Genomic DNA, 115,343 nt, shown 5'->3' with positions numbered 1-115,343 from the left:
CTTCAGCGGAAAACTCCTCGACGTTGAAATCTTTCTTGAAGGCGGTATCGAGGAATTTAGACAGTCCGTCAATAAAAATTCCCATCCATTGACCGCTATCATAGGAGTAAGTACTGCTGCTCGAATTTCGAAAGTTTCCCCTTAAACTTTGGTACTCGGCCTTGATTTCATTTAGCGCTTTAAGATACTCATCGGTTTTTTGGTTTAATGAGACTGCAAGCGAGCTGATCTCTTCCGACGAGCCGGATTCGATTATCTTGTCGCCATAGATCTCACTCACTTTACTGAACAATTGCTCTGGCCAATTTTCAGGTAATATGCCATAAAAGTTCTCATTGAATATTGCTGATTCAATAATATGTTTGGCAAATTCCAGTGCACTTACCAGCGCTTCTGGCTCTATCTGCGCATCACCAGCAAGTTCCCCAAGCGCGACTGCTCCCTTTTCACTCGAAAAAAAAGAGTCATAGTTTATCTGATAAAACGATAGTTGGTTTTGAAGGTCTTGCCATGTTCTTAAATATGAAACACGACCCCGATAGTTATTGCGTTCATAGTTAAATTCATCATCGGAACTCTGGTTACGAGGTCTGGAATATAAGCTGAATTTTTGCTTATAAATTTCGAATGCCAAAGCCTGTGCAGTAATTTCCATTGAAAACTCCTTAGCTAGTTAAATTTTACTTAACACAAATTAAGGCTAGTCATGGTGCGCAAATTTAGCAAATGGCATGACATTTAACTCTAAGGATGCGAAATTTCCTTTGTAGTCTCCGCGATAATATCTACAACAATATTGCCCCTTCCCCATTCATGAACTACCTCGCTGAAATTCATCAATAAGGAGGGGCAACCTGCCGGTGCGAGCCAAAACTTATCATTTTGGCCAATGGGGCCAAATCTTGCGACTCACATCACGGTGACCATACACTTTATCAATATCGTGACACGACAGGCCAATATCCTTGAGCTGCGAAGCACTCAGCCCCTTGAGGATCCTGGCCGTTTGCCGCCGCTCCCGCCACCCGGCAAAAGCTATAACAAAACGGTCCCACCAGCCGAGTTTTAATGCGCTGTTATCAATGTACTTATCAGTGAATTTTCCAGTTGAAGCGACTGTCTTTTCTGCGTCTGCCGCGTCGATAACGCCCGTAACGCGAGTAATAAATTGATCACTTTCACAGATTCTTTTCATGGCTACATCTCCTGTTTACCCCGAACACAGGATCTCGCAAACGCCAATTCCAATACAGATTCAGTAATTAACTATTTTCACCATACAGATATCGCCATTAACACAGATTTGGGTGTAGATTACTCTTATCTGTACTGTAATTGGGTGAGCAATATGAATCGCTATGAACATTTAGCCCATATTTTGGGAGAGCGTATCGAACAGGGCCTTTATCCTGCGGGACATCGCCTGCCGTCGGTAAGGATCCTGAGCGACGAGCACGGAGTCAGTGTTAGCACAGTGCAACAGGCCTATCGCATGCTGGAAGACCGCCAGCTGGTAGAAGCGCGTCCAAAGTCTGGCTATTTCGTATCATTGGTCAAGCGGCAAGCCGGTTTACCCGCCACCTGTCGAACGCCGCAGCGACCGGTGGATATTTCACAGTGGGACCAGGTGCTGGCGCAGATTACCAGCCGCACCGTGCCGGGAATGATCTCGCTTGGCGGCGGCACGCCCGATGTTTCGTCGCCCAGCCTAAAACCCCTTAGCCGGGCGCTGGCCAAAGTCGCGCAACGCTCCGATAGCAGCGCCCTGTTCTATGACACCATTGAAGGTTCGAAAGCGCTACGCGATCAGATTGCTCGCCTGATGATCGATAGCGGCAGTCACATCGACGCGCAAAATTTGGTCATTACTACCGGTTGTCACGAGGCGCTTTCGATTGCCATTCGTTCGGTGTGTGAAGTGGGTGATATCGTGGCGGTAGATTCGCCAAGCTTTCACGGCGCAATGCAGACGCTAAAAGGTTTTGGCATGAAAGCGCTGGAAATTCCTACCGACCCTGTCACCGGGATCAGCATCGAAGCGCTGGAAATGGCGCTCGAACAGTGGCCAATCAAGGCGATTCAGCTGACCCCAACCTGTAATAATCCGCTGGGCTATAACATGCCTGACGAGCGCAAAAAAGCATTGCTGCGGCTGGCACAGTGCTATGACATCGCTATTATCGAGGACGATGTTTACGGCGATCTGGCGTTCCAGTATCCACGCCCGGCGACGATTTATTCTTTTGACGATGATGGGCGCGTACTGCTGTGCAGTTCGTTTTCGAAAACGTTAGCGCCAGGATTACGAGTCGGTTGGATTGCCCCCGGCCGCTATCGTGATATTGCGATTCATATGAAATATATCGGTACCGGTGCGACGGCAACTCAGCCTCAGCTGGCGATAGCCGACTTTATTCAGCAAGGTCATTATCAGACGCATTTGCGCCGCGTGCGCCAGCAATATCAACAAAAGCTCTGCCTGATCAATGACTGGGTAGTGAAGTATTTTCCGCAAGGCGTGGGTGTCAGTCGTCCGCAAGGCGGCTTTCTGCTGTGGATAGAGCTGGATGAAAAAATTGATACCCTGCGTTTAAATCGCCTGCTGGAACCAGAAAAAATTCAGATTTCGGTGGGTTCGATATTTTCCGCTGCGGGGAAATATCGCAACTGCCTGCGGCTTAATTTCGCCAATCTCGATGAAAACCGCCACGAAGCGGCAATCAAACGTGTCGGTGAGACAGTGCACGAAATGATGAAAAGCAGCTAATGTTGGTCGCCGGGGATTATTTCGATATCCTCGGCGGCTAATTCTCTGCCATCCTGCGCCCGCACTCTCATCTGGGCCAGCGGTTGTCCGGTCTGGCGTTCCACCGAGTAACTGCAAGCTTCGTTTTCATCAAACATATACGCATGCCCCCATTGCCCGAGCGCGATAAGAATCGGGTACAGATCCTTGCCTTTTTGTGTCAATAAATACTCCTGATACGCCGAGCCGTCTGACGCGGGGGCAATCTCCAGAATGCCTTCGGCAACCAGCGTTTTAAGCCGCGAACTAAGAATATTTTTCGCCGCGCCAAGGTGACGTTGAAACTCACTAAAACGTTTAATGCCGCCCAAGGCATCGCGCACGATCAGCAGCGTCCACCAGTCTCCAATCAAATCCAGAGTACGGGCTATCGGGCAAATACTGTCGTTCATGCTGGTACGTTTCATTTATCACTCCGTGCGGTGCCAATTAATCTGGTTGCATTATAAAACCGCTAATGATAAAAATCATCCAGTTTAATAATGAAACCACTTAGTTTTAAAAACGTATCGCAACCGAAAATTGAGGATTACCCAATGAGCCAATCAACATCATCCAAACCTTTAGCCCTGATCACTGGCGCCTCTACCGGCATTGGCGCTACCTATGCCGATCGATTGGCAAAACGTGGCTATGATCTGATTTTGGTCGCCCGCGACGGCGCTAAACTGGAGCAACTAGCTGCAAAACTCAGCAGTGAAAACGGCGTAAGCGTTCGCGCGTTTCGTGCCGACCTGACCGATGCCGCCAGCCTGAAAAGCCTCGAAACGCTTATCCGCGACACACCTCAAATTTCATTACTGGTCAATAATGCCGGTTCTATTTTGCCCGGCGGTTTCAAGGATTCCGACGTCGAGGATATCGATAACCTGATCCGCCTGAACGTGACCTCGCTGGCTCGCCTTTCCCGCGTGGCGCTGGATGGACTTAAAACCCATAAAGACGGTGCTATCATCAATATCGCCTCGGTATTAGCGCTGGCCGCAGAAATCAGCGATCCGGTTTACACTGCCAGTAAGGCTTTTGTGTTGACCTTTACCCAGTCCTTGCAGGTTGAACTTGCCAATAGCGGCCTATATTTCCAGGTAGTTTTACCGGCAGCCACGCGAACCGATATTTGGGCCAAGGGTGGCAAAAATATTGAAGAGGTACCGGGAGTGATGGAGGTTGATGAACTGGTAGATGCGGCATTAGTCGGCTTCGATAAAAAAGAACCTGTCACTATTCCGCCGTTGCAGGATGAAAACAAATGGTTTGCACTCGATAATGCTCGCCAGGCACTGAGGATGGAATTCTTGCAGAGCCACGCGGCACCGCGTTACAAGTAATAGACTGATTGTATGACGAATGCGGCTACCGCGTTGCAAGTGACCACGACACTGGTTACATTGGATAAACTTAAAAATACAGTTTTTTAACATCCGTTTTGACCCTAACCCATGGCAGAATGAAAAATGACTGAATTCGTTATCCCCGCACCGGAAGCCGCTTCGCTGGCTATCAATGGACAACAGGCGCGATTCCCGCTGCGCCGCGTTTATTGCGTTGGCCGTAACTACTCGGAACATGCCCGCGAAATGGGCCACGATCCCGACCGCGAACCGCCGTTTTTCTTTGGCAAACCGGCCGATGCCGTGGTCCCTGCCACTGGCGAAATTCCTTACCCACCGCTGACCTCTGACCTGCATCATGAAGTCGAATTAGTGGTCGCAATCGGTAAAGGGGGCAAAAATATCCCTGCATCTCAAGCTCTTGATCACGTCTGGGGTTATACCGTAGGGGTGGATTTAACACGCCGCGACTTGCAGGCCACGGCTAAAAAAATGGGCCGCCCGTGGGACTTTGCCAAAGGTTTTGACGCCTCTGCGCCAACTCTGCCATTGATTGCGGTCAGCAAAATCGGTCACCCGGCCAGCGGCAAGATTTGGCTCGATGTGAACGGTGAATCCCGTCAGGTTGGCGACTTGAGCGATCAAATTTGGCCGGTTGCCGACGTGATTAGCTACCTTTCACAGTCAGTTGAATTGCAGCCGGGCGATGTCATTTATACTGGCACGCCTTCAGGCGTTGGGGCAATTCAACCGGGTGATACCGTTTCTGGTGGCATAGAAGGCATTGGTGCGTTTAGCTTTACCTTAAGCGCGAAGCCTTAAGCATTTTATTACCTAATCAATAAAAAATATTAAGCCGGCATAATATGCACTGATGCAGATTATGCCGGCCTGTTTATTATTATTTTTCACACCCTTCCCTGGGTTTTTTCTTATTGTCAGACCTAGATTTGTTTTTGTGAGAACTCGAGGATAATAAATTCGGCCGGGCGCACTGCCGCCATACCGACTTTAATGATCATCTTGCCGTCGTTGATTTCCTCAGCGGTCATCGTGGTTCCCAATCCGATTTTAACGAAATAGGCCTGCTCCGGCTTTTCGCCAAACAGCGCGCCCTGCTTCCAGAGATTATACAAATAAGCATCGACGGCGCTGCGCAGAATTTCCCAGGTCACAGGCGAATTGGGTTCAAATACCGCTTTTGCCATAGCTTCTTTAATGTCGCGCTCAGCAATATTAAACAGGCGGCGCACCGGAATATAGCGCCATGTAAGATCAGTATCAGGGACCATAGTGCGTGCGCCCCAAATGGTGTAGCCCGTGGACGGGAAATAACGAATGGCATTGATGCCATTTTTAAGCAACGTTCCATTTACCGACTCAGTGACCACGACTTCTTTCCCCAACGCATTGCAAAGCCCGGTCACGCCGCTAAGTGTAATATTAGCCGGGGCTTTCCACACGCCGCGTTCACTGTCAGTCTTACAGTAGGCACCCAGTACCGCATAAACGGGAGAAAGGACAACCTGTCGCTGCAGGTCCACTATAGCCTGCCTGGCAAACCTGGAAAGACTTGGGTTAGTCAGTAATGATGATAGCGTACTAGAAGTTTTATCTAGAATTTTTGTACCATCCTCTGAAATACCTTCGAAATGAATATTATTAGGAGACAAATCATTCAGAGAAAGCGTGTAAGACGTATTAAAATACGGATAATAGGCCGCAGTTTGTTGTCCTACATTATAAGTGCTGCGTGCATCCGTGATGTCATCGGATCCCGTGACACAAAATAGAGGCGCGGCATGACCATTAGCCTGGGTAAGTAGCGATGAAATTGCAAGATAAGCTTTTTCGTTAATCTCTTTATGCCCGCCCAAAGAAATAATGGTAATGTCGGGATATGCCAATGTCTGTTCAGCCAGAGTGGTGAAATCAATTTTTGTTAGGTCAGGATCGTAGTGATCAAGTGTAACGCTTCTAATATCGTCTTTTGGGCCTCGTGTTTTAGACACCTGCGTTGTTAAATAAATATAGCACCCCCCCCCGCCGTTTTCAAAATACATCTGCAATGGGAAATACCCTAGGGCTTTCATTTGTCTATAGTAGCTTTCAGTGGCAAAAAAGTTGCTTTCGTTTAGCTTGTTGTGATCTTTTTTATCACCTCCTATTTTATCGACAATAATAGACGATGTATGTTTTTCTCTTACGTCATTAATAAAACCACCCAATTTACTTAGATAATCCAACCAAGAATCGACTTTTATAATCTTGTCGAACTCAGGCTTAATTGTATACGCTGTTTTATTCTTATCAGAATCAATAAATGGATCAAAAACAAACAGTGGAACACAGGTACTGCCAGACGAAATACTCATTGATAAGGCGTTATCTTCTTTTACATATACGCCGGGATAATTAGTAGTAATAGGCATGGTTAATCCTCGTTAAAGAACTGGGTAACCCTTGAGGGTTACCCCATTAGGTTATTAAATCTGTTTCTGAGAGAACTCAAGGATAATAAATTCAGCAGGTTTAACCGCCGCCATGCCAACTTTAACAATCATTTTTCCGCTATTAATATCTGTCGGGGACATGGTGGTTCCCAAACCGATTTTAACGAAATAGGCCTGCTGCGGTTTATCGCCAAACAGTCCGCCTTGTTTCCATAGGTTATGCAGATAAGCATCAATAGAGCCTCGCAAAATTTCCCAGGTAGTTGGCGAATTTGGCTCAAACACGACTTTCGCCATGGCTTCTTTAATGTCGCGCTCGGCAATGTTAAACAGGCGGCGCACGGGAATATAGCGCCATGGCAGATCTCCGTCATCTACCATGGTGCGTGCACCCCAGACTGTAAAGCCCTTGCCGGGGAAGTAACGAATCGCGTTAATACCATTTTTAAGCAGGTTTGCATTTACGGATTCGGTGACGATGAGTTCTTTACCTCCAGCATCGCAGAGACCCGTAACGCCGCTGAGTGTCACATTGGCCGGTGCTTTCCAGACACCGCGCTGGGCGTCGGTCAGACAATAGGCACCGGCAATGGCGGCGACCGGAGAAACGACCACGCTAGCCACTTCTGCTTTAAAGGCAGCCAGAATTTCGCTGGCTAAATTAGGCAGTACAGCTTGTAGGTCTTTAAAAGTGGATATTATTTTAAAGGTCAATTTACCAGCAGGTTCGACAACTGGAGTTTGAGGCATATTATACCCGCCCTGTTGATCATCATCCTGGTCATCCGGTAGTTGCTTTTGCGGCTCGGCTGTCTCTTGCTGCGCTGTTTTTGCCCCAGTGGCGGGATCTGTGTCTGGCTCTGAAGTAGCTGCCAACGCGGCATTGGCCTGAAGTTTTTTCAATGTTTCAGCGGCTGCAATCGCATCTTTAGCATGTGCGGCAGTATTTGCTGCGTCAGAGATGATTTTGCCGATGACTGCAATTTCAGCCTGTAAGCGTTGCGCTGCAGAAAGTCGCGCCTCTTTTTCATGTTCGGCGTGTAAGAAGACCTCTTTCAACTGATCTTCAGATTTCGGCTTCGAGTCGGCGAGTTCGCGCAAAAGCTTTTCTGCTTCAGACATTTTCAGATCATACTGTTGCTGATCAAAAGCAGGCTCCCCGGCGACGGGAACACGGTTTTTAGAATCGGCAAGTTCTGCTAACGCCTTTTCGGCATTAGACATTTTAATCTCCCAATCAAGTTCGGTCATAGGAGAAGTATCGGTATTCAAATTCGGCTCGGCATACTGATATTGCAAATTACCGTCGGCGCTGTCGGCCGGGGCACTAAGAAATGCTGCAGGAGCCTCTGTTCCCCAGGTGTAATGATTAAAACTATTGATTTTTATCCTATCTAAATCAGGGACAAAGCTTTGAAGATAGGATGTTTTTAGGTATGGATAATAAGCTGCGGTTTGCTTAGCTTCACTGCTAAAATATAATGCTCTATCTATTGCGTCTCCCCCTACCAGGCAGAATAAAGGTGCAGAATGGCCAGTGGATTGCGACATTAAATCGCCTACCGCACTAGACGCAAGATTATTAGTGGTAGTACTGGCACTCAATACAATCAATGTAATGTCTGGATGGGCAGAAATAAAGTTAGCAAGGGTATCGAAACTCTCTTTTGTCGCAGCAGCAGTTCCTGAATAAAAATAAACATAACACGCTCCACCGCCGTTTTCGAAGTAGTGCTGCAACTCATAATACCCTAATGATTTATTCAGGGATTTAATGGGCTGCAAAGCTTTTTGGGCAACAATTTCAGGACCCGTTACGGAATAGGCAATGGTTTTGAATAAATCAGATGATGTGATTCTTGTTGCAAACTCCTCTTCCTGAATTTTTTTTCACTACCCGCAGAAACGGTAACCTTAAATTCAAACACCTCATCCGTTGAGCTAGCAGAAACGACTAAATTATAAAATTTGAGATACTCCAGCCAACCATTAAACTTTTTAAGCACACCGGCTGATGGAATAATATCTGTTACTCCTTTTGTTGCACTCACCAATGGCTCAAATACAAACACGGGTACCGCGGTGCTGCCGGAGGTGATATTCAGCGACAGCGCATTGTCCTCTTTGACATACACGCCGGGATAGTTGGTTTCAATTGTCATGGAACGCTCCTCTAATGATGTAGGATCTAGCCCGCCATCAAAGTGGCGTCCAGAATTAAGTAATTAAATCCTTTAGTGACAGTCTTGCTAACCGTTGTAGAAATAAACAGACGATAAGATGTCATTAATTTAACTTCAAAATATTTTTATAAATTTCAATAAATTACTTTTGTGATTAAATTATCAATTTATTGCAAACTCGCTAAGGAACAGAGCGTTTCGACATTGTTTTCTGACATCATCGTGTTCCCGTTAATTAAGATGTATCCATTAAGTCAGCCTAGCTGCAAACTTAATGGATAAATAGGCGGCAAGATGCCGTTTATAGGTTAAATTAAGGAATCTTACTTCTTGTATCAATCAATAGTGAGATTAATATCTTCAAAATGGGTCTGAGAACTCATAGCACAATAAAGGCCTCGATTCTGGATACAAAATATTTCCTGATCTATCTATTATCCTTTTAGTTTCTGGATGGAAAATTTTCAACAAGGCGCAAGTATCAAGAGATAAAGGCCGAGTTTCATTTATTATGCTGTCAGTGCCTAAATATAATTTCTCGTCAATGAGTTCCCCTTGCTTATCCTCAAGCCGAGTTTTCGCATAAGGTCTCTCCTGCCATCCTGTATGTATCTCATTGCTGGCAATTAATTTGTACTCTATATCGCTGGTTGACAAATCAACATGAATGTTAAGGAATGCACGATCATCATAGCCTTCTAATACACAAATCAGTTTGGGGTCTTAGCGTGGCTAATCACCAGAACCTGCTGTGGCTCCGTGGCCAAATCACCCAACACTAAACTCTCAACCTTGTCGACATAATCCTGATTTTCAAGCAGTGCCAGCATGTCGTAATAATTTATGCGATTGCCAAGGGTCAATTGTCGGCTTGAATCATGCGTTGCCCACGGCATAAACCTCTGCTGAATGGCACGCCTCAGCAGCTGATCGCCATAGGCCGGGATCACTCCTTTTACAAAACTTACCTCATAGCTAATGAGCACCTCTTTATAAGTCGGGTTAACCACCTTAAGACTCAGCCACGGCGTGCCGAGGGATTTAATGTAGCTCGCCATCTCTGCGAGCCGCCCCTGGTTTATTGTCGGACGCAGTGGATCGTTATTGTCGCTGTGGCTAACGTAAGGCATCACGACCAGAATTTTTTCACTGCGGTCGGTCCCCCCCATTTTTAGCGCCTGTATCTCCGGGTATTTGGCGGTAAGTAATGTTGAAATATCCTTCCAGCTCAGCGCGCGATTGCGGTGGCGCAGCCGCTGGGCAACGCGATCATTAAACTGATCGTCATTTTCTGCCGTTTTGCCGGCAAACGACGGGGCGCGCTGGGTGATTTTTGCTATATCCGGCAGGTCTTCAACCGGGGTCTTAACGCTGTCAGCCAGAAGCGGCGTGGCAAAGTGCGCGTCGTCAACGGTGGCAGCATTTATCAGCGTGGCCTTGCCCGCGTTGGCCGTTACGCTGTAAAGCAGCGGATAATTTCCCGGTGGGTTGCCCTCTTTTTTGTCGTCGGCATTCGCCGTAAAGACCGCCCTCAACCAGTGTTTCCCGGTCGGCAATAAGGTTGATTGCGTTGCCGCATCGGCAGGCAGCACGCACGACCACAGGCCAGAGCGTGAAAGGGATAAAGTATTATCCTCAACCGTGGCGTCGAGCGACCGCCATTGATTGTTGGCAACCAGATATTGCCAAAGCAGCTGATGGCTGAGCGGCGTGCGCAGCTGCCAGTACAGTGAGATTTTTGCCAGCGGCAGAAGCTGGCTGAACCCGAGATAAAGCTGGCACAGGCTTCCTGCGTCAGGGCTTGAGTCTGCCACCTGCAGAGTTGAAGTAGAATAATATGCTGCATCTGCTGAAACCTTTTGCTCAGCCTGATGACCCAACGCCCCTTGCGTCCATTGCAGCAATTCCCCGCTTTTCACTTCTATATTAGCAAAAACAAAATCAACGGTTACGTGACTCCATTGCGGCTGATAAGGCTGGGAGAGTTGCTCTGTAGGTTTAATAGCTTGAGTATCAAATGTGGGATAATGTATTTGCTCTTCCCCCAATCTCTCAAGATGAGCAGGAACCCGATGTGTGGCAGGATCAGAATATCCAATATGGGGCACATTAGTCGGGCTTGCGATAAGTTGAGGATGAGTATCCACCTCCGTACTTTCCTCCTTTATTTTAAAGGTTGTTATGGTAGTAGATTGGTCATTATCTACTGTAACCGCAACAGTATTAAATGAGTGCTTATCGTATTCATCGGCCTTGAAATCTAATGAGTTTAAAGAAATGCGCAGCGACCAGGGCCAGTCACAGGGGTCTGTGCTGCTTACCGCTTCGCAGGCATAGGCAGGCTTGCTGACTGCAATAGGCAAGCCTGAGCCAGCACCCTGCGGTATTTTCTTTTCGGCATTGTCTTTAAATAACTTAATGTTTGCGGAAATCGGCGCTGGCTTTTGCCCTTTTTCGTATAAATAAGTGCTTACGGTAAACTCATTATCATTTTTAATTGTTGATAGATACTTTTCATAATTGCCAACAAACCCAACGGAAGGTAATTCTAGCCAGGTCGGATTAATTGTCACCTTAAATGCGTCCGTCGCATGTAACCAGTCAGGCGACATGATATTAAAGCCGCTGCCAGACGTGCCCCTGCTACCAAAAGGCAGGCTGGGCTTATTTGGCCGACTGTCACCCGCGTCAGTACTGAATAAAACTGCCGCGCCGGTCACCGCAACGCGAATGCTGGTGATTTTTCCCACCGGCGAGCCATCTGTATTGGATAATTTAAGCAGTGGAAATTCAGTAGCGGGCAATGAAAGATCTTTAGCCACGTTAGGCGGTGCCAATAGGGGCTTTTCGCCGGGAGTGAGGGTAATTTCAACCGTGTTTTCGGCCGTGGATGTGTTTTTAAGGCTCACCCACTTCCCCTGCTGATAATGTTCGACTTTTATTGTAGACGCGATTTCTTTGCTTAATCCCGCAATGCTAAGACTAATCACTCTTGTACCGCTGCTCAATAACAGATGGGGATGACTGAAATAGCGCACGTTGCGTATTTTTTCTGCCACTGGCAGAGCGGCTTGACCACTTGCCACCACGCTATTAATGATGGGTTGTTCACCCTCGAGACTACTCTTGTCGCCTGATTGATCAGTAAACAGCCACTGCCCACCCAGAGGCAAATTGCAGTCTGGCAGGGCAATCAGTGTGCGTTTGAGCTTTGTTTCAGGGTTTACTTCTATCAAATCGGTTAACTGCCCGGTATTAACCACCAAATCGTGTTCGAGGGCGTAATGCAACGGGTTACCCAAGGTGTCCGTTCCGCCATCAAAAAGCGTATTGGCTTTGACGGTGGTTTCTACCAGGCCGTCGTCGAGTGCCATTGACAGGATCACCGAATCGGCAACCGGCGGCTGGGGCTGTAATTTAAGGTAATCGCGATAATAAAGCTGCCTGTGCAGTGCGGGAAGCATGTTCAACAGTTTACGCGGCGTCTCTAGCTGGCGAAGCCAGGCCAGCAACAGGGCCTGCTGCGGCGGTAACAGGCCGTCACCCTGTTCGCCATGGTTGTACAGGTTCACCAAATGGTTAATGAGTTGCTGACGCTCTTCGCCCACCTCATGACCAAATAACACCTGACCCCAGTTCGATGAGTCCTTATCGGACTGATAATCCACTGAATTCAAAGGCTGATAAGGAATAACCGAACAATATTCAGCCAGTTGGGTGAGATGCCAGTGGGTATCGGCATCATCAAAAACAAACGGGGTAGCAGGGTCGCTGATGTCTTTCGACTCGACGATTTTGAGCGTTTCGACATTGTTTTCTGACATCATCGTGTTCCCATTAATTAAGATGTATCCATTAAGTCAGCCTAGCTGCAAACTTAATGGATAAATAGGCGGCAAGATGCCGTTTATAGGTTAAATTAAGGAATCTTACTTTTTGTATCAATCAATAGTGAGATTAATATCTTCACATCGGGTTTGATAAAATATATCTTCCGACACCCTCTTTTACAGTAAATGAAGTAAATAAGTTTTTTAGCACTAGAACACTTGATTGATCAAACTGCTTATAATTTAAAATAGAATCATCAACCTTACACATTATGGTAATAACATCCCCTACTTTAAGGGATAAAGATTCAAAAGACTGGACTGTCGCATACTTTCCAAAGTGGTAAGAAAAGGGAGGGCTTGCGTTTCTTTTTACTATAATAGAAATATAATCTTCATCGGTTTCACTGGGGATAATCTTGTTAGCAATACAGACATCCAGCGAGCCATTAATATAATTAAAATACATATTGACCAAAACGTTGTTTTTTTTGTTTTGCAATTCCCAGCTAGCACGCCTTGCAAATGACATCGTCCTTTCTTCGCCAACCTTGAAGTCTGAGAACTCATAGCACAATAAAGGCCTCGATTCTGGGTACAAACTCTTTCCTGAACTATCCTTTACCCTACTAGCTTCTGGATGGAAAATTTTCAACAAGGCGCAAGTATCAAGAGATAAAAACCGAGTTTCATTTATTGTGCTGTCAGTGCCTAAATATAATTTCTCGTCAATGAGTTCCCCTTGCTTATCCTCAAGCCGAGTTTTCGCATAAGGTCTCTCCTGCCATTCTGTATGTATCCCATCGTTCGCAATTAATTTGTACTCTATATCGCTGGTTGACAAATCAACAAGAATGTTAAGGAACACAAGATCATTAGAGCCTTCTAATACACAAACCAGTTTGGGGTCTGAGCGTGGCTTAATCACCAGAACCTGCTGTGGCTCCGTGGCCAAATCACCCAACACTAAACTCTCAACCTTGTCGACATAATCCTGATTTTCAAGCAGTGCCAGCATGTCGTAATAATTTATGCGATTGCCAAGGGGCAATTGTCGGCTTGAATCATGCGTTGCCCACGGCATAAATCTCTGCTGAATGGCACGCCTCAGCAGCTGATCGCCATAGGCCGGGATCACTCCTTTTACAAAACTTACCTCATAGCTAATGAGCACCTCTTTATAAGTCGGGTTAACCACCTTAAGACTCAGCCACGGCGTGCCGAGAGATTTAATGTAGCTCGCCATCTCTGCGAGCCGCCCCTGGTTTATTGTCGGACGCAGTCGATCGTTATTGTCGCTGTGGCTAACGTAAGGCATCACGACCAGAATTTTTTCACTGCGGTCGGTCTCGCCCATTTTTAGCGCCTGGATCTCCGGGTATTTGGCGGTAAGTAATGTTGAAATATCCTTCCAGCTCAGCGCGCGATTGCGGTGGCGCAGCCGCTGGGCAACGCGATCATTAAACTGATCGTCATTTTCTGCCGTTTTGCCGGCAAACGACGGGGCGCGCTGGGTGATTTTTGCTATATCCGGCAGGTCTTCAACCGGGGCCTTAACGCTGTCAGCCAGAAGCGGCGTGGCAAAGTGCGCATCGTCAACGGTGGCAGCATTTATCAGCGTGGCCTTGCCCGCGTTGGCCGTTACGCTGTAAAGCAGCGGATAATTTCCCGGTTGGTTGCCCTCTTTTTTGTCGTCGGCATTCGCCGTAAAGACCGCCCTCAACCAGTGTTTCCCGGTCGGCAATAAGGTTGATTGCGTTGCCGCATCGGCAGGCAGCACGCACGACCACAGGCCAGAGCGTGAAAGGGATAAAGTATTATCCTCAACCGTGGCGTCGAGCGACCGCCATTGATTGTTGGCAACCAGATATTGCCAAAGCAGCTGATGGCTGAGCGGCGTGCGCAGCTGCCAGTACAGTGAGATTTTTGCCAGCGGCAGAAGCTGGCTGAACCCGAGATAAAGCTGGCATAGGCTTCCTGCGTCAGGGCTTGAGTCTGACGTGTGTGACGTTGAGGTAGAATCAAAGAGTGTCATTGCAGGAGTGGGATTTGGCTCGCTCATATACCCCAAACCATCCTGCGTCCATTGACTGCCGGTCACGTCCATAGCAGCAAAATTAAAATCAACGGCTACGCTGCTCCATTGCGGCAGATAAGGAGCGGAATATAAGTCTTTTGGATCAATCTTATCGATAGTCAGATGTGAAATGGGGATTTTGGTAGAATCAACACCCTCCAGTTTTGCAGGAGTCACCACCACATTGGGATCATTTTTATCTAGTACCTGCGATTTTATTTCAAAGTTAGGGATTTCAACGGAGGGTTTCGATGGATCAGGCTTTACATCGACATTGAAAGTTTTAAACGGCCGCTTGTCATATTCATCGGCTTTAAAATCTGTTGAGTTCAATGAAACACGCAACCACCAAGGCCAGTCGCGGGGGTCTTTGCTGTCAACCGTTGCGTATGGGAAATCACGCGCTGTAACCTCAAATTTCAAGCCTGACTCAGAGCCTTGTGGTAGAGCGCTCCCGGCATTTGCTTTAAATAATTTAACATTTTGGTCGGTGGGTGCGATCTGTTGCTCTGTTTTGCATAAATAAGAGCTTACGGTGAATTTACTGTCATCATTAATGTCTACACTGCCATCAGCTAACTTGGGATAATTTTTATAATTTTCAATAAACCCACTGGAAGGCAATCCTATCCAGGTCGGATTAATTGTCACCGTAAATTTCTCCGCCGCATTTACCCAGTCAGGCGACATGATATTAAAACCGCTTCCCGCCTTGCCCCTATTACCAAATGGCAGGCTGGGCTTATTTGGCCGACTGTCACCCGCGTCAGTACTGAATAAAACTGCTGCGCCGGTCACCGCAACGCGAATGCTGGTGATTTTCCCCACCGGCGTGCCATCTGTATTGGATAATTTAAGCAGTGGAAATTCAGTAGCGGGCAATGAAAGATCTTTAGCCACGTTAGGCGGTGCCAATAGGGGCTTATCGCCGGGAGTGAGGGTAATTTCAACCGTGTTTTCGGCCGTGGATGTGTTTTTAAGGCTCACCCACTTCCCCTGCTGATAATGTTCGACTTTTATTGTAGACGCGATTTCTTTGCTTAATCCCGCAATGCTAAGACTAATCACTCTTGTACCGCTGCTCAATAACAGATGGGGATGACTGAAATAGCGCACGTTGCGTATTTTTTCTGCCACTGGCAGAGCGGCTTGACCACTTGCCACCACGCTATTAATGATGGGTTGTTCACCCTCAAGACTATTCTTGTCGCCTGATAGATCAGTAAACAGCCACTGCCCACCCAGAGGCAAATTGCAGTCTGGCAGAGCAATCAGTGTGCGTTTGAGCTTTGTTTCAGGGTTTACTTCTATCAAATCGGTTAACTGCCCGGTATTAACCACCAAATCGTGTTCGAGGGCGTAATGCAACGGGTTACCCAAGGTGTCCGTTCCGCCATCAAAAAGCGTATTGGCTTTGACGGTGGTTTCTACCAGGCCGTCGTCGAGTGCCATTGACAGGATCACCGAATCGGCAACCGGCGGCTGGGGCTGTAATTTAAGGTAATCGCGATAATAAAGCTGCCTGTGCAGTGCGGGGAGCATGTTCAACAGTTTACGCGGCGTCTCGAGCTGGCGAAGCCAGGCCAGCAACAGGGCCTGCTGCGGCGGTAACAGGCCGTCACCCTGTTCGCCATGGTTGTACAGGTTCACCAAATGGTTGATAAGTTGCTGACGCTCTTCGCCCACCTCATGACCAAACAGCACCTGGCCCCAGTTCGGCGTTTTACCATAAGGCTGCGTCGCGGTTGGGTTCAGCGGCTCATAAGGAATCACCGAACAGTATTCAGCCAGCTGAGTGAGATGCCAGCGGGTATCGGTATCATCAAAAACAAACGGGATACTCTTGTCGCTGTGACCATCCGGTTCAACGGTATTGAGCGGTTCGGCAGTGTTTTCTGACATCATCGTGTTCCCATTAAGTAAGATGTAACAATTAAATCAGCCTAGTTGCTAACGCCATTGAGAAATAGGTGGAAGACATCCCGCCGCATGCCCTGTACTCAATCACGGCACTTTTAATGCCGCTTCATCAGGGCTGACGCGCAAAGCCTCAATGCGCGCGATCGCCGAAATCTGTTTATTGCAGATTTCTACCACGCTCAGAAGTTGTTCGTTTAACACCAAACTGCCTTCGTAGTTGATATCCGGATCAATGACCGGCGGCAGGCACTCTGCCAGTAGGCTGGCCGGTATTGGCACCGGCGGAACCTTGACGAATCTGGTTTGCGTGCTCCCGCAGCCGGTTAACAACGTCAACAGGAACAGGCTGCATGCTACAGCGATTCGCTTTTGCGGCCGTCCTGATATACACGATTCGTTCATTGCTTTGCTGTACAACCTGCTGTTTTTCATCTTGTTCAGCCTTACTTATCTTATTAAAATCCGAAATTTGCTGTATTTGTGTAGTAATAATGAGTTGCGCTTCGTTTTTCTCCTGCATTAACTGGGTAATTTCAACTCCCTGAGCCTTGGCTTTATTGTGGTAATAGCCCAGAAAAGATAATAAAATTCCTAAAATTAAAAACACCCCCCCGTACATTGCCAGTTTTAAACTCATCGTTTTCTCACTAATTTAATTTGTAGGTATCGATCTAAAATAGTGACTCACGGCTTAATACAGTAGGTGGTTTTACACCACCTTCTACGCTGCACCGACACCCGCACAGGTCACAAACAAGAACAAACTCAAAAAAGAAACATAACACACCAAAAAAACAATTTAATACGATATTTTCACCCATTAATTTTATTTAATCAGCACTTTATACCCATAAAATTTCTTTGACCGTAGTGGTGTGATTTCGTAAAAACAAATAAATTGCATTAAAAACATTAAATTAGTCATTTCTAGAAAATCAAATTTTATAATTTTTCTAATAATAGATTTTTAAAAATATATACATATTATTAATTTATTCGTTAAAACTTATACCTTCAAATAATGGAAATCGTAGGTTGCAGGAAGCAAAGTTGAATGATATCTCCCCTATAAAGAGGTTTATCTATGGAAAACTTATGGTGTGACCTATTTGATGGCTCAATTATTGAAAGCCAATCATGCCTGCGCTTTTGTGATGAAAATAAGATTCAAGTACTCGCAAGCCTGCCTAATATCGCCTCAGAGCTGGCAGGCCTGTGTGGGTTCTCTACAATGTTTGTACTGATAAAAACCTTTGGTGGAAGAAAGATATACCTCCCAAAAACCGCATTGCACTTCGCAAAAAGCACCGGTATGGTCATTCCAGATGATGAGTACCTTCTTTGGAGAAGGCTGGCAAAAGTGAATGGCCAGATGGAAATTCCCTCCAAATGGGGCATCTTCCTATCCTTGCGCCGGGCGGCAATATATTTATCGATCAAGGAGGGTTCTGACCGCGAAAAGTTGATCGTTTCCTTTGGTATAACCCAAAGGCAGATCAGAAATCTAAAAATTAAATCTAATTACTCCTTCTAATTTAGCGACTTAACGTTACCTTGTTGCTATGGTTAAAGTTTACTTAATTTAATGTTCTGAATTTAGGAACAGGAAAAGCGAACACCCCATAAGAACAAGACAATTCCGTTGGAGGAATAATGAATAGAAGCAGATTTAGCGAAAAGGAAATGAAATTTATAGTCGGCCAAGCTGAAAAAGGCGCAAAGATTTCTGATATCTGTCACATAATGAATATATCCCCAGCTACTTTTTATAATTGGAAAAGCAAATACACCAGCGGCAACAATGCCAACTATAAAAAGAATCTGGAAGGAACCCTTGAAATTGAAAAGCTAAAAGACAAGATACAACAACTTGAGAATGATAAAAAAGTTCTTTTATCGCTATTAAGTTCAAGTAATAAGGGTTAAGAAAGCCACATTTCCAGCAGGCGGAAGACAACAATTAAAACGGAAGTTTTCCACCTGTTATTACGTCAATAGCTGCTCTATATTCACTTCAATGCAAGAGACCTGATTAATGATTTTAGCTTCCAATAGGCTGAAAGATATTAACGTTCTCGAGGCCATTATCAACGTATTTATGGAGTCGATATGTCACTACCCGATAATAGTGGAAAAGCGAATTACGAAAATATCCATTTCGATACTTTGCTTGAAAAAAGCCTGGATGATATTCAGCGCTACTCAGGAAATATCTGGACCGATAAAGGTGAACATGATCCTGGCGTGACTCTTTTACAGGCGCTGACCTGGAGCACCGCGGATCTTGCATTTCGTCATACGTTTCCAGCTAAAGATTTGCTGCAGCCTAAAGCGCAAGGTAGCACTATTTTCCCCAGCAACTTTGGTCCACGAGATGTACTGACATGTGCACCGATTACGCTGGATGACTATCGCCGTGGCATTTTAGATCTTTGTAATGATTCAAAGAATGAGTCAAAATTTTACTTTAGTGATGTTCAAATAACCCCCGTTGTTAAAGTGGCTGAACAATATCAGTACAGTTATGACCAGACTACTGGCCATTTTTTGTTTAAAACAGCTGATGACAATAATTTTCACGTCGTCGGAGACTATGAGGTTAACTATCAACTTAACCGCGGCGTTGATGATGAAGTAGCCCACGCCGCTCTTGTTAAGTATCTGGCGGCAAACCGGCACCTGTGTGAAAGCTTCCGTGAACCAAAGCGTTTAGACGCTACACCACAAAAAATCATAATCAGCCTGGAGCTTACGGACGACTGGATCGATTATCAGACCACCTTAAACCAAGTTGTTTTACAAGTGGAGGACAGGGTCAGTCCACAAACCGTGCGTAGCAACAGTCGCTTAAACAGCCAGGGCATTAACAGTAATGATCTTATTGAAGGTCCCAAGCTTGACTACGGCTGGATAGAGGCATTACCCGCTACGCGAGAAGCCATGGGGAATTACGAGCTTGATATTAGTGTATTAGCAAAAAGTTTGCTGCAAGTACCTGGTGTTAAGTCTGTGCAGGCGTTGGGCGTAGACAAAGATAAAAATTGGAAATTAACAGTAGAAACAAACCATTATCCCCTTGCCTGGGGAGTGGATGAATCTAGTGTGCAACAGGCAATCAAACAATGTGTGACCTTTACTAAAAAGGGCCAGATACTCCCGCTTGAAAACTATGTTGAGGCGGCGGCACCTCTGTTATTTAACCGTAATAAAGCCACAAAGTTACCCGACGCCCCTATTCCTGCGGGTAAATATCGTAATCCAGACGCTTATTACCCGGCCTCTAATTTTTTGCCTGCGGCCTATGGTTTAAAACAAAGCAAACTCTCTTCTGCTGCAAAAAATTTGGCTTTGTATTTATTCCCTTTCGAGTCATGGAATTACTTGCAGCAAAGTAAGATGATGTTATTGCCCGAAGCGCTGACGTTTGAGCGTGATAGTACAACTTTTGGAAAAACTAACTGGTTGACACTACTTAATTTCACATCGTCTATTCGGGCTATATCCTTTTTAGAAGATAAAGATAAAATAAACATTTACGGTCAATCATCGAAGCTTTTTTATTCTCCAGAAAGTGAGCTTGGTATTACAAGTTATCTTCTTAACTACTTCGGCAATAGCCGAGCCGATCGAACACTGATTAAAAATTACGATAGCAATGAATACAGAGACGTACAATACGGATTCTTAAGGCAAAATCCTGAGATTAATTACAGCCGCGGCAATATAGACATTCACGGTATTTCAGGCTTGCAGCGTATTATTGCTGCCCGTCTGGGGCGGGGGGTGGAACTCTTTGCCAAAAAAGAGGGTAATGTACCAAGTACACAAAAAATGAGCACACTACCATTTTACATTGTTGAGAACAGACAATTGCTGCCCCCGATGCCGAACATGCTGGATACAGGCGCAAAAACATCCTTAATTACATTAACCGAAAAATTCATCGATAAAAAATCTGGGTTATCAGGCCTAAAATTAACAGTTGATAATAATACAGATTTTAAAGTAGGCATGCTGGCTGATATTGAGCTAATACCTAAAACTAACGGCAGTAAAGAAAATAAAAGCGTGTTCTACAAAAACCTTTTGATACGTGGCATTGAACTCCTTGATAGCGATAAAAATTCAATAAAATTCTATTGCGCAGACGACCCGCGGCTGAGCGAAAATCTCGAACGTATTATTGACACTACATTATTCAAGAAAAAAATATTATCCTTTGCGTCAGCATGGTTGCAGAACAATCGCACACCAATAAGTTCAGAATCAATTAATAACCGGACAATCAAGAGTGTTAAAACCTTGCCGGACTGGCTTCAAGCTGGCGTTACAATTTCATTTTATCAATTTGAAACATCCACAGATCCTAAAAACCCAGATTTAAGAACAATAAAGCCTTTAACCAGTACAATTACTACAGTTGATAGGGTAAATAATACCTTTAGCTTTGATAGTGACGTAGTTTTTACTGAAAAGGTAAGGTACTACTATGAAATTAAGCCAGAAAAATCCAATGAACCATTTTCATCTACGCTAAGCTGTATTTTCCCCAGATCATGGCTAGATACTCAAGGAAATGATTCATCCAGGTTAGATAAGAATAATGAGTTAGCCATTTGGATTGAGCAGGTTATTAAAGAAGAGATTCCGATACATTTGAATCCCCAGATCCATTATCTGGACTCGGGACAATTTAATACCTTTAGTGATGCATATCAGAGATGGCAAAACAACAGCTTCCAACTTGGCGGTGATGCCTACGCAATATTGGAAATGCTTTCATTAGGCCAGCGTCCAAGGGATAACTTCCCAGGAATAGGCGTTATGCGAGTATATGATGCTGCAACCGAAAAAAGTTCTGTTGATACTGCAAAAAACCTAGCAACAGAGGCAGAAAAGGCTTATGCACTGCAGGATACGGACATTTTCTTTGTCGCCCCGGTAACATCGGTTTAAACAATCAAAACCCAAGGTGAATATTATGAATATAAAAACCACACCATCGACGCTGCCGCCTGAGACATCCGAAAGTATAAGAGATAAATTCAAGGCTTTATGTGTGCCCACTCAAGATGACTTCGACAGTTTAATTAACGTGTGTGCACTAGCAAATACCAGATTGGGGCTAAATGATTCAGTCGTTAGATCACCCAGCCTAACTATCGACAAGAATCAACGTATATCACTGCAAATATCGCCAAACGGCGGGCTTAAGCTAATTGACCGAACAGACAAATCTGGGTCTGATCTTCAAATTGACTTCGGCATAGGGTTTAAAGCCGGTGAATCGCTTGCTTTGAATACCGGGCAAGGTATCACAGACGATAAAGGTAAACTTGCTCTTAATTTAGCGCCTAATTCCGGTATTGCTAAAGATTTTCACGGGCTATTAGCCGTAGCGCCTATCACATTCGCAAAAAAGAATGATGCTGCGCCTGACAAAAATAAAGATGAAATGCTCGCGGTAACAATTGGCAGTGGCCTGTTCTTCAACGGCAACCACATAGAAATCAAACTGACTCCGACATTATCGGGGTTAGTCTTTGCCGGAAGTGAACTTAATATTAAGCATAGCGAGGTACTATGTGTCAAAGATGGTTTCCTCACGGTCAATATCGATAATATATAAGTGATAGTTTCCTTATATAAACATCATAGCGAATGAATATGGCTAACGCTCCCTATTCAATTGCACTTATTAGTTTTACCTGCTTATTAGGAATTAAAAAATGGCTAGCGATAACAAAAGCAAACTACAAGAACTACAAGCACTAAAAGGCAAATTCGTTACTGGATTAATTCCTAATGAAACGGATTTTTCCAACCTTATTAATCTCGCTAATACCGCAAACACTGCATTAGGCTTGAATGAGAATGGCACCTCCCGAACACCGTTAAGCGGATTGGATTTTAATGGCCAAAAAGTCTTAGAGGTTAAGCTTGTTAACGAATCAGGTTTAACCATTTCCGATACGGGTCTAGGTGTAAAAGCTGGAACAGGTGTAAAAGTTGATTCAAATGGTGTAAGTATCGAGGTTGCTTCCGGTCAAGGTATAGAAGTTACTAATGGAAACATTATTCAGGTTAAGCCCTGGCCAGGTGTAGAGCTTGTTGACAAGCAGCTTACCCTTAAAGTCAGTAAAGGATTAAAGCTAGGTGAGCTTGGCATTGAACTAGATATTGGTTCCGGGCTTACAACTACAGGAAACGTTTTAGATGTCAATATCCCAGCACCTAGCACTACAAGCAAATCAGGGTTGATAAAAACCACTGAAGGTTTGAAAATCAATCTGGCAACTGGGGATAATAATCTTACTATTAATGCTCAAGGGGAGCTGACTCTGACGCCTGCTGCCATTGATGACATTAAAGCGGGGAGTAAATCTAAATTTGTCAATGCACTCGTTAAAACGGTTACAAATGCTATTGATAAGAAAATAGTACCTAGTAATACGACAGAATCACTTAGTGCAACTGAAGATTGGGATGCCCCTATTACTCGGCTGGTTAATGTTGCCAATGATTTTGGCCAAAAGGCCATTTTTAATGCTAAAAATAAGCTTCAAGCAAAACTAACAACTTATATTAAAGACTCCAGTAAAGTTTCAGTAAGACCCACTAATGATAACTTAAGGATTAATTTTTCATACATAGAAAACGATTATGGGCTTTATTACGATAGTACACGCTTCACCTTAGATACCTTAGCCAGCTTTTGGAGTGAAGACGGTATTATTGATTATGCAGATAATAGTTTTGATGCCGATTATGGTATAAAATCATCTAACTTTCATACACCAGGGTTTTATGCTTTTGCGGGAAAACTATCTGGTCCAGGTCAAACAGCAACAAAAGATGCAAAGGGTAAATACCTAACCGCCAATGCAATTATGGTTTATATTGGTACGAAAGATTTTGTTTACACCGTTGGCTATTGGGATTTAAGCACTGAAGCACTTGAGTTTTATCCGTTTGAGGCTGAACCTGCGAATAATGCAGAAACAAGGAAGAGTGTTAATTTGGCAATAGATTCGCCTATCGAAAAGATAATATCTGAAATCTCCAAAGATAACACACTCACTTTAGATGTTAAAGGGGGTAACGGGGGTGTTAAAAAATATGCAATAATTAAAGATGCAACAGAAAAAGGAATTAATTTAGATACTGAAAAAGGTATTTTAACTTTTACCAAATGGTTACCTGATCCAATAACCATCTCAGTTACAGAACTTTCTACGCGAGTAAAAAACCCTGCACCTCCTGTAGAGGTGTCAGTGAAGATAAAGCCTATAAAAAGCAATGGATTAACTCCACCGCCGGATGTAGATTTTAGAATAGGAAGTAAAAAAACATACGAAATAAATCTTGTGGATAAAATTAAGGGAAGAGATTTGGAAAATAATGTTCTTCTTCCTCTAGAATTTACCTCCACAAATCCTTCCATAGTCGAAGTTTCTAACCAAGGAGACATCACAATAAAGGGTCATGGAGCGAAGACATACATTGATGTAGTCCAGAAAGAGACTAAATTACACGCCAAGCAAACCTGTAGATATGGTTTAGATATTTCTATGGACATACCAACTACTGATTTAACATTTAGATTTGTTTCGAATGATGATTCTTATGTAACGTTTGCAATTCGCACAAACAATCCAGATGGAGATATAACAGTTGCTTTAAATATTATTTATCCAAATGATCCTAAAGTATATCAACTAAGCACAGATTTGGAATTTAATAAAACACTAGACAGATATCTATTGCACATTTATGCCAATACTATTGGAGGACTATCAGCCTCAAATCCCCATCTTCAGGTTTATTTGTCAGTTTCTCAAGCTGCATCAAAATCTGGTTTATATTTGTCTGAATCTATAAAATATGACATTCTTCCTTAACAAATAATTTATTGGCCCCCAATGCTAAAAATAACCCTATTAGCTGCCGCCATTTTTATATGCGCCTATCTATTGGGAAGTGCCTCGGTATATCCGCCGTGGCGCAGCCCGACGGAATATCCGCTGGATTTTCGCGTGGTGTCTCCTAAAGGGGCGACGGTGGCGACCATGACCAGCGAGCGGCGGTCGATAATTATCGTGCCGGATGCGCGTAGCGGTGCGAATGCCGATTTGCGTATTTGCCCTGAACCGCCCGCTGATGCCGCCGACAATGTGGCGTCAATGCTCACCGGCAGCGCCAGCGGGTCGGCCGGTGCACCGAACGGGGAAAACAAAGGCAGCGCCGCCCTGTCCTCCGGCAGTTCGGCGGCGCTGGCCTCAATCTTTGCCCGCTCGCAGGGTATCGAACTGTTTCGCGACGGCTCTAATGTACTGTGTCTGGCATGGCTTAACGATATTTACAACAACGGCGACGTCAACGCCTGGCGCAGTGACTTTGAGCTGCTATTAAAAACCTCGTCGATGCTGATTTCTCAGGAGATTGCGCAGGACCAGTTTAATAAACAGGTGCAAACCCCGCTGCCGGTAGTGGCTGTGGTACCCACTGTGCCCAACGTGCCGATTGCGCCAAATGAGCCAACCGTACCTATTATGCCCATTGGCCCTAATGTAACGGATTTGCCCTTCCCGACGATGATTGCGCCACCTGTTGATCCTTTGGTTGTTCCAGACCCTGATTTGACTAAATAAGTTTCGCAAATAATTTACATTAATGAATCCAAGATCATTAAATATCGCCAATGATTTGTTTTCCTCCCTAAATAATTAAAACAAGAGAAGGCTTCCACCTATCTATTTGCAGGGTGATCGCCTTAAATTAACTATGCAGAACAATAATACTATTAATTACCCTCCGGGCGAGCATTCTAAAAAATGCCCCTAATTAGGAACTTAAAAAATGAATATTAGTCCGGCTGGCGTTGAGCTGATTAAACAATTTGAGGGCTGTAAATTAAACGCCTATCAGGACAGCGTAGGTATCTGGACTATCGGCTATGGTCACACGCTGCACGTTGAACCTTACGACGTCATTACTGGCTCGACCGCCGTGTTAATGTTACTGGATGATTTAAAGCCGGTGGAACATGCTCTGCATACCCTGGTGCTACAGCCAATTACGCAAAATCAGTTTGATGCACTGTGCTCATTTATTTTTAATTTAGGCATAAAAGCCTTTGGTGGATCTACTCTATTAAAGAAATTTAATATCTCAGACTATTCCGCCGCGGCCGACGAAATAAGTAAATGGAATAAAGCCGGTGGCCAGCCGCTCGCTGGGCTAACCCATCGCAGACAGGCAGAGCGCAGTTTATTTTTACAAAAATAAATTTCTCTCTCTGTTTTATCAGGTGGCACTGTGCCACCTTTTTTAAAAACGGTTACCGTTACATAATCACAAGATATTAGTTGTTGCACTGTGCCACTGCTGATATATCAAGACAAGCAGCAGCATTATTAATATTTCAATCACGCATTTCTAAGGAATTAATATCATGGCAACTAAAGTTGAAGAAATTAAAAACACTTACCCAATGACCGCGTATCGTTTTCTTGTTACCGTCGGTGGTGACAAAATGGCATTTAACAGCGTTTCAGGTCTTGAACAGTCTGTTGAAGTTATTGAATATAAAGACGGTACCGGTGGCTTATTTCAAATGCCTGGTCAAACAGCATCAATGAATATTACTCTTAAGCGCGGCCTGCTGCAGAAACAGTCCCAGCTTTATCAATGGATAAATAGCATCTCGGCAAATCTGGTAGAGAAGAAAGATATTTCTATTTCCCTGACCGACTCCAGCGGAAATACACCGTACATCACCTGGAACGTGGTTAACGCCTTCCCCACTAAACTCTCTGCCCCTTCCTTTGACGCCACGAGTAATGACGTAGCCTTTGAAGAAATGTCGCTGCGTGCCGATCGTATGTCGGTTGAATATCACTAATTCAGTGAATGGGTTTTAAACCTGCTTCTGATTTAAACATAGAAGGGAATTAAAATGTCTGATTTAGTTATTAATTATCCAGGTGTTTATGTAAAAGAAGACACCTCTCTGTCTCTGTCGGTCGGCAGCAGCGCTACCGCTGTACCGGTTATTTTCTTTAAGTCTACAGATCTTGATTCCATCCATATACTTACCGCTGTTGACAGTTGGTTATCCTTTATCAAGCTCTATCCCACGGATAAATCGGTGCACTATCTGACTGCGCTGGAAAAATCGATGCGCAGCTATTTCGATAACGGCGGCGGTCGCTGTTATATCGCACCTGATGAAAACAGCAGTGATAAAAGTTATTTAGACAATTTAGCTAACGCCATACTTGGCAAAGGAGATGTGACCCTGCTGGTACAGGCTGGAACGCCAAGCGAATCGTTTGAAAAAATTGTCGGGCAAGGCAGTTTGAATAAAATCTTTGTCATCTACGATGGAGTTCCAAACGTTGATAAGGACAGTAAATTTGTAGGCAATCCCAAATTAATATACCAAGGTTATGCAAGAAAAGATCAGGGTGCCGTTTACTACCCCGGCCTGAAAACCACGCAGTATCTCCCGCCTGATGAAAACGGTATTCCCACCGTTTCTTACGTCTCGCCTTCTGCCGCCGTAGCGGGCGTTTACTGCAAAACCGACAGCCTGCGCGGCGTATGGAAAGCCCCGGCCAACGTGGCGATTGTTGGCGGCCTGACCCCTGAGTTCAATATCACCGATGCACAGCAGGGTGTGCTTAATGATGCAGCTGGCGCCGTCAACGTTATTCGCCAGTTTCGCAATGGCGATACGCTGGTGTGGGGCGCGCGGACTCTGAGTAGTGATGTTAACTGGCGCTATGTGCCGGTACGTCGACTGTTTAACGCCATTGAAGTAGATATTAAAACGGCGATGCAGCCTGCTATGTTTGAACCTAATGTTCCCATCACCTGGGAAAAAATCCGCTCGGCGATTGACGTCTACCTGCACAGCCTGTGGCAGCAGGGCGGCCTATTTGGCAGCAAACCCGAAGAGGCCTATTTTGTTAAAATTGGCTTAAACAGCACCATGAGTGAGGAAGATATCAACCAGGGTAAAATGGTGGTAAAAGTCGGTGTCGCCGCCGTGCGCCCGGCCGAGTTTATTATTCTTGAGTTCAGTCAGTTTGTTGCCAATAGCTAAAGCAGGTAACGAGTATCGCTTTCTGTTCAGGCATTTATTCTATGGCTCACTGCGGGGATACGTTTATCCCCGCTATTTTCACCGGGCGTTTATTTTAAGGACTGTTTATGTCTATTATTCCGGCGATCGCTGTCAATCAAAATATTGAAAACCATCCCATCGGTGAAAACGAGACGGTGGTACCGGTATTTATCTATTTATCTGCATCTGCATCTACATTTAGCAGCAAACTGCAATTAGTCGCGGATTACGATCCGTTATCGGTTTTCGTCAAAAGTTTAATTAACAAGCAACCCATCACCAATAATGCGCTAAAACTTTATTTTGATAACGGTGGCGGACCCTGTTTTGTCTATGAAATGCCTTATACCGCAGAGCTAATCAACGTGACGTCGCAGACCGATTATGCCTCACTTCTGGCCCCCCTTTTACAACAGCCTGAAATCACCTTATTAGCCGTAACTGATCTACAGCTGCTTGACGTTGTAAAAGATGATGATAAAACCGGTAAAAATTATGCCGCCTTCTGGACTCATTTATTAGAGGCGGTTGCGGTGCGTAAGGATATTTTTTGCCTGATTGACGCCCCGGCCAGTATTGCAGCCTGCAAGGCCTTTAAGGCGGCAATGGGTAAGGTTAATACCAGTTTTGCCGCCGCCTATTGGCCGCATTTGGTCTGTGATTATCCCGTCAACGCAACATTAACACCCTCAGAATGGGCTATTTTACCCCCTTCGCCCGCCGTTGCCGCAGTGATGTATAAAACCGATCGTGATGTTGGCATCTGGAAAGCGCCAGCCAACCTTGAGATTGAACATATTGTCAGCCCACAGTTTGATATGTCTTACGGCGATGATGTTTTTACTGATGACGAACCCGCCTCAAAGACGTCACGGCTTAATTACATTCTCAGTTTTGCAGGGTTTGGTACGCGGATATGGGGCTGCCGCACGCTACAAAGTGATGCCACTAAAGGGATGCTTTATATACAACAGCGTCGCCTTATGACCTTTATTGAACGCAATATGCGTGAGCTGGCGAATTTCATGATGTTTGAACCTAATAATGAAATGACCTGGTACAAATATAAAGGCGTGGCTAATGACTGGCTGCGTCAGCTATGGAAAAGCGGGGGATTATTTGGCGACAGTGAAGAACAAGCCTGGAAGCTGGAAATGGGGCTGAATGAAACCATGACCGTGGAAGATATTAAACACGGCATCATTCGTATCACTATCTCCGTCAAAATCCTTAACCCCGTTGAGTTTATCGATTTAAAACTCACCCTTTCAATTAACCAACCCACTGCCTTGGTTAATTCTGGGTTACAGCAGTACGAGGTAAGCCAGTGATGAATACTAATAATATTTATAAGAACGCAACAGAACCGATGGTGGCACATCGTTTTACCGCCACCTTCTTTTTAAAAAATGTACCCAGCCCGTTTGACCTCAGCTTTCAAAGCATTTCCGGTCTGGGTCGAACCCTTAATGTTGAAAGTTTGCAGGAGGGCGGCGATAACACCGGCAACCTGCATCTTCCTACCTACGTAACCCACGGAAATATTGTGCTGGAACGCGGTGTGATGGTTGTCACCCCACTGACGTTGGTTTTCGACCAGATGCTGGATGCCTATAGAGACAGCCATAGCACAATCGTTATCTTATTGCTTAACCAGCGCAATACGCCGGTCTGTAGCTGGACGCTAACCAAAGCCCTTCCGGTTCGTTGGGATACCGATACCCTCGATGCCAACAGCAACAAAATATTAATCAATACGCTGGAACTGGCTTATGAAAATATGCACTGGTTCGGAGTAAAAGCCTGATGATCGAGATCCGTAAGCTGACTATTGAAGCCCGTATTACCAGTGAAAGCAAAGGGCAACCCACGGGACTGCCTGCCGCAGGCGGTCATCTTAATTATTTTGATCCCCATCAGCAGATTTCAGAGATTGTGCAACGGGTGATCGAACAGCTGAAAGATCAACAGGAGAATCGCTAATGGCCCTTTTCAGCAAAGCTTTGGAAAAATTGACTATCGTGGCTTATGCCAGCGACGTCGTACCACACAAAGAATTGGGATCGGTAACCGCCACTTTTAACCCGGAGTCTATCAACTTCAGTTATCAGGCGGAATATGAGTCGATGGTGCCGGTGGATCAGTCTAAAGCCTTCCCTTCGTTTCGGCATCTTAAAAACGGCAATCTCAACGTGACGCTACTGTTTGACACCATGCAAGACAGTAAGCATTCGGTAAGCCAGGAGGTGACTAATCTCAATGCGCTGTGTACCAGTATCAACGGGTCTACCGGTGAAACCAGCTTTCTTGAGATAAAATGGGGCAAACTGTCGTGGTCAGAGATGGACTCGCTTTTTTGGCGCATGACCGATATGACGACGACCTACAAGCTGTTCCGACGCGACGGATCGCCGCTTCGTGCCGAAGTCGCGCTGGTACTGACCCCCTGCCCGCGTCCGGTAAAAAGTGGTATTAGCGGCAAAAATGCCCCAGGATATACGATTATCCCTCAAGCAAAATCTTATCTGCCAGTGCTTGCTGCGACTTCAGTTATTGCCATGGCGGCAGCGGAATCCAGCTATCTGGCGCTGGCGCAGATGAATCCGCAGCTTGACAGTCTTAACGGCATGAAACCGAAACAGCTGTTAAAAGCCTCTACCGGTGTCGACCTATGAACAATTTTGCAGTGCTCTTTGGCAAAACCAAACATACGCTCGACTCCAAGGTTGCCACTCTCATCTCGCTGGATACCACCAGCGCGGTCAATCAGATTCCCTATGCAGCGTTAAGCTACACTCTGCCTGCCAATGCGATGCACAGTAAAATGTTCGATACGCTGACAACGGTCGCCAAAACGTGCGAAGTGGGCAGTGAAGTCGAAATAACCAAACTAGGCGAGCTGCTGTTCGCCGGCATCGTCACGCAACAAAAGATAAGCGTCAAAAATGGCAAGCCGACAATCAACCTTAAACTTCGCCACCGGCTATTTGCATTACAAACGCTGGTGCGTAGCCAGGTATTTGTTAATAAATCCGACATGCAGATTTTCGGCCAGCTGCTTAAAAGTGAACAGTTGCATGTCGCGCCCAGCGCGACGCTTGGCGTGATGCATGAACAAATGGTGCAACTCAACTGCACCGACTGGCAATTTGTGCGCACGCGGCTTAAGGCCAACGATGTTTGGGTGCTTCCTCACCCAGCCTCGCTGGCGTTGGTTGAACCCAAGATTGGGACGGCTCTCCCTCACGGCATGCTGACGCCAAAAGGCGGCAGCATGATGCTCAACAGCGTGCAATGGCAAACGCATTATGTCGATATGGCCAAAGGGGTAAATGTTCACAGCTGGGATACCGACAAGCAATTGTTAAATTCGGTCAAATCGAAAGCCCCTGCGCTGGGGACCGGTCCTTTTGATCCGGGTAAAATAAAATCCCTTAGGGATCAGCCCTGGGATGTCTTCTACTCGATGCCGCTGACCCATAAAGAACAAAGCGCCCTGGCGAATGCCATGGTGAATGCCGAGCTGGCAGGCGGCGTTCAAGCCCATTTTGAAATGCCCGGCACGATTAAGCACAAGCTCGGCGATACGGTAGAACTCAGCGGCTTTGGCAGTCACTTTAGCGGCAAGGCCCTGCTGACCGGCATTAACCATCACGCTGAAAACGGTAAATGGACCACCACGCTGCACACCGGCCTAGAGCCAGCGGTGGCGGGTGACGAGTACTATGATTTGGTGCCAAAAGCAGAAGGACTGTTTGTGGGCGTGGTCGGCGAAATGAAAGAAGACAAACAGTTTCGCATTCAGGTGCAAATCCCCGCGCTGGGCAAAGACAGTCTTCCCTTATGGGCGCGATTCTCTCAGCCCTACGCCAGCAAAGACAGCGGGGTCTGTTTTTATCCTGAAAAAGACGATGAGGTAGTGATTGCGTTTTTTGAAGGCGACCCGCGTTATCCGGTGATCCTTGGCTCCATGCATAACGCTAAAAACAAGCCACCGTTCGCCTATACCAAAGACAATGAGCAGCGCGGTTTTGTATTTGTGCATGAAAAAGAAAAGCAGTCCCTGCTGTTTGACCGCAAAACTTCGCAGGTAAATCTTGAAAACTTTTCCGATGAAAAGGCGAATCATCAGTCACTGATGCTCGATGCCAAGGCGATGATCGTCAATCTGCAAAATAATCTCGCTTAGGCGGAGAAAAAACAGTCATTGATATTGGACGCGGAAAAAATGCAGGTTCATTTGCAAAACAACGTTGCCGCCGAGGAGAAAAAGCAGTCGCTGCTGCTTGATGCCACCGCGATGCACATTCAATTCGACAATAACTTTGATAACGCCGAGAAAAAGCAAACTCTGTTGCTCGACGCCAAAGAGATGAAGATCAATATCGATAACGTTAAAGAGAAACTGCTGCTGCACAGCGGCGTTGCCCTCTCTAGCAGCGCCGACAATATTGCGCTGAAAGCCAAAAAAGACATTACGCTGGAGGCGACTGCCGGGGTCGACGTTAACAGCGAGAATCATACCATCAAGGCCAAAAAAGCCTTAAGTCTTGAATCAATGGATACCACCCTTAAAGGCAACAAAACGCTGACGCAAAAAGGTGGTGAAGTGAAGGTCAGCGCCGATCAGGGCCTGGCTCTACAGGCAACACTCGCCTTCAAAGCTCAAGGTGCCAGCGTAGAAGTTTCTGGTCAGAGCACCGTCAAAATTAAGGGTCCTAAAGTCGATTTAGGCCCATAACTTTCCCCCTTCAGTGGAGAAATGCAATATGAACAGTGATATTAGCAAAGGTATTTATGGTCAAGGTTGGGCTTTCCCTCCTACTTTTTGCATAGAAGGCAAAGAAACAACTGAAAATGGCGTCGAGGTTAAATCCGGCGTTACGCTATGCTCGGGCGTTAATGACGTGCAGCAAAGCCTGATCATTCTTTTAAGTACGCAATATTATGAACGTATTATGCGCATGGAATACGGCAATGACCTGATGCAACACATGTTTGATAATATTGGCGAAGGGCTATTTGAGAAAATTAGAAAGTCGCTAACGGTGAGTATTCTGAATAATGAGCCACGAGTCGTGGTCGATGTTATCACCATTACCTCAGACCGCGTTACGCCGAGCAAACTGTCGATCATTATTAACTATCACCTTTTTGACAATAATGTATTACATCGCCTGTACGGTATGTTGGATATTAAAGAAAATATGACCGGGGTCTGGCGATGAAAGATATTATTTTATGCAACGGTGACACAGTGATGTTTGATCCCGCCTTTGGCCCGGCGATTGTCACTATGACTGGGCCGGTTAAAATTACCGGCAGCGGACTGGCAACAATTGGCGGTAAAAATATCTGCGTGATGGGCGACCACCTCACAGTAAGCGGCGACTGTACCTATATCAATGGCGCTTTCACTACTCCCGGCACGGGTAAACTGACCATTGTTTCGCTCTTGCCGCCGCAGATGTTGCCGACAATTAGCGCGGGTAATAAGCCAATGATGGTTAAGGGGCAAAAGTTTATTGCGCTATTCACCCGATTGTCGCCGGCGATTAATCCTGCGGGGCCGAGCCCTGTTCCTGACCCAACGCCAATGCTGCCAGGAAATGGCATGTTTATGCCCAGCCAATTTCAGGTAATGGGCGGTTAGTTCACGGCATTTCACCTCAGGCTAAGCGGCTCTCTTCCGCCTGTTTATATTAGGCCAATATTCTAGACTGAGATTATTAATCTATAAATCAGCACGCTTGCGGGTTCTTCGGGGGCATATTGTCAAATAATAACCAGGTCATTGAACAAATTCATTTTGCTCTGCGAACTAATGACGCATTGGCGAAAAAAATACAACAACGGTGTAGTGAAATATTTCATTATCGCATCAAAAGCTTGCTGCATAGATTATTATCCCAGGCCGACAGTCCGTTGAGTGATAAAATTATTGACGCCATCACGCTCGACCTTGGCGATATTCCTTTGGATGAATTCGAAGATCAACTCTACGAAAAAATAAAACAACAACTTCCGGGCTTTCTTACGCCAGCGGCGTTGACCTCGGCGTCTAACGCATCGACGCCCGCAGTCCAGCGCGCATTTTTAGAAAAAAATACTCACCCAATACGACCGGATAATAAAGCAGCGTCTGCTTTGGAAATAAGTGCGCCAGGCAATGGCTCTGATAATCCCTTTACCCTGCTGACTGATTATTTAGCCAACGGTATTTTTGCACGGCCTAAGGAATGGACAACTCCGGCAGGGGCAGACGGCTGGTTAATGCTGTTGCTGTCTCTTGCCCCCATCGGACAATCGGCTTCAGGCCAGGGCCTTGCCCCCCTGACGAACCTGCGTGCAATGCCGTCGCTTTTCACCATGCCCGATCTTGACGCCGTGGCTCTTGAACACGCGCGCTATCAACTGGCGCAGTATTGCCTGCAAAAGCGCGGCAGCCAGCGGCTGCTGCAAACCTTTGGCCCTGCGGCACTGAAACGTTTGCAACAATGGTTTATTGATGGATTACCGGCCAACGAGCGACAGTTAGTGGCAGCAAACAATCCCCACTCTACTCTTGGCGATATTGCGCTTATGGTGCTGCAACGCCTCACCCAGCAAATCGGTTACCCCACGCTGGCACTGGCAGAACAGGATATCCTCTGGCCAACTTCGTTGAGGGAATGGCAGCGCTGGCTTGGCATCCTGCTGACCGCCTCCTCCGCCTATTCGCGTATCTTGTTGTACAGCATGAAAAAGCTGGAAAATCTGCCGCGACTCAGCGTCACGCTGATTTCAGGGCTCAATCACGCTGAGCGCGAGAAGCTGGTGCCGCTGCTGCAGTACGCCCTGGGTTTTAAAAATATTGAAAAAGAGCTGACCAAAACTCACGCTCTCGCACTGCTCAGAGAATTTCCGGCTTTGGTGTCGATCGAACGGGGCGACATTCCGTTTAGCACTATCGAAAAGACTATCGCGCTCAAAGACAGCGCATTACCAGAACATGCCGACGAACACACTCGCCCGGAGTCCAAAGACCTCAGCCAGGTAAAACATCTTGTCGAGAACGATCCATTGGCAGTCAGCAATGCGGGGATCGTTCTGCTTTGGCCGCTGTTGCCGCGCCTGTTCGACCAATGGGGATTACTCCACAACAAGGCCTTTATTTCACAGACAGCCCGCAATAAGGCGGTGTGCTGGCTAGACCATCTTATCTGGCAAGACGGTATGGCAGCCGAATGGCGCACGCCGTTTACACAGTGGCTGTGCGGATGGCCGCAGGACACTGCGCTGGAATGGTTTCCGCCCGATGAGGCTATCGAGCAAGAAATTACCCTGTTTCATTCCACGCTACCGATGCTTATTCCCAGCCTGCACCGCTGTTCACCCAACGATATTCGACAAATGTTTTTACAGCGCGGCGGTGAACTGACGCTTATGAAACGCGGTTGGACGTTGACCGCCGATGACGATGCTATCGATATTCTATTACGTGACCTGACTTGGCCGATGCGCGAAGTGCGTTTTCCCTGGTTAGATGAAACGCTTTTCGTCAACTGGTTATAAAACAGTCTGACATTACAACAACGGGAAGGGTTATGTTAAACATTATTGAGTATGAAAAGCCTGCAATGACAGCGGCATCAGAGGAAGACAACCAATGCTTAAACAACCTGTTAGCGCAAATTGAGCCTATTGACCTGCTGCTGCAGCGGCAACTTGTCAAGCTGTCGTCAAATGAAGACAACTCTCAAAAACTGGACGATTTTTTGCTGTCTCACGAGATGCTGGACACCCAAAACGCTTCCCTTAAGGGTGCTCCGGTTTGGGCTGATGCTGTTTCAGAACCGATTCTTAGCCCAATTATCATGCAGGCAGAGGCTGATGCCTCCAACCGGGTAGGTCAGTTATTCAGCCGATTTAAACTCAATGTTGTTGAAAGGCACGTGCTGCTGCTGTCGCTGATTGCCGAGCTCGACCCGCGTTATCACCCGGTTTTTTGCTACCTGCAGGAAGATAACGACAAGAAATGGCCAACCAGCAACTGCCTTGCCACACTACTTTGCAGCAATGTTGCCCAGCGGAGTCAGCTACAAAGAACGCTGCTGGAGGATTCACCGCTTTTTCGCCACCGGCTTGTCTCCTCCGTTGACAACGCTGGCGTGGCGACGACTTTTCATCATCAAAGAATGCTGCGGGTGGTGCCAGCGGTTTATCATTTTTTACTTGGCCATACTGTTTTGCCCACCGAGCTTGCACACTGTGCCAACTGGCTATCACCCGCTCCTGGCGCAATGCAGACGCAACCGGCTCTCACCGCGCAACTGGGTACATTCCTGGAGGCTCACGAAGAAGAAAGCATCCAGCTTGGTCTATCCGGTATTGAGAACGATAGCCGTATTACCGCCGTAACGCAGGCGGCCAGCCAACGTAATATGCGCATACTGGCACTGGACTTTACACAATTACCTGATGACAAAGAGGACGCCTGGAACATTTTTACGCTACTTCTGCGCGAAAAAACCCTGGGTGGCGGATATCTGCTGCTGCGCAACCTGTCTGATATCGGCAAACAGGCTGCTCTGCTGCTGCCGCAGTTTTCCCAGCGCCTGCTGGCAGAAAAACAAGTCGTCGTGGTATTGCAGAACCACGGCGCGGCCGCCGACTGGTTAGCGGGCATGCCGCAAATGGTGTTCAACGTGCAAAAAGACAGCCTTGATCAGAGCGTAGCGCTGTTGCAGGCCAACACCGCAGAGTTTGCGATTGAGCCGGGTATTGACTTTGCCGACCTGCTTACGCGCTTTACCCTCAACCCGGAATCAGTAGGCCACGTGGTGCAGGAGGCCGATCTGTATCGTCAGCACAGCTCCACGCGCGAGCAAATTAATGCCCAGGATTTTAACAAGGCGTTGCGTTTGCGGGCACAGCAGAACTTTGGCAATTTGGCACAGCGTATCGAGCCAACACGAACCTTTGATGATTTAATCGCCAGCGACGATTTACAACTTCAGCTTAACGAAATTCTGGCCGCCATTCGTCAGCGTGGCGGCATACTCAGTAAAGGTTTTGACAAGAAAATTGTTTACGGCACCGGCATCAGCGCACTGTTTTACGGCGACTCAGGCACGGGTAAAAGCATGGCGGCGGAAGTGCTGGCACGCGAGCTGAAAGTCGATTTGATCAAGGTAGACCTCTCGGCGGTGGTGAATAAATACATCGGCGAAACAGAGAAGAATCTGGCCAAAGTGTTTGATCTCGCGACCAGTGATGCGGGCGTGCTGTTCTTTGACGAGGCCGATGCGCTGTTTGGTAAACGCAGCGAGGTGAAAGACGCTCAGGACCGCCATGCCAATATCGAGGTCTCTTATTTGCTGCAGCGGCTGGAGAGTTATCCGGGACTGGTGGTGCTGGCAACTAACAACCGTTCGCATCTCGATCAGGCCTTTTCTCGTCGTTTGACCTTTATTACCCGCTTTACCCCCCCTGACATAGCGATGCGCCAGAAAATGTGGGCCAACATCTGGCCCAAGGACATTACGTTAGCCGCCGACGTTCACTTTAATGCATTAGCCCACAAAACAACGCTTACCGGCGCGAATATCCGCAATATTGCACTTTTAGCCAGTTGGTTGGCACAGGATAACAACGACGGCGTGGTCACCAAAGCACATATCGACCTGGCCCTGCAGCGCGAACTTTCCAAGCTGGGACGGGTTATCTGAATATTTATCATTAATTTTATGAGGTGATGTGATGAGTGAAGAAAATGGCACAGGTCCTGGAACCCCGGGAGAGCAGAAAAGCGCGTTAACAGATGAGCAATTAGCGGCGAACAAACCAAGTTCAGAGCAGGCCACTAAACAGAATGAGGCTATTTCGGCTTCAAATGACCATGATGAAAAAATAACGTTGGATGATGCTAACTATGACGATGGCGACAATCACTTTTTAGTCACCCTTAATCGCGCAATTACCGCATTAATTCAAAGAGATAAGGTCATCAATGATGCAAAAATAGACATCTGGTATGACCTGCCTGAAAACGATGACAAAACTCCCGATGGCCCAACGATTTGTATCTATCTGTATGACGTTAAAGAAAACTCCTCTATGCGCAATGGGGAAAGCGGCAGTCGCGGTTACATTCGAAATAGTCATACCCTGAAGTTGTATCATGGGTATCTGCACATTCAATGCAGCTATCTGATCATTTTTTGGGATAAAACATCACAGCAGACTATTGCCAATAACCAGAATGCTATTATCGCCAGCAGGATCGTGACTGCGCTGCTCGATACCTATCATCTCGAGAAAATTCCCGAGTTTAACCATTTCCCTGATTATGACGCCCGTTTTATCCAAAGTTCGGAGCAGATGAACAGCATCAGCAACTTTTGGCAGTCGTTGAAACAACGGCCAAGGTTGTGCCTGAGCTATGAAGTTACGGTGCCGGTTTTGATCCCTGAACAGACTGGCGCAAAAGCCCCAATGCCGATCACAAAGCAGGCGTTGGATATCTTTGCCTCTCAGGACAAACCGGTTAATCCGAATGTCGATAACTCGGATAAACCTGCCCCTATAGAAACGGTAAATATCACCTCAAAGCCATAACCGATTCTGAAAAAAAGCCCCCGAACCTATAGAGGATCAGGGGCTATTGATGGCGAGAAGGTTAAACCTTATTTCGCGTCAAAATTCTCTGCGTGTTCTTGTTCCAGCGCTTTGACTTCTTTCGCGCGGTTACGCAGACCAAACCAGCCAAACACCAGCAATACAACCAGCAGAGGAATGGTCGCCACGGTGTAGGTACCGTTTGGATAGTCAAACGCCATCAGCACCAGCACGCTGAACAGGAACAGCAGGGTCAGCCATGAGGTCACTGGCGCGCCTGGCATCTTGAAGGACACGTCTTTCGCCTTGCCTTCTTTAATTGCCTTACGCAGTTTCATCTGGCAAACCACGATAAAGCCCCACGAGCTAAGAATCCCCAGTGACGCAATGTTCAGTACAATCTCAAACACCTGCGACGGCACATAGTAGTTCAGCACGACGCCAACGATGTAGATGGCAACGGTGACCAGAATACCGGCATAAGGGACCTGCTGCTTGCTCATGCGCGACATGAACTTAGGGGCAGAACCGCCCATCGACAGGGAGCGCAGAATACGACCGGTAGAGTACAGGCCAGAGTTCAGGCTCGACAGCGCCGCTGACAGCACCACGATATTCATAATGGTGCCGATGTAAGGCACACCCAGCTTGCTGAAGAAGGTCACGAACGGGCTTTGGCCTGCCTGATAGGCATTCCACGGCAACAGCAGAACCAGCAGCACAACGGAACCAACATAGAACAGTGCGATACGCCAGATAACGCTGTTAATCGCTTTCGGCAGAATTTTTTCAGGATTTTTGGTTTCGCCCGCCGCAGTGCCCACAAGCTCAATGGCGGCAAAGGCAAAGACCACGCCCTGCACTAACACTAGCGCCGGTAACAGCCCGTGCGGGAAGATGCCGCCGTTATCGGTAATCAGATGCAAGCCGGTAGGTTGACCCGCCAGCTCTTTACCGCTGCCCAGGAACACCACGCCAACAATCAGGAATACGGCAATCGCAGCAACTTTAATCAGCGCAAACCAGAACTCCATTTCGGCGAACCATTTGACGCCTATCATGTTCATGGTGGCGACAATTGCCAATGCGCCAAGAGCAAACATCCACTGTGGAACGTCGCTGAAAGTCCCCCAGTAGTGCATATACAGCGCTACGGCGGTGATATCGACAATGCCGGTCATTGCCCAGTTGAGGAAATACATCCAACCGGCAACGTAGGAGGCTTTTTCGCCAAGGAATTCGCGGGCATAAGAAACAAAGCTGCCGCTGGTTGGACGGTGCAGGACCAGTTCACCCAATGCACGAAGGATAAAGAAAGAGAAAATACCACAAACCAGATAGACCAGCGCCAACGCCGGACCGGCCATTTGCAAGCGCGCACCGGCACCTAAAAACAGGCCAGTACCGATCGAACCACCGATAGCAATCATCTGAACCTGACGATTGCCCATGCTCTTGTGATAACCTTCCTCATGAGAATCCAGCCAACGCCTTTTGGCTGCGTGTTTTTCTTCCGCAGTTTTTTTATGTCGTTTCATTTCTTACCTGTTCTCCAAAAGAATTCTTTCACGCCCGGCCTTCAACATGAGCAAACGATTGCAATTGCTGACGCCTATCGTGGCTTTTCACCACTGTATTATTCTTGACCTACCAAGGTTAATTTTGAGTTAACGAAGGCGACGGCGGAAGATGCTACCCTATTATCTTGGAGTGTGGCAAAAAAAACCTCATTTTAAATCGCTATTAATCGTCTTATCAGTACGATATTTTGCCATTCAGCGCATTTATTGAACGAAACATCCCCAGTGCTGCCGGGGATGCTTGTGATCAATTTCATATTTCAGGCAAAAAGAGCGAGCTTGCCGACCAGCTTTCTGACCCCTTTTTTCTCACCGGCGATCGCCACGCCCAACAATACAAGCTGCTGTTCTGTCTGCATTGCCACCGCTTCACGGAACTGTTGATAGTTGGTGGTTTGCTGTCCGTCTGCCGGAAAAATCGTCATGTCGTAGCCTTTTTCACCGCCGCTGATGAGTAAATTTGTGAGCTCCAGCTCAGAAGCGCTGAGCACGCTAATGCCGAGCGGGATGAGTCCGGGGTAGCATTTACCGTCTGCAACCTCCAACGGTTCACCAATCAGCTCTGGATGACGCTGACCGAGGGTCATGGCCAATACGGCGGCAGCATTGGCGGCCTTTCCAGTGGGAAGATCCTGATTAAGCACAATCACCAGACGTTCTGGCAGTGCAAATTGATTTTCAGGGGTGTCTTGAGTCAATAATTCGGCAGACATTTAGGCTTTACTCCATCTCACAAATAAAGGCTGATTGTCTTGTATGCAGCGGGTTTAGTCTGGAAGATTTGTGCAGATTTGGCGATATTGCGCGGGAGAAAGTCGATAGGCACGTCGAAACCAGCGCCCAAGATGGCTCTGATCGGCAAATCCCAATTCGGCGGCAACCTGAACCGGTTTCTCGCCCTGCGACAGGCGAATTCGCGCCTCGGCCAGCCGCAGCTGCACCAGATAGGCGTGCGGCGCCATGCCAAACGCCTTCTTGAAAGCGCGGGTCAACGTGAAACGATCGGTCTGGGTGATCACGGCCAGGTCCTGCAAGGAGAGGTCCTCATGCAGGCGGCTGTGCATAATTTCGCGGGCCTGATGGGCGCAGGAAATCGCCTCGTGCGCGCTGGCGGCTTCGGCTCGCCAGTGAATATGTGGCGCGAGATGGGCGAGCAGATTATCCAGTGCGCTTTGCTGCACAATTTTAAACTCGCCAAAATGGAGCAGCTGAAAAGTCTGGGCAATGCTTTGCGCCAGGCGGGGATCGCTGTGCAACGTTTTGGCAAAAGACAGTTCATAGCTACTGGGCGTCTGGTGAAACAGGTGGCGGATTTCGCGGTCAAGCCAGGCAGGACTGAGATAAAAGGTCTGATAGGTGAATCCGCCTTCGGCAGGCGCGTCGCCATCGTGGATTTCGCCGGGTTCCAGTAAAAAGATGTCGCCGGGTGTGCTGGTGATTTTATTGCGTCGGCAGTGAAACTGCTGGGTGCCTTGCTGAGTCACGCCCACCAGATAGCTGTCATGCCAGTGCGGATCATAGGCATGACCTTCAAAATGCGCCTGAATAGTTTCAATCTGGTATTCGGGCGAATGGCGAACATCAATCCAGTCGTTGCTCATCAGCGTTGATTCAGCGATTTATTGCGGGATTAAAAACTCTCCCCTCGATAAAGAGGGAAGAGAATACAGGGTATTATTTTTCTTGCAGCGATTTAGTGCGGTTGGCAAAGCTCTTACGCAGCTTTTGCAGTTTTGGTGGGATCACCGCCATGCAATAGCCATTGCGCTGGCCCGCACCGTCCCAGTAATCCTGATGATAGTTCTCGGCAGAATACCAGGTTGAAATAGGTTCAATAGCGGTCACGACCGGCACATTGTGATCCTCCTGCGCACGCGCGATGGCGGCCACGGCTTCGACTTCCTGCTGACCATTCAGCGGGAAAATAGCCGAACGGTACTGAGTGCCGATGTCATTACCCTGACGATTCAGCTGGGTAGGATCGTGGGTGGCGAAGCTGATATCCAGCAGGTCGCCGTATTTAAGCTTATCCGGATCGAAACCAATACGGATCGCTTCGGCATGGCCAGTTTCGCCGCTGCACACCTGTTCGTAGGTCGGATTAGGCGTAGTGCCGCCAATGTAGCCGCTTTCTACAGTTTCAACGCCGATAACGTCTTTAAATACCGCTTCGGTACACCAGAAACAGCCGCCAGCTACAATTGCATACTCAATAGTCATTGTTTTTTCCTCTGCTAAAACTCGGTGGTGGTTGCACCCTGCACACAGGCTACACTTTTAAAGTAATTTGAACTAGTGGGTGGGTGAGCAGTATGTGCCGTGGAGAGAAAATAAGGTGGCGAACAGGCGTCTAAAAGTGTTGTACCGGTCAAAAAAAGCGCCGTTGGAGTAAACTCTGCTCAACGGCGCCTGCGGCTAGATTTTACGGCTCATGAAACGCACTAACAGGCTGGCGGCTCCGGCCAGACACGCCAGCGTAATGACCCCCGGCCATCCTCCCAGCTCAAGTGCTTTACTGCCCAACGCCGATCCTGCCGCCATGCCAATAAACACCACGGTAAACAGCAAGGCGTTGAGGCGACCGCGCGCGGCCGGTTCTAGTCCATAAACCAGCGTCTGGTGCGAGACCAGCGACGCCTGCACGCCGAGGTCAAAGCCAATGGCGCTGAGGACAATTAGCGCCAGCTGGGCATGAGGAGAGAGCAGCGGCAGCAGGAACATCGCAGCAAAAGACAGCATCACCAGCGCGGAGCCAATCTGCGTGACGGCGGCCGGTCCCTGTTTGTCGGCCAGTTTGCCGGCAAGCGGTGCTGCCAGTGCACCTGCGGCACCCGCTAACCCGAAAGCACCGGCAACGCCGCTGCCCAGGTGATAAGTGTTGTTGAGCATAATGGCCAGCGTTGACCAGAAGGCGCTGAAGGCAACTGACAATAATCCCTGTGCCAGTGCGGCACGGCGCAGCGTTTTATACTGCAGCCACAGGTGACGCATCGACAGCAGCAAGGCCGGATAACTCATCCCGGTGCCCGGCGTAAATTTTGGCAATACGCGCCACAGGGCAATACCGATAAGCGCCACGCTGATGGCCGCCAGCTGGTACATAGCTCGCCAGCCAAAATATTCGGCGACTACGCCGCTGACCACGCGCGAAAGCAGGATCCCAACCAGTAAGCCGGTCATCACCGTGCCGACGGTTTTCCCTCGTACCGCCGCCGGAGCCAATGCCGCGGAGGCAGGCACGATGTCCTGCGCCAGCGTCGCTGTTGCACCAATCATCAGGCTGGTGAGAAGCAGGCTGTGAATGTTGGGGGCAAAGCCACAAATCAATAGCGCAATCGTCAGTAACAAGCTTTTGATCATGATAATCAACCGGCGATCGAAACGGTCGCCGAGTGGGATCAGCAACAGGATCCCCAACGCGTAACCGATTTGCGTTAGCGTTGGCACCATGCCGGTTTCCGTGAGCGTTGCATTCAGCCCCGGCCCGATAATGCTCAGCATGGGTTGACAGTAATAAATAGAAGCAACGCTCAAGCCAGCCCCAGCGGCCAAGGTAAATACCATTTTTCCGGGAAGCGCGGGCTCTTCCTCAACGGCGATGTCAGGTGTGCCCTGTAATTCAGACATAATCATTGTCCTACTAAAGTGGGTGGGAATTGTTATTGTGATTACCGGATGCATTTTCCATTAGCGGGCACAATAGTGGTAGTCAGCTCCAGGGTAAAACTGTTATACGTAGTACGTATGAGCATATCTTCAATTGGCGGCATAGACCGCATAGACCTGATGCATACTTTTATACGCATCGTGGAAAGCGGCAGTCTCTCGGCTGCGGCTCAGCAAATGCAGACCAGCCAACCTACCGTGAGCAGACGGTTACAGACGCTGGAGCGCATGCTGGGCGCAAAACTGATCCTGCGAACGACTCACGCCATGAAGCTAACCGATGACGGCCTGCGCTGCTATCGCCACGCCAAGATGCTGATTGAAAAATGGAGCGCGCTGGAAGATGAGCTGCGCGGCACTGTTGATGAGCCGGAAGGAACTTTACGCGTTCGTGCCCCGCACGCTTTTGGACAGGACCAGCTCATTGCCCCACTGACCGAATATCTGCAACGCTATAGCAATATGTCGGTGGACTGGATGCTCAACGACAGAACGCCGGATTTTATCTCTGAACACATCGACTGCATGATCCAGGTGGGCGAAATCACCGACCCTTCCATGGTAGCAGTGCTGCTGGCTGAAGTGCCGCGCATTGCCGTAGCTTCCCCCGCACTGCTGGCGCGATATCCTGAAATTCAACGAATTGAAGACTTGGCCGTGCTGCCCTGGGTTGCATTAAGCACTTATTATCGTAACGAGGTGACTCTTCAACATAAAGATAGCGGACAAAGTTACCAGTTCGATATTGCTCCAAGAATGAGTACCGACAGCCTGTATGCTGCTCGCAAGGCTGCTGAAAATGGGCTGGGTGCGGTTTTGGTATCAGCATGGATTGTCAGTGACAATATTGCCGACGGCAGTCTGCTGCATATTCTGCCGCAATGGGGAGCAAAGCCGCTGCCAGTATACTTAATTTACCCCTATGCCAGCTATTATCCGGCAAGGCTATTGAAGTTCCTGGAGCTGATACGAAAAGTCATGCCGCAGCTAAGCGGAACTCGGCCAGCGGGTAATACCTAATTTCCTGGCGACAAGTTTGACCGAATTTTTTGCAGTAGATTTTGCAGAGCCCCGTGCTAAATAGACTCGAATTGCAGTTAAATTAATCGCAGTGTCAATTGCCGAGTATTATTCGAATTCTTTTTGACCGATTGTCTAATAATAAGGTTAAGAAATCGTAAGGTTGTTTCTAATTAGAACTATTGCATCACTATCGACAGTTATTTCAGGATGAGGAATAGCTTTTGAAGCGGTTTTCAAACATAAGCCACTACAATAGCCCAGTGATGACCATACAAAATTTTGTTTGGTTTATTCAAAAAAACTCCGACTTTAACCTCATTGAGGTGTTGCGCGGCAGGCTTAATCGTATTATATATACTAAATGTGCGGTCTAGGGTTGAGTTTCACAAAAATGCAATCAAAAAACCTTGAAAATTATAATCTTTCGTAAAAAAAATGCTCTGGCTGTGCCATTATCAACTTGCTATCATGGCACGATATGACGGTGCTTAGTTAAGCGCCCCTTCACATAGTCACGAGGCTGATACAACGTTGCTTAAACCTGTAGAAAGTGAGATTACCTTAAAGCGTTTATCGCCTGGGCAAGTAACCTGCGCTCGTGCGGACGGCACGTTAAAATCCATCGCTCTATTCTCATCTGTAAAAAATAACAAAAGTGTTATTTTAGATCACCATCAGTTGCTGTCGACTTTTATAACGCTCCTTATTTAATTTTTAATGATGCATGAGCTTCATATTTCGAGTAATAAATATACGTACAGCAGCAATGAACTTAAGCTTTCCAGAGTATTTGTTTGGAAATAGTCGGATGTTGCTTATAGGTAAAGTCTTAAAAGCGGGTTTTAAACCCCCTAAGACATTGGTTTTACAGTACCCTGCTTCCGCTAAAGCGAATTTGACAGTAAAGTTCACTTTCACGGAAGAGGTGTGATAACCGGAAAACTTTGTATTATGATTTCGGATTCATCCACTGACCAAGCAATGATTGTTTTCGTAGTCTAGAAATGTCAAAACATCAAGCTGGATAAGTAATAATACTTTCCTCGCGGCATTAGACTTTCATGACTGATGAAATAATTTAGCAAAGTTATTTTCTTTGCAGATCAAGGGCTGTTATTGTCTGTTGGCTGAAGTTTTACTGAGATTATATACATCATTTTTAGTGCATTGGTAGCTACGAGCCAAGGGCGGTAGCATATCTTTTTCTCGGCAATGGTCTGGTACTTCAGCATAACGCGCTATTTCTTACAATTTTCTGGTTATAAGTATTGGTATTTCCTCTTTGAGATTTATGCTTACCTAACCAAAAATGATGTAGACAGTAATTCTTAAAACTAAATGGTCTGGAACCTATGCACAAAAATCTGTTTAAATTTTCTGCGCTATTCTTTGCTGTGGGTATTTTAGGCGGTTGTACAGTAATACCTGGACAAAGCTTATCAACAGGCGGCAAAAATGTCGTTAAGGTGCCAGACAGTGATTATGACCTGGACAAGCTGGTAAACGTTTACCCTATCACTCCGACGTTGGTCGATAGGATGCAGGCACCTCAGGTAATCTCTCGTCCTAATCCTGAATTAAATAATCTTCTCAAAGACTATCAATATCATGTTGGCATCGGTGACATTTTAACCATCACCATTTATGATCACCCAGAGTTAACCACCCCGGCCGGTGGCTACCGTAGTGCAAGTGATACAGGTAACTGGGTTGGGTCTGATGGAACGATATTCTACCCTTATATCGGCAAAGTTCAGGTTGCGGGTCTAACTCTGGAAGAAATACGCGCCGACATTAAAAAGCGTCTATCAACTTATGTTGAAAGCCCACAAATTGATGTAAGCGTTGCTTCTTTCCGATCTCAAAAAGTTTATGTCACTGGCCAAGTGGTTACATCAGGCCAACAGGCTATCACCAATATTCCTCTTACCGTGGTTGATGCAATTAACGCCGCGGGAGGATTGGACAAAGATGCAGACTGGCGTGATGTGGTGCTGACACATAACGGTCATGACGAGCGTCTATCATTGCAAGCGCTTATGCAAAGAGGTGATCTAACCCAAAACCGCCTTCTCTACCCGGGGGATATTCTTTACGTTCCTCGCAATGACGATCTCAAAGTCTTTGTTATGGGACAAGTGACCACTCAAAGCACTCTCAAGATGGACCGTAGCGGCATGACACTGGCCGAAGCGCTGGGCGATGCTGGCGGACTTTCACAGGATCTTGCCGATGCGCAGGGCGTATTTGTTATTCGCGGTATTCAAAATGGTCAGGGCAATGATAAAGGCAAAATTGCCGATATTTATCAGCTTAAAGCCAAAGATGCTTCAGCCATGTTATTGAGCACCAATTTCCAATTGCAGCCATATGATGTCGTCTATGTTACGACAGCTCCAATTGTGCGTTGGAATAACGTAATTAGCAGCATCTTGCCAACAATCACCGGTATTAACAGTATGGCTGAAAGTGCACAATATATTCATAACTGGGATTAACATTAATTCCCCGCAAGACATCCGTTCAGAGTGGGGGTTGTTACTCATCTCTGGCTCAACCTGGATAGATGATGAAATACTTTGTGGCGATACCCACCTATAATGGTGGTGAAGTATGGAAGGAGTCGATAAACAGCATAAAGAAATTTTCCTCTGCGGATCTTTATGTTCAGGTTATTGATTCCGGTAGTAAAGATAGTACTGATTTATTAGCCGAACAGGCTGGGTTCAAGGTTACTCGTATTTCTTCTCAAGAGTTTAATCATGGCGGTACACGAAATGTGTTAGCTGGTTTAGGACCTGAGGACAGCGAAATCGTCATCTTTTTAACTCAAGATGCCATCCTAGAAGAAGGTAGCCTAGAGCAGTTAGTGGCGGTTTTTAAAGATCCGCAAGTTGCCTGTGCCTATGGCCGACAGTTGCCGCACCATGATGCAACGCCAATTGCCAGTCATGCCCGCAGTTTTAACTATCGCGCGCAAAGTCAAGTTTATAGTTTGGCCGATGCTGATCGTGTTGGTCTTAAAACTGTTTTTTCCTCTAACTCATTCGCGGCGTACCGTATTTCCGTATTTAAGGAACTCGGTGGTTTTCCGTCAAATACTATCCTCTGCGAAGATATGTACTTCGCTGCCAAAGCAGTATTAGCCGGCTACAAGGTGGCTTATGTCGCTGATGCGAAAGCCCGACATTCTCATAACTACTCCCCTGTCGAGGAGTTTAAACGCTACTTTGATATTGGCGTATTCCATGGCAAAGAGAAGTGGATTTTTGAGAACTTTGGTGGTGCTGGAGGTGAAGGTAAGAAGTTTATTATTTCTGAGCTGCGCTTTCTGCTCAAACATGGAATTATTTCAATACCTCGGGCGTGCATAAACAATGCAATGAAGATTATCGGATATAAGTTAGGGAAGAATTATAAAACTCTGCCATTCGGTTTGAATCAAAGATTGAGTATGCACAAGCGATATTGGAAATAATTCCCCCCGCTGCTATTACCGTATTTATTGAGGACACAATGAAAATTATCGTAACAGGTGGTGCCGGCTTTATTGGTTCGGCCGTCGTAAGACACATTATTCAGCACACAAAGGATGAAGTGCTGGTTATTGATAACCTTGGCTATGCGGGTAACCTCGCCTCACTGGCGCCAGTAAGCGACGACGCGCGCTATCACTTTGCCCAGGTTGATATTTGTGATGCGGAAGCGGTAAACAAAGTTTTCACCGAATTCCAACCCGATGCAATGATGCATCTGGCAGCAGAAAGTCACGTTGACCGTTCAATCGACGGCCCGGCGGCCTTTGTGCAGACCAACGTTGTAGGCACCTACACCCTGCTCGAAGCAGCGCGCGCCTATTGGACACCGCTGTCTGAAGACAAAAAAGCCGCTTTCCGCTTCCATCATATTTCTACCGATGAAGTGTATGGCGATTTGCACGGTGTTGACGACTTGTTCACCGAAGAAACGCCATATTCTCCGAGCAGCCCGTATTCAGCCACCAAAGCTGCCAGCGACCATTTGGTCAGAGCCTGGAAACGTACCTATGGCTTGCCAACATTGGTGACCAACTGTTCAAACAACTACGGCCCATATCACTTCCCCGAGAAGCTGATCCCGTTAATTATTCTGAACGCACTGTCTGGTAAAGCTCTACCTGTATACGGCAAAGGCGATCAGATCCGCGACTGGCTGTATGTTGAAGACCACGCTCGTGCATTGTACAAAGTTGTTACCGAAGGCGAAGTCGGTGAGACCTACAACATCGGTGGTCACAACGAACGTCAGAATATTGACGTGGTCAACACTATTTGCGACTTACTTGAAGAGCTGGCTCCCGAGAAACCAGAGGGAGTTAAGCAATACCGTGATTTGATTACCTGGGTTGCCGATCGTCCTGGGCATGATAAGCGTTATGCTATCGATGCCAGCAAAATCGACCGCGAATTGGGTTGGAAGCCGGTAGAAACTTTCGAAACAGGTATCCGTAAAACGGTTGAATGGTATCTGAGCAACTTCGAGTGGGTAAATACCATTAAAGCAGGCACCTGGACAGAGCGTCTTGGTCTTTCTAAGTAAAAAATTTAAGGTGACAGCATAATGAAAGGTATCATTCTGGCGGGCGGCTCTGGCACACGCTTATACCCACTTACCCGCGGTGTGTCGAAACAACTGCTCCCAATTTATGATAAACCAATGGTTTATTATCCAATTTCCGTATTGATGCTGGCGGGTATCAAAGACATTCTGATTATTACAACGCCAGAAGATAACGAAGGTTTCGTGCGCCTGTTGGGCGATGGTTCGCAATTCGGCATTAACTTGTCTTATGCTATCCAACCAAGCCCAGACGGCCTGGCTCAGGCATTTATCATCGGTGAAGAGTTTATTGACGGTGAAGCCTGTGCGCTGGTCCTCGGTGATAACATCTTCTTCGGTGAAAGCTTTGGTCGTAAACTCGAGCACGCGGTGCAAAACAACGGTGAAGGTGCAACCGTGTTTGGCTACCAGGTTCTGGACCCGGAACGCTTTGGCGTGGTGGAGTTTGATAAAGAAAATCGTGCTATTTCTATCGAAGAAAAGCCAACCGAGCCTCGTTCTAACTGGGCGGTGACCGGTCTTTACTTCTACGATCATCACGTTGTTGAAATGGCTAAGCAAATCAAACCATCTCATCGCGGCGAGCTGGAAATTACCACGCTAAACCAGATGTATATGGATGCGGGTAAACTTAAAGTCGAGCAGTTGGGTCGCGGATTTGCCTGGTTAGACACCGGCACGCACGACAGCCTGCTTGAGGCTTCCCAGTTCATTCACACTATTGAGAAACGCCAAGGCTTTAAAGTGGCCTGTCTAGAGGAAATTGCTTTCCGTAAAGGTTGGATTTCGCGTGAGCAAGTAGCAGAACAGGCGAAGATTCTGGCTAAAACCGGATATGGCAAATACCTGTCTCAGCTGATTGAAACCAAGGAAATCTAAGATGGAAATCATTGATACTCCCCTTGTTGGTGTCAAAATAATTCAGCCTAAAGTTTTTGGTGACAGCCGTGGCTTCTTTCTGGAAACGTTTGAGAAAAAACGCTACCAGGAGATGCTAAATATCGATTTGGATTTTGTTCAGGATAACCATTCACGTTCGTCCAAAGGCGTATTGCGTGGCCTGCACTTCCAGACCGAGCGCCCACAGGGCAAACTGGTGCGCGTAGTTCGCGGCGAAGTCTACGACGTTGCCGTGGATATTCGACCGGATTCAGCGTCTTACGGTCAATGGTACGGTGTACTGCTGTCGGAAGAAAACAAAACCCAGTTCTGGGTGCCTCCTGGTCTGGCACACGGTTTTGTTGTGCTGTCTGATGTGGCCGATTTTGAATATAAATGTACGGATTACTACGCTCCAGAGCTTGAAGGTTGCCTGCTTTGGAACGATCCACAAGTGGGTATCGAATGGCCAATTGAGGACCCTCTGCTGTCGGCAAAAGACAAGCTAGGTAAGACTTTGCAGGAACTGGTGAAATGAAAATTTTACTCACCGGAGCAAGCGGCCAATTAGGCCGCTGTTTTCAGGATCGCTTACCTGAAGGCTGGCAGCTGCACGCCTTCGGATCAGCTGAGCTTGATATCAGCAACAAATCACAGGTTGAAGAGATTGTCTCCTCTCTGAAACCTGATGCAATTGTTAACGCAGCCGCTTATACCGCCGTCGACAAAGCAGAAAGCGAACCAGAACAGGCCGCAAAAGTTAACACTCAAGGCCCGCAAAATCTGGCTCTGGCCGCTCGTGCTGTGGGTGCAAAACTCGTCCACGTTTCTACCGACTATGTGTTTGATGGTCAGGGCAACCACCCTTATCTTGAAACCGACGCAACAAATCCACTGGGCGTTTACGGTAAAACTAAACTTGACGGTGAAAATGCGGCTTTGGCCGCGCTTCCAGAGGCAGCCGTTGTCCGTACTGCCTGGGTGTTCAGCGAATACGGCAATAACTTCGTCAAAACGATGGTCAAACTTGCAGAGTCGCGTGATGCCCTTGGCATTGTCAGCGACCAGCGCGGTTGTCCAACTTATGCAGGTGATTTAGCCAATGCGCTGATTACTCTGCTTAAAGTTGAAGCATCAGGTGGGATTTATCACTATGGTGGCGATCGTGAGGTTTCGTGGTTCGAGTTTGCCGATAAAATCTTTGATGTCGCTGTCGCTGAAGGAAGACTTGAGAAAAAGCCTGCGCTCACCGCGATGACAACAGAACAATACCCTACTCCGGCAAAGCGTCCAGCTTATTCAGTGCTTGATGGGGAAAAAATAAAATCTTTAGGCGTTGCATTGTCTGATTGGGATGCAGCGTTACAGGATATTATTCGCAAATTTTAATTTAGCCTGAGTTCCATTATTAATTGCATAAATTTACTGATTGCATTGTAATTAAGGAGCTCAGCCTAAAGGTCAAACAGCGTGCTGATGAATGAATTTTCGCCAGCGCGCTAAATAACCTTCTAGCGTTGAGACATCATGAAAAAAATAAACGTTATTCTGGCTACATATAATGGCGCAAAATATGTAACAGAGCAGATTCAATCCATTTTGCTCAACTTTACTCATTTACCCGAGTATCAATGCCGTCTTCTGGTCTCCGATGATAATTCATCAGACGAAACCACCGCAATTATTAACCATTTTAACCAGCTGGACCCGCGAATAGAGCTGTTGGATAATGGCAAAAAAGGCGGAGTACGCGAAAACTTTAATTATCTGATTATGCATACTGAGGCTGATTATACTTTCTTCAGCGATCAGGATGACCTTTGGTTGCCTAACAAAATGCGCCTGTTTATGGATCGTTTTGTCGAGCTTGAGCAACAGCAGCAAGGCCCCATTTTATTACATTCTGACCTGTGCGTAGCAGACAAAAACCTGTCGCCGATGCATGTCTCAATGTTTGATTACCAGAATTTAAATCGCGCTCCCGACTTAGCCCGCCTGATGGTCAATAATTCAGTCACCGGCTGCGTAATGGCCTGCAACCATGAGTTGTTCAGCAAGGCGCGCAATAGCCGCATCGGCGAGTCGATAATGCATGACTGGTATATGGCGATGCTGGCTCAGGCCATAGGTCGTGTCGGCTTTATTGAAAACTCACTGATCCTATATCGTCAGCATGGTAATAACGTGCTTGGTGCGCAATCAGCATCACTGAGTGCAGTTTTAAACGTTTCTTTCAAAACGCGTTTAGTCAAGGCGCGCGCTATTATCAGGCAAACTCGAATTCAGGCTAAGTTATTCCTGGAAGATTTTAGCCCGGCTTTAAAACCGGAAGACAGACAACTATTGTCTGACTATGTCGAGTCATTCGAAAAAGGATTTTTCACCCGTTTTAAACTTTACAGTACGCGCGGTGTACATAAGACAGGGTGGCTTCGTAATGTTTCCTTCTTCGTGTTTTATGTCGTGGGCATTTAATTCCGGCTGTATTTGAGACATATTGCGAAGTAAGCAAAAAATGCAGTTATTCAGTATTTCAAAGATGAATTTCTGCCGGGTAATTAGGGATTAATATGAAGACACTTCTTCAACCTCTGAGAGAAAAAGTACTTACCGGGCAAGACTTTAATGAAAGTCTGAAAGCTGCAGAGATTTATGGTTCCTTGCTGCATATGATCGATATCGGTCAATATGACGATCCGCAAATTGAAATGACGCTGACTAATCGCGCTAATGATACGCTGCCAGCCATCATTGAACCAGAGACTACCAAAGACTGTCTGCATATTATCTCGGAAGCTTTTATCATCGGTGGTCATACCCGATTGATGGAAAAACTCGGAAATATGCATGACATTCCACCTGACTTGCTCATTACTCGACGTGCCGATGCCAAAGCGCGGACGAGATTGAACGATGTCTTTTCGCAAGTATATGAAATTGCTCCCGAGAGCCCTCTCGATGCGGTGGTTAAAATTCGAGATATTTGCAATCGGTATCAACGCATCGTATTGCATATTCATTTCGACGATATTGCGACCGTCGTTGCCTGTGGGCTGATCAAGAAAGTCCGACCACTGAGCGTTTACTTTGTCAATCATGCCGATCACGCTTTCACCTATGGAAGTTCGATCGCTGATTTTTATTTCCAGCTCAGTAGCTATGGTGCACGCCTTGATCTAACTAAAACGATTGCAGGCCAAACTTCTTTCCTCGGCATTCCAGTGGCGGACATCAAACCAGAATCGCAGCCACCGGTGGAAAGCAGCAAGCCTTCGCTGCACTTCTTTAGCTCCGGCTCTGCCATGAAATTCCGGCCTTTTCGTGGCGCAAATATGAGCCCGTTGATTAACCGACTGTTAACTGCATGGCCAGAGGGTATCTTTACTCTGGTTGGCATTAATTTTGCGGGCAATGTTTGGCTATGGCCGCTAAAATTACGCTTTGGAAAACGCCTGCAAATATTACGCCTGCTTCCGTATGATCAATTTATTGCCCGGTCTCGCGAGGCAGATTTTTATGTTGACAGCTATCCTTTCCCGGGCGGAACGGCGTTTGCCGAGCAGGTGTTATCAGGCAAGCGCGGGATCGGATTAACTTCAAATGTTCAGGGTTATTCACCAGCAGATAAGTTAAAACGACAAAGTGTAGAAGAGGTCGTAAATAGCATTAAGAACTATGATGATGAAGGGGCTTATGAAGAAATCCTCATGGTTAACGGCTACAATGAAGTAAAAGCGCGTTATCTTGCCTGTGTTTATGCTGGCGAAAGAAGTTCGCTTGATATGGAGAATCTGGTGCCATGGACCGGTGATACTGACTATCTCAAAGTACGTAAAAGCATATTTATGCCGGTATACCCTTTAGTGATGAGATATGTGTACCACCATCATCGAAAACTATTTTGGGGCATATATTTTAGATTCTCATTTTTTAACAAAGTTTATTTTACCCTAAACACAGGCAAGGCATTAGTAGTAAAAGTTGTGAGATTTTTCAAGAAAAAATAAAAGAGATTTAATATGAATATAAACATTCAATAAGTAGCTAGAATTAAAAAATCGAAGATATCCTAATTGTGCTCAAGCTTGCGCTAAGGGCTATTAAATATCTCAATATGTTATTATATTAAAATAAAAACTTTATCGATAAGTTATGCGGTGTCCTGGTGAATTCGTGACAGTTACAGAATCAGCAGCCCGCGAGCGCTAAATTTCTCTTAACCAGGGATGTCTGTCGAAGCGTACCCGTTTTCATAATGGATACGATGAGAGAACACATTGTTTAATCGATGGTTCTAAAATTGGCTGATGCGGTTCGCTCCGGAGCCTACAAACATAACTAATCATAAGGTTAGAGGCGTTATTATGAATTTATTTACACACATTGATGAAACAGAATCTTTGCAACCGCCACAGCATTCGGTGATTGATCTGGTAACCTTCACCGACGATCGCGGCTGTTTAGTCAGCGTGGAGTCTATGAATCAGGTTCCTTTCGATATTAAAAGACTGTTTTACATTTTCAACACTAACACGAATCAAAATCGTGGATTTCACGCACACCGTAATGATAAGCAATTCCTGATTTGCCTGGTCGGCAAGCTGCGAGTTCGTTTAAATGATGGCAAAAAAATCAGCGATCACTGGTTGGACAGTCCGTCAAAAGGCTTACTGGTTAACAACATGACCTGGATCGAAATGCATGATTTTAGTAAAGATTGTGCCTTGATCGTGCTGGCCAGCGAGAAGTACGATAAATCAGACTACATTCATGACCTCGAGTTGTTCACTACGGAGGCGAATGCTTACAATGAGTGAAGTTTACTACGGTAAAACCATTCTACTTAGGCCTGTTGAAGTCAGTGACTATGAGTTCGTTCATAGCTTACGGGTAGCTCCAAAGAGCGTTCAGTTTCTTACCCCGGTGGATAACGATCCGCTGCAACAGAAAGCCTGGCTGCAAGAATATAAAAAGCGTGAAGCCGCCGGTACTGAATTTTACTGCATTATTCAACGACTGGATAATGAGCAGCCTGTAGGGTCTCTTCGTGCTTACAACATGGACCACGAAGCCAGTATCGTCAATGCTGGCAGCTGGATCCTGAATGACAACAAAACGCTGACTTCGGCTATCGAAAGCATTCTGTTAATGGTTGATCTTTTGAACGACATGGGGTTCAAAAGCATCATTATTGATGCTCGCAAAGACAACAAACCGGCCCTGCGTTTTATTAAAAAGATATCTCAACGCTTTCACAGCGAAGACGAAACCAATGAATTCTATGTCATTGATGTCGCAGTAATGCGTGCAACTTTCTACAAAGACAATGCACACTATATTTCGCATGTTGCCCTTCAAAAGGATGCGTAAATGATTAATTTCCTCAATCTCAAGCAAATTAATACGCCGTACGCTGGTGAGTTAAAAGAAGCCGCTGCACGCGTCATTGATTCCGGTTACTACATACTTGGACCGGAAGTTCGCAGTTTTGAGCAACAGTTTGCCGAGTTTTGCGGGGTAAAATCGTGTATTGGCTTGGCATCCGGTCTGGACGCGCTGGTTCTAATTCTACGTGCGTGGAAATTATTAGGAAAGTTGAAAGACGGTGATGAAGTGATCATTCAGGCCAATGCTTATATTGCCTGCGTGCTTGCGATTACTGAAAACAATCTCAAGCCGGTGTTTGTTGAGCCGGATGCAGAGAGCTATAACATTGACGTAAGCAGAATTCGTGATGCTATTACTCCCGCAACGCGCGTTATCATGCCGGTTCATTTATACGGTTTGTAGTGGTCAACAAAAACTGGCCACCGCGTTAGAGTTTTTCCAGTATCGGTTTTCCGATTCGTTTGGTGGTAACCCACCATTATATTCGTGCGGTCTTAGTACACTGTAATATCCAACGATATAGTCCGTTATGGCGTGAGCTGCATCGCTGAAGCTTACGTAACCCGTCACCGGCACCCATTCGTTCTTCAGACTCCTGAAGAAGCGCTCCATTGGGCTGTTATCCCAGCAGTTTCCGCGCCGGCTCATACTCTGTCTGATCCTGTATCGCCACAGTAACTGCCGGAACTGCCTGCTTGTATAATGACTACCCTGGTCGCTGTGGAACATCACCCCGACGGGCTTACCGCGAGTTTCCCATGCCATTTCCAGCGCTTTCATGGTGAGTCTGCTGTCCGGCGAGAACGACATTGCCCAACCCACTGGTTTTCTTGCGAACAGGTCGAGAACAACGGCGAGGTACGCCCAGCGTTTACCTGTCCAGATATAGGTCACATCACCGCACCACACCTGGTTGGGCTCCGTTACGGCGAACTGTCGCTCAAGATGGTTCGGGATAGCAACGTGCTCATGACCGCCACGTTTATACCGGTGAGTCGGCTGCTGGCAACTGACCAGTCCCAGCTCTTTCATGAGCCTGCCAGCAAGCCAGCGCCCCATCTGGTAGCCTCTCTGGGTTGCCATTGTGGCGATGCTTCTTGCTCCGGCCGAACCGTGGCTGATGCCATGCAGCTCAAGTACCTGACTGCGTAATATAGCCCGTCTGCCGTCTGGCTTTTCAGGACGGTTTTTCCAGTATTTGTAGCTGCTGCGATGAACCCCGAACACATGGCAGAGTGTGGCCACAGGATAACGCGCCCTGAGTTTCCCGATTATCGAGAACTGTTCAGGGAGTCTGACATCAAGAGCGCGGTAGCCTTTTTTAATATTTCATTTTCCATTTCAATACGTTGCATCTTCTTCCTGAGCTCACGTATTTCGATTTGTTCCGGCGTTATCGGGGAAGCTTTTGGCGTTTTGCCCTGACGCTCATCACGCAGTTGTTTGACCCATTTCGTCATCGTGGAAAGACCTACATCCATAGCCTTAGCGGCATCAGAGACGGTGTAGTTTTGATCGACAACCAGCTGAGCAGATTCGCGTTTGAATTCAGGACTAAAATTTCTTCTTTTCATTGGAGCACCTGTGTTGTTCTGAGGTGAGCATATCACCTCTGTTCAGGTGGCCAAATTCAGTAAACCACTTCAGTTATGCTTCGCCGATGCCAGAAATCATGCAAATCGCTGGTGAAAATAATCTGCTGGTTTTGGAAGACTGCTCCCAGTCACACGGTGCCAGTATCGATGGCAAGCGCGTCGGCTATTGGGGCGATGCTTCCGCATTTAGCTTCTATCCGAGTAAAAACCTGGGTGCATTAGGTGATTCCGGTGCTGCAACCACCAATGACGAAGAATTGGACGCCGCTCTGCGCGCTTTGCGTAATTATGGTTCGAAAGAACGTTATTACAATCTTTATCAAGGGGTTAATAGCCGTCTAAGCGAGATGCAGGCCGCATTGTTAAGCGTCAAACTCAAGCATTTCTGGCCTGAAGTCGAATGCCGTCGTTCCGTTGCAGAGCGTTATCTCGCAGGAATTAAAAATCCGCTGATTGCTCTACCTCTGGTTGCCAGCCGTGAGCAGCATACCTGGCATCTGTTTGTGGTTCGTAGCAAACACCGTGACGCGCTGAAGAAATATCTGCATGACCAAGGGATTGAATCGTTGATCCACTATCCTTTGCCTCCATACAAACAGCCGGCATATGCAGAGATGAACCATTTGAGTTTCCCGCTCAACGAAGCCATTCACAATCAGATTTTAAGTTTACCTGCCGACCCTTCGCTGTCAGAGGCGGATGTTCAACTCATTATCGATGCCTGTAATAAGTTCGAAGGTTAACTCCTCGCCTCCTGTCCCCCCACTTCAGGGTGGGGCGACAAGCTTGCAGTGCTCATTAGCACTGCTTTTTTGTTTAATAGCTAGACCACACAGATTGAACGTTAACGATGAAACGATACATAGCGAAACTGTTCAGCAGCGCTTTTTTAAGAAATATATCTTGGAACTTCCTGGGTTATGCTCTGCCGGTGCTTGTCGCTATAGTCATGATCCCGGTGTTACTGAGGCATACCGGCCTTGAGCGCTTTGGGGTTCTTTCGCTGATAATTGTCATCATCGGCTCAGTCACCATTTTTGACTTTGGTATTACCCGCTCCGTTACCAACTCGGTGAGAAAATATCTCGACGAGAAGAATGACGTGGCAATCTTAACGGTGATTAAAACCGGCTGGTACATCATCACCGGGGTTATCCTGATTATCTCCGTACTTTTTTGGGTTGAAAGCCAGTGGATTGCAGTCCATTTGTTCCACGTATCAACCGATGAGATTCGTCAGGAAACCGCTGGCAGCATGCGTATTATCGCTATCAGTTTACCTTTCGTTATTGCTCAAACCGTTTTTGTTGGTGTGATGGAGGCGTTTGGCGCTTTCAAAAAAATCAGTATCGGGAAAGCTCCTTTCTCAATATTGATGTATTTAGCACCGGTTATTATTTCGTTCTACACGCCGAGTCTGTTTTACCTCACACTGTCCCTGTGCCTGCTGCGCTGCATCATGGCGGTGGTGTTTTATATGATGATGACCAGTGAAATTCGAAAAATCACATCAATTAAACTCCTGAGCGTAAAGCTGAATAAAGCGATTACCACTGAGCTGGTCAAATATGGCGGCTGGATATCAGTGGGCAATATTATTGCGCCAATTATTCTCTATATTGACCGTTTCTTTGTTGCCTCGATTGTCGGCGCCACCATGTTTGCCTACTACACCACGCCTTACGATGTGGTTTCGCGTGTTGCTATTGTAACGGTCAGTGCCTGCGGTGTGCTGTTCCCGGTACTGGTTTCTAAAATCGCTACCGACGTTCGCGCCGCAAACAGTTACTTTAATAAAGTGTTACTGGGGATTTTTGTCGTGCTGGTAGGGCCTGCAATAGCCGGGATATTCCTTTCAAAATGGTTCCTGAGCGTTTGGATAAGTCCTGATTTCGCCGCACATTCTTGGGTTATCTTCTCGCTGTTCCTGATTGGCTATCTGATGCACGGTTTGGTGCAACCGGCGTTTATCTGGATTCAGGCCTGCGGCAAGCCGTGGATTATGGCCGTCAGCATGATTGTCGATTTGATTTTGTATGTGATTTATCTGCCTTGGATGACACATCATTACGGCATTCTTGGTGCGGCTATCGCGTGGAACATTCGCGTCGCGCTAGGACTGGTGGTGCTGCATACCATGCGTTACATGCTGTATCGCCGAGAGTTGAAACGTCACCGAATAATCAAACCCGCAGTTGAAACACCGCTGAGCGAGTAATTGCTGTCACTGATTCATTCAGCTTAAAAAGTAAAAAAGCAGGTTGCCGATTCATTCGCCAACCTGCTTTTTTTATCGTAACGTGTTGCAGCGAAAGGCTATTTGTCGCCGAAATGGATCACGGTACGGATTGATTTGCCTTCATGCATCAGGTCAAAGGCTTCGTTGATGCTTTCCAGCGGCAGCTTGTGAGTGATGAAGGGATCGAGTTTAATTTTACCCGCCATTGCATCCTCTACCATCCCCGGCAACTGGGAGCGACCTTTAACGCCACCAAACGCCGAACCTCGCCACACGCGACCGGTCACCAGCTGGAATGGACGGGTTTTGATTTCCTGACCCGCACCTGCAACGCCGATGATTACGCTCTCGCCCCAGCCTTTATGGCAACACTCCAGCGCGGCACGCATCACGTTAACATTGCCGATACATTCGAAGCTGAACTCCACGCCGCCGTCAGTCATCTCAACAATCACGTCCTGAATCGGTTTGTCGAAATCGTTAGGGTTGATGCAGTCTGTTGCGCCCATTTCACGCGCCAGCGCAAATTTGCCTGAGTTAGTGTCGATGGCAATAATACGGCCCGCTTTCGCCTGCACTGCGCCCTGAATAGCCGCCAAACCAATACCACCCAGCCCAAAAATAGCGACGTTGTCGCCCTCTTTCACTTTTGCAGTGTTGTGTATAGCGCCGATACCCGTTGTCACGCCGCAGCCCAGCAGGCAAACTTTTTCCAATGGCGCTTCAGGATTGACTTTGGCCAATGAAATTTCGGCGACCACAGTGTACTCGCTGAAAGTACTGGTGCCCATGTAGTGATAAATTGGCTCGCCGTTGTAAGAAAAACGCGTGGTGCCGTCTGGCATCAGGCCTTTACCCTGTGTGGCACGTACGGCCTGGCAGAGGTTGGTTTTACCTGATTTACAGAATTTGCATTCGCCACATTCTGCAGTGTAAAGAGGTATAACGTGATCGCCCGGTTGCAGTGTAGTCACGCCCTCGCCCACTTCAACCACAATACCACCGCCTTCATGACCCAGCACTGCCGGGAACACGCCTTCGGGATCATCGCCGGAAAGGGTAAAGGCATCAGTATGGCAAACCCCGGTATGGGTGATTTTTACCAGTACTTCACCTTTTTTAGGTGGTGCAACATCGATTTCGACAATTTCAAGAGGCTTGCCGGGACCAAAGGCTACAGCTGCACGAGATTTCATAACGCTTCCTAATCGGTAAATAACAGGTGGCATTGCCGTCTGACGACGGTCAAGACTATTTTAAATATGAGCGGATGAATCCTGAGATATCATCGGTACACTGGGCTCGGTCCTTGAGCGAAGGTTCATCGGTTAACAGGATGTCCTTCATATGGATTTCCATCATTTCGGCCATCAGGCCGTTTGCTGCCCCGCGAATAGCGGCAATTTGTTGCAGCATCGCCACGCAAGGAACATCGCTGCCCAACGCTCTCTCCAGCGCCTCAACTTGCCCGGCAATGCGTCGGATTCGGGTTAAGACTTTTTTCTTGTCTTCTGCTGAGTTTGGCATTTAAGGCGTCCTCCATACTATAGGGGGGTATAGTATATCTGTAGAAATGAGATGGCAATAATCAGGGCCGATTAAGTGATTATTATGGCGATCGCTAAGCCCAGACAGGATCGAGAAGATTTAAAATATTTCGTTCTCCAAGAATATCCTGCGTCAGTGACAAATCAATATCACCCGTTATCTGATCCATGATCCATTTACCCACCATGCGTAATCCATCTTCGTCCCCTTTAAGGCCGAGTGCAGTCAGCCGAGCACTCACTCTTTCATCATAGTCGCTGTTTAGCATCTGGTATTTTTTCGCATCCGCCGAGGAAAATTTTATTGGGTCTATCCGCCGAGCCACTTCCTGCCACGCTGACCATTGCGCGTACCAACGAGCAAACTCAGTATTTTCTTCCTTTTTTACCTGGTCTACCGCAACCAACAGTTCGTTATGACTGACATGAGAGCAGGCAAAAAATAACATGTCATAAGTTACCGTGCTAAGTTGCAACATCTCTTTCAGCTTCACTTGATAGGCCAAAAAAATTTCAACCTCATCAATGTGCGGAAAATTGTCGCGGCGTAATTGTTGCAGTTTTTCTGCTGCAATCTGTTCAAGTTTATCAAGTCGAAACATCTCACGCCCCAACGAAACCACGGCAGGCAAATTATTGTCCAGTTTCCCCGAGCTGACATTATCCATCGCCAGTGCCCGACACATTTGGCTGTAGCTCAACGCAACGCGATCCTCGCAACTTTCGGTGGCCTCTTTCGCAATGACAAAAGTCATGCTGCGTAGATAAGGGTTTTCAGCCAACTCGGCAAGCCATGTCATAACGTGGCATTTAAAATCTGCATTGTTTCTGGCGCTTTCCGTTCTGCCTAAACGGCGTAGGAATTGTTTAAAAGCTTTTGCATTATCTTCTTTTTCAAAGCTTTCCCATATTCTAAAACTTCCGTGCCGTGCAACCTCTGGTAACCAGCAGCCAATTTCATCATATAGCGTTCTGAGCCCAGGCGTGGGATAGACAACAGTATCGTAATTCAGTGTCGTGCCTTGATAGGCGGGATCTTGTTCCAGATTTCGTAATAGCTGATAACTTTGATAGGTAAGAGGGTTTTTTCGTAAAAAAATAAAGCAGCTTGACGGCAAAAAACCCAGATTCTCCGGCAGGTTAGATAACTGGTTGTCGTTACAATTGAGCATCTGCAACATAACCGGATAGACGGCCTGAATATTTACCAGACGATTATTGTTGGCTTTAATAACCGTCAACGACGCGGGAAATTGCTCCGGCAATGAACGCAAAAGATTATGACTTACCAATAAAGACCGCAGATTTTCCGGCAGCTTCTCGGGCAGTTGATTGATATTATTGTTACTCAAATCTATATGCCGTAACTGCAAAGGCAAAATAGCGGGCAGCGTGTGAATCTGATTAAATTTAGCCAGTAATGTTTTTAAATCTGAGGGTAAACTCGTCAGCATTGTCAGGCGGTTATTGCTGATTTTTAGATAATTTAATTTTGGTGGCCAGGTTTGAGGCAAAGTCTCGATTTTATTATTATTGGCAAAGAGCTTGACGATCTTGGGAGGCAATATTGGTGGAAGTTCAGACAGGCCAAGCGCGCTTAAGTCCAGTTCAATCGAGCCTCTCTGTATACAGTCTTCCAACCTGCGAATGGCTAATTCCCGATGCTCTCCGCTGCCACCTAAAGCATTCTTGCCCCACTCTTTCCAAACTGCAGAATAATCCAGCATAGTTTTGCAGTTATTGGCTTTCGAAGAACACTCGGCCTGAAAGCATTCAAGCGCAGAACCTTGAGGAGATATTTGATTATTAAGTTGACGAGAAGGGGCTAACATAATGCTTCACTATCCTTGTATTTAGCGAGGTCAGATTTTTATCTGCTGATCTCTATTGGGCAACAAGGCAGTATGCGCGGCGGGGGAAACATATTATTTCAGAATTCGATTATTTTATTGGCTGAGCGCCATTTTTGAAACAGAGGCGTGAAGATTACCGAGGGTGCAGAAATAATTTAATGTCTCAAAAACTCAATCGTATACGCTGTTATAAAAAGTACAAAACCGAGGATATCGGTGGCAGCAGGATCAATATATAATTTCGCAATGAGAACCACTGCCGCGGCCTATTCGAGCATTTTTAGCGCCGCTGATACCACCGCCTGCATATCTTCGCGGCTGCGGCCAGTCTTGCCAATGACGCGCATACCCTGTGTCACGCTGAGCAACGCCCTGCCCAACACTTGCTCGTCGGCCGTGGCCATAATTGAGCCATCTTGCTTGCCTGCCGCGATGAGTCCGCTCAACATTTTCTCACTGTTGGCCAAACTAACCCGCACCTTTTGGGCAATCTCTTCGTCAAAGGTCGCCAATTCGGTCGCGCCGTTAACGACTAGACAACCCAAAATACCCTGAGCACCCTGCGCCGATTCGGCATAAAACATTAGCGCGGCCTCAAGCTGTGCGCGTCCGGTTACCGCTGATGAGATAGCCTGGGCTAACTGGGCGTTACGCACCCATTTATATCGGTCAAACGCGGCAATGAAAATCGCTCGTTTGTCTTTGAAAGCTTTATACACGCTGCCCGCGGCCAGTTCCATTGCCTGAGTTAAATCATTAATTGAGCTGGCGTGATATCCCCGCTCGGAGAACACCAGAATCGCCTTGTCCAGTGCCTGATCCATGTCGAATTCGCGCGGCCTGCCGCGAGATCGGGTAACATTATTTTTTAGGTTGGCAACAGTGTTTTCATTCATAGGCTGAATATAGGGAATGGGGATTTTCTAATCAAGGATTATCTCGAGCCGAAGGGTGACAAAGCCTTGTAAAAAAGCCCCGAATTGCTGCGGGGCCTGCATTACATTATTTATTGGCGCGTGCCGCGATGATGTCATCGGCGACGTTACGGGGTGCTTCTGCGTAATGATGGAATTCCATGGTGTAAGTTGCACGGCCCTGTGACATTGACCGCAACACGGTGGAATAACCAAACATTTCCGACAGCGGTACTTCGGCTTTAATCAGTTTGCCGCCTCCGCCGAGAATCTCCTCCATACCCTGCACCGTTCCGCGCCGTGAAGACAGATCGCCCATCACGCTGCCCGCGTAGTCTTCCGGTGTTTCCACCTCAACGCGCATCATCGGTTCGAGGATAACTGGGCTGGCTAATCTGGCGGCTTCTTTGAAGCCAAAAATCGCCGCCATCTTGAATGCCATTTCCGATGAATCCACTTCGTGATAAGAACCGAAAGTCAGCGTGACTTTTACGTCAACCACTGGATATCCGGCCAGAGTCCCGCTACCAAGGGCTTCAACAACCCCTTTCTCCACTGCCGGAATAAACTCGCGCGGCACGACACCGCCCTTGGTGGCATCGACAAACGCAAATCCTTTACCGGATTCCTGCGGCTCCAGCGTAAACACCACGTGACCATACTGGCCTTTACCCCCAGACTGACGCACAAATTTCCCATCTACGTCGTCAACTTTCTTGCGCACCGTCTCTCGATAGGTGACCTGAGGTTTACCGATATTCGCCTCAACGCCAAACTCACGTTTCATACGGTCAACAATGATCTCCAGATGCAGCTCGCCCATCCCGGAAATAATGGTTTGCCCGGACTCCTCGTCAGTGCGAATGCGGAACGACGGATCTTCCGACGCCAGCCGCTGTAGTGCGATACCCATTTTTTCCTGATCGGCCTTGGTTTTCGGCTCGATAGCCTGCGATATCACCGGCTCGGGAAATTCCATGCGTACCAGCGTTATCACCGCGTTCGGATCAGACAACGTCTCGCCGGTAGTGACTTCCTTAAGTCCGACGCAGGCGGCAATATCACCGGCTCGGATCTCGTCCACCTCGTGGCGCTGATTGGCATGCATCTGCACGATACGCCCGATGCGTTCTTTCTTGCCACGAATCGGGTTATACACGCTGTCACCCTTGGACAGCACGCCCGAATACACTCGAACGAAAGTCAGCTGGCCAACATAGGGGTCAGTCATCAGTTTGAAAGCCAGCGCCGAGAATTTCTCGCCGTCATCGGCCTCGCGATGCACCTCATTGCCGTCTTCATCTGTTCCCACGACGGGCGGAATATCCAGCGGCGAAGGCATCAGTTCGACCACCGCGTCGAGCATACGCTGCACGCCTTTATTCTTAAAGGCACTGCCGCACAGCATCGGCTGGATCTCGCCGGCAATGGTGCGCTGACGCAGACCGTAAGTGATCTCTTCCTCACTCAATTCTCCTCCTTCAAGATACTTGGTCATCAGCTCGTCGGAAACCTCAGCCGCGGCTTCAACCATCTTGCCACGCCACTCTTCGGCAAGCGACTGCAGCTCGGCCGGGATCGGTGCGTAGCTGAATGTCATGCCCTGTGTGGCATCATCCCAAAGAATGGCGCGCATTTTGCGCAAATCCACCACGCCGGTGAAATGCTCTTCACTGCCGATTGGAATAACGATCGGCACCGGATTAGCCTTGAGACGGTCGATCATCATCTGCCGCACGCGGAAGAAATCTGCGCCAGGACGGTCCATCTTGTTGACGAACGCCAAACGCGGCACTTTATATTTGTTCGCCTGACGCCACACCGTTTCGGACTGCGGCTGTACGCCACCGACCGAGTCATAAACCATCACCGCACCATCAAGCACTCGCATCGAACGTTCCACTTCAATGGTGAAATCGACGTGCCCCGGTGTGTCGATAATATTAATGCGGTGCTCTTCAAGAGAGTGGTCCATTCCGCGCCAGAAACAGGTCACCGCCGCCGAGGTAATAGTGATGCCACGCTCTTGCTCCTGCTCCATCCAGTCCGTAGTTGCTCCACCGTCGTGCACTTCGCCTAATTTATGGTTCATGCCGGTGTAGAACAGGATGCGCTCGGTGGTGGTCGTTTTACCGGCGTCGATGTGTGCTGAGATACCGATATTGCGGTAGCGCTCAATGGGAGTTTTGCGAGCCATATAATATCCTTAGTGAGGATGGCTAATTAATCAGGCGAGGATTTCTTCCCCGTCGGCGTTAACATCTTGTTGTAAAGCGTTAGCATACTACAACTGTACGAGTATATACGAACAATCGTTAATGGCTATCAGTGTCATAGCGTTAGGCTTAGAGATGCGCCGTTGCAACGATGAGAACGTCTGAGCTATCATTCGCGGCTTAAAAGCCTGTTGGAAGGCCATTAAACCGTTCGCGGCTTAAAAGCCTGTTGGAAGGCCATTAAACCGTTTTAATGAGTATTGAACAGGAAAGATATGATTGCCAATCACCCAGAACGTGAGCAGATCCGCCTGGAAAATGTCCTGATGGCCATGGGAAACCCGCTGCGCCTGGCGGTGGTACAAAAGCTGGCCGGGGGTGGCGAACACCCCTGCGGCACACTTTTGCAGGGACTGTCGAAATCGACCCTGACCCATCACTGGCGAGTGTTGCGTGATAGCGGTGTGATTTGGCAACGGCCCGACGGGCGCGCCAACTTGTTGTCTCTGCGCCGCGAGGATTTAGACGCGCGCTTCCCGGGGCTGCTCGACTCTCTGCTGCACGCGGCTGAAAACGACACCATTACGCTAGAATCAACCTCCCGTCACCTGCGTGGCGAGAATGACGACGAAGAATAAAACTTAACTCGACTCTTCAAGCTGATTTTTCACCAGTTCACAAAAAGTGTTAACCATCGCCGAAGCCTGTGTTTCCTTGCGCTGAGTAAGATCTTTACGCGGCGTTGGCTCTTTTCTTTGTGCCAGATAAAGTGGCGCGTGTAATTCGGCATCCGCCGCCAGCGGCAGGTAAACCACGCCGTCACCGCCCAGCCTGACCATACAGGCAGGAACGATGGAAACACCTAATCCCGCGCCTACCAAGCTTAAACACGAGGTCAGACGCGGCGCTTCCTGTACAATACGCGGGCTAAATCCCGCCCGATAGCAGGCCGCAAGAATAGCGTCGTACAGCCCCTGCCCGGCTGGACGTCGATAAAGTATAAATCCTTCATTTAGCAACGTTTTCAAGGCTACGGCATTGCTGGCCCCCTGCGCCAACGGATGTCCCACCGGCAAGGCAACCATCATCGGCTCTTGCAATATTCGCTCGATTTTGAGTTCAGGCATGCCCAGCACCGGAGTGCGCACAAAAGCCACGTCCAGCGTGCGGTTCACCAATCCCTGTAATAACTCGGTACTGCCAGACTCTTCCAACTGGGTAGTAACCATTGGGTAAACTTCACGATAGCGGCGCAGCACGTTGGGTACAAAAGCGTGCAGCGCCGCAGAACTGGTAAAACCGATGCGAATATTCCCCTGTTTACCTTCGGTCGCCCGTTGCATGGTGGCCAACAGTGTTTCTGACCGCTCGAGCAAGGCTTTTGCCTCCTGATACAGCACTTTACCCACCTCTGTTGGCTCAACGCCGCGCGGATAACGCTGCAGTAGCTTGACATTAAACTCCTCTTCAAGGGCCTGCAAAAGACGGGTCAACGGCGGTTGCTGGATAAACAATCGCTGCGCTGCACGGGTAATGTTGCCTTCTTCGACCACGGTTACAAATGCCCTTAGTCGGCGTAATTCAATCTCTGCCATACCTTTTAGGTATCCTTTATGTTCTTCAAATGCATTAGACATCGCAGCACAGCAACTGGCATCATACTTAAAAACCATACCTCAATTAACTTTTATTATCACTGAGCGCTTCATGTCAGCACCTATAAATAGCAATGCCAGCAGTGAGCAGATTATCGAGCATCACCCTGTAAAACCGGGATGTCGTGAACTTTTTATGGGCTTTTTTATTTTAGGATTGACCGGTTTCGGCGGCGTTCTGCCAATGGCACGGCGGATGATAGTCGAAAAGAAAAATTGGCTGAACGGTGATGAGTTTACCGAGCTGCTGGGCCTGTGCCAGTTTCTGCCGGGCGGCAATATCATTAATTTGTCAGTAGCACTCGGCAATGAGTTTCAGGGACTGCGCGGGGCTTTGGCCGCTATTTTCGGTCTAATTCTCGCGCCTACGGCGATTGTGGTCTGCCTGGGGGTAGTCTATGCCCGCTACCAAAACGATCCGATTGTCGAACACCTGTTTGCCGGTCTGGCAGCTGGCGCGGCGGGCCTGCTTTTATCGACCGGCATTAAAATGCTGCTGCCATTGAAAGGCAAATGGTTACAGTTGACGATAGTCATTGTTGGGATTATCGCTATCGCAGGCCTCAGGCTACCCATGCTGCTGGTGATGCTGGTACTGGCACCTGTCAGCATCTTTCTGTTCTGGAGAAGCCAGCAATGATCGGCGTTTTGATCACCTTGGGGCTGCTGTTTACCCAGCTTTCAGTGATGGCCTTTGGCGGTGGCAATACCATCCTGCCCGAGATGCAGCGTGAAGTCGTGCAGAACCATCATTGGATGAGCGCCCAGGAATTCAGTGCTCTGTTTGCTTTAGCCCAGGCGGCACCAGGCCCAAACATGATGATCGTGCCTTTAGTTGGCTGGCAAGTCGCCGGCTGGGCCGGTTTACTGGTGTCATCGCTGGCAAAATTCGGGCCGTCGTCAATTATCACCTTAATCGTGATGGGCGGCTGGAAACGTTACAAAGACAAACCGTGGCGTCGCATTGTACAAAGCGGGCTGGTACCAGTGACTGTCGGCCTGGTAGTGTCCAGCGGACTGCTGATCGCCGAGGCTTCGGCCACCAGCGTGGCGCTGGGCGGCGTGATAGTGCTCTGCACGCTGCTGGCAATGAATAAAAAGATTCACCCACTGTGGGTGTTGGCCGTTGGCGCCGTGCTGGGCCTGATCTTTGCCTGATAATATTTAATTTTTCCCAATGGCGGTTTAACACGGCATCTAAAAGCCGGATGTTAAATCTCGATAAAACCGCCATCACCGCGTTGCGACAATCGACAGGTAGCCTCAAGGAAGAAGCTCTTGTCGGTTGACCCCATTGCTAGATTCTTTGCCCTCTCTACAGGCGCTTTGCCCGTTAACTGCGATTTTGAGCAGTGGAGGGGTCATATCCGATAACAAACTCGCGCCAGAAGAAAACTGTGCTGCCGACAGCAACTCGCTAAGTCCAATGGGCACGCTCACCCAGCACTATGGAATTCGTAAGGTCTCAGCCACGGGCGCGCTTTTGGCACTGCTTGGCACTCGGGTGTTTATTTTGCTCGCAGCAATACAGTTGTTAACATTCTTGGCATCACCGCGCCTGCCTGCTCGGCTCGACCAGCAAAAACGCTTCCGACAGAACGGAGGCGTTTGTAGACAAAACTCGACAGTCAGCGAACAATCTAAAACTCTGTAACACTTTAAATCTCAAATAATTATGCCGCTTTTATCGCACGAATCTTCTTACCCTCCTCCGCCTCTGTAGAAACAGTTTCGGATGTTTCTGCATTTTCAATAACTGGTTCAAACTGCTGCTCTTTTGCCTCTAATTCAGGCAGCCTGCTGGTACGCAGAATATGCTGGACAGCTTCTTTTTGCTCGGCAAGGAACAAGCCGGTATTTTCAGCCTGAGCATCATCAAGTTCAAGCCCGCTCTGTAACAGCCAGTCAGTGAAAACCTCAGCCATATCAAGCATTTTGTCATAGGCATCGGCTTCTTTCTTGCTGGCAAATGTCATTTTCTCTTCACCTTTTCTGACTACCACAAATTTTGTTTCAACAGCCATGATTAACCTCCTATACTGTAATTATATACAGTATAGCAGTAACATTCGCTGGATGCAGCTTCATTTTCACTTTATTGTCATAAATGTTGTGCTTTATAAGCTATGTGGAAATTTAGTATTTTAATTGTCTACACTTAGTCAAACGTTGATGGATGTTGGTTATCAGGAATAGTTGCACGGAGGAACCATGTTGGGTTATGTCGCCTATTTAGTGCAAAGCAGAGGAGTGCCCTTATGATAATAACCGCTTTGGTGGCTGCGATTATATGCAGCGTTCTCGTTTTCATGCAGTTTGCGTCTCTCGCCGTCTCTTTATGGCGGATCACCCGTAAAATGAATCAGGATGCCCTGCCGGAAACGCTGCCTTTTATTGCAGTCATGAGACCTCTTTGCGGCAAAGATACCTACGAAGAGGAAACCTTGCGGTCTAGTTTCCTGCTCGATTACCCAGATTATGAAATACTGTTTTGTGTCGCCTCGCAATCTGACCCGGTTGTCGGGTTGGTAGAACAGCTGATGGCTGAGTATCCCCGGCAGCGAGCGAGACTATTGATCGGTGACGATAAAATTTCCGCCAATCCTAAGTTAAATAATCTAAACAAGGCTTGGTTCCAAACCTCCGCAAAATGGGCAGTGATGGCTGATAGCAATCTGCTGTTGCCTGCCAATTACCTGCAAATGCTGCTTTCCTCTTATGACGAAGAGGCCGGAATGGTCAGTTCTCCGGCTATCGGCGTGCGTCCCAAGAATATCTGGGGGGCACTCGAAGCCGCCACGCTTAACACCTATCAAGCCCGCTGGCAGTTCCTTTCTGACTGGGCCGGTGCTGGATTTGCCCAGGGTAAAACCATGTTTTGGCGCTGCGATGTGCTCAATAACGGCGGTGGCATGCCTGCGCTAGGGCGTGAGATCGCAGAGGATTTGGCAGCAACCAAGGTGGTTCGCCGCGCAGGTTTGAAAGTACGATTGGCTCCTCAGCCGTTTGCACATCCGATTGGCAAGCGGAGTTTGTCCGCAGTTTGGGGACGACAGCTGCGCTGGGCACGTATCAGGCGTTCGGGCGTCTTCTGGCTGTTTCTGCCTGAAATCACGCAAGGGCTGTTGCCGGCACTGATTGCGGCTATTTATTTGTCGGCCAGCGGTAACGTTTCCTGGTACTTCCCCCCTGCCCTGACCGTACTTTGGTATGCTGCCGAATGGATTTTCGCTCGCACTTTAGGCTGGCCACATAAGTGGCGCGACGTGCTCGCCATGGTAATTCGCGATATCATGCTGCCGGCGTTATGGATTTGGTGCTGGGCCGGACGCAGTTTTGTCTGGCGTGGAACGATGCTGAAAAACGAGACATCTGCCACAGTCAACGAGCAACACGGGAAGTAATAAGGATAAATTTCGGCATGTTCGATCTGCAGTCGATTGAAGAGTTAGTAAGAGAATATGGTTTACTGTTACTTGCCCCCTTGGCAGTTATCGAGGGGCCAATTGTTACTGTGATTGCTGCCTATGCTGCCAGGTTGGGCTACTTTAGCTTACCGGCGGTGTGTATCATCGTTATTCTTGCCGACCTGATCGGCGATGCCGGATATTATTGTCTGGGTCGCTGGGCGATACAGTCCAACGGTGAACCGCCTAAATGGTTGAGTTTCCTGGGTCTGAACAAGGCGAGACTGGCCACCGTGGTGGCCAGCTTTGATAAGCACGGCGGCCGTTTGTTGGTAATAGGAAAACTCACCCATTCAGCGGGCGCTGTAGTGCTCGTGGCCTCTGGAATGGCGCGTATGCGCTTTAGTCATTTTATTTTCTATAATGCCGTGGCGCAGGTGCCTAAAAGCCTGTTTTTTGTCGCCATTGGTTGGTCATTTGGACACGTGATTGGGCAGGTCGATCACTGGATTGCCTATCTTTCAGTGGGTATGTTGCTGCTGTTGATCGCAGGAGGCGTCGTATGGATAAAAACGCAGAAAGGATAAGCGTGAGCTGCATTATTCCGGCTCACAATGAGGCTCGGCGCATCGGTAAAGTTTTGGACGCCGTCGTTGGGCATCCACTGATTGGCGAAATTATTGTCGTTGATGATTGCTCTTCTGACGATACCGCCGCACAGGCACAGCGTGATGGCGTCAAGCTTATCCCTTTGCCACAGAACCTCGGCAAAAGTGGTGCGGTTGCAAGCGGTATTGCGGCCGCCTCGGGCAGCCATTTGCTGCTGCTGGATGCTGACTTGGTAGGATTGACGGCCAACGATATCAACGCCTTGCTGCAGTCAGTTCTTTCACAGCAGGTGGATGTCAGCCTGAGCCTGCGGCGTAACAGCCCGCGGCTTTGGCACCTGATTGGTCTGGACTATATTTCCGGCGAACGCGTGTTTCCTCGTAGTCTGGTGGCTTCACGACTGGCCGAGATTCGCGCGTTGGCAAACTTTGGTCTGGAGGTTTGGCTCAACCGACTGTGGATTGCAGAAAATTACCGCATCGCAGTGGTCCATTGGCCCGACGTTATTAGCCCGTATAAAGCACAAAAAATGGGCTGGCTGCGCGGCATTAAAGCTGACTGCGCCATGACGCGGGATATTTTGCGCACCATCAGTCCAAGGCAGATACTGCAACAAATTATGGCGATGAAACGCCAATCCCCGCCTCTGCCCCAGCCAAACGATGCCTCTGCATCATAATAACCAGGATCGGTCTCTTGACTGAGCCGATCCGTTTCTTGATTTTCAGTTCTGCATTTCAATATCCGAGCCGATAAAAGCTTTAAGCTCTGCCGATGATGCCTGCTCGAAGAAGGTCTCGGCTCGTCCCTGTTCGCCAATTTTCCCATTGTGCATAAAGATAATCCTGTCTGCAATCTGGCGAGCAAATGCCATTTCATGAGTCACCAGCACCATAGTCATCCCACCTTTTGCCAGCATGGCCATTACAGCAAGCACCTCGGCAGTAAGCTCGGGGTCCAGCGCCGAGGTCACCTCATCAAACAGCATGACCTTGGGTTTCATTGCCAGCGACCGCGCGATTGCAACCCGCTGCTGCTGGCCGCCAGATAGCTGACTGGCATAACTTTCGGCCTTGTCCGCCAGCCCAACCATCTGCAGCATCTCCTGCGCCGTGGCTCTGGCCTCGCTACGGCTGACTTTTTTCACCCGCATGGGTGCCAGCATGATATTTTCCTCCACCGTTAGGTGCGGGAAAAGGTTATAGCTTTGAAACACCATGCCAACATCCTGTCGCATGGCGCGCAGCCGAAGTTTATCTTCTCCCAGCTCGTGACCCGCTACCGCAATATAGCCGCTGTCGGCCTTCTCAAGACCGTTCAGACAGCGCAGTAAAGTGCTCTTGCCCGAACCGCTGCGACCAATTAGCGCCACCACTTCGCCCTGCTCAACCTTTAACGACACGCCCTTTAGCACGGCGAGACTGCCAAAACTTTTATGAATATCTTGCACCGAAATCATTTCCATTACTTACCTCAACGGATTGCTGTTCAACAGGCTAATTAAAAGGTCGGCAATGATGGCAACGGCGTTTTCATCCATTTTTCATAGATGCGCGCCAAATCACCGGCCTGATCGTGAACAAAAATCACGGTATTAATCCAGTGCAGCAGATCCGGTTGCCCGTAGCGCAGTCCTACGCCGTAAAAACTTTTCAGGTACGTCAGCTTGTTTTCGAAATGCTTATCGGGATAGCGCAGATTCAGTTCCGCAGCCAAATAGTTAACCGTGCCAATTGCGTCAACCTGTCCGGTTGCCAGCGCATTCAGAGTGGTGCTGTCATCTTCAAAACGAATCAGTTGCATGCCGGGAATATGCGCGGCGGCAAGCACCTTTTCATGCGCGGTTCCACGCGTTACGCCAACTTTCAGCCCTTTGAGATCGTCGAGAGTATGAATAATATGCGTTGGACCGGCTACGATGACAGACTGATGTCCGCCGTAAGGATTCGAAAAGGCAATCGTGCGCGCCCTTTCGGTATAAATTCCAAAACTGGCGACAATAAAGTCGACTTTATCGGTCAAGAGTGAAGGAATACGGTTCTGCCCGGTAATCGGCACCAGCACCAGCTTTACGCCAAGATCTTTTGCCAGCAGGTTGGCCATATCAACATCTAATCCGGCAGGCTGCATTTTCTCATCCAGCGAGCCAAAAGGCGCAGTACTGAGATCGACACCGATACGCACTTCGCCACGGGAAATAATATCATCCGGGGTTTCGGCTCTGGCGGTATTAATCAGACCTATGCAGACAATAAACAGCGTGGCGCAAAGTAAATACAAACGACGAGTCATGGCTGAATGTCCCATTAATTAAAAGAGTAAAAATGAAATTGAATTACATCGCTTGGCGCAGAGAAAGCTCTAGACGTCGGCTTAACCAGGAAAGCAGGCTGCAAATAATAAAATACAAAACCGCGACTACACCGAAGACCTCAAGCGGCGCAAAGGTAATATTGGTAACCAGCTGCCCAGCTCGGGTGATTTCAACAAAACCAATCACCGATGCCAGCGAGCTTTCTTTCACTAGCTGTACCAAAAATCCCACCGTGGATGGCAATGCCAGACGTATCGCCTGTGGCGCAATGATATAACGCAGAGTTTGCCACGGACGCAGGGCCAAAGACTCACCGCTTTCCCACTGGGTCCTGGGAATCGACCGCAGTGCGCTCTCCCAAATCACGCCGAGAAATGCGCTGGCGTTAATCGTTAATGCCGTTGCGGCGGCCTGTAACGGAGAAAGCTGGATGCCAATCAGACTGATGCCGTAATAGCAAAGCAGCATCAACAGCAACAGCGGAATACCCTGGAAAAATTGGGTATAAATAATGATAACTCCGTTGATCAGCCTATTATCTGCAAAACGCAAAACGGCAATTAACGCCCCTACCAATCCACCACCGATAAAGCCAATTGCTGAAAGAGCCAGAGTCCAGCGCAGCGCTTCGACGACATAAAGCAATTCAGGAAGTCCAAAACTACGCATTATTACCGCTCCTGACATCTAATTTAGTAATCACTATCGGCTTGGCAACGCGTTGAAATAATCTCTTCTGGCCAGTTTTTTTAAATAACGCCTGCCACAGTATTGTTAGAGCAGCGCGAAAAATGTAATTTAGCAGCACATAAATAATCGCCAGCGATAAATAAAGTTCCAGCGCGCGGAAAGTATCAGAACTAATTTGCATCGCCGCGCCGGTTAATTCCGGGACGCCAATGGTAGAAACAATACTGGTTGATAACATTAATAATACGGACTGACTTACGATCGGTGAGAAAACCTTTTCTATTGCCGGAGGTAATACAACAAAACGTAATGCCTGCCCGCGCGTTAGCCCTAATGATTCGGCAGCCTCGTATTGTCCTTTATCTGTTGATAAAATACCGCCGCGTACAATTTCCATAATGTAGGCTGTGTTATTCAAAATAAGCGCCAGCGACGCCGCTATCAGAGGCGACAACCGAATCCCCAGCGCCGGTAAGCCGAAAAACAGCACCAGGAGCTGAATGAGCATTGGCGTATTGCGGAAAAACTCAACGTACACACGGCAAACAATGCGGTAAGTTTTAATGGAAGAAACTGAAGCCACAGCGCCTAAGACTCCTAGGGCAAAGCCTAAAAATATTCCCAACACCGCCAGCCAGAGTGTTATCCACAAACCGTCAAGCAGCGTCGGCAGGTATTGCAGCAAAACGCCAAACTGAAGGTGATAGGTCATATTTCCCCCTGCAAATTAGCCACCAGAGCTGCTCTCGGAAACTGAAAGCAGCCACTAAAATTTCCCGTCAGGAGTTAACGGTTTTGCGCATCCGCAGGCTTGGCCCAGCAAACGCCACCGTGTCCTCTTTACATAATCCCAGTGCCGCCGCGACGTGCCAGTAAGCATGGTCTGCCTGCTGGATAATCCAGCACTCGGTACTTAGGCCAATAAATTTGCCCTCTAATGCGTGGCCAATTGAAATATGTGCGATCTCTTCCGGCATACCGACACTCAACAATACATGAACGCCGTAGGTAGAATGGCGGTAAGACGGCTCCCCGTAGCGATCGCCCTGCTCACGCCAGCGCTGCTGATTCACCGGGTCAAACTCCCAGGTTTTGCCAATGTCGTGGATCAGGCCACCGGCAATCAAAATGTCGTGATCGATTCGCACTTGTGGAAAAGTAGTTTCAAACTCTTCAGCAAATTTCAGTGCCAGTCGCGTTACGCCACGCAAATGTGCATCCTGCATTCGGGTGTGCATGGTAAATACGTTTGGACTGCCTTCCCCTGGGATATCAATAACCCGATTGAAGCTCGAACGGCTTAACGCCCACTCCCACGCATCAATTGTTTTTTCCCTTAATTCATCAGACTTAATCCACGCTATTTCCGGCAGATCTTCTAAAATATGTTCCCGTGAAATTAATTTACTCATTACCACCTCATATTATTTTCTTATGGAAAGAAAGGTTTTGCTTATAGATAAGCCGAATGCTTTTGGCGATGAGTCATAATTAACGAGTAAAGGATTACAGGTCCAGACGGAATATTAATAGCACTCATTTAATTTTTTAATCACATTGAACCAAGAGGATTAATCCCGCAAACTAAAGAGTAATAATGAGTACTTACGTTTATCTTTCCCCGATAGGGATCAGGCGATGATTTCGAATTTTTCCGCGATTGAATCTTTCTTTTGGGCAGCGCAACTCTCCAGCTTTCGCGCTGCTGCGGAGCTGCTTAATGTCAGCCAGCCGACCATCTCCTATCGCATCAAGGAGTTGGAAGCTTCACTGGGGATTTCACTGTTTGATCGCCAAGGGCGCGGCGTTGAACTGACCAGCGACGGGCACGCGCTTTGTGCATACGTTGAGCGCATGATGTCGATAGCCAGCGATATCGAGGCCAATGTGTCGGTACGCCGCCATCAGACTCAACCTATCCGGCTGGGCATCATCGACAGTTTTGCCATTATTTGCTTGCCCACCTTATTGAAACGTATCGATAAACTGCATCCCAACCTGCGTGTATCAATCACTACCGATAACAGCCACGCGCTGGCGGCCAAACTGTCAAATGGCAGCATTGATTTAGCAATTCTATCGACCCCTCCGCAACTGCCCGGTGTCGAACTGACTTCTTTGGGCAAGCAAAGTATCAGCTGGGTTGCCAGCCCGGCACTGGGATTAGGCCAGCAGCGGCTTTCGGCAGAGCGGTTTAGCCAACTGCGTATTTTCTCGACTCCGGCACCGTCGAATCTGCACTATCTGATCCTCGGCAGTTTAGGCAAAGACCCAGCATTGAACCTTCACGTCAATGAATGCAGCAGTCTGGCATTGATTCTGACTCTGGTAAAAGAAGGGCTGGGGATTAGCCTTTTGCCTGAGCGCATTGCTCAGCAAGAATTGGCGGGCGGATTGCTTGAAATGTTGTCTTCCGACTCTTTTTCGCTACCGCCGCAGGACGTCTTTATTGCCCACAACAAGGGCATTATTAATCGTTCGGTCAAACTGATGGCCGCGCTTATCCACGACGTAGCTTTAGAAAGCGATTATGTTTATCAGGCTTAGGCGGCTAATGCCCGTCGCACCACTTTTCCCGAACGGGTTCTCGGCAAGGAGTCGAGAATTATCACTCGCCGCGGTCTGGCGCTGCGTCCCAGTGCAGCAACAATCTGATTGCAGAGCTGCCGTTTCAGATGTTTGTCGGCATTTTTATCGCCACGAGTAGCAATCACCACATAAAGCAGCGGCAACTGGCCCAAAAGTGGATGTGCTACCGGCACCACGGCGGTTTCTAAAACCCGGCTATCAAGCAGCACAATATTTTCAATTTCGCAGGTCGAAAGCCGCTGACCTCCGACGTTAATCACGTCATCGGCGCGCCCCAACACGCTTACCCGCCCTTGTAAATCAGTAACGCCCCAGTCCAGAGTCAGGTAGCGCCATTGCCCCTGTTGGTGCTGCCAATAGAGCTGGTCATGCCCGGCATCATTTTGCCAAAGGCTCTGCATTCCACCCGGCGCAAGACTGTCTTGCACGACAATCACGCCCGGTTCTCCGAGTGCGCAAACCTCGCCGCTATGTCTTTGCACAACCAACACCTGCCGCCCCAGCACACTTCGCAACAGATTGTGGCTACCGGCTAAAATCGGCCAGCCGGTTTCTGTTTGCCAGTAATGTTCAGCGACAGGAATGCGCAACGTTTCACTCAGCCAATCGGCAGTCAGTGGATCATTAGCCTCCCCCGCCAGATAGATGCCGCGCAGACTTGCGCTATCCGCGCTAATGCCCTGTTTGCCAAACTGGCGCAACAGCCGCATGGCGCCAGGGGAAGTCAGCATGCGAGTCACGCCATAGCGCGCCACCAGCTGCCACCAATAATCGCTGCCGCCGTGCAACGGCCCTCCCTCAACAATTAACGTCGTCATCCCTGCCAGCAGCGGGGCATACACGCCATAGCTGTGGCCGACCACCCAGCCGACGTCGGCAGTCGTAAAGATGATTTCATCGCTGCCGGTGATGCCATAAATGTCACGTAGGGTAGTCAGCAGCGCGACTGCATAACCGCCGGTATCACGCAGAATACCTTTCGGCTCTCCGCTGGTACCCGAGGTATAAAGCAAGTGCGAGGTCGCGGCAGCTGAGATCCACACGCAAACTGAAAGCTTGCCGAGCAACCGTTTACGAGCGGCAGCATAGTCAGTTTCATCCGCCAGCGGCGGATGGTATCCAACGTCAATATCACGATCGACCATCAATATCGGGGTTATAGGTTGCTGATTCAGCCCCAATGCCGCCCGCAATACGGGTCGATAAGAAACGAATTTTCCGTGTTCTAAACCGGCTGACGCGCTGATGACGAGTTTCGGGGAACTGCCGCGGAGCCGCTCTGCCAGAGCCGGTGCGGGTAAACCGGCGAACACCACCACATGGATAGCACCGATTCGCGCGCAGGCCAGCATGGCAATATGCGCTTCTGCGATCATCGGCAGATAAATCAACACCCGATCGCCGGTTGTCACGCCGAGCTGGCGCAACGTTTCGCTCATGGCCGAGATTTCGACATGCAGTTCAGCATAGCTTAGCCGCCGCTCCTGACCTCGAGCATCAAGTTGAATGATTGCTGTATGAGCACCACGTTGAGCCAAATGGCGATCCACCGCGTTATGGCACAGATTGGTCGTTCCGTCTTCAAACCAACGCTGACGGGGCGAGTCTTGCACCTGAGACACTGTTGACTGCGGCAACTGTTGCCAATCAATTAGGCTCGCCTGCTGTCGCCAAAACTCGTTGTCAGCCAACTGGTTATGATCTTTGGCTGATGAAAATTGCACCTTGTGGCTGGCCTGTGCCACAGTTTGCCGGTCAGCGAAACGCATTTTCCATCCCTCCCATCGCTGCGACTTGCCCGAAAAATCCGGCTGCCAACATTTGTTCGCCGAGATAAATCGCGTCTTGCCCGACGCCTTCAAAACGCCCGGAACCCCAGGTCCATAGCCACGGTAAGCCGAGGAAATACAGCCCGGCAATGTCACAAACACCGCGTCGATGAATCGGATAGCCGCGATGATTAAAAGCTGGCACATCAATCCAGCTAAAATCGGTATGAAAACCCACGGCCCAGACAATGGCAGAAATCTTTGACAGATCCAGTCGATTGTCACTTTCCGACGGCTGCCAGACCGGCACGTATCGCGCCTCAATCGGAGCAGAAATACCCTGCTCGGCAATCCAGGCATCAATACTGTCTTTAATTTTTTCCGAGGTCGCGTCGGCGGCATCCAGATATTTCGTCAACCTGTCATCCATCACCAGCCAGCCGTCGCCGTTTTCCTCTGCCTGATAAGACTGCATGCGTCCGTGCAGCTGCATACCCTGCCGCGCAAAGGCGCGCAGATCGATATCTCTGCCTCCATCGCGACCGGTAACATAGTGGTTGGTCTTTTGACGCGCATCTTCTCCCAGAGGATGGTTATCGACATTCAGCTGGTAATGCCCCATATCATCAAGCCAGGCCACTACGTCGCGACCGCGATAAAAACGCGCCACCCGAGGCGCATTGCCGACACAAAGATGAACTTTACGTCCGGCCAGATGCAAGTCTTCGGCAATTTGCGCCCCTGACTGCGCCGATCCAACGACCAGCACCTCTCCCTCCTGCAAACTTTCGGCATTGCGATATTGCGCAGAATGCAGCTGGGTGATGCGCGCAGGCAGTTGGCTTGAAATCGCCGGGAATCGCTCACGATGATAGTTGCCGACCGCGACCACCACTTGTTCGGCAGTAAACTCCCCCTCGCTGGTGGTCACACAAAAACGCCCGTTCTGACTGGACGGATTACTGCGGCTAATGCCGGTGACATTAACGCCCTCGCGGATTGGCGGCGAAAAATGGGCCGCATAGCTCTCGAGATAATCGACTATCTGACTCTTGACCATAAAACCTTCTGGATCTTTACCGGCATAGTGGAACCCCGGCAATCGACACTGCCAGTTCGGCGTCACCAGGCAAAAAGAGTCCCAGCGTTGTTCACGCCACGCCCATCCCAGACGATGGCGTTCGAGGATCAGATGCTCGACGCCCTGCTGTTTCAGCACATAACTCATCGACAAACCCGCCTGGCCACCACCGATGATCAGTGTGTGAACGTGCTGAGATTGCTTCGCGGCGGTGGGGATTTGATTATCTTTCATGGCAATTATTCCTGAATATTTAGCACAGTGCTTTTAACCGTAAAAACTGCAATCACACCAACGACTACGGTAACGGGCCAACCGGCGCGATGGCCGTGACGCTGACCTTTGCGTCCTGACGACCTTGATACAGCGCCGACTTTTCATTGATGCGCGTCAACTGGTCCATGGCGCTGGAGCAGGCAAAACCATATTTCTGCTCGACTCGCTGACTGGCTTCGTTTAATGCCGAGGAACAGCGACGGGTGAATTCCGTCAGACTGTAGATTTCTCCGGCGGTCAGATATTCGCCAATCACCGTCGAGGGTGAATAGCACGCTTCAGTGCTACCGTCCGGCCAGCACACGTGAAAATGCATCGCAGGCATGATTTGTCTCTCCTGTTCAGATGAAAATCGTTAAGACGTTGAAGGTGCGAAGCCGGTTAATGCCGACTCGGCGAGATCCCAGAAACATTCACACTGATTATTTGTCATCACATCGAGCCGCAAACTGTCGGTCACTTCGCCGATAACTGCCGCCGCAATGCCGCACTGGTTGAACTGCTCGATAAGATCCGCCGTTTTCGTCGCTTGCGTGGTCAGCAGATACCCGAAGCTTGGAAAGGCGCAAAGCCAATCCTGCCAACTCTCATCTGGAGGTTTAGGGATTGATTCAAGGGTAATTTTCGCGCCGACCTGCGAACTTTCCAGCAGCATGGTCAGCGTCCCCAGCAGTCCAGCCTGGCTGATATCCTTGGCCGCTACGGCCAGCCCGCGCTCGGCGATTTGCGGCAACAGGTCAATACAGCGGCGCAGCATTGCAGGATCGGCGGTGGTCGCTGCGTTCCAGTTAAGATTTGGCGCGCGCCAGCTTCCGCGCAGGTCAATAGCCGCGACGACTGCCTGTCCGGGACGGGCAGCAAATCCGCTGAGCAAGGCTTTGGCCTGACCTAAAATCGCTACCGAAAGCTGAGTTTGCTGGCTGCGCAGATTGGTGTGACCGCCAACAATCGGCACGCCGAACGCGGCTGAGGCGGCGGCCATTCCTGCCAATACCTGCGCGGCTTTATCTTCTCCCGCGCTCCACAGCGCGTTGACTACCGCCTGCGGCCGACCGCCCATCGCCGCAATATCGCTGACATTGACCATTACGCCGCACCAGCCAGCAAACCACGGGTCCTCCTCGACAAAACGATTGATAAAACCTTCTATCGCCAACAGGCTGTAGCCTTCGCCATTTGGCAGCACTGCACAATCGTCACCGTTTGGATAGTAATCAAACGGACTGGCGGCCTTGAGCTGCTGCGGCACGAGTTGAATGTCACGTTTATGAGCAATACCGCTGTAGTGGCGAATCCGGGTCAGTAACTCACACAGGGTGGCAGGAGATTCAAGCGTAAGCATCGGCGGGTTCCTTCTCGAGTTTCAAAGCACTAAGCCAGGCAGGAGCCAACTCTTGCGGGCTGCGCGATAAACGTCCGCGCACGACGAAGCCACTGTTCGGATCGTGGCAAGCGGGGTAGTGTTTCAATTCGGCGCGCATAAATACGTGAGCGCGCTCGCGCAGCACCTCACGTTGCAGAGTTTGCCAGTGCAAACGCTGAAACAGTCCTTCATTTTGCTGCTGAACGTGGGCATAAAAACGCTGACACCCCAAAGCGCAGGCGCTGGACACCGCCAAACGGATCAGGGTCGCGCCCAGTTGACCCTGACGGCGAAAATCAGGGTCTACCGCCAGCCGCGAGCCACACCATTCACCCGGTTGGTCCTGATGAATGCGCACCGTGCCAACGACTTGCTCGTGCCAGCCGCCATAGCTGCCAATCACTACCAGCAACTGAGCGTGCTCGTCGATGGCGTCAAGATCATCGCCCACAAACAGTCCCTGTTCCTGGCAAAAAACCTTTTGGCGCAGCGCGTAGGCCTGCTCGCGCTCCCACGGCAACGTGACCCATTTCACCGTGTAATCGGAATACTGAGGTTGGCTTATCATCGTATTCTCCCGCCTATTCGCTCTCGTAGGTGGCCAATGAGGAGCAGGCACCACAGCGCCCGCATCCGGCCTTGATATCCGTTGAACGCAGAGTATTTTCCCGCAGCATGCCCGCCAGCGGTCGCAAAATACCTTCCATAAAGTTGGCATCGGGCGCGGGATGATCTTCCAGCGGCGTGCCGCGAATCGGGACAAACGGCACCACAAAAGGGTAAACGCCGATCGCCACCAGACGCTGGCAAATATCCAAAATCGCCTGTTGCGTATCGCCCAGTCCGGCCAGAATGTAGGTGCTGACCTGGCCTTTGCCAAAGACCTTCACCGCCTCGACAAACGCGGTCATATATTGCTCCACGCTAACCTGCGCCTTGCCCGGCATGATGACCTCGCGCACGCTTTCGGTGACGACTTCAAGATGCATTCCAAGTGCATCGATTCCGGCGTCTTTCATTCGCTGATACCAGAGCGGATCGGCGGGAGGTTCGCACTGGCCCTGAATCGGAATATCCACCGCGGCTTTAATAGCCAGCGCGCTTTCGCACAGCACTTTCGCTCCGCGATCGCTGCCAGAGGGCGTGCCGGTGGTCATCACCATATGTTTCACACCGTCCAGCTCTACCGCCGCTTTGGCAACTTCGGCCAGTTGTTGCGGCGTTTTGTGTGCCACGGTTCGCCCGGCGGCCAGCGACTGGCCAATCGAACAGAACTTGCAGGCCTTGCGTCGATTTTCGTAGCGAATACAGGTTTGCAGCACTGTCGTCGCCAGCACATCGGTGCTGTGCAGCGTCGCAATGTGGGAATAAGGCACGCCGTCGGCGGTTTGCAGGTCATAAAATTGCGGCTTGCTGGCAAAGGTGATATCACGCAGCGGAATGCTGTCGCGCATCAGGCGCGCTACACCGTCGGAGGTGTGTTGCACGCTAAACGGCGAGAATTGCGCCGAATTGCTGTACACCGGCACCATCACCGTGCTGCCCTCGATGATCATCGCCTGATGGTCAGAAGGACCGGCACCGCCCTTGCGCGATACGTGCTCAGTTTGAGGATTGAGCACGCGGATTCCCTGGCTTTGCAGCTCAGTGATCAGACGCTGTTTCGATAGAGTCTGGATAGTCATATTCACCCCCTGAATGCTTATTGCCTGCGATAGTGAAATCCGTCTGCGCGCCGTCTTTGAAACTATGGCTATAGCCCGCAGGCTGCTTGTTGATCAACAAACTCAGCAGTTCCGGCCGCGCGTAATGGCCGACCGAGTCCATCATCCGCTTGCGTTTGGTGATCAGATTCATATCCATATCGGCGATCAAAATCCCTTCGCCCTCAGTGAGCGGTGGCACCAGATGACGCCCTTCCGGCGAGACGATAGCGGTGTTGCAACCTCCGCGCAGGCCCTTTTGCAAGGCAGGATCGGGGGTCAGCCGTTCAATCTGGTCGTCGGTCAACCAACCGGTAGAGTTGATGACAAAGCAGCCCGATTCCAACGCGTGATGGCGAATGGTGACGTCCATTTGCTCGGCGAAAATCGGCCCCACCAGCGATCCGGGAAACTGGCTACAGTGGATCTCTTCGTGCTGGGTCATCAGCGCATAGCGAGCCAGCGGGTTGTAATGCTCCCAGCACGCCAGTGCGCCGACTCGCCCGACTCGAGTCTCCACCACCTGTAAACCGCTGGCGTCGCCTTGCCCCCAAATCATCCGTTCATGGTAAGTCGGCGTAATCTTGCGACGTTTGAGCACCAGTTCCCCAGAGGCGTCAAACACCAGCTGGGTGTTGTAGAGCGTGCCGTAATCGCGTTCGTTAACGCCGAGCACAACAACGATGTCACGCAATCTGGCGCGCTCGGCTACTGCATGAGTAATCGGTCCCGGAACCTGTACCGCCTGCTCGTATAAGCGCAAATGCGCAGCGCCTGCGGTTATCGCCGGAGTGATAAACGAAAAGTACGGGTAATAAGGCACAAAAGTTTCCGGGAAAACGATAATCTCGGCGCCTTTACTTGCCGCTTCGTCAATGGCGTCCAGAACCTTGGCCAGCGTTTTGCTGGCCTCGTCGAGATCTGGCGCGATTTGCACGGCTGCGGCACGAACAGTACGTGGTGAGGCCATTTCGCACCCTCCCTTACATGGTCCAGGTGTCGATAATCACCGCATTTTCACGGGTGTGGATAAGCTTGAGATCCAGTACGTCCAGAGGATTAATGGCGCGGATCCCCTCTATGAGTGAGGGCTCGCCGTGGCCGTACAGCGCCTGTAAGGCAAAGCGACAGGCATAGACTTTGCCGCCTTCGGCCATAAATTTCGCAAGCTGTTTGTTGTAGTTTTGATGCCCCGGAAAAGCCTCGTCGCCAAGCGTGGGGAAACCGCGTTGCACCCCCAGCGTAACGCCAGGTCCGTAAAGCAGAATCGACGTTTCGAATCCTTTTCTCTGCAATCGTGTGGCCTGCAACATATTGACGAAACCAATCGATCCTTCGAACGCCACAGTATGGAAAGTGACCAGCGCTTTTTGACCCGGCTCCGCTTTCACATCCTCAAAAACTTTCTCTTCGTAATCGACCAGGAAATCACCGGTTTTGTGGGCAGGCAGTGTGACTTTAGGCATGGTTGGCTCCAGTTTTCTTAAGTTGTCTTGGTCAGGGTGAGAATCCGCTGACGCCAGTGATGCACCAGGCAGCGTGCATCGGCAGCGGGTGCATAAAGTAAATTGCAAAGCCTGTGCCACTCAAAAAAACGCAGATGCAATCATTGCTAAATCAAGCGCTGCTTTTCTGCTCAAAAAAATTATCTTTTTGCTGTCGAGAGAGGAAATGTCCGCGAAAAGTTAGGGACGCAAGAGCTAAAACGCACCAAGTCGATGCTTATTTGTACTAAAAAAGCACACAGCAAAAATCAATATGCAATCATTGATGCAATCAACTTAGCTCGCGATTGCATTTTTCAATCAGCAGTAGTTATAGTGTATTTTTGATGCAATTCGGGAGGGGCGGCACGGGCCGTTAACTGCTTATGGTTCAACGTATTTACGAGCGCTGGTTGCAGTCCCTGCGTCAACATCCGCAGCGACCGGCCTATTTAATGATTGCCGATTTGATAGGCGACGGCATCAATACTGGCGAATTTCAGGCTCGTGACCGTCTGCCACCGCTGCGAGATTTAGCCGTCGCGCTGGAACTGAATTACACCACCGTTACACGAGGCTACGCGGAGGCCAAGAAGCGCGGCCTGATTGACTCGCGGCCCGGCATGGGCAGCTTTATTCGCGGTAAAGTTCCCGCAATCCCTTTAAATGGCGGCAGCAGTTACGAAATGACCATGAATTCGCCTATCGAGCCGGAAATGCCCGATATCGCGGAGATGCTCCGTCAGGGAGCAATAAGCCTTTTCACTCAAAACGATCCGTTCCCGCTTCTGCGCTATCAGGATTTTGGCGGCGGCACAGCCGATAAGGACGCGGCAATGCAGTGGCTTGGCAAACGACTGCCGCCGATGAATTCCGATGAAGTGTTGGTGTGTCCGGGCATCCATAGCGCACTGGTAGGATTACTGACTTTATTAGGCCGCAAAGGTGGCAGCATTTGTGTGGGCAATCTGGTTTATCCCGGGCTTAAGGCGATTGCCACTCAACTGGGTGTGCCGCTACACGCGCTCGATTGTGACAATGATGGTCCGACGCCGCGCTCATTTGAAAACCAATGCCAGGCGGGCAACGTCAGCGCGCTGTATCTTAACCCAACCATTCATAATCCAACGACTCTGACTATGCCGCTGCGCCGCCGTGAGTCACTGGCCGATGTTGCCTTGCGTTACAGCATTCCAATTATCGAAGATGATGCTTATGCCGCCCTGCCGCAGCTCACTGCCTCTCAACACCCGATACCCACTTTCGCCGAACTGATCCCCGAGCTGACCTGGTATCTCACCGGGCTGTCGAAATGTTTTGGTGCCGGCCTGCGTATCGCCTACATCAAAGGACCGGGTAAACGTTCGGTTCAGCTATTGGCCGGTGCGCTGCGGGCATTGACGGTGATGTCCAGTCCGATTACCAACGCGCTGGCGACACAATGGATAAGCGACGGCACCGCCGATAAGGTACTACAGTTGATTCGCAGCGAGGCACAGGTCCGCCAACGTCTGGCCGCCCAACATTTGCATAAATTCAGCTATCGAGCCGATGCCGACGGTTTTCATCTTTGGCTGATCCTGCCCAGACAGTACGGCTGGAACCCGTCTGACGTGGCAGTGAAATTGCGCGAACAGGGTGTTAGCGCGGTATCCAGCGCCGCCTTTAGCACCGACAACAATCCGCCCGATGCTCTGCGATTATGTTTAGGCGGCAGCAACAGCCGCATTCTCTGCGAGGAGAACCTGATCGTGGTAGCCGATATGCTGGAATATCCGGCGCATTTTTCCAGCGTAGCGTTATAGATTGAAAACAATTCAACGGCTTCAATATATTGATTTAAAGGGTGACTTTTAGAAAAAAATAAATTTTATGCTAATTGCGTTTCACCCTGCCTCTGCGCCAGCTCAAAACACTGCACCACGGCGTGCTGTCGAATCAGCTCGGCCAACTCAGGGGAATGGCTGGTTATCCACAGCTGGCTGTAGCGGCTAGTTTCCGCCAGCAGCATCGCCAGCGCCGGGATCAAGTCCGGGTGCAGGCTGTTTTCAGGTTCATTGAATGCCATAAAAGAAGGCGGCCGAGGGCTAAGTATCGCAACGGCCAGACAGACAAATCGCAGCGTGCCGTCTGAAAGCTCGCTAGCCTCCAGCGGGCGGTAAATGCCTTCGCGCTGCATCATCATCTGAAAACGCCCCAACGAAGCATCGACCAGGCGGCTCGAAGGGCGACGCTGGTGCCCTGTCATCCACAGCGATTCGGCTTTCACCCAAGGATCAAGAGTGAAAATACTACTTCCTGGTCCAGGAGAATTTTCAAATCCCACCTGCAATTCATAATCAAAATCTTCCAGCGTAGCAGACAAATTCATCCGACTCTCACCGCTACGTTTTTTCCCGGCCCACAGCGTTTTCTGAATCCCGCCCTCTTCGGCAAGCACCGCTGCAAGCTGACCCTGTGACGCCTCATGCAATAACTTTACGGCTTTATAAAGATTGGATTTCCCGCAGCCGTTAGGCCCGCAAATGACGTTTAACTGCCCCAGTTCCAGCTCGATGTTGCGGATCGAGCGATACCCATTTATTCGCAGCTGTCTGACAAACATAGTGATCCCTATGAATATAATGTTAACCCAAAGATGTAAATAATAATGATAGTCTTTATCATTTGGTTTATCATGCTCACGCTTTTACGTAGCAATACTGACATGGCCGCAAGATCCTGTGCATTGATTGCAACGCAAAAAGTGACGATTAAAACAAAATTTTTATAGGGAATTCAGATGACGATGTTGGCTTTTCCTTTTAAACGATCTTCAATCCTTTGCGCGATGGCAATCTTTCTCCCCCTGTCAGCTTTTGCCGACGATACGGTAGTGGTTACGGCTAAACCGGCGGACAACGCTGAAGCGCCAACACAAGGCTACACGGCTAAGACCAGCAGGGCGGCGACCAAAACCGACACGCCGCTTATCACCACCGGGCAATCGGTTTCTGTTATCACCCGTCAACAAATGGATGACCAGAACGCGACCACGGTTAACTCGGCATTGAACTACACGCCTGGCGTCTTCACTAACTTCGCAGGCGGCGCGACCCGCTATGACACGGTTTCCCTGCGCGGTTTCCACGGCGGTGATGTCGATAACGTGTTCCTCGACGGCCTGCGTTTGGCCACCGACGGCGGCAGCTATAATGCTATTCAGGTCGATCCGTGGTTCCTTGAGCGAATCGATGTCGTCAAAGGCCCGTCTTCCGCGCTTTACGGCCAAAGCGTGCCGGGTGGACTGGTCATGGAAACCAGCAAGCGACCGCAGTTTGCCAGCGAAGGTCACGTGCAGCTTTCCGGCGGTAATTTCAATACCAAAGGCGGCGCATTCGACTACACCGGCGCAATCAACGACCAGTGGGCTTACCGAATTACCGGCATGACTCGCTCCAGCGACACTCAATACGATCACACGCGCGAAGAACGCTATGCCATTTCGCCACAGCTGCTTTGGCAGCCGGATGAAAACACCTCGCTGCTGTTACGCGCTTACCTGCAAAAAGATCCTTCCGGCGGTTATCACTCGGCAGTGCCGGCAGACGGAAGTATTTATGGCGATAAACTGAGCCGCGGCTTCTTTGATGGCGATACCAACCACAACGTCTTCAAGCGCTGGGAGCAAATCTACAGCTACGAGTTCCAACACAGCTTCAACAATGTTTGGTCTTTCCGCCAAAATGCCAACTATACCCACTCCAATACCGAGCTTGAGCAAGTGTATCAAGCGGGATGGAATGCCGATCGCAGTCTGATGAGCCGTTATTACTCTGGCGAGCAGTCTTCACTGAACTCATTTGCGATTGATAACCAGCTGGAGGCGGATTTCGCCACTGCGGCGTTGCAGCATAAAGTGGTGCTGGGCTTTGATTTCCAGCATTACGTAAACAATCTTAAAGATCAGGGCGGTTACGCCAGCGACCTCAACCCGTATACCGGTATTTCTGGCATCAACGGCGAAGACAATATCGATCTTTACAGCAATACCGTCGGCAAGCGTCAATATCGCCAGGCAGGCGTTTATTTGCAGGACGATATGAGCTGGAACAAGTGGCATTCAACGCTGTCTGGCCGTTATGACGATTTAAAAATCAAAAGCAGTCAGTATGAAAGCATCTACGGCGTTCAAACCGACAGCGAACGCGAAGCCCGGCATTTCAGTGGCCGCGCTTCTCTGCTCTACGCCTTTGATAACGGAATTTCGCCTTACATCAGCTACAGCTCGGCGATTACCCCTTCTGCACTGGCAGGTCAAGATGGCACGCTGTTGAAGCCGATGACCAGCAAGCAGTATGAAGCCGGTATCAAGTACCAGCCGGTCGGCACCAGCAATCTCTTTACCGCGGCAATCTATGATCTGACGCAGAACCATGTGGGTAACCGCGTGGTCGTGGGCAGCTATTATGTGCCAGCCGGTAAGGTTCATTCGAAAGGGCTAGAGCTTGAGGCGCGTACCAACGTTACCGATCGTCTGAGTGTCATCGCGGGATATACTTATAGCCACGTGAGATCAAAAGACACCACAGACGGCACCGATGGCAATACGCCATACGTATCACCAAACCAGATGGCATCACTGTGGGCAGAATACCGCGCTAACTTCGGTGTCAATTTTGGAGGCGGTGTACGTTACATCGGCAAACAGTGGGCGGATAATGAAGATACCCAGCGTATTTCTGCAGCCACGCTGATAGACGCCTCTGTGCGCGTGAATCTGGCCGCGTTTAACCCATCGCTGAAAGGCGCTTACGTTCAGCTTAACGCCAATAACCTGGCCAACAAAAAGTATGTTGCGGCCTGTTACGGCACCAGTTATTGCTACTGGGGTCAGGAGCGTACCGTGGTTGCCACCGTCGGTTACGACTTCTAATCCCCTCAGCCGCTTGCGTGTCCCTGCCTTTGGGAACAACACCACGCAAGCGGCATTTTCCCTCCTCATCGTCTATCCTTAAAAACGCTAAAAGGTAAACTTCACCTGTTTATTGAGAAAGTTTTGGCCTGTTTGAAATATTTCTTTATAATTAGCGGCCCTGAAAAGTGATTGGTTACACATCTTGATTCACCTTCAAGCCACTGTGTACATACAATATAAGGGTCATCCCGGTTAGCATGATGCCGGGTAAAATCCCATAAACTAGTGCCTGTGTGGCAAGAATAACCATAGAAAATATGAAAATGAGCATTCGCGCGATCTTTACTTTGGTTCTAGCTGTTGCTGCGTATAGCCAGGCTGCTTTCGCAGTTGTCTATCCTCTGCCGGCAAACAATGGTCGATTGATTGGTGAAAACGTCACCGTTGTCGTTCCGCAAAACAACAAAATGCCGCTGGAGCATTTCGCTGCTCAGTATCAAATGGGTCTGTCGAACATGCTGGAAGCCAACCCAGGTGTCGATACCTACCTGCCAACTTCTGGCACTGTGCTGACGATTCCTCAGCAGTTGATCCTGCCGGATACGCCACACGAAGGCCTGGTTATCAATAGCGCCGAAATGCGTATTTATTACTATCCGAAAGGGACTCATACCGTGGTCGTTCTGCCTATCGGTATCGGCGAGCTGGGTAAAGATACTCCGCTGAACTGGGTCACTACCGTGCAGCATAAGAAAGCCGGTCCGACCTGGACACCAACGGCGAAAATGCATGAAGAATACGCGGCGCAAGGCCAATGGCTGCCAGCGACCTTCCCTGCCGGTCCTGATAACCCGATGGGTCTTTATGCGCTGTACGTGGGTCGTTTGTATGCGGTACACGGCACCAACGCCAACTTTGGTATCGGTTTGCGTGTGAGCCACGGCTGTGTGCGCCTGCGTGATGCCGACATCAAATGGTTGTTCGAAAACGTGCCGGTGGGCACTCGTGTGCAGTTCATCAACGAGCCGGTTAAAACCACCGTTGAGCCAAACGGCGCGCGTTATGTCGAAGTACATAACCCACTGTCTGCCAACCAGGAAGAGTTTGATTCTCAGCAACCGCTGCCAATCAGCCTTTCCGGTAGCAATGCCACTCTGATGGCGGATCCAAGTGTCAATCAGCAAGTGTTGGACAAAGCCATCACTCTGCGCTCAGGGATGCCGACTCAGGTTAACTGATTCTGACTCTCTACTATCAAGCCCTCTCAGCGCCGCTGCGGGGGCTTTTTTATTACCTTCCTTTCTAAAAACGCTGTTTACACCGCTTAATCTTGCGTTTTAACCTCATCGCTTTACTTATTTTTTAATCTTCAGTACAACTTTAGAGTCGATTCATTTTCTTTCTGGCCAATACTTTGGAGATTTTATGCCGCAACTTTCTGCCAACGCAAAGGCAATCCCTGCATCAGGTATTCGCCGTATTTATGAGTTGGCCTCGGAACTCGATGATGTTATCCAGTTAAGCATTGGTGAGCCTGAAAGACCGGTGGCCCGACACATCCTTGATGCTGGTGCCAGTGCCTGGAATGCCGACATCACCCACTACACGCCGAACAGCGGGATGGCACTACTGCGGCTGGCGATTGCCAACAAGCTTGAGCGCGACAACCATTATCGCGTCGATGACGATCAAATCCTTGTCACTGCTGGCGGTTCACAGGCGCTGCACATGGCGATGTCACTCACCCTGACCGCCGGGGATGAGATTTTAATCCCCGACCCGGGATATGCGACTTTTGCCATGGTACCAAAACTGCTCGGTGCGGTTCCTGTGCCTTATCATTTGAAAGCGGAAGATGAGTTCCAGCCTTCATTAGAAAATCTGGAGCAATCCGTAACATCGCGTACCAAAGTGTTACTGATTAACAGCCCTTCTAACCCATTAGGCGTAGTCTATAGCGCCGAAAAAATCGCCGAACTGTTGCAGTTTGCCGCTAAACACGACCTATGGGTAATCAGCGACGAGGTTTATGAATATTTTACCTTCAGCCGCGCGTTTACCAGCGTTGCGTCGCTGGATAGTGACGGTCGAGTGTTCAGTGTCTATTCAGTTTCCAAAACCTACGGTCTGACCGGCGGACGGGTGGGCTATCTGGTGACTCCGCCGGGCGTTGCATCTACCTTCCGCGCGGCGCAGGAAGCCACTGTCAGTTGCGTTAACGCCCCCGCTCAGCTCGCCGTACTCGCCGCCCTTGAAGGCCCGCAGGATTACCTCGTCGAAGCAAGAGCGCACTATGGCAAAAACCTTGAAGCGGCCTGTGCAGTACTCGACCAGCGGGGCATCCTTTATCAGCGTCCTCAGGGTGCGTTCTATATCTGGATTGACGTTTCACATGTCAGCAATGGCGATGTCGCCAGCTGGGCGGAGCATTTTCTGCTGACCGAGCGCGTCGCCGTCGCCCCGGGCATTGCCTTTGGCCCTGCGGGAGAAGGATGGATCCGAATCTGTGTCGCAGGAAAAACCGAGCCTTTACTGCAAGCTGTAAAACGCCTGCCATCACCGCGCGACAACTGATCCGCCTATCACCTCCCGCTGCGACTTATTTATATAGGCTTGCTGCGGGAGGCTAATTTCAACGCGCAAGCTAACAATAATCTTACCTCGCTTTGTGATTGATCCTGCAATTTCGCAAAAAATACCTCCTGTTTTTCTACTTAGCATTATTGGTAATTGACAGGTTATTGAGTACTGCAATACTTTCCTTGCCGAACTTTTTGCTTTATTTCAGGGAATGGAGGCGGCTGCAATGACAAATATCCGCATGAAAATAGATCGCATTTTGAATAATAACGTAGTGATCATCCTCGGCGATCAGCAGCAGGAAACTATCGTCATGGGAAAAGGAATTGGTTTTAATAAAAAGCCAGGTGACCTTATTGAAAGCGAGAAAGTTGAAAAAATATTCTCCTTAAATAACCCCTACAGTGACCATTTTAAAGCGTTGCTCGAAAAAGTACCGGCAAACTGTATTAGTGCAACGGAGGAAATTATCGCGTTGGCTAAATCCAGTCTAACGTCAACGTTACATGCCAGTATTTTGATTTCTTTGGTCGATCATCTCCATTATGCTCTTGAACGTTTTGCTGATAACGTTGTGATACCCAATGCACTTTTATGGGAAATAAAAAAACTCTACACACAAGAATTTGCTATTGGCAAAGCCTCTCTCGAAATCATTTTCCGTCACACCGGCGTATTTCTTCCCGAAGATGAGGCAGGCTATATTGCTTTACATCTGGTAAATGCCCAGCTTAATGACAATATGCAGAATACGATGAAAATCACCCGGTTTATGCAGGATATTCTTAGCATGGTGCAATATCATTTTAACTTTGAATACAATGAAGAGGCATTAAGCTATCAGCGCTTTATCACTCATTTAAAGTTTTTCGCTCAACGAATTTTAAACAATAAAGGCGAGCGTCATCAAAGCCTTTACGATAAGAGTCATGAAAGTAATGTTGACGATCCTCCTCTCTCACTGCTGGTCAGGCAAAAATATGCCATCTCGCACCAGTGCTCGACTAAAATCAACAAATACATAGAATTACATCATGACCATGTACTCACAGATGATGAAGTAATGTTTTTGACCATCCATATTGAACAGCTAAGAAACAGTCATCGCGCACAGCTCGTTGAAAGAGAATAAAGCTCTGTGAAGCATCTCACAATTCGGAAACATTCATAAAACAACGCTTGAGCTGCTGAATCATTACATTTATAAATATTACCAACAGCAGGATTGTTATCTTCATGTCGTGTTAAACATGTTGAGCAAAACCTAACTAAACCTCCCGGAACTGTATGTCCCGGTGACGGCAAAGTTAGGTTTTTTTTTGCTTCAAATTCGCGCACTCAGTTATCTGACAAGAGGTTAGTTATGGGCTATGCCATTCTGTGTGATGAGATTATATCCGGCATTGGCGGCCGTGATAATATTATTAGCGTCATTCATTGCGCGACTCGTTTGCGATTTAGACTGAAAGACAACAGTCGTGCAAACAATGAGCAGCTTAAAGAGACAGCAGGAATAATAACGGTTGTTGAAAGCGGCGGCCAGTATCAAGTGGTCATTGGCAGCCACGTAGGGGAAGTTTATAATACACTGACTTCACTTTATTTTCCGGAAACCGACCAGCAGCAAAAGACTGAGGGAAATTTGCCAGAAGAACGAACTCCCTTCAGTTTCAAACGTCTTCTAAATAGCGCAGTAGATATTATATCCAGCATATTTGCGCCACTGCTTGGGATATTAGTCGCAGCAGGCCTTATAAAAGGAATGTTAATACTAAGTGTATTATTCCACTGGCTGAGCAAAGAAAGTGGCACCTATAAAATCATCTTCGCTGCCAGCGATGCGGCCTTCTTTTTTATGCCGATTTTATTGGGTTATACCGCAGGCAAGAAATTTGGCGGTAATCCGCTGGTGACACTATTAATTGGCGCTGCGCTGGTTCATCCGTCAATGATTGATATTTTTAATAATACTCAGGCTCATCCAGACCTGCACTATCGTTTTATGGGCATTCCCATTACCTTTATTAATTACAGCTCAACGGTAATTCCGGTAATTCTAGCCGCCTGGTTCAGCTGCTGGCTGGAAAAACGCTTTAACCAATGGCTGCATGCCTCGATCAAAGCGTTCAGCACCCCGTTTCTGTGCCTGGTCATCACCCTGCCCGCAACGTTTTTGGTTATTGGCCCGCTGGCGACCGATCTCAGCCGTGGAATTGGTGAGGGTTACATGTGGGTCTGGCAGCTCAACCCGATGATTGCCGGGGCTTTTTTTGGTGCGATGTGGCAAATCTTCGTCATCTTTGGCCTGCATTGGGGACTGGCTCCATTGATGATCAACAATCTGATGACTCGCGGTATCGACACGATTTCACCACTGGTGCAGCCTGCGGTGTGGGCTCAGTCCGGTGCGACCTTAGGGGTACTGTTACGCACTCGTGATGCAAAGCTTAAAAGCCTCGCGGGTCCGTCGTTTATCTCTAGCATCTTCGGCATTACCGAACCGGCAATTTATGGCGTCAATCTGCCGTTAAAACGCCCGTTTATCTTTGGCTGTATCGGTGGCGCATTAGGTGGAGCCATCACCGGCTATTATCACGGGACGTCCTATGCCTTTGGCGCACTCGGCATTTTCGGCTTCCCTTCATTTATATCGCCAAATGGCATCGACAGCGGGTTCTGGGGCATTGTCGCCGGCTCGGTTGTTGCTTTCCTGTTCTCGTTTATAAGCAGCTGGCTGTATGGCATTCCACAGGAAAAGCCGGTCACGCCAAATAAACTGCGATCAGTTTCATCTACCTGATCCAACCCTTTTTCAAGACAAAAAAATTCGTGGGCCTGACTCATGCTGGACAGTTACGCCCTTTTTTTACCGGGTCAATGCTAGCCCGACAAACCAAGTCGCCCGTGGCGACATTCAATAATCAATAAGAAGGAATTGAACATGAAGACAACATTCCCTACTGATTTTCTCTGGGGCGGCGCGCTGGCTGCCAATCAGGTAGAAGGCGCTTATAACGTGGAAGGCAAAGGCCTTTCTACCTCGGATTATCAGCCACGTGGCCTGATGTTCCCGCCTTCAGAGCGGGCAGAGGGGGAATTCAATCTCAAGGATGTCGCGATCGATTTCTATCATCGTTATCCAGAAGATATTGCCCTGTTTGCCGAGATGGGCTTTAAAACGCTGCGCACTTCCATTGCCTGGACGCGTATTTATCCTAATGGAGATGAAGAAACGCCAAACGAAGCCGGTCTGGCATTCTACGATGCGCTATTTGACGAGCTGCTGAAATACGGCATCGAGCCACTGATTACGCTTTCACACTATGAAATGCCCTACAACCTGACGAAAGAGTATGGCGGCTGGGGCGATCGTCGAGTCATCGAGTTTTTCGAACGCTATGCAACCACGGTATTTAATCGCTATCAACATAAGGTCAAGTACTGGCTTACTTTCAACGAGATTAACGTTTCACTGTTTTCAAGCTTTACCGGCCTGGGAATAGCCGACGGGCTGAGCTGGCAACAGCGTTATCAGGCGATTCACCATCAGTTAGTCGCCAGCGCGCGAGTGGTCAAGGCCTGCCATCGCATCATTCCGGGTGCAAAAATCGGCAATATGGTGGCCGCAATGCCCTACTATCCGCTGACCTGCAACCCTGATGATTTAATCGAGGCGCAACGCAAAGAGCGCGAGTGGTTGTTCTTCTTTGACGTTCAGGCGCGGGGTGAATATCCGAGTCATATCCAGCGTCGTTTTAAAGAGAAAAATGTGCAGCTGGAAATCACACCACAAGACAGAGAAGATCTGCGTGAAACGGTGGATTTCCTGTCTTTCAGCTATTACATGAGCAGCTGCGCCAGTGCTGATCCGCACCAGCAGCAGACAACGGGCAATATCCTCAAGATGATTTCCAACCCTTATCTCAAAGCTTCCGAATGGGGCTGGCAGATTGACCCGGCCGGACTGCGCCACCTGCTGAACCAACTGTGGGATCGCTATCAAAAACCGTTGTTTATTGTCGAGAACGGGCTGGGTGCCAAAGACAAAATCGAAGCAGACGGCAGCATTAAGGACGATTACCGTATTGCTTACCTCAACGACCATCTGGTGCAGGTGCATGAAGCGATCGCTGACGGCGTCAACGTGTTGGGCTACACCGCCTGGGGACCTATCGACATCATTAGTGCTTCAACCAGTGAGATGTCAAAACGTTATGGCTTTATCTATGTCGACCGCGATGACCACGGCGAAGGCACCCTGCAACGCAGTCGCAAAAAGAGTTTCGCCTGGTATCAGCAGGTGATTGCCAGTCGCGGCGAGGCGTTGGTGCGAGGTGGGAAAAATGATCAGTAAGCCCCTGCTGCTGACCGCGATGCTGATGGCGACCAGTGGTCTGGCGCAGGCCGCCGAAGACTGTTCTCGTTATGACAAACTGCTGCCAAAAGGTCCTGAAACGCCAAGTATCGGCTCGGTTTGCGATACCATTTTCCCGGAATGGGGCGGGCTGCGCAGCGATATGGCCGACTACGGCTTTTTCGCTCAGGCCCAGTTGCTGACCAACATGACTTATGACGTCGCCGGGAACAGACAAAAACACCAAAACTATGTCGGCCAGCGGCCAACCAGCGGGAACGTCGTCAGTACCGATATCACCTATGACCTGTCACGCCTTGGCTTCAGTGACGATTCCCAACTGCATTTAGGCGTCATGTACGCCTATAACAACTATAAGGGCAACGGTCAGGACGGCCACGTGGCTGTCAGCGATCTGTCAGTTTTTCAGCCGCTGTTTAATAATCGCGTCATTCTGCATTACGGTTATTCTGCGTGGCTCAGCTATTTCTACGGCCTGTATCTCGGCAGCAGTACCGCGTCATCGGCGCTAGGCCCCACCAGCGTGATGCTCAATCAGGCCGGTTTAACTAGCCTTAAACCTAGCCCGGGTATGGATATTCGCTTTTTATCGGAAAATAAACGCTGGTACGACCATATCGGCGTTTCACGCAGCCAAAGCTCTGACGGATTGCGCGCCGACTCGAAATACAATACCTACGGACTTCGCTGGAAAGTTCCCGACGCGGGTACGCTGGTCATCAACGAAATCGGATATCGCGTAAATTCAGAGCTGGGAGTGCCCATGACCTGGGTACGCGGTGGCTCGGTCTATAACAAAACGCCTTATTTCAATTACAACACCGAACAGGATCAGCACAATACCTGGTCGCACTATCTGGCTGCCACGCGGCAGTTGACGCAGCCAGATAGCACGCAGCCTTTCCGCGGCTGGTATATTGATGGCAAAACCAACTATGCGCCTCAGAACCGTAACGTGTTTACCGCTGACGCCTCGTTGACATTGTTCAGCATTGGTCCGTTTAACTCACGACCAGACGATATGCTGTCATTTGGATTGGCTTACAACAAGTTCAGCAATGACGCCAAGCGCTATAACGAAAGGCACGGCAACAGCGCGGAGGGCTTCAGTACCACTGCGTCTACGGCTTACACGCTGAGGATCACCAACGGAATTTATTGGACCAATCAGTTGGCATGGACCCACCATCCTTCAGTTACGCCAAAAGAAGATGATGCCTGGAACCTGCTGACGCAGATTGTCATTAACATCTAATAACTCTTTCTACGCCCTCCTTCGCCATCCTCTGGCGGAGGAGGTTTCCCTCTATCCGCGCCACAAAGTAAATTACCCCTGATGATAATTTTGCAAGTTTCGAGCAAATCCTGATTTATGAACTAAGATTTTGCTGAGTTAACTGTGCTCTGCATCACATTAACCATAATAAGACTTTTTTGCTTAACGTCACTTTCTGACCTGCCAAGCTTTTTGGCAACGTTCTCATTGAATCATTTTAGGGGCAATACTCATGGCTGCTACGCCAGACACCTCTGCGGAAAATCAACAACCGCATACGCCGGATACCATCAAGCAACGACTTTTTCTGATTGTGCTGGTCGCTACCATGGGCGCACTGGCCTTTGGTTACGACACCGGCATCATCTCCGGCGCTTTACCTTTTATGACCTTACCCGCCGCTCAAGGTGGACTTGGCCTGAGTCCGTTTACCCAAGGACTGGTTTCTTCATCGCTGATTTTTGGCGCAGCTTTGGGAGCATTTTTAAGCGGCTATTTCTCTGACCGTTTTGGACGCCGTATCACCCTGCGCAGCCTGGCGGTACTGTTTGTTTTAGGCTCACTGGGCACGGCCATCGCACCTGATGTCAATATCATGATTGCCATGCGCTTTCTTCTGGGCATCGCGGTGGGGGGTGGTTCATCCACCGTGCCGGTGTTTATCGCGGAAATTGCCGGCCCGAAACGCCGCGCCCCATTGGTCAGCCGCAATGAACTGATGATTGTTTCTGGGCAATTGATTGCCTATGTCACCAGCACCTTAATGAGCTATTTGCTGCATGACGAACATCTCTGGCGCTATATGCTGTCAATCGCCATGGTGCCGGGCGTACTGCTGTTTATTGGCACTTTCTTTGTTCCGGCATCGCCGCACTGGCTGGTCGCCGAAGGTCGTTTTAAAGAAGCTAAAAGAATACTCAAGCATCTGCGTGAAACGCCAAAAGAAGTGCGCAAAGAACTGGCCGAGATGAAGCGGCAGTCGGCAGAGGCCGATAAAGGACCTTCCGTCAGCGAGTTAATCCGTGAAAAGTGGGTGATTCGACTGCTGCTGCTGGGTGCCGGGCTGGGCTTTGTGCTGCAATTTACCGGCGTTAACGCCTTTATGTATTACACCCCGATTATTTTAAAAACTACCGGCCTGGGCACTAACGCCTCGATTGCAGCCACTATTGGTAATGGAATTGTGTCGGTGCTGGCTGCGCTCTGCGCGTTGTGGGGAGTGAGTCGTTTTGGCCGCCGCCAATTGCTGATTGTCGGATTACTGGTAGTGATTGCGGCACAGGTCTGTCTCGGATTGATAATGACCTTGTTACCGCAAAATATGACCCAAAGCTATCTTGCGCTGGCCTGTATTTTGGTATTTTTATTCTTCATGCAGATGTTTATTGCACCGGTTTACTGGTTGCTAATGTCGGAGCTGTTCCCGATGAAACTGCGCGGCGTGCTCACCGGCGCTGCCGTGGCATTTCAATGGATCTGCAACGCTATCGTGGCTTTTGCATTCCCGCTGGTGCTTAGCGTGGCGGGCAATGAGACCTTCTTTATCTTCGCCGTGATAAACGTCGGTTCGCTGGTATTTGTCATGATGATGCTGCCGGAAACGCGAGGCAAAACGCTTGAAGAGATTGAAATTCATATGCGCGATAAATACGGCGAGCTAGATGCCGAAAGTGCGAGCTGAGATCCAAATTAGTGATGCAACCTTAATGATCAGTTTTAATGATCTGGTATGAATTAGCTGCCTCCTCAATGAGGGAGGCAGCCAACTTGTTATAGAATATCTTAGCGTGTGTTTATCTAGAAAGGGCCCTCTGAAAAAGATCACAGAAGGTAAACCAGCGGATTAAGCCTGGGTCGCGACTTGAGCCACCGCTCCATAAAGAAACAGCTGCACGCCCCGCGCGACAATATTTTTAACCTGCGCTACCGACCAGGGTACGGGTTCGCGCTCTAACAGCCTGCTATCAACTTCAGCTTTCAATAAAGCGGTAAATTGCAAAGCCCTTATCGTTGAATCCCCTTGCGCCAATTCCCCTTTGTGCATTGCGAGTGACATTAACTCGGCGAGTTTCGCGATACTTTCCTGCGGACCGGCGGCGCGAAAAAGTTCTCCAATATTGGATTTACCCGCCTCTGCCAGTACGCATCGGTAGATGCGCAGTGCTTGATTATCAGTTAACAGAACCTCCATCATTCGCTCACCAAACCGTGTGAGATTTTGTTCAAAAGTCATTACCCCGTCGTGATAGCTCGATAACTCAGAAGCTGCCGCGTTAAGAAAGTGAGTGCTGTAGGTCCTCACCACCATTTCGAAAAGTGCTTCTTTCGAAGCGAAGTAATTGTAAAGCGTAGCTTTTGATCCCCCGACTCTCTTCGCCACTTCGTTCATTGATGTTCTTTCGTAACCCATTTCCTGAAACAGGTCGGCGGCGGCATCAATAATGGCTTGTCGACGTTCGTTGGTCAGTGTCCTCATCCAGTCTCCCATGACAGTCGGATGTTATTTATAATCATAAATCGATAACTTAATTGCTGAAAGCACTGTTCGCGACCCCCACACAGATTTGGGTTTTAATCCCTCGGTGTAGAGTTTGGTCACCCTATGATGATCAGGGCTTTGCAAAACGGTTTAATACTAGACCACTTAACAAAATTTAGTCGAATCAATGGCAAAGAGCACGATCACTCCCGCTGCAGACATTGAGGTATGCAATTAGCCAGCTCACCCGCCAAAGGATGGGCTTTTTGGTGGAATTCCACACAGCTGAATTTAGATTTTTTGAATCTGAGCGTTGCTCATTTTTGACGATATCGAGGTTTAATCGGCTTGTGATATCAGATTTGGATTAGCTATTTAATGCGGATGAAGGAGTGAATCTTTATAAAAATAATTAACGACTATCGGTTTTACCTCAGTAAAAAGCCTACCTGTAGTTCTTGGTTTTTATAATTGAGATTCAAATAGTAACAACCAAACTGAGGGGAGAGATTCTTATAAAAGATCAAGGAATTAGTTAGATTAAAACGATTCTGGGGTTAAAAATGAATGTCCTTTAAATTTAATTAGATAGAAAAATTAACATCACAAGATGTTTTGCATTGTTTTAATCCAAAAATCAAAACTATAAAACCAGGCCACCCGACATATAAATACTTGATTAATATTCAAAAAAAACCATAGCAAGGGTTGTTATGTATATCAATAAACTGTAAACATAGAGTTGAGACAGTACAAACTCTCTACTTATTTGACAACACAAAGTGTTTCATAGATATTTTTACAAGAAGCCACCCTAATAGTAACTCGTAGCAAGAACTGCTGATTTTCGCTTTAACCGTAATCTTTGCCTTACCTGTAATCAATCTAAATCACCTTCGTACAGCACTCTTAAATAACTCAAAAAATGGTGAATAATGGAAATCTTAGAAAAGTTAAACTCACTTTCTGACAAAGTGAAACAGCAATCCTCCTTAATCCAAACCGAAGAAGCAACAAAAAGCGCATTCGTAATGCCCTTCATTAATCAGATTCTTGGCTATGACGTTTTCGATCCTTTTGAGGTTATTCCAGAGTTTGTTTGCGATGTTGGAACGAAAAAAGGGGAAAAAATTGACTACGCCATATTAAAAAACAAAGAGATACAAATACTTATTGAGTGCAAAAAGATTGGTGAACCCCTTAATGTTAATCATGCCTCCCAATTATTTCGTTATTTCCACGTAACAAGTGCAAGGATATCAATTCTCACCAACGGTCAAGTATACAAATTTTTTACTGACCTTGATGCCCCAAATAAAATGGATGAAAAGCCTTTCCTTGAGTTGGATCTTCTTGATATTGATCATAATGTTGCACCAGAGTTATTAAAATTAACCAAAAGTTCATTTGATGTAGAATCCATAGTTAACGCAGCCGGCGAGCTAAAATATGTAAGCCAAATTAAAAAAGTTATCTCATCACAGTTTCAAAATCCTGAGGATGACTTCGTAAAACTCATCGCATCAAGAGTTTATGACGGAATAATAACTCAAAAGGTCAGAGAACTTTTCTTAACATTAACCAAAAAATCTTTAACTCAATGGTTAAATGACCAAGTAAATGAGAGGCTTAAGTCTGCAATTAGCGCTAATGCTCAACTTAATTCCAGTGCTGAGACATCATCTGAAGCTAGTGATGAAAAACAAAACGTTTTAAAGGAAGAGAGTGGTGTTGAGACTACACCTGAGGAAATTGAGGGTTACCATATTGTGAAGTCAATCATAAGAACAACGGTTCCTCCCGAAAGAGTGACTTACCGAGATACTAAAAGCTACTTTGGTATTTTGATCGATAATAATAATCGAAAACCGATTTGCCGGCTCCATTTGAATCGCAGCCAAATGTACATTGGCCTATTCGACCAAAATAAAATTGAAACACGTCACCCTATAGCTTCACTTGATGAAATATATCTATTTACTGAAAAACTAACCCAAACTGCCGCAGGTTACGTTGAAGGATAGGAAATTAAGGCTCCGGACGAAGGAGCCTTACTTATCATGTTAAGCAAGGCAATCCCTGAGACTACCAAACGCGGTAAACTTTTCCGTTGTCTATTCCCTCAACGCTTCGGCGATAGGCGAGCGCAACACGGTTGGCGGGTACACTTTCGAATCCAGGGAAAAATGATGCATACTTATCGAGAGCCTCAGTGAGTACACTTGGACTAACTACATTGATTCTCAGGCCTTTTAGCTCATTACCGGCTGCTAAAGCAAACCCCTCTATCGCTGCATTTACCGCCGTAGCATTGGCTCCGGTCCGGATTGGATGCTGGCTTAATATGCCGGTGGTCAAAGTAAAAGAACCGCCTGGATTCAGAAATTCTTTACCCATCAACACTAAGCGCACCTGCCCAAGTAATTTATTCTGCAATCCAAGGTCAAAATGCTCGGCGGTCATAGTGGAGAACTCGCCGTAATAAACACTGCCAGTGGTAGCAATAATGGCATCGACCTTACCGCTACTTTCGAAAAGTGCTTTCACACTGGCCTCATCGGTTAAATCAACCCGCAGGTCACCGTGGGTTTTGCCAACCCGAATGATCTCGTGGTCTGCCTCAAGGTTTTGAGCCACTGCACGTCCAATAGTGCCGTTAGCGCCAATTATCATAATTTTCATTTTCTCTCTCCTTACAAAGCCTGATTTAATCCTGCCACAATGCAATCAGGATAAAAATAAGCGAAAAATTTAATCATCATTAAATAAAAGGGTCGCGCAGTGTTTGGCTAGCCTTAGCCGTCTGCGCAACTGTGGAACAAGCACAAAGCCTGGCGCAGCGGCCTTATACAAAAGCGGCAATTAAATTAGGTATTTCTCCGTCGGCCTTGAGCCATAGCAAGAGCTCATTGGGCGGAATCCCGTAGCCACTGCATTATCGCCTCTTTCGAAATTCATAAGAAGATTAATAAAGCATTAGAAACGATTTGCGTAGTCGATGAACGCCATCCTGCTGCAATACAAACTCGCATTGGTTGTTAATAATCTTAAACTTTACGTTACTCTGCTAATTAAGTGGTACTCTACAAAGTGTCACCTAACCTCAAATGCGCCGAATTTTGTCGTAAACATCAGCTTTATCCTTAATATTTTGACTGCAATTAAAGATAAATTAAATTTAAAATTAAAACTATACCGAGATGTACAGTTTTGTTATTTTAACACCGTCACGATATTACTTTTTCTGCCTTTTGCGCTGTTGAAGCAGCGTTTTTTGTTTGAAATTTCATAGGAACTCTAAATGATTAGTGAACATTCATCCGTTTCAAGCATTCCCGGGGATGCCTTGACCATTGTGGAAGATGGAGAGAGTCTCGATGGCAAAGTGGCTTTAGTCAGCATGGGCGGCAGAGGCAGGGGAAGAGAGTTGGCATTGCACTTAGCTTCACGCGGTGCATCAGTGATCATTGCAGACAGCGAACTGGAAAGCGCCGAGCAGACAGCAGAAGATATTCGCGCATTAGGCAGTAAAGCTATAGCCGTCGCCGTAGATATTACCGTTAAATCACAAGTTGAAATGCTAGTTAAATACGCTAGTGGGATTTTTGGTAGCCTTGAATTCCTGGTGAACTGCGCGGGTATTATCTATAACGTTAGCGGACTTATTGGTAGCAAAGAAAATGATTTGGAAAAACTGCTTACCCATAATATCAATGCATCCATGTCTATTAACCACGGTCTAGTATCTGGTTGGTAATGAGGTGGCATTAATATGTAACTTTAAGCGGTTTAAGCAGTGGCAAATAGCAGCCACTGCTTTATAACATTTTCGTAACATTATTTTTGAGGTATTGCTGTTAATACACGAAGTTATTCTACATAGCCTAATAGACCAGACTGGTCTTTCTGATTGGCGATAACTCCAGATTAGATCTGAAATCGTCCCCCAAATAATCCTCATCAATCAGCTGACGTTTACGCAATTCGGGCAGTAAGCCATTTAACAGCAGATCTTCCTGATCCGGCTGGCCTAAACCATGCAGTGAAATAACATCCAACACACCGGCTTTAAACCGCTCTTCAATCGCATCGGCCAAAGTCTCTGGTGTACCTGCTACGTACCAGTGTCCAGTCTCCTGCGCCTGAATGATAAGCTCACGCAGCGTTAACCCCTGTAAAGCAAAGCGTTTGAAGATATCAGCTCGGCCACGACGACGGTTAATCAAGCCAACCTCAGGCAGAAATTTTGCTGGAATGGGTTGGTCGAGAGCAAAATCTCGCAGGTCAATCTCTCCACCCAACATATCTGCCACTTTTAATCTGCCTTGCTGATAATCGATCCGTTCATGTTTTTCGCGCAGCCTTCGCGAAACATCTGTGGCGCTATCACCGATTACCGAGTGGAATGAATTCATGATCAGCGGCTTATTTTCGTGGCGTCCAAAAGCGTTGGCATGCTGGTGAACACGCTCTACAAATGTCAGCGCATCATTTAGCGTTGGCTGAGAGGTGTAAATAATTTCGGCGTATTTAGCGCCAAGAATAAGCCCCTCATCAGACTGACCAGCCTGGAACTGCACCGGGCGCACTTGCGGTGGCGGCGGTATATTAAGTGGACCCTTTACACGAAAGAAATCACCAATATGGTCTATCGGATGAAGTTTACGTGGATCAATACTTACAGAACCGCTAGCGGCGCGACGCACCGCCGCAGGCTCGTTAGCGTCGAACAGTGCATTAATCACCTCAATAAATTCAGTGGCACGGGCATAACGAGTCGCCGGGTCTGGCAGCGTGATATCACCAAAATTTTCTTCACCCACGGAAGAAGTCACCGCATTCCAACCGGCACGACCGCCGCTTACATGATCTAACGTGCCTATCAGTCTGGCAAGATTATAAGGATGGTGATAGGTCGTCGAAACGGTAGCAATCAGGCCAATGTGCGAAGTCACCTGGCTCAAGGCAGCCAGAGCAACAATCGGATCCTGACTCCCTGTCGAACCCGCGAGCCCATCCGGGTCAGCTTGCAGCAAATCCGCGGTAAATAGCCCGGTGATTTTTTCTTTTTCAGCGATTTTAGCCAGCGATGCGGCACGGGTAATGCCGAAATCGGGCTTTGCATCATTAGATGCGTAAATAACGCTCCCTGCCCCAACCAGAGTCTTGAGACGCCTGCGAGTTTGGTTAGTCAAACTGAACTCCTTTCTTTCGATAAATTGCCTTTAAAAGCACTAAAAGTAAGTCTAAAAATAGAGCTCAGGCGTTTTTAAGCTACGAAGAAAAAAGCATTTTGTTTTTACAAAAAACCATAAGCGTCATGGGTCACAGTTTCGATGGGGCAAATTTTTGCGCCAAACTTGACCGTAAACCATCAGGTAGCGGAGAGGACGTCTGACAAGGCGTTTATTTTCATTACTAATCAATAAAATGGTCGATTTTAAGCCACTGAAAATCGGCCTGTCCGGCTATGACCATTTATTGCTATCCATAGCTAAATTCATTATTTCATCTTCCTTTTGATTTGGTTTGTTATGAACCTATGCGCAGCTTTACTCATGCGCCTCAGGGTCATTTTCGTGCTTCAAACCAAAAATAAAAAAGGAATCAAGAATGTACAAATCTCGCCGAATTAGCACCGTGGCGTTAGGGCTTTCATTTGCCCTGTTAGCTGGCAGTTCTTCCGCGTGGGCAGCCGATGCTGCCGTTAAAGGTGGGACTCTGATTTATCTCGAGCAACAGGCTCACACCAACCTTTATCCTCCGGCCGGTGGATTTTATCCAAACGGCGGCATACTGAATCAGATAACCGATAAGCTGACCTACCAAAATCCACAAACCTTGCAGATTGAGCCGTGGATTGCCGAATCCTGGACCACCAACGCTGACAAAACTCAATACACCTTCAAGCTGCATCCGGGCGTGACTTTCTCTGATGGTACACCGTTGGACGCCAATGCGGTGGCTAAAAACTTCGATACCTACGGTCTGGGTAATAAAGAACACCATCTACCTGTCTCGGAAGTGATTAATAACTATGACCATAGTGAGGTGATTGACCCGCTAACGGTGAAGTTCTACTTCAAAAAACCATCGCCGGGATTCTTGCAGGGCACGGCAACTATTGGTTCTGGACTGGTTTCGTTGAGCACCTTGGCGCGCGATTTCAATGCGCTGGGCGACGCTCGCCATATTATTGGCTCCGGCCCGTTTGTCGTAAGTTCAGAGACACTGGGTCGCGAGGTCGATTTAACCGCGCGCAAGGACTACAACTGGGGTCCGAAGGATCTCAAACAGCAGGGACGCGCCAATCTGGATGGCATTAAAATCATCGTCACCGGCGAAGACAGCGTAAGGATTGGTGCACTGCTTGCCGGGCAGGCCGACTTTATTCGTCAGGTTCAGGCTTATGATGAAAAACAGGCCGAGGCGAAGAAATTCCCGATCTACGCGCCTTCCACTCGGGGGGTGAACGACGGCATCTCCTTCCGCCCTGATAACCCACTGGTGGCCAGTCTAAAAGTTCGTCAGGCCTTGCTGCACGGCGTTGACAGTAAACAAATCGTTGCCACCCTATTCTCGCCAAATTATCCGGTTGCCACCTCGGTGATTGCCGCTTCTGCCGCCGGTTATGTCAATCTCGGCGATAAGCTGAAATACGATCCTGAGCTGTCGAAAAAGCTGCTGGACGAGGCTGGCTGGAAACCAGGCCCGAACGGCATTCGCCAAAAAGATGGCCAGCCGCTAGCGCTGACCATTTATGAATCCCTGCCGCAACCGCAGAACAAAGAGGTCTTGCAGCTGGTGGCGCAACAGTGGAACCAGCTCGGCGTCAAGCTGACTATTTTAGCCGGTGATGCCGGTAGCCGCGTGGCAGACAGCCTCGACCCGCAAAAAACGCCGGTTAATGTGGTGGAGGTTGGCCGCGCCGATCCTGATGTCATCAAAAGCGAATTCTACCCCACTAACCGCGACGCCTTGCTACAACTCGGTGGCCTGAGCAGCAAAGTCAAAAGTTTCAAAGACGACAAACTGAACGCGCTGCTGGTAGATATTTCCGCCGAAATCGATCCGCAAAAACGTCTGGCGCTGGCGGGTGATGCTCAACGTTACCTGCTGGATCAGGCCTACGAAATCCCGATTTTCGAGGAGCCGCAAGTGTTTGCCGGTGCGCCTTACCTGCATGACGTTAGTTTTGAAGCCGTGGGTCGCCCAAGCTTCTATAGCGCCTGGCTGGCCAAACATTAATCCCCGGAGTCAATGATGAGCCAATATTTAAGCGGACGCGTTGGTCAGGCCCTGTTAGTGCTTTGGGCGGCGTTTACCCTGTCGTTTGTACTATTGCAAGCCCTGCCCGGCGACGCCGTTTTAATCAAGTTTCAGGACCCGTCAATGGGGTTAAGCCCGGTGCAGATTGCTGAAATGCGTGCCGCCTACGGTGCTGACCTCCCGTTATGGCAGCAGTATCTGCACACGCTCGGCAGTTTTCTGCACGGCGATTTTGGCTTTTCGATTCAGGCCGGAGTACCAGTAACCGAGCTGCTGGCAGGCAATTTGCCGCCGACCCTGCGCCTTGCGGTGCTTGGTTTTACTCTGGCGCTGGTGTTGGCGCTTTTCATTGCCTTCGTCTCTAATCTGGTGCCGCTGCGCGGGTTGAAATCGGCGCTGCTGGCGCTGCCTGCCCTGTTTATCTCGGTGCCGACCTTTTGGCTGGGGATCGCACTTATCCAAATGTTCTCATTCCATCTGGGCTGGATCCCGGTCATTAATCCCGGCGAATGGGTCGGGCTGATTCTGCCGGTTATCACCTTGGCGGTGCCTATCAGCGCCCCGCTGGCGCAAATATTAATCCGCAGTATCGACCAGGTGCAGACACAGCCTTTTGTGTCCGTTGCCCGCGCCAAAGGTGCCAGCCGCAGCCGCGTGCTGTTGCGCCATATCGCCCGCAACGCCACTCTGCCCGCGCTGACCATCGCCGGTCTGCTGTTGGGAGAGTTGATTGCCGGCGCACTGGTCACTGAGACGGTATTTGGCCTCAATGGTATTGGTCAACTGACGCAGCAGGCCGTGAATAATCAGGATTTATCCGTGCTACAGGCCATCGTGGTGATTTCAGCTGCGGCCTACGTGGCCATCAATCTGCTGGTGGATTTGATTTATCCCTTGCTTGACCCGCGCCTCAAACCGTCTGTGGGAGTCCGCTCATGAGCAGTTTGCCCTTAAGTAAAAACAACAGCGCCGAAAATGCCCAGCTTGCGACGTTTCCCCCCGCTGCATCCAAACGCTTTTCGCGCCTGCAACCGACGCTGATCCTGGCCTGGGTGGTCATGCTGGTGGTTATCCTCTGGGCCATCGCTCCGCAGCTGTTTACTCAATACAGCGGAACCGAGGGGATTGCCGGGGCGCAGCGTCTGGCTCCGGGGCCGGGGCACTGGCTGGGTACCGATCAGCTGGGTCGAGACCTTTATGCCCGCATCGTTTATGGCGCATCGCACTCGCTGTCCGGTGCGCTGGTGGCGGTGTTTCTCGGCCTGCTGTTTGGCAGCGCGCTGGGTCTCGCGGCCGCATCGGTTGGTGGTATTACCGATACCGTGATCATGCGGATCGTTGATGTGCTGCTCTCAATTCCAAGCCTGTTGCTGTCGCTGAGTGTGATTATTCTGCTGGGATTTGGCACCGTGCATGCGGCAATCGCCGTCGGCGTAACCTCTGTTGCCAACTTTGCGCGTTTGGCGCGCTCCGAAGCAGTATTAGTGCGTCAAAGCGATTACGTAGAGGCGGCCTACGGCAGTGGCGGCACTTTCTTCTCGGTGCTGTGGCGTCATATTGTGCCGAACTCACTGACCTCGGTAATAGCTTTTTCCGCCCTGCAATTCGGTAACGCGATCCTGTCGATTTCCACCCTGAGCTTTCTCGGTTACGGCACCCCACCGCCGACGCCTGAATGGGGCCTGCTAATTGCCGAAGGCCGTAACTATATTTCTACCGCCTGGTGGCTAACCACTTTCCCTGGCTTCGTGGTGATCCTGACCGTTTTGTCTGCTAATCGCATCAGCCAGTCATTGCGGAGAAAACGCTAATGAACCAGCCTAACTTTGATGAACGAGTAAAACCGGTGCTGGAGCTTAAAGACGTTTCTATTGCTTACCGCAGCGGGCATCAGTCCACCCGTGTCGTGGAGCAGGTTTCATTCTCAATATTGCCCGGCGAAGTGGTCGCGCTGGTTGGCGAGTCGGGTTCCGGTAAAACCACCACCGCGCAGTCGATTATTGGCCTGCTGGCGGAAAACGGTCATATCGAATCCGGCAGTATTTTGCTCAATGGTATTGATATCAGCCGCTGGTCCGCGCGCCGCCTCGATAGCCTGCGCGGTTCCAGCATCAGTTTGATCCCTCAAGACCCCACCAGCTCGCTGAATCCAGTGAAAACCATAGGCGATCAGGTAGCCGAAGTGCTGCAAATTCATCGCAGAAAGATGCCGCGAAAAGCACGCGATGCCCGCGTGGTCGAACTGCTGACCCGCGTGGGTCTGAGCCATCCGCAACAGCGCGCCAAACAGTTCCCGCACCAGCTTTCCGGGGGGATGAAACAGCGGGTGCTGATTGCTATCGCCATTGCGCTGCAACCGGCTTTAATTATTGCCGATGAACCCACCAGCGCATTGGACGTGCGAGTGCAGAAACGCATTCTCGATTTGATTGACGAGTTGCGACAGGAATTTGGCACCGCGGTGCTGTTTGTCACTCACGATTTGGCGCTGGCTGCGGCACGCGCCGATCGCCTGCTGGTGTTTCGCAAAGGTCAGGTGCAGGAGCAAGGCATTACCGCCGAGGTGCTGCGCGCGCCAAAAAGCGACTATACCCGCCAACTGTTTAGCGATGCTCCAGCCCTGACGCCGCGTGCGCGGTCTGCGGTTTCGCAGGCACAGCACCCTCGCGGCAATGCGATTGAAGTGCGCAATGTGTCGAAGCAATTTTCACTTGGTGGTAAAAATGAGCAAACTTTCAAGGCATTGGACGACATATCGTTTGAAGTCGCGCGTGGCACTACCCACTCTCTGGTAGGCGAATCAGGGTCAGGTAAAACTACACTGGCGCGCCTGCTGCTGGGTTTCCAACAGCCTGACAGCGGGCAGCTGTTCATCGACGGCGTGGATATCGCCCGGTTATCCGGTGAGGCGCTGCGTCAGGCACGCAAGAAAATTCAGCTGGTTTACCAAAACCCCTTTGCCTCTCTGGACCCCTCGCAGACGCTATTTAAGGTGATCGAAGAACCGCTGTTAAACTTTTACAAGCTCAGCCGCGAACAGCGCCAGTCCCGCGTTTTCGAGATTGCCGAGCGCGTCGCACTGCCGCTGAATTTGTTGCAGCGCAAACCGCACGAGCTTTCCGGTGGGCAACGCCAGCGCGTCGCTCTGGCCCGCGCGCTGATCCTCGAACCGCAAGTGTTGGTGCTGGACGAGGCCACTTCCGCGCTGGACGTCACGGTGCAAGCACAGATTTTGCGTTTGCTGGTGCAACTTCAGCAACAGTTGGGGCTGACCTACCTGTTTATTTCGCATGACCTGGCCACAGTGCGCCAGATATCGCACAGCGTCTCGGTGCTGAATCAGGGCAAACAGGTTGATAACGGCGACGTTGAGTCTCTGTTCTCCCGCCCAACCAGCTCTTATACCCAGGAATTACTCAGTGCGATCCCCGGTATATCGCCTTTATCTATTCCGCCATTGACGGCAATCAAGGAGTTTGTATGAGCCAAGCGGCCTTTTATAGCAGTCCTAAACGACTCGGCTTTTTTACCCGTCTTCTGGACGATACCAGCCCTCAGGAGCGCTATCGCCTGGCAGCGGAACAAATCGCTCACGCCGAACAATTGGGATTTGATTCGGCGTGGATAGCGCAGCACCATTTCCATCGCGACGAAGGGGGCCTGCCTGCGCCGCTGGTTTTTCTGGCCTATGTTGCCGCCAATACCCGCCACATTCGTCTCGGCACCGGGGTTATCACACTGGCGATGGAAAACGCGCTGCGCGTGGCGGAAGACGCTTCTGTATTGGACTTACTGTCCGGTGGTCGGCTGGAAATGGGTCTCGGCTCCGGCGGTACCGCGTCATCGTTTGTTCCATTCGGCTTAACGCTCGAAACTCGCGGCGAGGCGTTTGCCCATAATCTCGAAACCCTGCGTCGCGCCTGGCGAGGTCAAGCGCTGGGGGGTGAGGGTAATACGCTTTATCCGCCCGCTCCGCAGCTAAATCAACGTTTATGGCAGGCGACATTTTCCCCTGAAGGCGGTACCAGAGCCGGTGCAGCAGGCGATGGACTAATGCTGTCACGCACCCAGCCTCGCCCGCAAGGACAGCCGGATTTGCCGCTGGATGTGCTCCAAAACAGGATTATCGATGCCTATCTCGAGGCTCTGCCAGCGGGCGTCGAGCCACGTATTTTGGGATCGCGAACCGCTTTTGTCAGCGACGACGGCGACGAGGCAAGACGACTGGCCAGCATGGGTCTCAAGCGACAGGCGGATAGCGCTCGCGCGGCCGGGCATCTTCATACTGGCACTACGCTCGACCAACATATCGCTGCCTTCGACGCACACATTGGCACCGCAGAGCAGGTCATTAAATCGTTGCAGCGCGATACCGCACTGGCACGCGTGACTGATTTAGCCTTCCAGGTGCACTCGATCGACCCGCCACACCCGTACATCCTGCGCTCGATTGAACTGATCGCCAAAAAAGTCGCCCCGGCGCTGGGCTGGGTTCGCCAAACGCCAAAAAACATTGCTAAACCTCAACCTTTGCATTTAGAACTTTCTAAGGAAACCCTATGACCGTTGCACAGCAGCAAGCCACCGATTTACTGGCAACACTGGCAGAAATTGAGCCGGGTTCGACGTTGGCTCAGGCACGAGAAACCCGAGATGCAGCCACGCTGCACACTCAGGGCAGCTACGATGCATTGTTTAACAGCAATGAAAATCTGGCTGAATTCCCCCTGGCCGACCGTTTGGCGCTGGCTCAGCAAGTTGCCCGCTGGCACAACGACGTCCAGCTTGGCGCCCACTATGCCGAACGCCTGAAGGCTTTGAGCGATGATACTTCGACCTCAAAGCAAAAATATCAAACTGCGTTGGCCCACGCCGAACGCTTAAGCTTTAAACCGGCCAACGCCACGGCCGAACACCTTGCCGAGTTGCAAGACGCGGGTTGGTCTGCCGACGCCATAGTGACACTGTCACAATTAGTCGCTTTCGTCAGCTTCCAAAGTCGTTTACTGCGCGGATACCGCCTGATCAGCGGTAAATCTGTGGAGGACAATGGCAGCGCTTCGGTTGGTGCCGCGTTCTGGAACAGCCAACCTGCAACGCATACAGGTAAGAATGCGCCGGTAGCCTTCACTCAGGACGAGCTGGGCTGGGAGCCTTGGATCGCCTCTAAACCACTGAAGGATTTTGAACCGCAGCAGCAGGAAACGCTGGCCCGTTTTGGCCATAGCGATTCCGATTATTTCCGCCTGCTTGGCCGTAACCTGACCGTGCTCGAGCAGCGCACGCTAACCGACAAAGGCATCTTCTTCACCTCGGGCGGCCTGCCGCGTAAGGAGCGCGAACTGGCAGCCGCGGTAGCCAGCAAAATCAATGGCTGTATTTATTGCGCCTCCGTTCACGCACGCAAGGCGGCACAGCTATCCAAACAGCCTGAAGCCGTGCAGCGCTTACTCGATACTCCTGCAGGCGACATTTTGAGCCTTGGTCAAGAACCAAGATGGCAGGCAGAGATCGATTTTTCCGCATCGCTGTCTGCCACTCCGCCAACGGCCAATCAGCAACAAATCAGTGGCCTGCGCGAGCTAGGTCTCAGCGACCTCGAACTGCTGGATCTGGTGCAATCTACCGCCTTCTTTGCCTGGGCCAACCGTTTGATGCTGACGCTGGGCGAGCCGTTCGAGCAGTAACCATGCGTTTTAACGTCTTATCGATCATAAAAAAAACAGAATTTTCCATTATTTAGGGCGTATTAAATGAATATAAACAATTTGAACCACAACAGGCTGCGCGTGAAGATGAAGAATGTTGCCAAAGCCGTGTCGGCATCATTGCTGGTAATGGCCGCGGGGCAACCGTTTTTGGCTAACGCCGCGCAAACGCCGATTCAGGGTGGAACACTCAACGTCGGGCTAGGCAGTGATACGCCAACGATTGACCCATCAATTACTGGCCAGTCAATCACCGCGCTGATTGACCGCAACGTGGTCGACTCACTGGTTGGCCAGGCAGAAGACAATCGCTTCACCCCTTGGCTGGCCTCAAGCTGGGAAGTGAACGACAAGCACACTGACTACGTTTTCCATCTGCGCAAAGACGTAACGTTCAGCGATGGCACCAAACTCGACGCCGCCGCGGTGAAATATAATCTGGACCGCATTCTCGACCCCAAAACCACCTCCAGCTATTCCAAATCACTGTTGGGGCCGATTAAAACCATTACCACCCCAGACGACTACACGGTGGCAATTCATTACGATACGCCGTTCGCCCCGCTGCTTTCCGGGCTGAGCCTGCCGTATTTAGGCATTCAGTCGCCAACCTATTTAAAGAAAACGCAAAATACCAACAACACCGTCGTAGGGTCCGGGCCGTTTATTCTCAAATCCTTCGTTAAAGGCAGCGGTAGCCAGCTGACCCGTCGTGCCGACTACAACTGGGGGCCGGGCTACGCTACCCACCAAGGTCCGGCGTATTTGTCAGAGATTAACTTCAAATATCTGCCGGAATCTTCCGTGCGTTTGGGTGCGCTGACCAGCGGCCAGATCCAGGCGATTGACGCGGTTCCACCAGTCAATGCCAAATCGGTGAAAAGCAATCCGGCGCTGGAAGTAAAAACCAAAGAGAATCCGGGGATTGTGCGCGTCGTGTATTTGAACACTTCCAGGGGGATATTTAGCGACCTGAAAGTGCGTCAGGCCTTCCTCAGCGCCACTGACCCGGCCTCAGCGGTTAAAGTCGCCTTCTTTGGCACGCTGAAGGCGGCTAACAATGTGTTGGGTCCGCAAACGCAGTATTACGATCCGTCCGTGGCCAAACTGCTGGGTTATGACCTCGCCAAGGCGAATAAATTGCTGGACGAGGCCGGTTGGACCAGCAAGAACGCCGATGGAATTCGTATTAAAGACGGCAAGCCGTTGACGGTAGATTTCGTTTATGACCCGAGCACGCTGGAAACCGCCGACGTGACTCTGTTTCAGGCAATCCAGTTTCAGGTCAAGAAAGCCGGGATTGACTTCAAGCTGGACCCGGTTGACTCAGGCGGCTTTACCGATCGTACCAATAACAATCAGTACGATGCCGTTTCGAACTACTATGTTCGCGCCGAGCCAGACATTCTGCGCACTGTGTTCCATTCAAGCTATACACCACCCAAAGGGGCTGATTACAGCCACGTCAGCTCTCTGGATGACAAGCTGATTCAGGCACAGGGGGCTCCGGACGCGCAGCGCAAGCAGCTATATTCCGAGATTCAACATCAGATTATCAGTCAGGCTTACGTCGTGCCGCTGTATGTACCCGCCTATCAGCTGGGGATCACCAAACAGCTTCACGGCGTCAGTTGGGCAACCAACGCCAAGCCTAATTTTTATGATGCCTGGCTGAGTCATTAATATGGTTTACACCGCAATAAAACGTCTGTTGACCATTTTGGCCGTGCTTTGGGGCGCGGCCACCCTCACGTTTATTGCGCTCAAACTGATACCGGGCGATCCGGTATCAATTTTGAGTGGCGGTGCCAACGTGGTGGACGATGCTTTTCGCGCCCAGCTGACCCATGAATTTGGCTTGGACCAACCGTTGTGGCTGCAATATTTGCACTACATTGGTCATGCTTTGGTGGGTAATTTCGGGCAGAGTTATCAGTACCGCCAACCCGTGGTAGACGTTATCGTCGATGCTTTAAAACAAACGCTGGTT

104 protein-coding genes and 1 pseudogene (2 of these 105 cut by a window edge) are annotated in these 115,343 nt (G+C 48.9%); 65 read left to right on the top strand and 40 right to left on the bottom strand.

Annotation, left to right across the window (positions count from 1 at the left end; genetic code table 11):
- Together AB3G37_RS10120 and AB3G37_RS10115 are read right to left on the bottom strand one after the other, a co-directional pair.
- Positions 1-655, bottom strand: partial view of a hypothetical protein gene (locus tag AB3G37_RS10120; RefSeq protein WP_369790578.1) — the 5' portion only. Its footprint begins 263 nt before the window's first position; the window shows 655 of its 918 coding nt (coding positions 1-655); its start codon is at positions 653-655; its stop codon lies off the left edge, out of view.
- Between the two features lie 222 nt (positions 656-877).
- The gene (locus AB3G37_RS10115) at positions 878-1,195 is read right to left on the bottom strand and encodes a DUF1127 domain-containing protein (RefSeq protein ID WP_369790577.1); all 318 of its coding nucleotides are present in this window, start codon (positions 1,193-1,195) and stop codon (positions 878-880) included.
- A 153-nt stretch (positions 1,196-1,348) separates the two neighbouring features.
- Between AB3G37_RS10115 and AB3G37_RS10110 the strand changes: the two genes are divergently transcribed.
- Positions 1,349-2,767, top strand: a complete 1,419-nt coding sequence (locus AB3G37_RS10110; RefSeq protein ID WP_369790576.1) for a PLP-dependent aminotransferase family protein — start codon at positions 1,349-1,351, stop codon at positions 2,765-2,767.
- On the opposite strand, the gene AB3G37_RS10105 is transcribed toward AB3G37_RS10110, so the two are convergent.
- Entirely contained in the window at positions 2,764-3,213 is a 450-nt protein-coding gene (locus AB3G37_RS10105; protein WP_369790575.1) for a winged helix-turn-helix transcriptional regulator, read from the bottom strand. The genes AB3G37_RS10110 and AB3G37_RS10105 overlap by 4 nt on opposite strands.
- A gap of 129 nt (positions 3,214-3,342) precedes the next feature.
- Between AB3G37_RS10105 and AB3G37_RS10100 the strand changes: the two genes are divergently transcribed.
- A complete protein-coding gene (locus AB3G37_RS10100; protein ID WP_369790574.1) occupies positions 3,343-4,134 on the top strand; it encodes an SDR family NAD(P)-dependent oxidoreductase in 792 nt (263 codons plus the stop codon).
- 126 nt (positions 4,135-4,260) lie between these two features.
- Positions 4,261-4,959 carry a fumarylacetoacetate hydrolase family protein gene (locus AB3G37_RS10095; RefSeq protein WP_369790573.1) on the top strand — a complete coding sequence of 233 codons (699 nt, stop codon included), beginning with the start codon at positions 4,261-4,263 and terminating at the stop codon, positions 4,957-4,959.
- A 122-nt stretch (positions 4,960-5,081) separates the two neighbouring features.
- Here the strand turns inward: AB3G37_RS10095 and AB3G37_RS10090 are convergent, their stop codons facing one another.
- The 6 genes from AB3G37_RS10090 to AB3G37_RS10065 all read right to left on the bottom strand — a co-directional run bounded on the left by AB3G37_RS10090 (position 5,082) and on the right by AB3G37_RS10065 (position 16,270).
- Positions 5,082-6,569 (bottom strand): phage tail sheath family protein, encoded by a 1,488-nt coding sequence (locus AB3G37_RS10090; protein WP_369790572.1) that lies wholly within the window; start codon positions 6,567-6,569, stop codon positions 5,082-5,084.
- Positions 6,570-6,623: 54 nt separating this feature from the next.
- Entirely contained in the window at positions 6,624-8,330 is a 1,707-nt protein-coding gene (locus AB3G37_RS10085; protein WP_369790571.1) for a phage tail sheath family protein, read from the bottom strand.
- A gap of 74 nt (positions 8,331-8,404) precedes the next feature.
- On the bottom strand, positions 8,405-8,752 hold the full coding sequence (locus tag AB3G37_RS10080) for a hypothetical protein (RefSeq protein ID WP_369790570.1): 348 nt from the start codon (positions 8,750-8,752) through the stop codon (positions 8,405-8,407).
- Between the two features lie 381 nt (positions 8,753-9,133).
- The gene (locus tag AB3G37_RS10075) at positions 9,134-9,430 is read right to left on the bottom strand and encodes a putative mucin/carbohydrate-binding domain-containing protein (RefSeq protein WP_369790569.1); all 297 of its coding nucleotides are present in this window, start codon (positions 9,428-9,430) and stop codon (positions 9,134-9,136) included.
- Positions 9,431-9,483: 53 nt separating this feature from the next.
- A complete protein-coding gene (locus AB3G37_RS10070) occupies positions 9,484-12,600 on the bottom strand; it encodes a hypothetical protein (protein ID WP_369790568.1) in 3,117 nt (1,038 codons plus the stop codon).
- A 139-nt stretch (positions 12,601-12,739) separates the two neighbouring features.
- Entirely contained in the window at positions 12,740-16,270 is a 3,531-nt protein-coding gene (locus AB3G37_RS10065) for a putative mucin/carbohydrate-binding domain-containing protein (protein WP_369790567.1), read from the bottom strand.
- A 63-nt stretch (positions 16,271-16,333) separates the two neighbouring features.
- Between AB3G37_RS10065 and AB3G37_RS10060 the strand changes: the two genes are divergently transcribed.
- Positions 16,334-16,579, top strand: a complete 246-nt coding sequence (locus tag AB3G37_RS10060; protein ID WP_369790566.1) for a hypothetical protein — start codon at positions 16,334-16,336, stop codon at positions 16,577-16,579.
- 250 nt (positions 16,580-16,829) lie between these two features.
- Here AB3G37_RS10060 and AB3G37_RS10055 read toward each other — a convergent pair whose 3' ends face one another.
- On the bottom strand, positions 16,830-17,237 hold the full coding sequence (locus tag AB3G37_RS10055) for a hypothetical protein (protein WP_369790565.1): 408 nt from the start codon (positions 17,235-17,237) through the stop codon (positions 16,830-16,832).
- A 447-nt stretch (positions 17,238-17,684) separates the two neighbouring features.
- Here AB3G37_RS10055 and AB3G37_RS10050 point away from each other — a divergent pair, with 447 nt between their 5' ends.
- From AB3G37_RS10050 to AB3G37_RS09955, 20 genes are all read left to right on the top strand, one after another.
- The gene (locus AB3G37_RS10050; RefSeq protein WP_369790564.1) at positions 17,685-18,134 is read left to right on the top strand and encodes a hypothetical protein; all 450 of its coding nucleotides are present in this window, start codon (positions 17,685-17,687) and stop codon (positions 18,132-18,134) included.
- A gap of 119 nt (positions 18,135-18,253) precedes the next feature.
- Positions 18,254-18,526 carry a transposase gene (locus AB3G37_RS10045; RefSeq protein WP_369790563.1) on the top strand — a complete coding sequence of 91 codons (273 nt, stop codon included), beginning with the start codon at positions 18,254-18,256 and terminating at the stop codon, positions 18,524-18,526.
- Positions 18,527-18,709: 183 nt separating this feature from the next.
- A complete protein-coding gene (locus AB3G37_RS10040) occupies positions 18,710-21,556 on the top strand; it encodes a hypothetical protein (protein ID WP_369790562.1) in 2,847 nt (948 codons plus the stop codon).
- Positions 21,557-21,581: 25 nt separating this feature from the next.
- The gene (locus AB3G37_RS10035; RefSeq protein ID WP_369790561.1) at positions 21,582-22,229 is read left to right on the top strand and encodes a hypothetical protein; all 648 of its coding nucleotides are present in this window, start codon (positions 21,582-21,584) and stop codon (positions 22,227-22,229) included.
- A gap of 100 nt (positions 22,230-22,329) precedes the next feature.
- On the top strand, positions 22,330-24,501 hold the full coding sequence (locus AB3G37_RS10030) for a hypothetical protein (RefSeq protein WP_369790560.1): 2,172 nt from the start codon (positions 22,330-22,332) through the stop codon (positions 24,499-24,501).
- Between the two features lie 21 nt (positions 24,502-24,522).
- The gene (locus tag AB3G37_RS10025; RefSeq protein ID WP_369790559.1) at positions 24,523-25,251 is read left to right on the top strand and encodes a hypothetical protein; all 729 of its coding nucleotides are present in this window, start codon (positions 24,523-24,525) and stop codon (positions 25,249-25,251) included.
- A 208-nt stretch (positions 25,252-25,459) separates the two neighbouring features.
- Positions 25,460-25,888, top strand: coding sequence for a lysozyme (locus tag AB3G37_RS10020; protein ID WP_369790558.1), 429 nt, complete (start codon positions 25,460-25,462; stop codon positions 25,886-25,888).
- 166 nt (positions 25,889-26,054) lie between these two features.
- Positions 26,055-26,504 (top strand): phage tail protein, encoded by a 450-nt coding sequence (locus AB3G37_RS10015; RefSeq protein WP_369790557.1) that lies wholly within the window; start codon positions 26,055-26,057, stop codon positions 26,502-26,504.
- A 54-nt stretch (positions 26,505-26,558) separates the two neighbouring features.
- Positions 26,559-27,710, top strand: coding sequence for a phage tail sheath family protein (locus AB3G37_RS10010; RefSeq protein WP_369790556.1), 1,152 nt, complete (start codon positions 26,559-26,561; stop codon positions 27,708-27,710).
- A gap of 107 nt (positions 27,711-27,817) precedes the next feature.
- Positions 27,818-29,062, top strand: a complete 1,245-nt coding sequence (locus AB3G37_RS10005; RefSeq protein WP_369790555.1) for a phage tail sheath C-terminal domain-containing protein — start codon at positions 27,818-27,820, stop codon at positions 29,060-29,062.
- Positions 29,062-29,538: a phage tail protein gene (locus AB3G37_RS10000; RefSeq protein ID WP_369790554.1), complete on the top strand. Its 477-nt coding sequence runs from the start codon at positions 29,062-29,064 to the stop codon at positions 29,536-29,538. Before AB3G37_RS10005 ends, AB3G37_RS10000 begins: the two co-directional genes overlap by 1 nt.
- Positions 29,538-29,714 carry a DUF5908 family protein gene (locus AB3G37_RS09995; RefSeq protein ID WP_369790553.1) on the top strand — a complete coding sequence of 59 codons (177 nt, stop codon included), beginning with the start codon at positions 29,538-29,540 and terminating at the stop codon, positions 29,712-29,714. Before AB3G37_RS10000 ends, AB3G37_RS09995 begins: the two co-directional genes overlap by 1 nt.
- Positions 29,714-30,406: a hypothetical protein gene (locus AB3G37_RS09990; protein ID WP_369790552.1), complete on the top strand. Its 693-nt coding sequence runs from the start codon at positions 29,714-29,716 to the stop codon at positions 30,404-30,406. The genes AB3G37_RS09995 and AB3G37_RS09990 overlap by 1 nt, the downstream gene beginning before the upstream one ends.
- Positions 30,403-31,920 (top strand): phage baseplate assembly protein V, encoded by a 1,518-nt coding sequence (locus AB3G37_RS09985; protein ID WP_369790551.1) that lies wholly within the window; start codon positions 30,403-30,405, stop codon positions 31,918-31,920. The genes AB3G37_RS09990 and AB3G37_RS09985 overlap by 4 nt, the downstream gene beginning before the upstream one ends.
- 39 nt (positions 31,921-31,959) lie before the next feature.
- Positions 31,960-32,472, top strand: a complete 513-nt coding sequence (locus AB3G37_RS09980; RefSeq protein WP_369790550.1) for a hypothetical protein — start codon at positions 31,960-31,962, stop codon at positions 32,470-32,472.
- A 28-nt stretch (positions 32,473-32,500) separates the two neighbouring features.
- On the top strand, positions 32,501-32,959 hold the full coding sequence (locus AB3G37_RS09975; protein WP_369790549.1) for a GPW/gp25 family protein: 459 nt from the start codon (positions 32,501-32,503) through the stop codon (positions 32,957-32,959).
- Positions 32,956-33,384 (top strand): hypothetical protein, encoded by a 429-nt coding sequence (locus AB3G37_RS09970; protein ID WP_369790548.1) that lies wholly within the window; start codon positions 32,956-32,958, stop codon positions 33,382-33,384. Before AB3G37_RS09975 ends, AB3G37_RS09970 begins: the two co-directional genes overlap by 4 nt.
- A 119-nt stretch (positions 33,385-33,503) precedes the next feature.
- The gene (locus tag AB3G37_RS09965; protein ID WP_369790547.1) at positions 33,504-35,285 is read left to right on the top strand and encodes a contractile injection system tape measure protein; all 1,782 of its coding nucleotides are present in this window, start codon (positions 33,504-33,506) and stop codon (positions 35,283-35,285) included.
- A 32-nt stretch (positions 35,286-35,317) separates the two neighbouring features.
- Positions 35,318-37,441, top strand: coding sequence for an ATP-binding protein (locus AB3G37_RS09960; RefSeq protein WP_369790546.1), 2,124 nt, complete (start codon positions 35,318-35,320; stop codon positions 37,439-37,441).
- Between the two features lie 31 nt (positions 37,442-37,472).
- Complete coding sequence (locus AB3G37_RS09955; protein WP_369790545.1) at positions 37,473-38,330, top strand: Pvc16 family protein; 858 nt, start codon at positions 37,473-37,475, stop codon at positions 38,328-38,330.
- A gap of 68 nt (positions 38,331-38,398) precedes the next feature.
- Here the strand turns inward: AB3G37_RS09955 and ansP are convergent, their stop codons facing one another.
- The 5 genes from ansP to AB3G37_RS09930 form a co-directional block, all read right to left on the bottom strand.
- On the bottom strand, positions 38,399-39,868 hold the full coding sequence (gene ansP / locus AB3G37_RS09950) for an L-asparagine permease (protein ID WP_369790544.1): 1,470 nt from the start codon (positions 39,866-39,868) through the stop codon (positions 38,399-38,401).
- A gap of 302 nt (positions 39,869-40,170) precedes the next feature.
- Positions 40,171-40,623 (bottom strand): DUF2000 domain-containing protein, encoded by a 453-nt coding sequence (locus AB3G37_RS09945; RefSeq protein WP_369790543.1) that lies wholly within the window; start codon positions 40,621-40,623, stop codon positions 40,171-40,173.
- 54 nt (positions 40,624-40,677) lie between these two features.
- Positions 40,678-41,511, bottom strand: coding sequence for an AraC family ligand binding domain-containing protein (locus AB3G37_RS09940; protein WP_369790542.1), 834 nt, complete (start codon positions 41,509-41,511; stop codon positions 40,678-40,680).
- Positions 41,512-41,584: 73 nt separating this feature from the next.
- Entirely contained in the window at positions 41,585-42,130 is a 546-nt protein-coding gene (gene msrA, locus AB3G37_RS09935; protein ID WP_369790541.1) for a peptide-methionine (S)-S-oxide reductase MsrA, read from the bottom strand.
- 195 nt (positions 42,131-42,325) lie between these two features.
- Positions 42,326-43,537, bottom strand: coding sequence for an MFS transporter (locus tag AB3G37_RS09930; RefSeq protein WP_369790540.1), 1,212 nt, complete (start codon positions 43,535-43,537; stop codon positions 42,326-42,328).
- Between the two features lie 117 nt (positions 43,538-43,654).
- Between AB3G37_RS09930 and AB3G37_RS09925 the strand changes: the two genes are divergently transcribed.
- The 12 genes and pseudogenes from AB3G37_RS09925 to AB3G37_RS09870 all read left to right on the top strand — a co-directional run.
- On the top strand, positions 43,655-44,596 hold the full coding sequence (locus tag AB3G37_RS09925) for a LysR family transcriptional regulator (protein ID WP_369790539.1): 942 nt from the start codon (positions 43,655-43,657) through the stop codon (positions 44,594-44,596).
- Positions 44,597-45,951: 1,355 nt separating this feature from the next.
- Positions 45,952-47,097, top strand: coding sequence for a polysaccharide export protein (locus AB3G37_RS09920; RefSeq protein WP_369790538.1), 1,146 nt, complete (start codon positions 45,952-45,954; stop codon positions 47,095-47,097).
- Between the two features lie 71 nt (positions 47,098-47,168).
- Positions 47,169-48,077 (top strand): glycosyltransferase family 2 protein, encoded by a 909-nt coding sequence (locus AB3G37_RS09915; RefSeq protein ID WP_369790929.1) that lies wholly within the window; start codon positions 47,169-47,171, stop codon positions 48,075-48,077.
- Between the two features lie 38 nt (positions 48,078-48,115).
- The gene (gene rfbB, locus AB3G37_RS09910) at positions 48,116-49,177 is read left to right on the top strand and encodes a dTDP-glucose 4,6-dehydratase (RefSeq protein ID WP_369790537.1); all 1,062 of its coding nucleotides are present in this window, start codon (positions 48,116-48,118) and stop codon (positions 49,175-49,177) included.
- 21 nt (positions 49,178-49,198) lie between these two features.
- The gene (gene rfbA, locus AB3G37_RS09905) at positions 49,199-50,077 is read left to right on the top strand and encodes a glucose-1-phosphate thymidylyltransferase RfbA (RefSeq protein WP_009634972.1); all 879 of its coding nucleotides are present in this window, start codon (positions 49,199-49,201) and stop codon (positions 50,075-50,077) included.
- A gap of 1 nt (position 50,078) precedes the next feature.
- Positions 50,079-50,615 (top strand): dTDP-4-dehydrorhamnose 3,5-epimerase, encoded by a 537-nt coding sequence (gene rfbC / locus AB3G37_RS09900; RefSeq protein WP_009634973.1) that lies wholly within the window; start codon positions 50,079-50,081, stop codon positions 50,613-50,615.
- A complete protein-coding gene (gene rfbD, locus AB3G37_RS09895; protein WP_369790536.1) occupies positions 50,612-51,466 on the top strand; it encodes a dTDP-4-dehydrorhamnose reductase in 855 nt (284 codons plus the stop codon). Before rfbC ends, rfbD begins: the two co-directional genes overlap by 4 nt.
- A gap of 138 nt (positions 51,467-51,604) precedes the next feature.
- Positions 51,605-52,552: a glycosyltransferase family 2 protein gene (locus tag AB3G37_RS09890; RefSeq protein ID WP_369790535.1), complete on the top strand. Its 948-nt coding sequence runs from the start codon at positions 51,605-51,607 to the stop codon at positions 52,550-52,552.
- A 95-nt stretch (positions 52,553-52,647) separates the two neighbouring features.
- A complete protein-coding gene (locus tag AB3G37_RS09885; RefSeq protein WP_369790534.1) occupies positions 52,648-54,084 on the top strand; it encodes a group 1 glycosyl transferase in 1,437 nt (478 codons plus the stop codon).
- A gap of 357 nt (positions 54,085-54,441) precedes the next feature.
- Complete coding sequence (locus AB3G37_RS09880; protein ID WP_009634977.1) at positions 54,442-54,894, top strand: FdtA/QdtA family cupin domain-containing protein; 453 nt, start codon at positions 54,442-54,444, stop codon at positions 54,892-54,894.
- A complete protein-coding gene (locus tag AB3G37_RS09875; protein WP_369790533.1) occupies positions 54,887-55,447 on the top strand; it encodes a GNAT family N-acetyltransferase in 561 nt (186 codons plus the stop codon). The genes AB3G37_RS09880 and AB3G37_RS09875 overlap by 8 nt, the downstream gene beginning before the upstream one ends.
- A pseudogene (locus AB3G37_RS09870) lies at positions 55,448-55,861 on the top strand (DegT/DnrJ/EryC1/StrS family aminotransferase); the annotation flags it as partial.
- A gap of 9 nt (positions 55,862-55,870) precedes the next feature.
- Here the strand turns inward: AB3G37_RS09870 and AB3G37_RS09865 are convergent.
- Positions 55,871-57,039 (bottom strand): IS3 family transposase gene (locus AB3G37_RS09865; RefSeq protein ID WP_369788052.1). Its coding sequence is split into 2 segments (ribosomal slippage): positions 55,871-56,790 and positions 56,790-57,039, totalling 1,170 coding nucleotides; the frame shifts between segments, so codons are not numbered across the junction.
- A gap of 86 nt (positions 57,040-57,125) precedes the next feature.
- Here AB3G37_RS09865 and AB3G37_RS09860 point away from each other — a divergent pair.
- Positions 57,126-57,803 carry a DegT/DnrJ/EryC1/StrS family aminotransferase gene (locus AB3G37_RS09860; protein WP_369790532.1) on the top strand — a complete coding sequence of 226 codons (678 nt, stop codon included), beginning with the start codon at positions 57,126-57,128 and terminating at the stop codon, positions 57,801-57,803.
- Positions 57,804-57,910: 107 nt separating this feature from the next.
- Positions 57,911-59,278 (top strand): oligosaccharide flippase family protein, encoded by a 1,368-nt coding sequence (locus AB3G37_RS09855; protein ID WP_369790531.1) that lies wholly within the window; start codon positions 57,911-57,913, stop codon positions 59,276-59,278.
- Between the two features lie 98 nt (positions 59,279-59,376).
- Here AB3G37_RS09855 and AB3G37_RS09850 read toward each other — a convergent pair whose 3' ends face one another.
- From AB3G37_RS09850 to fusA, 5 genes are all read right to left on the bottom strand, one after another.
- Complete coding sequence (locus tag AB3G37_RS09850) at positions 59,377-60,495, bottom strand: S-(hydroxymethyl)glutathione dehydrogenase/class III alcohol dehydrogenase (protein WP_369790530.1); 1,119 nt, start codon at positions 60,493-60,495, stop codon at positions 59,377-59,379.
- A gap of 55 nt (positions 60,496-60,550) precedes the next feature.
- Positions 60,551-60,826, bottom strand: a complete 276-nt coding sequence (locus tag AB3G37_RS09845) for a metal/formaldehyde-sensitive transcriptional repressor (protein WP_369790529.1) — start codon at positions 60,824-60,826, stop codon at positions 60,551-60,553.
- Between the two features lie 94 nt (positions 60,827-60,920).
- Positions 60,921-62,678 carry an NEL-type E3 ubiquitin ligase domain-containing protein gene (locus tag AB3G37_RS09840; protein ID WP_369790528.1) on the bottom strand — a complete coding sequence of 586 codons (1,758 nt, stop codon included), beginning with the start codon at positions 62,676-62,678 and terminating at the stop codon, positions 60,921-60,923.
- Positions 62,679-62,965: 287 nt separating this feature from the next.
- Positions 62,966-63,523, bottom strand: a complete 558-nt coding sequence (locus AB3G37_RS09835) for a TetR/AcrR family transcriptional regulator (RefSeq protein ID WP_369790527.1) — start codon at positions 63,521-63,523, stop codon at positions 62,966-62,968.
- Between the two features lie 178 nt (positions 63,524-63,701).
- A complete protein-coding gene (fusA, locus tag AB3G37_RS09830) occupies positions 63,702-65,810 on the bottom strand; it encodes an elongation factor G (RefSeq protein ID WP_369790526.1) in 2,109 nt (702 codons plus the stop codon).
- A 294-nt stretch (positions 65,811-66,104) separates the two neighbouring features.
- Between fusA and AB3G37_RS09825 the strand changes: the two genes are divergently transcribed.
- On the top strand, positions 66,105-66,467 hold the full coding sequence (locus AB3G37_RS09825; RefSeq protein ID WP_009634986.1) for a helix-turn-helix transcriptional regulator: 363 nt from the start codon (positions 66,105-66,107) through the stop codon (positions 66,465-66,467).
- 3 nt (positions 66,468-66,470) lie between these two features.
- Here the strand turns inward: AB3G37_RS09825 and AB3G37_RS09820 are convergent, their stop codons facing one another.
- Positions 66,471-67,424, bottom strand: a complete 954-nt coding sequence (locus AB3G37_RS09820) for a LysR family transcriptional regulator (RefSeq protein WP_369790525.1) — start codon at positions 67,422-67,424, stop codon at positions 66,471-66,473.
- 112 nt (positions 67,425-67,536) lie between these two features.
- Between AB3G37_RS09820 and AB3G37_RS09815 the strand changes: the two genes are divergently transcribed.
- The 3 genes from AB3G37_RS09815 (at position 67,537) to AB3G37_RS09805 (ending at position 69,138) form a co-directional block, all read left to right on the top strand.
- On the top strand, positions 67,537-68,124 hold the full coding sequence (locus AB3G37_RS09815; RefSeq protein ID WP_369790524.1) for a chromate transporter: 588 nt from the start codon (positions 67,537-67,539) through the stop codon (positions 68,122-68,124).
- The gene (locus AB3G37_RS09810) at positions 68,121-68,642 is read left to right on the top strand and encodes a chromate transporter (RefSeq protein ID WP_369790523.1); all 522 of its coding nucleotides are present in this window, start codon (positions 68,121-68,123) and stop codon (positions 68,640-68,642) included. Before AB3G37_RS09815 ends, AB3G37_RS09810 begins: the two co-directional genes overlap by 4 nt.
- Before the next feature lie 127 nt (positions 68,643-68,769).
- Positions 68,770-69,138: a hypothetical protein gene (locus AB3G37_RS09805; protein ID WP_369790522.1), complete on the top strand. Its 369-nt coding sequence runs from the start codon at positions 68,770-68,772 to the stop codon at positions 69,136-69,138.
- 19 nt (positions 69,139-69,157) lie between these two features.
- On the opposite strand, the gene AB3G37_RS09800 is transcribed toward AB3G37_RS09805, so the two are convergent.
- Positions 69,158-69,508 carry a YebG family protein gene (locus AB3G37_RS09800; RefSeq protein WP_369790521.1) on the bottom strand — a complete coding sequence of 117 codons (351 nt, stop codon included), beginning with the start codon at positions 69,506-69,508 and terminating at the stop codon, positions 69,158-69,160.
- 234 nt (positions 69,509-69,742) lie between these two features.
- Here AB3G37_RS09800 and AB3G37_RS09795 point away from each other — a divergent pair, with 234 nt between their 5' ends.
- Genes AB3G37_RS09795 through AB3G37_RS09785 form a run of 3 tightly spaced genes read left to right on the top strand, consistent with a single transcriptional unit; the run spans position 69,743 to position 72,179 of the window.
- Positions 69,743-70,888, top strand: a complete 1,146-nt coding sequence (locus AB3G37_RS09795) for a ceramide glucosyltransferase (protein ID WP_009634991.1) — start codon at positions 69,743-69,745, stop codon at positions 70,886-70,888.
- A gap of 17 nt (positions 70,889-70,905) precedes the next feature.
- On the top strand, positions 70,906-71,478 hold the full coding sequence (locus AB3G37_RS09790; protein ID WP_369790520.1) for a DedA family protein: 573 nt from the start codon (positions 70,906-70,908) through the stop codon (positions 71,476-71,478).
- Complete coding sequence (locus AB3G37_RS09785; protein WP_369790519.1) at positions 71,454-72,179, top strand: glycosyltransferase family 2 protein; 726 nt, start codon at positions 71,454-71,456, stop codon at positions 72,177-72,179. Before AB3G37_RS09790 ends, AB3G37_RS09785 begins: the two co-directional genes overlap by 25 nt.
- A 45-nt stretch (positions 72,180-72,224) precedes the next feature.
- Here AB3G37_RS09785 and AB3G37_RS09780 read toward each other — a convergent pair whose 3' ends face one another.
- The 5 genes from AB3G37_RS09780 to AB3G37_RS09760 all read right to left on the bottom strand — a co-directional run bounded on the left by AB3G37_RS09780 (position 72,225) and on the right by AB3G37_RS09760 (position 75,916).
- Positions 72,225-72,965 (bottom strand): amino acid ABC transporter ATP-binding protein, encoded by a 741-nt coding sequence (locus AB3G37_RS09780; RefSeq protein ID WP_369790518.1) that lies wholly within the window; start codon positions 72,963-72,965, stop codon positions 72,225-72,227.
- A gap of 35 nt (positions 72,966-73,000) precedes the next feature.
- Entirely contained in the window at positions 73,001-73,792 is a 792-nt protein-coding gene (locus AB3G37_RS09775; protein WP_369790517.1) for a transporter substrate-binding domain-containing protein, read from the bottom strand.
- Positions 73,793-73,835: 43 nt separating this feature from the next.
- Positions 73,836-74,483, bottom strand: a complete 648-nt coding sequence (locus tag AB3G37_RS09770; protein ID WP_369790516.1) for an amino acid ABC transporter permease — start codon at positions 74,481-74,483, stop codon at positions 73,836-73,838.
- A complete protein-coding gene (locus tag AB3G37_RS09765; RefSeq protein ID WP_369790515.1) occupies positions 74,476-75,189 on the bottom strand; it encodes an amino acid ABC transporter permease in 714 nt (237 codons plus the stop codon). Before AB3G37_RS09765 ends, AB3G37_RS09770 begins: the two co-directional genes overlap by 8 nt.
- Before the next feature lie 94 nt (positions 75,190-75,283).
- Complete coding sequence (locus AB3G37_RS09760; RefSeq protein ID WP_009634998.1) at positions 75,284-75,916, bottom strand: HD domain-containing protein; 633 nt, start codon at positions 75,914-75,916, stop codon at positions 75,284-75,286.
- A gap of 226 nt (positions 75,917-76,142) precedes the next feature.
- Between AB3G37_RS09760 and AB3G37_RS09755 the strand changes: the two genes are divergently transcribed.
- Positions 76,143-77,051 (top strand): LysR family transcriptional regulator, encoded by a 909-nt coding sequence (locus AB3G37_RS09755; protein ID WP_369790514.1) that lies wholly within the window; start codon positions 76,143-76,145, stop codon positions 77,049-77,051.
- Here AB3G37_RS09755 and AB3G37_RS09750 read toward each other — a convergent pair.
- The 8 genes from AB3G37_RS09750 to AB3G37_RS09715 form a co-directional block, all read right to left on the bottom strand.
- On the bottom strand, positions 77,048-78,862 hold the full coding sequence (locus AB3G37_RS09750; protein WP_369790513.1) for an AMP-binding protein: 1,815 nt from the start codon (positions 78,860-78,862) through the stop codon (positions 77,048-77,050). The genes AB3G37_RS09755 and AB3G37_RS09750 overlap by 4 nt on opposite strands.
- Entirely contained in the window at positions 78,849-80,177 is a 1,329-nt protein-coding gene (locus AB3G37_RS09745; protein WP_369790512.1) for an MSMEG_0569 family flavin-dependent oxidoreductase, read from the bottom strand. Before AB3G37_RS09745 ends, AB3G37_RS09750 begins: the two co-directional genes overlap by 14 nt.
- A 64-nt stretch (positions 80,178-80,241) precedes the next feature.
- The gene (locus tag AB3G37_RS09740; protein WP_369790511.1) at positions 80,242-80,544 is read right to left on the bottom strand and encodes an MSMEG_0570 family nitrogen starvation response protein; all 303 of its coding nucleotides are present in this window, start codon (positions 80,542-80,544) and stop codon (positions 80,242-80,244) included.
- 30 nt (positions 80,545-80,574) lie between these two features.
- Positions 80,575-81,561 (bottom strand): sll0787 family AIR synthase-like protein, encoded by a 987-nt coding sequence (locus AB3G37_RS09735; protein WP_369790510.1) that lies wholly within the window; start codon positions 81,559-81,561, stop codon positions 80,575-80,577.
- Positions 81,548-82,150, bottom strand: coding sequence for an MSMEG_0567/Sll0786 family nitrogen starvation N-acetyltransferase (locus AB3G37_RS09730; RefSeq protein ID WP_369790509.1), 603 nt, complete (start codon positions 82,148-82,150; stop codon positions 81,548-81,550). Before AB3G37_RS09730 ends, AB3G37_RS09735 begins: the two co-directional genes overlap by 14 nt.
- A gap of 13 nt (positions 82,151-82,163) precedes the next feature.
- Positions 82,164-83,267, bottom strand: a complete 1,104-nt coding sequence (locus AB3G37_RS09725; RefSeq protein ID WP_369790508.1) for an MSMEG_0568 family radical SAM protein — start codon at positions 83,265-83,267, stop codon at positions 82,164-82,166.
- A complete protein-coding gene (locus AB3G37_RS09720; RefSeq protein WP_369790507.1) occupies positions 83,227-84,255 on the bottom strand; it encodes a Nit6803 family nitrilase in 1,029 nt (342 codons plus the stop codon). Before AB3G37_RS09720 ends, AB3G37_RS09725 begins: the two co-directional genes overlap by 41 nt.
- Positions 84,256-84,268: 13 nt before the next feature.
- Positions 84,269-84,751, bottom strand: a complete 483-nt coding sequence (locus tag AB3G37_RS09715; protein ID WP_009635007.1) for an MSMEG_0572/Sll0783 family nitrogen starvation response protein — start codon at positions 84,749-84,751, stop codon at positions 84,269-84,271.
- Positions 84,752-85,155: 404 nt separating this feature from the next.
- On the opposite strand from AB3G37_RS09715, the gene AB3G37_RS09710 reads away from it, so the two are divergent.
- A complete protein-coding gene (locus AB3G37_RS09710; protein WP_369790506.1) occupies positions 85,156-86,574 on the top strand; it encodes a PLP-dependent aminotransferase family protein in 1,419 nt (472 codons plus the stop codon).
- A gap of 65 nt (positions 86,575-86,639) precedes the next feature.
- Here AB3G37_RS09710 and AB3G37_RS09705 read toward each other — a convergent pair whose 3' ends face one another.
- Positions 86,640-87,374 carry an AAA family ATPase gene (locus AB3G37_RS09705; protein ID WP_369790505.1) on the bottom strand — a complete coding sequence of 245 codons (735 nt, stop codon included), beginning with the start codon at positions 87,372-87,374 and terminating at the stop codon, positions 86,640-86,642.
- Between the two features lie 177 nt (positions 87,375-87,551).
- On the opposite strand from AB3G37_RS09705, the gene AB3G37_RS09700 reads away from it, so the two are divergent.
- From AB3G37_RS09700 to AB3G37_RS09665, 8 genes are all read left to right on the top strand, one after another.
- Positions 87,552-89,684, top strand: coding sequence for a TonB-dependent siderophore receptor (locus tag AB3G37_RS09700; protein WP_369790504.1), 2,133 nt, complete (start codon positions 87,552-87,554; stop codon positions 89,682-89,684).
- A 299-nt stretch (positions 89,685-89,983) separates the two neighbouring features.
- Positions 89,984-90,904 (top strand): L,D-transpeptidase family protein, encoded by a 921-nt coding sequence (locus AB3G37_RS09695; protein ID WP_009635011.1) that lies wholly within the window; start codon positions 89,984-89,986, stop codon positions 90,902-90,904.
- 187 nt (positions 90,905-91,091) lie between these two features.
- A complete protein-coding gene (locus AB3G37_RS09690; RefSeq protein ID WP_369790503.1) occupies positions 91,092-92,240 on the top strand; it encodes a pyridoxal phosphate-dependent aminotransferase in 1,149 nt (382 codons plus the stop codon).
- Between the two features lie 247 nt (positions 92,241-92,487).
- Positions 92,488-93,378: a BglG family transcription antiterminator LicT gene (gene licT, locus AB3G37_RS09685; RefSeq protein ID WP_369790928.1), complete on the top strand. Its 891-nt coding sequence runs from the start codon at positions 92,488-92,490 to the stop codon at positions 93,376-93,378.
- Between the two features lie 231 nt (positions 93,379-93,609).
- Positions 93,610-95,046 carry a PTS transporter subunit EIIC gene (locus tag AB3G37_RS09680; RefSeq protein WP_369790502.1) on the top strand — a complete coding sequence of 479 codons (1,437 nt, stop codon included), beginning with the start codon at positions 93,610-93,612 and terminating at the stop codon, positions 95,044-95,046.
- Between the two features lie 141 nt (positions 95,047-95,187).
- Entirely contained in the window at positions 95,188-96,600 is a 1,413-nt protein-coding gene (locus AB3G37_RS09675; RefSeq protein WP_369790501.1) for a glycoside hydrolase family 1 protein, read from the top strand.
- Positions 96,590-97,876 carry a carbohydrate porin gene (locus AB3G37_RS09670; RefSeq protein WP_369790500.1) on the top strand — a complete coding sequence of 429 codons (1,287 nt, stop codon included), beginning with the start codon at positions 96,590-96,592 and terminating at the stop codon, positions 97,874-97,876. Before AB3G37_RS09675 ends, AB3G37_RS09670 begins: the two co-directional genes overlap by 11 nt.
- 253 nt (positions 97,877-98,129) lie before the next feature.
- Positions 98,130-99,578, top strand: coding sequence for a sugar porter family MFS transporter (locus AB3G37_RS09665; RefSeq protein ID WP_369790499.1), 1,449 nt, complete (start codon positions 98,130-98,132; stop codon positions 99,576-99,578).
- A 162-nt stretch (positions 99,579-99,740) separates the two neighbouring features.
- Here the strand turns inward: AB3G37_RS09665 and AB3G37_RS09660 are convergent, their stop codons facing one another.
- Positions 99,741-100,373 carry a TetR/AcrR family transcriptional regulator gene (locus tag AB3G37_RS09660; protein WP_369790498.1) on the bottom strand — a complete coding sequence of 211 codons (633 nt, stop codon included), beginning with the start codon at positions 100,371-100,373 and terminating at the stop codon, positions 99,741-99,743.
- 938 nt (positions 100,374-101,311) lie between these two features.
- Between AB3G37_RS09660 and AB3G37_RS09655 the strand changes: the two genes are divergently transcribed.
- Complete coding sequence (locus AB3G37_RS09655; protein ID WP_369790497.1) at positions 101,312-102,400, top strand: type I restriction endonuclease; 1,089 nt, start codon at positions 101,312-101,314, stop codon at positions 102,398-102,400.
- A gap of 61 nt (positions 102,401-102,461) precedes the next feature.
- Here AB3G37_RS09655 and AB3G37_RS09650 read toward each other — a convergent pair whose 3' ends face one another.
- A complete protein-coding gene (locus AB3G37_RS09650; RefSeq protein ID WP_369790496.1) occupies positions 102,462-103,058 on the bottom strand; it encodes a short chain dehydrogenase in 597 nt (198 codons plus the stop codon).
- Between the two features lie 619 nt (positions 103,059-103,677).
- Between AB3G37_RS09650 and AB3G37_RS09645 the strand changes: the two genes are divergently transcribed.
- Positions 103,678-104,133: an SDR family NAD(P)-dependent oxidoreductase gene (locus AB3G37_RS09645; protein ID WP_009635024.1), complete on the top strand. Its 456-nt coding sequence runs from the start codon at positions 103,678-103,680 to the stop codon at positions 104,131-104,133.
- A 127-nt stretch (positions 104,134-104,260) separates the two neighbouring features.
- Here the strand turns inward: AB3G37_RS09645 and AB3G37_RS09640 are convergent, their stop codons facing one another.
- Positions 104,261-105,571: an NtaA/DmoA family FMN-dependent monooxygenase gene (locus tag AB3G37_RS09640; RefSeq protein WP_009635025.1), complete on the bottom strand. Its 1,311-nt coding sequence runs from the start codon at positions 105,569-105,571 to the stop codon at positions 104,261-104,263.
- A 418-nt stretch (positions 105,572-105,989) separates the two neighbouring features.
- On the opposite strand from AB3G37_RS09640, the gene AB3G37_RS09635 reads away from it, so the two are divergent.
- From AB3G37_RS09635 to AB3G37_RS09600, 8 genes are all read left to right on the top strand, one after another.
- Positions 105,990-107,624 (top strand): TIGR04028 family ABC transporter substrate-binding protein, encoded by a 1,635-nt coding sequence (locus AB3G37_RS09635; protein WP_009635026.1) that lies wholly within the window; start codon positions 105,990-105,992, stop codon positions 107,622-107,624.
- Between the two features lie 15 nt (positions 107,625-107,639).
- The gene (locus AB3G37_RS09630; protein ID WP_369790927.1) at positions 107,640-108,584 is read left to right on the top strand and encodes an ABC transporter permease; all 945 of its coding nucleotides are present in this window, start codon (positions 107,640-107,642) and stop codon (positions 108,582-108,584) included.
- Entirely contained in the window at positions 108,581-109,456 is an 876-nt protein-coding gene (locus tag AB3G37_RS09625) for an ABC transporter permease (RefSeq protein ID WP_369790495.1), read from the top strand. Before AB3G37_RS09630 ends, AB3G37_RS09625 begins: the two co-directional genes overlap by 4 nt.
- Positions 109,456-111,129: a dipeptide ABC transporter ATP-binding protein gene (locus tag AB3G37_RS09620; protein ID WP_369790494.1), complete on the top strand. Its 1,674-nt coding sequence runs from the start codon at positions 109,456-109,458 to the stop codon at positions 111,127-111,129. The genes AB3G37_RS09625 and AB3G37_RS09620 overlap by 1 nt, the downstream gene beginning before the upstream one ends.
- The gene (locus AB3G37_RS09615) at positions 111,126-112,208 is read left to right on the top strand and encodes a putative FMN-dependent luciferase-like monooxygenase (RefSeq protein WP_009635030.1); all 1,083 of its coding nucleotides are present in this window, start codon (positions 111,126-111,128) and stop codon (positions 112,206-112,208) included. Before AB3G37_RS09620 ends, AB3G37_RS09615 begins: the two co-directional genes overlap by 4 nt.
- Positions 112,205-113,332, top strand: a complete 1,128-nt coding sequence (locus tag AB3G37_RS09610) for an alkylhydroperoxidase domain protein (RefSeq protein WP_369790493.1) — start codon at positions 112,205-112,207, stop codon at positions 113,330-113,332. The genes AB3G37_RS09615 and AB3G37_RS09610 overlap by 4 nt, the downstream gene beginning before the upstream one ends.
- A 150-nt stretch (positions 113,333-113,482) precedes the next feature.
- The gene (locus AB3G37_RS09605) at positions 113,483-115,036 is read left to right on the top strand and encodes an ABC transporter substrate-binding protein (RefSeq protein WP_369790926.1); all 1,554 of its coding nucleotides are present in this window, start codon (positions 113,483-113,485) and stop codon (positions 115,034-115,036) included.
- Between the two features lies 1 nt (position 115,037).
- Positions 115,038-115,343: the 5' portion of an ABC transporter permease gene (locus tag AB3G37_RS09600; protein ID WP_369790492.1), read on the top strand. Its footprint extends 624 nt past the window's final position; only the first 306 of its 930 coding nucleotides appear in the window; its start codon is at positions 115,038-115,040; the stop codon falls past the right edge of the window.

It is taken from the genome of Rouxiella sp. WC2420, from assembly GCF_041200025.1.
In the GTDB taxonomy this organism is placed as follows: Bacteria; Pseudomonadota; Gammaproteobacteria; order Enterobacterales; family Enterobacteriaceae; genus Rouxiella.
This window is presented reverse-complemented; position numbering and strand designations above follow the sequence as displayed.

Excerpts from the sequence above, each read along its gene's own strand:
- AB3G37_RS10015 (WP_369790557.1), top strand. The coding sequence starts at position 26,055 with ATGGCAACTAAAGTTGAAGAAATTAAAAACACTTACCCAATGACCGCG.
- AB3G37_RS10040 (WP_369790562.1), top strand. The coding sequence starts at position 18,710 with ATGTCACTACCCGATAATAGTGGAAAAGCGAATTACGAAAATATCCAT.
- AB3G37_RS09980 (WP_369790550.1), top strand. The coding sequence starts at position 31,960 with ATGCAGGTTCATTTGCAAAACAACGTTGCCGCCGAGGAGAAAAAGCAG.
- AB3G37_RS09615 (WP_009635030.1), top strand. The coding sequence starts at position 111,126 with ATGAGCCAAGCGGCCTTTTATAGCAGTCCTAAACGACTCGGCTTTTTT.
- AB3G37_RS09665 (WP_369790499.1), top strand. The coding sequence starts at position 98,130 with ATGGCTGCTACGCCAGACACCTCTGCGGAAAATCAACAACCGCATACG.
- AB3G37_RS09860 (WP_369790532.1), top strand. The coding sequence starts at position 57,126 with ATGCCAGAAATCATGCAAATCGCTGGTGAAAATAATCTGCTGGTTTTG.
- AB3G37_RS09725 (WP_369790508.1), bottom strand. The coding sequence starts at position 83,267 with ATGACTATCCAGACTCTATCGAAACAGCGTCTGATCACTGAGCTGCAA.
- AB3G37_RS09680 (WP_369790502.1), top strand. The coding sequence starts at position 93,610 with ATGGGCTATGCCATTCTGTGTGATGAGATTATATCCGGCATTGGCGGC.
- AB3G37_RS09885 (WP_369790534.1), top strand. The coding sequence starts at position 52,648 with ATGAAGACACTTCTTCAACCTCTGAGAGAAAAAGTACTTACCGGGCAA.
- AB3G37_RS09635 (WP_009635026.1), top strand. The coding sequence starts at position 105,990 with ATGTACAAATCTCGCCGAATTAGCACCGTGGCGTTAGGGCTTTCATTT.
- rfbA (WP_009634972.1), top strand. The coding sequence starts at position 49,199 with ATGAAAGGTATCATTCTGGCGGGCGGCTCTGGCACACGCTTATACCCA.
- AB3G37_RS09840 (WP_369790528.1), bottom strand. The coding sequence starts at position 62,678 with ATGTTAGCCCCTTCTCGTCAACTTAATAATCAAATATCTCCTCAAGGT.
- AB3G37_RS09925 (WP_369790539.1), top strand. The coding sequence starts at position 43,655 with ATGAGCATATCTTCAATTGGCGGCATAGACCGCATAGACCTGATGCAT.
- AB3G37_RS09960 (WP_369790546.1), top strand. The coding sequence starts at position 35,318 with ATGTTAAACATTATTGAGTATGAAAAGCCTGCAATGACAGCGGCATCA.
- AB3G37_RS10060 (WP_369790566.1), top strand. The coding sequence starts at position 16,334 with ATGGTTGATAAGTTGCTGACGCTCTTCGCCCACCTCATGACCAAACAG.
- AB3G37_RS09625 (WP_369790495.1), top strand. The coding sequence starts at position 108,581 with ATGAGCAGTTTGCCCTTAAGTAAAAACAACAGCGCCGAAAATGCCCAG.
- AB3G37_RS10095 (WP_369790573.1), top strand. The coding sequence starts at position 4,261 with ATGACTGAATTCGTTATCCCCGCACCGGAAGCCGCTTCGCTGGCTATC.
- AB3G37_RS09610 (WP_369790493.1), top strand. The coding sequence starts at position 112,205 with ATGACCGTTGCACAGCAGCAAGCCACCGATTTACTGGCAACACTGGCA.
- rfbB (WP_369790537.1), top strand. The coding sequence starts at position 48,116 with ATGAAAATTATCGTAACAGGTGGTGCCGGCTTTATTGGTTCGGCCGTC.
- AB3G37_RS10110 (WP_369790576.1), top strand. The coding sequence starts at position 1,349 with ATGAATCGCTATGAACATTTAGCCCATATTTTGGGAGAGCGTATCGAA.
- AB3G37_RS09705 (WP_369790505.1), bottom strand. The coding sequence starts at position 87,374 with ATGTTTGTCAGACAGCTGCGAATAAATGGGTATCGCTCGATCCGCAAC.
- AB3G37_RS10010 (WP_369790556.1), top strand. The coding sequence starts at position 26,559 with ATGTCTGATTTAGTTATTAATTATCCAGGTGTTTATGTAAAAGAAGAC.
- AB3G37_RS09755 (WP_369790514.1), top strand. The coding sequence starts at position 76,143 with ATGATTTCGAATTTTTCCGCGATTGAATCTTTCTTTTGGGCAGCGCAA.
- AB3G37_RS10055 (WP_369790565.1), bottom strand. The coding sequence starts at position 17,237 with ATGAGTTTAAAACTGGCAATGTACGGGGGGGTGTTTTTAATTTTAGGA.
- licT (WP_369790928.1), top strand. The coding sequence starts at position 92,488 with ATGAAAATAGATCGCATTTTGAATAATAACGTAGTGATCATCCTCGGC.
- AB3G37_RS09620 (WP_369790494.1), top strand. The coding sequence starts at position 109,456 with ATGAACCAGCCTAACTTTGATGAACGAGTAAAACCGGTGCTGGAGCTT.
- rfbD (WP_369790536.1), top strand. The coding sequence starts at position 50,612 with ATGAAAATTTTACTCACCGGAGCAAGCGGCCAATTAGGCCGCTGTTTT.
- AB3G37_RS09690 (WP_369790503.1), top strand. The coding sequence starts at position 91,092 with ATGCCGCAACTTTCTGCCAACGCAAAGGCAATCCCTGCATCAGGTATT.
- AB3G37_RS09875 (WP_369790533.1), top strand. The coding sequence starts at position 54,887 with ATGAGTGAAGTTTACTACGGTAAAACCATTCTACTTAGGCCTGTTGAA.
- AB3G37_RS10000 (WP_369790554.1), top strand. The coding sequence starts at position 29,062 with ATGAATACTAATAATATTTATAAGAACGCAACAGAACCGATGGTGGCA.
- AB3G37_RS09735 (WP_369790510.1), bottom strand. The coding sequence starts at position 81,561 with ATGCTTACGCTTGAATCTCCTGCCACCCTGTGTGAGTTACTGACCCGG.
- AB3G37_RS09740 (WP_369790511.1), bottom strand. The coding sequence starts at position 80,544 with ATGCCTGCGATGCATTTTCACGTGTGCTGGCCGGACGGTAGCACTGAA.
- AB3G37_RS09915 (WP_369790929.1), top strand. The coding sequence starts at position 47,169 with ATGAAATACTTTGTGGCGATACCCACCTATAATGGTGGTGAAGTATGG.
- AB3G37_RS09650 (WP_369790496.1), bottom strand. The coding sequence starts at position 103,058 with ATGAAAATTATGATAATTGGCGCTAACGGCACTATTGGACGTGCAGTG.
- AB3G37_RS09945 (WP_369790543.1), bottom strand. The coding sequence starts at position 40,623 with ATGTCTGCCGAATTATTGACTCAAGACACCCCTGAAAATCAATTTGCA.
- AB3G37_RS09655 (WP_369790497.1), top strand. The coding sequence starts at position 101,312 with ATGGAAATCTTAGAAAAGTTAAACTCACTTTCTGACAAAGTGAAACAG.
- AB3G37_RS09835 (WP_369790527.1), bottom strand. The coding sequence starts at position 63,523 with ATGGATCAGGCACTGGACAAGGCGATTCTGGTGTTCTCCGAGCGGGGA.
- AB3G37_RS10050 (WP_369790564.1), top strand. The coding sequence starts at position 17,685 with ATGGAAAACTTATGGTGTGACCTATTTGATGGCTCAATTATTGAAAGC.
- AB3G37_RS09785 (WP_369790519.1), top strand. The coding sequence starts at position 71,454 with ATGGATAAAAACGCAGAAAGGATAAGCGTGAGCTGCATTATTCCGGCT.
- AB3G37_RS09820 (WP_369790525.1), bottom strand. The coding sequence starts at position 67,424 with ATGGCAGAGATTGAATTACGCCGACTAAGGGCATTTGTAACCGTGGTC.
- AB3G37_RS09720 (WP_369790507.1), bottom strand. The coding sequence starts at position 84,255 with ATGGCCTCACCACGTACTGTTCGTGCCGCAGCCGTGCAAATCGCGCCA.
- AB3G37_RS09970 (WP_369790548.1), top strand. The coding sequence starts at position 32,956 with ATGAAAGATATTATTTTATGCAACGGTGACACAGTGATGTTTGATCCC.
- msrA (WP_369790541.1), bottom strand. The coding sequence starts at position 42,130 with ATGACTATTGAGTATGCAATTGTAGCTGGCGGCTGTTTCTGGTGTACC.
- AB3G37_RS09920 (WP_369790538.1), top strand. The coding sequence starts at position 45,952 with ATGCACAAAAATCTGTTTAAATTTTCTGCGCTATTCTTTGCTGTGGGT.
- AB3G37_RS09995 (WP_369790553.1), top strand. The coding sequence starts at position 29,538 with ATGATCGAGATCCGTAAGCTGACTATTGAAGCCCGTATTACCAGTGAA.
- AB3G37_RS10115 (WP_369790577.1), bottom strand. The coding sequence starts at position 1,195 with ATGAAAAGAATCTGTGAAAGTGATCAATTTATTACTCGCGTTACGGGC.
- AB3G37_RS09715 (WP_009635007.1), bottom strand. The coding sequence starts at position 84,751 with ATGCCTAAAGTCACACTGCCTGCCCACAAAACCGGTGATTTCCTGGTC.
- AB3G37_RS10005 (WP_369790555.1), top strand. The coding sequence starts at position 27,818 with ATGTCTATTATTCCGGCGATCGCTGTCAATCAAAATATTGAAAACCAT.
- AB3G37_RS09845 (WP_369790529.1), bottom strand. The coding sequence starts at position 60,826 with ATGCCAAACTCAGCAGAAGACAAGAAAAAAGTCTTAACCCGAATCCGA.
- AB3G37_RS09930 (WP_369790540.1), bottom strand. The coding sequence starts at position 43,537 with ATGTCTGAATTACAGGGCACACCTGACATCGCCGTTGAGGAAGAGCCC.
- AB3G37_RS10100 (WP_369790574.1), top strand. The coding sequence starts at position 3,343 with ATGAGCCAATCAACATCATCCAAACCTTTAGCCCTGATCACTGGCGCC.
- fusA (WP_369790526.1), bottom strand. The coding sequence starts at position 65,810 with ATGGCTCGCAAAACTCCCATTGAGCGCTACCGCAATATCGGTATCTCA.
- AB3G37_RS09695 (WP_009635011.1), top strand. The coding sequence starts at position 89,984 with ATGAAAATGAGCATTCGCGCGATCTTTACTTTGGTTCTAGCTGTTGCT.
- AB3G37_RS10020 (WP_369790558.1), top strand. The coding sequence starts at position 25,460 with ATGAATATTAGTCCGGCTGGCGTTGAGCTGATTAAACAATTTGAGGGC.
- AB3G37_RS09880 (WP_009634977.1), top strand. The coding sequence starts at position 54,442 with ATGAATTTATTTACACACATTGATGAAACAGAATCTTTGCAACCGCCA.
- AB3G37_RS09850 (WP_369790530.1), bottom strand. The coding sequence starts at position 60,495 with ATGAAATCTCGTGCAGCTGTAGCCTTTGGTCCCGGCAAGCCTCTTGAA.
- AB3G37_RS10080 (WP_369790570.1), bottom strand. The coding sequence starts at position 8,752 with ATGACAATTGAAACCAACTATCCCGGCGTGTATGTCAAAGAGGACAAT.
- AB3G37_RS09810 (WP_369790523.1), top strand. The coding sequence starts at position 68,121 with ATGATCGGCGTTTTGATCACCTTGGGGCTGCTGTTTACCCAGCTTTCA.
- AB3G37_RS09975 (WP_369790549.1), top strand. The coding sequence starts at position 32,501 with ATGAACAGTGATATTAGCAAAGGTATTTATGGTCAAGGTTGGGCTTTC.
- AB3G37_RS09990 (WP_369790552.1), top strand. The coding sequence starts at position 29,714 with ATGGCCCTTTTCAGCAAAGCTTTGGAAAAATTGACTATCGTGGCTTAT.
- AB3G37_RS10030 (WP_369790560.1), top strand. The coding sequence starts at position 22,330 with ATGGCTAGCGATAACAAAAGCAAACTACAAGAACTACAAGCACTAAAA.
- AB3G37_RS09760 (WP_009634998.1), bottom strand. The coding sequence starts at position 75,916 with ATGAGTAAATTAATTTCACGGGAACATATTTTAGAAGATCTGCCGGAA.
- AB3G37_RS09630 (WP_369790927.1), top strand. The coding sequence starts at position 107,640 with ATGAGCCAATATTTAAGCGGACGCGTTGGTCAGGCCCTGTTAGTGCTT.
- AB3G37_RS09855 (WP_369790531.1), top strand. The coding sequence starts at position 57,911 with ATGAAACGATACATAGCGAAACTGTTCAGCAGCGCTTTTTTAAGAAAT.
- AB3G37_RS09790 (WP_369790520.1), top strand. The coding sequence starts at position 70,906 with ATGTTCGATCTGCAGTCGATTGAAGAGTTAGTAAGAGAATATGGTTTA.
- AB3G37_RS09800 (WP_369790521.1), bottom strand. The coding sequence starts at position 69,508 with ATGGCTGTTGAAACAAAATTTGTGGTAGTCAGAAAAGGTGAAGAGAAA.
- AB3G37_RS10035 (WP_369790561.1), top strand. The coding sequence starts at position 21,582 with ATGAATATAAAAACCACACCATCGACGCTGCCGCCTGAGACATCCGAA.
- AB3G37_RS09660 (WP_369790498.1), bottom strand. The coding sequence starts at position 100,373 with ATGAGGACACTGACCAACGAACGTCGACAAGCCATTATTGATGCCGCC.
- AB3G37_RS10105 (WP_369790575.1), bottom strand. The coding sequence starts at position 3,213 with ATGAAACGTACCAGCATGAACGACAGTATTTGCCCGATAGCCCGTACT.
- AB3G37_RS10090 (WP_369790572.1), bottom strand. The coding sequence starts at position 6,569 with ATGCCTATTACTACTAATTATCCCGGCGTATATGTAAAAGAAGATAAC.
- AB3G37_RS09710 (WP_369790506.1), top strand. The coding sequence starts at position 85,156 with ATGGTTCAACGTATTTACGAGCGCTGGTTGCAGTCCCTGCGTCAACAT.
- AB3G37_RS10070 (WP_369790568.1), bottom strand. The coding sequence starts at position 12,600 with ATGATGTCAGAAAACAATGTCGAAACGCTCAAAATCGTCGAGTCGAAA.
- AB3G37_RS09675 (WP_369790501.1), top strand. The coding sequence starts at position 95,188 with ATGAAGACAACATTCCCTACTGATTTTCTCTGGGGCGGCGCGCTGGCT.
- AB3G37_RS10025 (WP_369790559.1), top strand. The coding sequence starts at position 24,523 with ATGCTAAAAATAACCCTATTAGCTGCCGCCATTTTTATATGCGCCTAT.
- AB3G37_RS09750 (WP_369790513.1), bottom strand. The coding sequence starts at position 78,862 with ATGCGTTTCGCTGACCGGCAAACTGTGGCACAGGCCAGCCACAAGGTG.
- AB3G37_RS10045 (WP_369790563.1), top strand. The coding sequence starts at position 18,254 with ATGAATAGAAGCAGATTTAGCGAAAAGGAAATGAAATTTATAGTCGGC.
- AB3G37_RS09770 (WP_369790516.1), bottom strand. The coding sequence starts at position 74,483 with ATGCGTAGTTTTGGACTTCCTGAATTGCTTTATGTCGTCGAAGCGCTG.
- AB3G37_RS09775 (WP_369790517.1), bottom strand. The coding sequence starts at position 73,792 with ATGACTCGTCGTTTGTATTTACTTTGCGCCACGCTGTTTATTGTCTGC.
- rfbC (WP_009634973.1), top strand. The coding sequence starts at position 50,079 with ATGGAAATCATTGATACTCCCCTTGTTGGTGTCAAAATAATTCAGCCT.
- ansP (WP_369790544.1), bottom strand. The coding sequence starts at position 39,868 with ATGAAACGACATAAAAAAACTGCGGAAGAAAAACACGCAGCCAAAAGG.
- AB3G37_RS09645 (WP_009635024.1), top strand. The coding sequence starts at position 103,678 with ATGATTAGTGAACATTCATCCGTTTCAAGCATTCCCGGGGATGCCTTG.
- AB3G37_RS09815 (WP_369790524.1), top strand. The coding sequence starts at position 67,537 with ATGTCAGCACCTATAAATAGCAATGCCAGCAGTGAGCAGATTATCGAG.
- AB3G37_RS09700 (WP_369790504.1), top strand. The coding sequence starts at position 87,552 with ATGACGATGTTGGCTTTTCCTTTTAAACGATCTTCAATCCTTTGCGCG.
- AB3G37_RS09940 (WP_369790542.1), bottom strand. The coding sequence starts at position 41,511 with ATGAGCAACGACTGGATTGATGTTCGCCATTCGCCCGAATACCAGATT.
- AB3G37_RS09730 (WP_369790509.1), bottom strand. The coding sequence starts at position 82,150 with ATGATAAGCCAACCTCAGTATTCCGATTACACGGTGAAATGGGTCACG.
- AB3G37_RS09780 (WP_369790518.1), bottom strand. The coding sequence starts at position 72,965 with ATGGAAATGATTTCGGTGCAAGATATTCATAAAAGTTTTGGCAGTCTC.
- AB3G37_RS09955 (WP_369790545.1), top strand. The coding sequence starts at position 37,473 with ATGAGTGAAGAAAATGGCACAGGTCCTGGAACCCCGGGAGAGCAGAAA.
- AB3G37_RS09985 (WP_369790551.1), top strand. The coding sequence starts at position 30,403 with ATGAACAATTTTGCAGTGCTCTTTGGCAAAACCAAACATACGCTCGAC.
- AB3G37_RS09795 (WP_009634991.1), top strand. The coding sequence starts at position 69,743 with ATGATAATAACCGCTTTGGTGGCTGCGATTATATGCAGCGTTCTCGTT.
- AB3G37_RS09745 (WP_369790512.1), bottom strand. The coding sequence starts at position 80,177 with ATGAAAGATAATCAAATCCCCACCGCCGCGAAGCAATCTCAGCACGTT.
- AB3G37_RS09825 (WP_009634986.1), top strand. The coding sequence starts at position 66,105 with ATGATTGCCAATCACCCAGAACGTGAGCAGATCCGCCTGGAAAATGTC.
- AB3G37_RS09670 (WP_369790500.1), top strand. The coding sequence starts at position 96,590 with ATGATCAGTAAGCCCCTGCTGCTGACCGCGATGCTGATGGCGACCAGT.
- AB3G37_RS09605 (WP_369790926.1), top strand. The coding sequence starts at position 113,483 with ATGGCCGCGGGGCAACCGTTTTTGGCTAACGCCGCGCAAACGCCGATT.
- AB3G37_RS09890 (WP_369790535.1), top strand. The coding sequence starts at position 51,605 with ATGAAAAAAATAAACGTTATTCTGGCTACATATAATGGCGCAAAATAT.